Raw genomic sequence first — 113,087 nt, forward strand, 5'->3', positions numbered from 1 at the left:
TTTATTGTCATTGGACAGTCGTCGTGCGAGGCCTCCCCCTCGCAGCAACCTCGGCCGCTATCCGACGTGGGGACCGGGTCGCGCCCGAGCCCACGGCGGTATGGTTCAATGGCCTCCGGCAAAGGCCTCGGCCGGTGCCTGCCGGCGCGTGCGCACCAGCACGACAGCGACAGCCGCGAGGATCAGCGGCACGGCAAGACCGGCGAAGTAGCCGCTGGTTCCTCCGGCCTGCAGCAGCCAACCACCCGCCGCCGAGCCGACGATGGCGCCGGTGCGGCCGATGCCGATTGCCCAGCCGGTGCCGGTGGCGCGTAGCTCCGTCGGATAGGTGCTGGAGATGAGGTAGTTCAGCGCGATCTGCTGGCCGCCGATGCCGAATCCGGCTGCGGCGACGAGCGCAAAGACCAGGGTCCAGTTGGTGTTCACCAGGGCCAGCCCGGCACAGACCGCGATGCCGATCATGAACATCGCCGTCAGCGTGCGGCGGATGTCGATGCGCGGCAGGAAGATCGACAGCGGAATGGCGAAGACGATGAAGGCGGCGTTGACGATGACCGTTCCCAGCGCGGCGGTCGGCTGGTCGAGCCCCATGCCGGTCAGCACCGTCGGCAGCCACAGCAGGAACATGAACCAGGCGATCCAGTTGAACAGATAGATGGCCCAGATCGCTATGGTGCTGGTGCGGTACTCCGGCGTGAACAGCGCGCTGACCGAGCCCTTGCCAGCCGCTGGCGGCACGATGAACGTCGTGTCATCGGCAATCGGCTTGCCGGCGATGCGGGCGACGAGACTGCGAGCCCGGGAGATGTCTTCGGGCCGGCCGCGCGAGGCGAGGAACTGGGCCGATTCCGGCAGGAACGCCAGGCAGATCAGCAGCACGACGAGCGGTATCGCCCCGCCCACGATGTAGATGCCCTGCCAGCCGATGACCGGCATCCAGCCGGCGGCGAGCACGCCGCCGACCATGGCGCCGGCCGGCAGGCCCAGGAGCACGCCGGTGAGCACCGCACCGCGCAGGCGCGACGGGCTGTATTCCGCGGCCATCGCCAGCAGGACCGGTGTCGCACCGCCCATGCCGAGGCCGGTCAGGAAGCGCAGCGCCACGATCTGGGTCGGCGACTGGGCAAAGGCGATGGCCAGCGAAAAGACGCCGAACAACACGATCGAACCCAGAATGGCGACACGGCGGCCGATGCGGTCGCCGATCATGCCGAGGCCCATGGCGCCAAGCGCCATGCCCAGCGTGCCGGAAATGAAGATGTAGGTCATGTCGCCCGGCGACATGCCGAACGCCTTGGCGATGGCCGGACCGGTATAGGCGATGGCCTGGGTGTCGAAACCGTCAAGCAGCGCGACGAGAAAACACAGGAAGAAAACCCGCAATTGCAGGCCACTCACAGGCCGCTCGTCGAGCAGCTGTCGAATGTCCAGTCTAGAATTGAGCACGTGTATTTCTCCTGTAGGAAGTCGATCGGCCGGCAACGCCGGCCTCTGTCTGTGGGGTCGGCGGCGCGAGCTTGCTACCCGGCGTCGCCGTGTTTTCAGCCGCTGTCGCCACCACCGACCGGCAGGATGGTGCCGGTGAGGTAAGAGGCCTCGTCCGAGGCCATGAACAGGATGGCGTTGGTCTGCTCGGCGAGCGTGCCGTAGCGTTTCATGAAGCTGGTGGCCTTGGTCTGGTCGACCACCGCCTGCATCCAGGCCTTGTCGCGTTCGTCCTGGGCAGCGTCATTGCGCGGGATGCGGCGCACCGGTGCATCCGTGCCGCCGGGCGCGACCGCGTTGACGCGGATGCCGCGCTCGGCATTCTCCATGGCCAGCGATACGGTCAGCGCGTTGACCGCGCCCTTCGCCGCCGAATAGGGCACGCGGTTGATGCCGCGGGTGGCGATCGACGAGACGTTGACGATCGACCCACCGCCGGCCTCGATCATCAGCGGCAGCACGGCGCGGCAGCACCACATGGTCGGAAACAGCGAGCGGCGGATCTCCGCCTCGATCTGGGTCTCGTCGAAATGCTCGAACGGCCGCATCCAGATGGCGCCGCCGACATTGTTGACCAGCACATCGACGCGTCCGAGCGCAGCGCGCGCCTCCTCGATCGCGCCTGTCGCGCCCTGCCAGCTCTCGAGGTCGGCCAGGATCGCAACGGCCTTGCCGCCGCTGGCAACGATGTCGGCTGCGGCCTCATTGGCCAGTTCGGAGCGGTCGACCAGCGCCACATGCGCACCCTCGGCGGCCGCCTCGATCGCCACCTGACGGCCGATGCCTTGCGCGGCACCGGTGACGACCATCGCCTTGCCGGCGAAACGCTGCGCCCGGCCGCTCATATCGCTGCCTCCGCGGCCACGAACTTCTCATGGTAGAAGGCGGCCGGCTTGACCCCGATCTTGTCGAAATGCGCCTTGACCGCGTCGACCATCGGCGGCGGGCCGCAGAGATAGACGTCGGCCTCGCCGTCGTTCAGATCGGCGGCGCCGAAGTGGTCGGTGACGAAACCGATCAGGCCGTGCGTGCTCGCCGTGTCGGAAACGCAGACGTCGAAGGTGAAATCCTCCATCGTCTCGGCAAAACGCTCGAGCTTTTCGACCTCGACCATGTCGACGTCGCGGGTGACGCCGTAGACGAGCCTGACCGGGTGAGCGGGGCCGCCCTGCTCTTCCAGATATTCGAGCATGGCGAGGAAGGGGGCGAGACCGGTGCCGCCGGCTAGGAACAGCGTCGGCCGGCGGAGTTCGCGCAGGTAGAACGCACCCACGGGACCACGCAGCGTGAGCCGGTCGCCGGTCGCCGCCTGGCTGGACAGGTAGGTCGACATCAGTCCGCCAGGGATGTTGCGGACCAGGAAGTCGGCGCGGCCGCCCGAGACGCAGGACGAGAACGAATAGGCGCGGCTCTCGCTGGTGCCTGGAACCGAGACCTGCATGTATTGGCCGGGCAGGAAGCTCAGGGCCTCCGGCTGGTCGAGGGCGACGGTGAAGCCGATGGTGGTGTCGGAAAGCTTGCGCACGTCGGCGAGCTCAGCCTCGAATGCCGTCGGTCCGCTCTTGCACAGCGCGGAGGTCGCCGGAATGCTGATGACGCAGTCGCTCTCCGGCCGAAGCTGGCAGGTCAGCACGAAGCCTTCCGATGCCTCGTCCTCGCTGAGGGCATCCTCGATGTAGTCGCCCATCCTGAAGCGGCCCGACTCGCACTTGCTCTTGCAGGTGCCGCAGGCGCCGTCGCGGCAATCCATCGGAATGTTGAGCCGGGCCCGATAGGCCGCATCGGCCACGACCTCGTTGCCGTCGCATTCGATGAAGCGGGTGACGCCGTCTTCGAAGTTCAAAGCTATCCTGTGTGCCATGGCGCGATCCTCCCTGGCCTGTTCAGACGTGGTAGATGTCGATGACGTGGTGGATGTAGTCGTTGGTCAGCACGACCTTCTTGCGGGCGATCTTCAGCGCGCCGTCGCCGACCTCGAGCGTGTAGAACGACGCCCCGTAGTAGGAATCGGTGGTCTTGTAGCGGAAGTTGAAGGTCAGCCAGTTGAAGCGGACCTCAAGCTTCTCCGCATCCTGTTCCAGGATCTCGACATTGGAGATGTGGTGGATGGTCCGCGGCTCCGGCAGGCTGGTGGCGCTGGAGCGCTCGGTGCGGATGCGGAAGATGCGATCCTCCAGCCCCTGCTTGGTCGGGTAGTACATCAGCGAGATTTCGGTCTGCGGGTCCTCGACGAGCGTTTCATCGTCGTCCCAGGACGGCATCCAGAACTCGGCATGCGGGGCGTAGAGCGCGAGCCATTCGTCCCACTGCCTGTCGTCCAGGAATCGGGCCTCGCGATAGAGGAACTCTTCCACCTCTTGGCGTGAAATGGTCATGACGTCTCCTTCCGCGGACCGTTCTCGGACCGCGCCGTGCGGGCTTGATGCTTGAAAGGCGGCGAGCCGGGCTCGCCGATCAGTTGCCGTCAGTCAGTCGGGTTCTTGCCGACCGCCTTCTCCAGCGTTTCCTTCCAGTATTTGTGCTGGATGACGAACAGGCCTTCGTCCTCGGTCTTGGCGCCCGACAGCAGCGGCTTGAGGCCGATTGCCTTGGCGCCTTCGTCGGCGCCCTCGATCCAGTGCGTGGCGCCGCGGCTGAGGTCGTTCCACGCCGCCTGCCGCGCCTGGTAGCCGATCTGGCAGGAGCGGAACTCCTCGAGGTCGTCGGGCGTGGCCATACCGGAGGCGTTGAAGAAGTCCTCGTACTGGCGGATGCGGCGGGCACGTGCCTCGGCACCCTCGCCCTTGGGCGCGATGCAGTAGATGGTGACTTCCGTCTTGTCGACCGAGATGGGCCGGTACATGCGTATCTGCGAGGAGAACTGATCCATCAGGTAGACGTTGGGGTAGAGGCACAGGTTGCGCGAGCGGTCGATCATCCAGTCGGCCCAGGACTGGCCGAACTTCTCGGTCAGTTCGCCGCGCTTCTCGGCAAGCGGCCGGTCCTCCGGATTGCTCCAGCGGGTCCAGAGCAGGAGATGGCCGTGCTCGAAGGAGTAGAAGCCGCCACCCTGCTTGGCCCAGGACGAGGCGTCCATGGCACGGGTGACGTCGACGCCGGCAGCAGCGGCCAGCGCATCCTTGCGGTGATTGGTGGTCGCCGCATAGTTCCAGTGCACTGAGGAGACATGGTAGCCGTCGGCGCCGTTCTCGGTCTGCAGCTTCCAGTTGCCGTCATAGACATAGGTCGAGCCGCCGCGCAGCACTTCGAGCCCGTCGGGCGACTGATCGACGATCATGTCGATGATCCTTGCGGCTTCTCCAAGATGCTGTTCGAGCGGCAGCACATCGGCATTCAGGCTGCCGAACAGGAAGCCGCGATAGCTCTCGAAACGCGCCACCTTGGTCAGGTCGTGCGAACCGTTCTTGTTGAACTGTTCGGGGTAGCCGGCACCGTCGGGGTCCTTGGCCTTGAGCAGCTTGCCGCTGTTGGAGAAGGTCCAGCCGTGGAACGGGCAGGTGTAGGTGCTCTTGTTGCCGCGCTTGTGGCGGCACACCATCGCGCCGCGATGCGAGCAGGCATTGAGGAAGCAGTGCAGCTCGCCCTTCTTGTCGCGCGAGATGACGATCGGCTGGCGGCCGATATGGCCGGTCAGGAAGTCGTTGGCGTGCGGGATCTGGCTTTCATGGGCGAGATAGACCCAGTTGCCCTCCCAGATGTGGCGCATTTCCAGCTCGAACAGGTCGGGGTCGGTGAAGATGTCGCGACGGCAGCGATAGGCGCCGGTGGCGGGGTCGTCCACAACGGCCGCATCGAGCTTGTCTTCGATGTGCCGATCAAGGTTTGAGTCCAGCATGTTGCATTCCTCCACAAAGGTGGCGCGCCGCCTCCGCTTGGCGCACCCGATCCGACATCAGGCGCTGACGCGTTCGCGCTCGACCACGGTGTCCGTCACGCCTTCCACTTCAGGCATCAGCACGAAGTCGAAGTCGATCGAGGCGAAAGGCTCCTGCACCTGGCGTTCGGCCAGCACCTTCGGGTCACTGATGCGGGCGACCGGTGGGATGAGGTCGTTGCGGGTGCCGAAGGCGAAATCCTCGAACAGGTATTCGTCGCCTTCGATGTTGATCTGCGTCGTCAGGTGGCGGTAGCCGGGCGCCGAGACGAAGAAGTGGATGTGCGCCGGACGGTGGCCATGGCGGCCGAAGGCGAACATCAGCTGCTCGGTCGAGCCGCCCGGAGGCGTGGCATAGCCGCTCGGCATGATCGAGCGGAAGCTGTAGCGCCCCTCGGCGTCGGTCTGGATGCGGCGGCGCAGGTTGTAGGCCTGCTGCTGCGGGTCGAAATGCGAATAGTTGCCCAGCGTGTTGGCGTGCCAGACGTCGACGATGGCGTCGGCGACAGGCTTGCCATTCTGGTCGCGGACCTGGCCCTGCATGAACACGACCTCGCCCTTGTCGGAGCCGTCGTCGAGCCGCGCAGTGCCCTTGGAGAGCGGTGCGCCGGCAATGTAGAGCGGTCCTTCGATGGTGCGGGCGGTGCCGCCGGCGAGGCCTGCGCGGCGCTCGGCCTCGTCGAGGCGCAGGTCGAGGAAATGCTCGAGGCCGATGCCCGGGGCGATCAGGCCGAGTTCGTTGTTGCGCGCCGCCTGGCCGAGATAGGCGACGGCACTCCAGACCTCGTTCATGCTGATGTCGAGATCGTCGATGGCGGTGAACAGGTCGCCGAGCAGCCGGTTGGCGATGCTCTTCAGGCGCTGGTCGCCGCCCGCCTGGTCGAGGCCGCTGGCACGGCTGGCGAGATCGTCGATGACGGACTTTTCGATAAGCTTGCTGGACATGGGAACCTCCCTTTCTGGCTCGCATTGCTGCGCGTTAACTAAACTCGCTCCCTTGCTCCCGCTCTACCTGCGCGGAAGGGAGCCCCTGTCGGCGCCTATGCGCCGTCGTCGGCGATCGCCGACGGATGCCGGCAAAGCGCCTTCACTTCGATCTGCATGAACGGAAACAGCGGCAGCCCGGACAGGATTTCGTGCAGTTCGCCCGCCCCGCTGACGTCGAAGACGCTGACATTGGCGTACTGGCCGGCGACGCGCCAAAGATGGCGCCACTTGCCGCTGCGTTGCAGTTCCTGGGCCTGCGCCTTCTCCGTTGCCTTCAGTCGGTCGGCCTGGTCCTTGGGCAGATCGTGCGGCAGGTTGACGGTCATTTCGACATGAAACAGCATGATCTCACCTCACCACGCGCAAGGACGCGGGCGCACCGGCCCGGTCGCGACGGAAGCGGTTCACCGCCGCGTCATCCAATTCGATTCCCAAGCCAGGCCCTGTCGGAACCCTGAGCTCGAAGTCGGCGTAGCCGAGCGGCTCGGTCAGCAGTTCCTCGGTCAGGAGCAGCGGGCCGAACAATTCGGTGCCCCAGTCGAGACTGCGAACCCCGGCAAACAGGTGTGCTGCGGCGATCGTGCCGATCGGTCCTTCAAGCATCGTGCCGCCATAGACGGCGATACCTGCCGCTTCGGCCACCGCGATCACCTTCGATGCGGCGAACAGGCCGCCGGCTTGCTCGATCTTGACCGAGAACACGTCGCCGGCGTGCTTCGATGCCGCGGCCAGCGCGCTTTCGGGTCCGGTCAGTATCTCGTCGGCCATCAGCGCGATGCGGGACTTCGCCTGCAGCCGGGCGAGCGGCTCGACGCCGGCGACAGGCTGCTCGACCAGCACGCAGCCGGCGTCGGCCAATGCCGCAATGCCATGGGCCGCCTCGCGTTCACGCCAGGCCATGTTGACGTCGACGCGGACACTGGCGAAATCAGGCAGCGCCTTGCGGATCGCCGCCACATGCGCAACGTCCTGATCAACCGGTCGCTTGCCGATCTTCAGCTTGAAATCCCTGTGGCGGCGGGCCTCCAGCATGCGCTGGGCCTCTTCGATATCCTTGGCGGTATCGCCCGAAGCGAGCGTCCAGGCCACCGGAAGGCTGTCGCGACGACGCCCGCCGAGCAGTTCCGAGAGCGGCAGGCCAAGGCGGCGTGCCTGTGCGTCCAGAAGGGCGGTTTCGACCGCGCATTTGGCGAAGTGGTTGCCCTTCACCGCCGCATTGACCTTGTCCATGGCAAGCGCGACGCGCGTCGCGTCGGCGCCGATGAGCAGCGGCGCGATGTACTGGTCGATCGCAAGCTTCATGCTTTCGGGGCTTTCGGCGCCATAGGCGAGACCGCCGATCGTGGTGCCTTCGCCCAGTCCCGAGACCTCGTCGGAGCAGCGCAGCCTGACGACCATCATCGTCTGCCCGCTCATCGTCACCATCGACAGCGCGTGCGGCCGGATGGTTGGCACATCAAGCAGGATGGTATCGATTTCGATGATGCGGATGCCAGAATTCACGGAACTTTCCTCCGAACTTCCTATGGCAAACGCTAGCTTTGAGCCGACAAACAGTCCAAGACTATCTCGGTCGATATCGATACCTAGAAGGTATAGTGCCATGGACATGCGCCAGCTTCGCTACTTCGTCGCCGTCGCACGCGAGCGCAATTTCTCAAGGGCTGCGGAGGTGCTGCATATCGCTCAACCGCCGCTCAGCCGGCAGATCCAGCAACTCGAAGAGAGCCTGGGCGCCGTACTGATCGACCGGTCGAGCCGGCCGCTGGCGCTGACCGAGGCCGGCCGCTTCTTCTACGAGCAGGCGAGCCAGATGATCACGCGGATGGAGCACATTCGCGAGCAGACGCGCCGCATCGCGCTGTCGCGGCGCGAGATCTTCATCATCGGATGCGTCGGCTCGACGCTCTACAGCGGCATTCCCGACCTCGTCCGCCGCATGCGGGTCCGCTGGCCGGAGCTCGGCATCGAGTTCCGCGAGATGATGTCGGTCGAGCAGATCGCCGCCCTCAAGGACGGGCGCATCGATCTCGGCTTCGGCCGCGTGCGGCTCAGCGACCCGGATGTCGAACGGATCACGCTGCGCGAGGAGCGACTGGTCGTCGCCTTCCCGAAGAACCATCCCAAATCGCTCTCGACCTCGCCGATCGCCCTCAAGGACATAGAGGGCGAGACCTTGGTGATCTATCCCTCCAAGCCGCGACCAAGCTTCGCCGACGAGGTGCTCGGCCTGTTTGCCGAGCTCAATGTCGAACCCGGCATCGTCGAGGAGGTTCGCGAGATACAGACCGCGCTCGGCCTGGTGGCAGCGGCCGCGGGCTTGTGCATCGTTCCGGCGGCCTCGCAGCGCCAGCGCCCCGACGATGTCTGCTACCGCATCTTGTCCGATGAAAAGGCAACCTCGCCGGTGATCATGAGCTATCGGCGCAACGACAATTCCGGACGGATAGAGGCGATCAAGGAACTGATCCGGGAAATGTATGCCGACAACCCGCCCTGGCTGCAGCTGTCGAACATTACCTGGTAGCCTGGAAAACTCGCTGCCAGGCAGAAGGTCCGGCAGTTCGCAGGGCTTCAGTGACGAAATCGAACATTTCGCCTTGTCAGAAATATTCGGGTCGGCTACTCATCATTTCGATATTTCTAGGATTATTGAAATATGGAAGAGCACCGAGCCCTCGCCGCCTTCGGAGCCCTGTCGCAGGAGACCAGGCTGCGCATCTTGCGCATGCTGGTTGTCGCAGGTCCCGATGGCATGGCGGCCGGCACCATTGCCGACAAGGCCGACGTTTCGGCCTCCAACGTCAGCTTCCATCTCAAGGAACTGGAGCGGGCAGGCCTGGTCGCCGCACGCAGGGATTCCCGGTCGATGATCTACAGCGCCCAGTACGATGCGATCAGGGGCATCATCCGGTTCCTGATGGAGGACTGCTGCTCCGGCCGTCCGGAAATCTGCGCGCCCGTCATCACCGCCGCGGCCTGCGGCACTCCGTTGAAGGCCTGACCGATGTCCATATTCGAACGCTACCTGACCCTGTGGGTCGCACTTTGCATTGTCGTGGGCGTTGCCCTCGGCCATTTCCTGCCCGGCTTGTTCCAGGGGATCGGCGCCGCCGAGATCGCCAAGGTCAACATCCCGGTGGCCGTACTGATCTGGCTGATGATCATCCCGATGCTGCTCAAGATCGATTTCGCGGCATTGCATGAGGTCGGCCGGCACTGGCGCGGCATCGGCGTGACGCTGTTCATCAACTGGGCCGTGAAGCCGTTTTCCATGGCGCTCCTGGGGTGGTTGTTCATCGGCTGGCTGTTTAGGCCGCATCTGCCGGCAGATCAGATCGACTCGTACATTGCGGGCCTGATCATCCTGGCCGCAGCGCCTTGCACGGCCATGGTGTTCGTCTGGTCGAACCTGACGAAGGGCGAGCCGCACTTCACGCTCTCGCAGGTCGCATTGAATGATGCGATCATGGTCGTTGCCTTCGCGCCGATCGTCGGCCTGCTGCTCGGCCTGTCCGCCATCACTGTTCCATGGGACACGCTCGTCCTGTCGGTCGTCCTCTACATCGTCATTCCCGTGCTCATCGCCCAGGTCGTTCGGCGCGGCCTGCTGGCTCGTAGCGGACAGGCAGCGCTCGACGGCCTGCTCAAAGTGGTGCAGCCGATGTCGCTGGTCGCGCTTCTGGCCACGCTGGTGCTGCTGTTCGGCTTCCAGGGCGAGCAGATCATCGCGCAGCCGCTGGTCATTGCGATGCTCGCCGTGCCCATCCTGATCCAGGTCTATTTCAACTCCGGACTTGCCTACCTGCTGAACCGCATTTCCGGCGAACAGCACTGCGTTGCCGGACCGTCGGCACTGATCGGTGCTTCCAATTTCTTCGAACTGGCCGTGGCTGCCGCCATCAGCCTGTTCGGATTCAGCTCGGGCGCAGCGCTCGCAACCGTCGTCGGCGTGCTGGTCGAGGTTCCGGTGATGCTGTCCGTCGTCTGGATCGTGAACCGCTCGAAGGGCTGGTACGAGCGCGGCATCGAGACCAAGACATCAATCGAAACCGGGAGCGCCCGATGACCATCACGATCTATCACAACCCCGCCTGCGGCACGTCGCGCAATACGCTCGCATTGATCCGGGCCAGCGGCGAGGAGCCCGTCGTCATCGAATACCTCAAGGACCCGCCGTCGCGCGATCGGCTGGTCGAGCTTCTCGGCGCGATGAAGATGCCTCCCCGCGACCTGTTGCGGCAAAAGGGAACGCCCTACGGCGAACTCGGGCTGTCGGATCCCAAGTGGACCGATGACCAGATCCTCGACTTCATGCTCGCCCACCCGATTCTCATCAATCGGCCGATCGTTGAAACCCCTCGCGGCACTCGGCTCTGCCGTCCATCCGAAGCGGTGCTCGACCTGCTCGACAACCCGGTTGCGTCCTACACCAAGGAGGACGGCGAAGTGGTGAGCTACGATCGAAAGCTCCTGTGAACATGGACTTGCCCAATCTTCAGCCTGACGCATTCCGCATGCCCGACCCGGAAGCGCTGAACGCAGCCTTCCCGGCCCACAAGCCGCGTATCCTGTTGCTCTACGGCTCGCTTCGCGAGCGGTCCTATAGCCGCTTCCTGACGCTCGAGGCCCAGCGGCTGCTCGATGCGATGGGGGCTGAGACGCGCGTCTATCATCCAAACGGCCTGCCATTGCCGGAAGACGCCTCGGCCGAGCATCCCAAGGTGCAGGAACTGCGCGAAGCGATGCTCTGGTCGGAGGGCCAGGTATGGACCAGCCCCGAGCGGCATGGCGCCATGAGCGCGGTCATGAAGGCGCAGATCGACTGGATCCCGTTGCCGGGCGGGGCCATCCGTCCGACGCAGGGCCGGACCCTGGCTGTCATGCAGGTTTCTGGCGGTTCGCAGTCCTTCAACGCCGTGAACCAGATGCGAATCCTCGGACGCTGGATGCGGATGGTCACCATCCCCAACCAGTCATCGGTCGCCAAGGTGTGGCAGGAGTTCGATGAAAGCGGAAGAATGAAGCCTTCATCCTTCTACGACCGGGTCGTCGATGTCATGGAAGAACTGATGAAGTTCACCTTGCTTACGCGCGGCATCTCCGGACATCTGACCGATCGCTACAGCGAGCGCAAAGAGCATGCCGCCAAGCTTGAAAAGCGCGTGCGACTGAAATCGCTATGACAGCCGAGCGTGCGCCGATCGCAGCAATTGCCGCCCTCGGCATCACGCAAATCATCGGCTACGGAACGCTCTACTACGCCTTCAGTATCCTCGCCGGCGACATGGCGAAAGATCTGGACTGGTCCGCGGAATGGGTCTTCGGGGCGCTGTCGGCCGCCCTGCTGGCCGGCGGCCTCGTGGCTCCGTGGCTGGGGTCATGGATCGACCGCTACGGCGCCGGGCGGCTGATGACGCTCGGCTCCGGACTGGCTGCCGCCGGCCTCGTCGCATGCGCCATGGCACCGACCAAGGCCGCCTTCGTCCTTGCCCTGATCGCCGTCGAGATCGCTGCCAACTTGGTGCAGTACGGCGCGGCCTTCGCGCTGCTCGTCCAGATTTCGCCTCGCACTGCGCAGCGGAGCATCACCTACCTGACCTTGATCGGGGGATTCGCTTCGACGATCTTCTGGCCGCTCACCGACGCACTGCACGCCAGGATGCCATGGCAGCACGTTTACCTGATCTTCGCCGGCCTCAATCTTGTTGTCTGCCTGCCTCTGCATGCCTGGCTGTCGCATGGGCTGGCGCAAAGCCGGCGGAAGGCCTCACAGTTGCCTGCGCCCATCGTCGGCCAACTCGCAGCGTCGGCACGCCCATTGGGCTTCGCCCTGATGGTGACGGCCTTCGCCCTGCAGTCCCTGGTCGGCGCAGCCGTCCTGGTCCACATGGTCCCGCTGCTTTCAGGCTTGGGCGTTGGCGCTTCGGCCGCTGTCATTGGAACGCTGTTCGGCCCGTCCCAGGTGCTGAGCCGCCTGACCAACATGATGTACGGCCGCAACCTGTCGCCGGTGATGCTGGCGTTGATCGCAGCAGCGCTCATGCCATGCGCCGTCGCGGTGCTGGTACTGACCGCCCCGAGCGTCGTCGGAGCCATGGCATTTGCCGTCCTGTTCGGCCTGGGCAACGGGCTGTTCAGTATCGTCTCCGGCACCTTGCCGCTGATGCTGTTCGGAAGCGAAGGCTATGGCCGGCTCCAGGGACGCGTCACGTCAGCACGCCTGATCGTCTCGGCGCTGGCACCGTTTGCGCTCGCCTTCGGGATGGCCAACATCGGCATCACCTGGTCGCTGGCGCTCGTGGTCGGATTGGGCGGAAGTGCCGCCCTCACGCTTCTGGCGGTCAACCGCCTGGCTCGACACGGCACCTGAAGCCCGTGCGGACGCGCCAGGGTCGGCGAACTGAAGTTCGCCGATTCCGCTCAAGGCCCGGCCAAGCCAGGAGCCGATCTTTCAGAAATAGCAGATTTGACGAAGGTGATTTGGTGGAGCCAAGCGGGAACAAGCCGCAAGCTAAAATATGTAGCAAAAACAATAATATACGAGGGATTTCACGACACCGGCGTACCACCTTTGTGTACCAATCGCAGCGGCCTCGGAGCCGTTACAGCGCACTCTGGAACCTCTTAGTTCGCCGCTTCTGGCTAGCCGCCTCAGTTCGCCGCTCCACCTTCCCTTTTACATAGAAGATCGTCGACCTCGCCATTTTCAAATCGAGCCGGTGACGTTACCTCTGCGTGTGAGGCTGAGGGGATAACGATGGAGCGTATACCGCATTCGCTGACCGTTGAGGCACGGAGCGCACGACAAGACAGGGTGCTCGCCTCCTTTCGCAACTGGACCTTCACCGGCACCGTGGATGAGTTCAGCGCGTTTGGACATCACCTATCGCGAGCATACGAAGAGGCCGGGAGCAGTCGGTGCCTGTTCAACAAGCGCAGTGGCATGTTGCCGTATGCGCCAAGGTGGCGCGTATTGGGAGGCAAGCAGGAGCGGGATCGTATCCGGCCGGGAACGCCCCTCTTCAGCGGCTCCCTTCGAGGCTATCTCGTATCGCGCGATCCTTCAGGACACTGCCGCTGGAAACTTGAGGCCGACCTCGCATTGAACCCAACGCGGTGGGTGATGTTTGAACCGAACAGCCTTTCACGATTGCCGAAATCGGGATGGTTCAACGTTCCGATCAACATGTTTGCGGCGGCCTCAGCCGGTCCACACGAGCCTTCGCTGACAGGTGGCGGAAACGTGATTGCTGGTTCGCAGAGGCGGCAGGCTATGGCCCACCCTGCAAACTGGCGCATCCAATTGGAACGCTACGTCTATGGCACGCTCAACTATCTCAGTCACCGCTTACACGTGGCCGCAGAGCACGTCGGAGCAACCTTGCGACGTGAGCGCGATGATCTGACCATCAAGACCGTCGAGACATACTGGGAGATCGGTGCAACAGATGCACTGCAGTTTGTCCGGAGGCTCGAGCTGCCGCTTCGCGCGCAGGCTTCCAAGTCACATGTCCGGTGGTGGCCGACCGATCCTCGCAGCCCTACTGTAGATCGCACAACGGCGATTGGAACCGACGAAAACTCGCCTGTCGTGCGCATTCAGTTGGCGAAGGGGACATCGCTTCGAGTTTACGCGAAACTGGGCGACCGGGTGCGGCTAGAGGTCATTCACAATGCCCGTGATGCGGAATGCTTCGAACGAACCAAGGGCGATGACGTTGCCGCGCTTTTCGGCTGGTTCGATCTTGCCGCAATCGATGCAAGCGCACGCGTGAACCGTGTCTTTCGATCCCTTGAGGAATACCTGCGGCCATCCCGATACGACCACCCTCCCCATCAAGTGGCAATCGACATTCTACGGGCTCTTCGGAACACCACATCCGGGGAGGACGCACTGCATATTCTCGTTCGAGATGGCCGTCTCGTGAGATCACCGCAAAGCTCATTCGGAGCAGTCATTGATCGGCTAGTAAACCAAGGCATCCTTCAGCATGTCGAGCAGACCGGAAGCGATCACCTCTACATCCCCACCGCCCGCTACCGGTACGGGCTCGAACATCTTCGAAATGGCGCAGCGCTGAGTTCCACGAACGTAGAGGTGGGGTGAGGTCTTGCTTTCGGAGCCGCCGTCGCGCGGCAGGTTGAGCCGCTGTGACGAGCTTCTCACCGTCAGGCCGGAGCGGAGCGGAGGACGGCGTTAGCCGTTGAGAAGGGAGACAGAGCGGCTACACCGGACGAGTGACGGCGGCTCCGAAAGCAAGGGCTTGCTTTTGGTGAGCTAGAGGTCAAAGTCTGACGCTTGGTACCGGAGTTTCAGGGTAGGGAGCGACCGTCGCCGACAAGCAACGCGCTCGTCTGATTTTCATGTCCGCCGACTGGGGAAGCGCCTGCTGCATCCCGCTGCTGCTGAGCAGCTTTCGGCTTGTCCACGAGTTTCTCAATCAACTGCCTGAGCTCGGAAGGCGTTGTATGACCGGCGACAACCTCGTGATAGCTGATGCCTGCGCGCCGTAGCGCCTCCTTCTTAACCGCATCGCGCGCTGCAGCGGTGCCCTGATGATGCGCACCGCCCTGATATTCGACTGCATGCCGAGGCTGGCAGTTCTCGTCCACGAGCAGTAAATCGACGCGTTTCGAGTTGATGCAGCGGTAGGCGTCCACGTCCTTGCAACGTAGAATTTCACCCAACGACACCTGCGCCATCACCTGCCACCCCGGATTACAGCTGATCACGAAGCGGTCGAGTTCCTTAAAGACGCGCGCTTCGCTCTTGTTGAGGAGCGGTTGAACCGTGAAGTCAGCAGCCATAACAATCCGCAATTGATCAACAGCATCAGGTTGCTTAGGCGCGACCGGATCAGGCTTCGGTGCCCACGGTACAGTATCAATGTTGCCCCCGCTGCGCTTCTGCTCCCAGCGCCACCGGTTCTTTTCCCGCCAAGCTTGCCGTCGCATTCTTGACAGGAAACGCTCGACGGTCATGCCAGCAAAGCCGCCGACCAGAAGAACGGCGAGCAGCAGATAAGGTTTCTCGACTAGTGCGACAATCTCGGGCGGCATGCAGGCAATCTACCTTTGCCGTGTAGAGGAACCATTAACGGGAGGGTTCCACTTTGCAAATGACAAGTCAAAAAGGGAACGCGTCGGTCCGAAACGCAGACGATCCTTTGTTGAACGCCACGACTGGGCGAGGACTTCCAGTCCCCGACCAAAGCCATTTCAGGTCGATGAAACAGTGTCAGGAATTTCCGCTTTGGGTCGGAACAGGTATTTCGCACCGGTACCAAGCGTTAGATTTTCACCACTAGAGCGACGATCTGTCATTTTCTTCCCTATGAGGTCTCCTGCAACGTGTTGCAACTCATATGCGCTGCTTAATCACCTTGATTATGCTGCCTAATTGTGGCCGACGCACCTCCCTGAAGCCTTCTCCGGGCCCGAGAATAATTACGTTGGGCGCTTCGAAGCCTATACACGTGTCATAGGGCTTCACGTCGTTGTTTAGGGTCAGGAGCCCGCAGTATAATTTCCTGCCGTCCTTCGCATAGCGGTCGGCGATGAAGCGCCGCCCCGCAGCGAATGTGTAGACATTGAAGGCGTGATCCTGAATTTGGGTCACACGCGTGAACTCAATCGCGTCGTATCCTTCAGAAGTCTGGGGGATTGGCGACACTGTCGGCGCACAAGCTGTCAAAAACCCTGCGAGGACAGATACAAGTAATCCCACTCTCATCGCTTCCGCTCCGGTATCTCGATTTTCACGTGGCGCATGAAATCTGGGACAGGAACGCTTGCGACGTGTTGAACGGTTTCGGGCCGCTCGAACGCCGGGGGCTTGCGCGGCGGCCCGGACAGTTGCCGCGTCGGAGGAATGTCTTGTACCGGCTGCTCTGGTCGGCCCTTGAAACCGAGGCGTATGATTTCGGCGTAGCTCTTAGCATCGCACTGGATCAGCGCCCGCTTGCCGTTGACCAGTTCCAAAGCCACCACCTTCAGATGGCGGTTTCCGCCGCCAAGGACGCCCGCCAGAAGGCCAAGGGGACCAAGCGCGATCCCACCTAGCGCGCCCCAGCCAACTTTGCCCATGATCGAAGTCTGATTGTGTTCGGTGACTATCTCGATGCTGGTAATTTCCTTTGCCGTGTATTCCACGCCGAACGGCCATCCGATTGCGAGGCGATCAGGACGACCGAATATCGCTGGATTGAATGCGCACCGCGTTCCAGCGTCCCAGTCGCCGGCCAGTATTTTGATGCTCATGCGGGCTTTCCCCTTCGATGCGGTAAACCTGATGCAGCGGGACTTGGATGCCGGACGGCAATGGAACCCGATCAAAAATATCGGCAATCTGGTCGCCGTGCTGGGCGTGTAGCTGGCCGGCAAGGTCAACCGGCACCATAGACAGCCGCGCGAACCATTCCTCGCCTGTGACGGCGTATTGATCGACAATGCGCCTCCATCGGTCGGGGCTTTTGAAACGTTGGTGCAGCGTAAGGTGAATGGATTGGTTCAGTGCGTAGGGATGCCAGTCGTAGTAGTCCTCGCTGTGATACTGGACCCGGTCCGTGCGACCGGAGATGCAGCAGACTGCTGCTTTCGGCATCTGACCTATGTCAATCAGGAACGAAACCAGTTGCCAGCCTCGCACGCGCTCAACGTGCGCAAAGCCGTTGTAGACTGGCAGAACACCCCACGACCATTTCCGAAGACGTGTCATTCGGCTTCGGCTCCGACGACGATTGCGGGAGGCGGTGCAACGGTTGCAAGATCAGCAAGCACGCTTGCGACCTGATCGGCTGCTTCACGAACGATTTCCGGCCGCTCCAGACCCGGCGAGAGGAAGATCGGCAAGATGATACGCCGATCCTTCTCGATGATTGCCGGCGTGTGGCCGGAAAGCGCCACGCCGCGCCGAAGTGCGTCCAGCACGTGGGGAGGCGAAAAGTTGTCGAACCGCATCCAGAGTGGCGAGAGCTTATGCGTAGCCCATGCAACGCAATCGAATGTGAGGAAGAAGACGATGTCTCGGGAACGGAGATAGCGCCCATAGTAGCCGAGGCCCCCAGCGGCGGTCAGGCGCTTTGTATCGCAGAGACCGTCACCAATCAGGGCATCCCCCACATCATAGGCAATCTGACCTAGCTGCATGTAGCGCTGCGGAATATCAGCGGCTGTCAGTTCCTCGCTGCGGAAGGGGATGAACGCTTCCGTGTCCATGCGCTCGCACAGACCAACTAGCTGGCGAACATCATCAAGCCGCTCGGTCTCTCTCGCCGTCTCCATCTCGCGTAAGATGGCGGCAAGCACCGCTCGCCAACTCGTCAGAACAAACGAATGGCCGGGCCCAAAAGGCGCGTGCCAAAGCTCCGCCTGTGTCTCGCGACGCGGGCCGACATCATAGCCACCACCCCTTAGACGCTTGCTGAGTTCGGACCACAAAGCGGTCATGCGCGCGGACGGCACAACGAAGATCAGCGCGCCCGGCTCATCTCGCGACAGCCGCGCCGAATAAGTCAGCGGCTGATTGGATGTTAAGCCTGCCCAGAATTTACACTCGACAACGCAGTGCCGTTTGAGGTCAGGACCGTAGCCCTCAATATCCGGCCTTGCGAGGTCATCAGCGGCCGCCTGCGTGGCGAAGGCGAGTTCGGCGGGCATTGCCACCCCTCCGGTCCCGGCAAGCGCCCTGAAGGCAGCACGGGCGGCAGGCGAGCGCGCCAAAATGAAGCCCAACGCCTCAATGGCAATGTTTTCTGGCGACGGAGCAAAGCGGGTCGCAAGGTGAGCGAACAGAGTTTCCAAATCCCCCCCGATGGGCCGTAGCTCGCAGTGCGTCCCTACGATTGGCCCCTTGATCTTGGCGATCGGGGAGTTCGAAACCGTACGAGACGGCCCTATGGCCTTTAGTTCGGAGAACCTGTTGTATACGCCACAGGCTCCCCGACCATAAGGTCAAGGAGTTTGGTGTCGTATCGGCCGACACCAACCGCTCGTAGAGGTTTCGACGCCCCAGTGCTGCACGTACAACGCCAACGCGTTTCTTGCGCACGCTGCCCAGCCTGTCAAACCTGTAAATGCACACGAGCGTCGACTGCTGACAGCGTTTGTTCATCGTGCCGGACGAGGACGCTGCAACAGTTGCAATTTTTGCAAAGAAAGTGATTGTGATCGCAGGGCATACACAAATCCACGGGGGCGGGATGGGTCGGCCAAACTTTGGCTTTCTAATGATAAACGATACAAAGCCGGTGATGCTTGGCAACGGTATTTCGCAAGGCCCCATCAACCGCCATCGTCAATCTGCGCCAATTCGCTGAAATGATGGCCAAGCCGATCGCCGTGCCGCTTGCCACGACGAGCGCGAGGCCTTCGCAAAGCCGCTACGGCGGCTGGTCTACGAACGCATGATCCCGATGGAAAAAGAGGAACTGATCGAACGGAGGGCATCGCTGCCGCCACTATCGGCCACCTCAAGGCCGCGCCTAAGTACGATCAACGAGACCACATCCCTCCGAGAGGCCGCTGAATGAACATAGAGAACGGCACGTTTGGCCGCACGATCAAACTGTTCCTCGTGGACGGATCACCAAACGGATTAATGATTGCCACGCTTCACGGGTGGACGGGTTCGTTGGCTGTTTGCCGTCAGTCCACGTTCGACAAACTCCTGAAACGCCCCGAGTTGGACCGAACGGGTGTGTACATTCTTTATGGTCCAGACCCTGACAATCCGCTGAAGATGCGCGCGTACATTGGGGAAGCCGATAGGGTTAAAGACCGGATTGCGACCAGCGCCGGCAATCACGCCTTTTGGGAAAGCGCTGTTGCAATCACGACATCGGATGATGCGCTAACGAAGGGCGATATCCGATATCTGGAAGCACGCCTTATAGAGCTTACCTATGAAGCAGGCCGCGTGACACTGGCAAATAGCCAGCATCCAGACGCTGAGCGACGGCGTCTCCCGGAACCCGACAAGGCTAACATGGAGGCGTTTCTGGCGACCTTAAAGACGGTGTTGCCGGTTGTTGGGTTGGATTTGTTGAAACCGCAACCGAAATTGACCTTCGAGACAGGTCAAACCGTATCCCCTCCATCACCCACACAGTGGGGCTCTTCCACACCTGAACAGAAATTCGAAATCCGACACAAGTCCGGTGTCAAGGCTACGGCGATAGAGGTTGGGGGAGAGTTTGTGGTTCTCCAAGGCTCCGAGGCGCTAAAGGATACAGGGTTCGTTCAGCTAAGTTATGGGGAATTGAAAGCCGATTTGTTGGCGCAAGGCGTTCTCATCGTATCACCGTCGACTGACCGCTATGTTTTTGCATCCTCCTTTGCGTTCAAAAGTCCGTCGGCAGCAGCCGCCGTTGTTTTGGATCGTAATGCCAATGGACGTACCGAATGGAAAGTCGAAGGGCAGAAGCTAACCTACCACGAATGGCAAGCGATCAAGTCCGAGCTGCCTGAAGCGGCCGAATGACTGCGGTGCCACCTAGCACTGCGTGGCGTACGTTATTGGGCGCAAGAAGTCAGTAGCCGATAGACCGAGGCTCTACCTATCCCTAGCTGCCGAGCGATTTCGCTCGGCCCCACGCCAGCCGCCTTAAGGTCTAGCACAGATTGCTGTTTAGCACGGGCCGTGGCCTTCCGTCCCTTGTACTTGCCGGCCGCCTTTGCCAACGCAATCCCCTCGCGTTGACGCTGAAGCATCACTTCGCGTTCGAACTGCGCCATGGCGGCAAAGACGGTGAGAAGCATCCGGCCAGAAGGTGAGCGAGTATCAACCTCGCCGCCACCAAAATCCAGAATACGAAGCCCCACGCCCTTCCGATCCAGCTCTTCGACAATGGCAAGCAGATGCGAGGTGGAACGAGCAAGCCGGTCAAGCCGGGTGCAGACCAGAACATCGCCCTCGCGAACAAAATCAAGCGCGGCTTTCAACTGCTCACGTTCGCCGACCGAGGAGACCTGTTCGACAAAAAGCTTGGTGCAACCTGTTGCACCACCGAGATCGCGCTTTTGCGCCTCAAGGCCTGCGGCCTGTTCTGCTGTCGATGTTCTGGCGTATCCGACGAGCATTCCATCCCCCTGTCTCACAAACAACTCAGAGACCATGAGGCAGATGTATCAAAACGCAACCGATAACTCTATTGAGACACAACCTAAATGCATCGGCTCTGTCTCGCTGGGGCAAGGGTTATTGAGAACAATTTCGGCTCGACACAACCCTGACGCGTCGGCTACCACCACAGTATAGCATTCGTGTCCGAGCACGCGATTATGAGGGAGAGCGAGTGAACATTCGGCGAGTTGAAGTTGTCGGCCTCCTTGGGAGGGAAGGCCAAATCACGGCTAGTATGCAGAATGATTTGAATATTCTGACTGGACGCAATGGGGCAGGCAAGACAAGCCTATTGAAACTTGTCTGGTACATAATAAGCGGAAACATACTTCAGGCTTTGCGCGAGGTACCGTTCCAGAGGGTGACGGTCAATACCAGCAATTACGAATGCACTGTTCACAAATTAAGCGGATCAACATGCAAGATAGAGCTGATAATCGATGGAGAGAGACAAGTATTTGAAGACGCCTTTGATAGTGATGGAGACCCATTCATAAATGCAGAAGATCAAGCAAATCCTATTCTAATATCACAAGGCAGTTCTGTTTTTTTTCCGACGTTCCGGCGCCTAGAGGGAGGATTTACTCTAACCGGACCATCTAGACAGGGCGGCATGGAACGGCCACGCTTGCGGAATGACATCGAAGAAGCCCTAATTACACTCTCGCGCCGCATGTCAAACGAGCCGCATACGTTCGTCTCATCGATATCGACCGTTGATATTGTCGGCCTCCTATTGAGGCAATACGCTGACTTGTCCGAGGTCTATAATCGAATTCAGCAGGTGACTTCGCAAGAAATAATACAGCGAATCAAAGCCTATAAATCGGACACTCAGGAAGTCAGGGCGAAACCCGACGACGGAGAGGACATCGAAAGCGCGAACAGCGTTATCGACGATATCCGAAGCAAAGTTGAAGCAATGGAAACAAGGCGCGGAGAAATCATGACGCCCATTGAGGGCGTGCGCTCACTCGTGGAAAAATTGTTTCGTCATACAGGCATCAAAATCGGAACTCGCCTAAGCTTCGGAGATGCCGCCAAGGCAGTTTCGTCAGACGCGCTCTCCGCCGGCGAGAAGCAGATGCTGAGCTTTATATGCTATAATGCATTCTACAAAGACAGCGTAATATTTATAGATGAGCCGGAACTAAGCCTGCACGTCGATTGGCAAAGACACCTCTTTCCAATACTGCTGGCACAGCAATCTTCAAATCAATTTATTATCGCAACTCATTCCCCTTTTATTTATAGCAAATACCCCGATAAAGAAGTTTCCATTGATACAGACCGAGGTGACACACAGTCATGACGGCAGAATTGGGGCGGGGAAAGGTTGAAATTACTGTAGACGAGGCCATCGCGACTTTAAAGAGATCGTCATGGCCAACTACTATTATCGAAGGAAAGGATGACACCATAGTTTTTCGACGTCTCGAAGATATATTCGTCAACGAGATGATATCCATTTTACCTGTCGGCGGAAGAGATAAAGTATTAGCAATATTTGAGCGTCGTTCAGAGATAAATCGCCCTGAAGGAATTGCATTCGTTACCGACAAAGATAGCTGGTGCGTTTCGGGAGTGCCAACAGACTATCAAAGTGATTGCTTGTTGCTGACTAACGGATACTCCATTGAAAATGACGTCATTTGTGACGGTGATTTGTTGGGCCTGATGACTGCCGCTGAACGTAGCGAGTTTGAGCGCGAATTGCAGGAGTTCCTGCGGTGGTATGCACTCGCATTCAGCCGATTTTTGAAGGGTAACGGAGAGGTCATCAAAACCCACCCAAATGAGGTTCTAGATCCGGCAGGCGTGAAAGTCGACCTTTTGGCCGACGAGGTATATCCTGACGAGCTCTTACAGCTTCTTAGTGAACAACCGATCCAGTTAGTTCGCGGCAAATCAATGTTTGGACTACTTATGCGGCGCCTTTCATATGGAGGCAGAGTAGTTCGTCACAACCACAAGGCCTTGATGGAAACCGTCGCCGCCAAACCCGGACCAATACTCGCTGCGCTGTTCCATAGGGTCGGGCAGATTGTGATCAACTCATCGGCGAATGGGCCAGCTTGAACGCTATCGCGCCGTTTTGAGAAGCCTCGCCGGCCACATGTCGAGGTGAAACCACGTTCCGTTCTGCGTCCCGGCATAACGCCTGAGCGCAGAACGAGCTACGCAGTCAACAATTGATTGCGCAGCGAGTAACCGCACGCGCCAGAATAACGCTTTGATGGCCGCAACCGACTGTATTTGACCTCGGACAGCTCGCGATACTTACCAAAGGCAGGTCAGAACATTTCATTCTGTCGGGGAAATTACCAGCTGCCGATCAGTGGCGCCTTTCCTGCTATTTTCGAGCGCCACGAAAATTACAATTCTACTGCGCGGCTTCCTGATAGAGATGGCGCAGGTCCAGCTCAGAATACCGGATCGCTTCAATGTCTTTGGCCAACGTTCGAGGTCGCAGTCCGCTTCCATAGTCATCTTCGGTTCGTCCAGTTGTCCATCCGCCGAGCGCGCGAACCTTCTCGTCGGAAATGTCCGCCTCGCGTAGTGCGTCTCGATAGTTGTGGCGGTAACTGTGAAAGACCTTCTTTGGATGTATCACGCCTACCTTGTCTAGAAACTGGGCATAGAACTTCGAAAAGGGGTCCGAGCGATAGCCGGTACTACCGAGCGGCAATTCCGGAAACAGGAGCGCTGTCGGATCGCCTTTTGTCCGCCGCGCTCCAACATATGCCATCAAGCCAATGCGACGGAGTTCCGGGTGAACGGGAACGAAGCGGTGGCCGGCTTCCGTCTTAATCCGCTTGGTTTCGTCATCCTCCCCCCGGATCAGGATGATGTCGGCATCGTCCTCGCGCACAAAATCATCAAGCGTAAGTTGGCAAATCTCATTGAGCCGCATACCTGAGAAAAGCGCGATTAGAGGAACCCAGAAACGGCCTCTGCGGACAATGTTTGGTCCGGGCCTAGAGTAGCCCGCCGCATCGTCTATCGCGCCTGTGTATAGCGGTGCGGTGAAAATGGCTCGCAAGTCGTCAGTCGTGAACGGAAGCCGCTTGTCCTTGTTCCGCACACCATCTCTCGGGAGCAGTAGACCTGATGAGGGATCGGACTTCACCATTCCCTCGTCCACGGCATAGCGGAACAGTGCACCGATCTGGCGGAGGTAGCTATTGGCGGTGTCCGCCGACATCAGAGGAAGCTTGTTCTTTTCGGCCAGTTCCGCTGCCTCGAAAATGGTTGCAGCCGGAAAGTGTTTCGAGGCATTGCTAGGCAGTCGCTTGAGCAGGTCCATGAACTCTCGAATGCGACGCCGGTCAATGTTGGCCAAATCGGTGTCTGGGCCGAAAAACTCTCTTATGACGCGCCACTGCGCATTCCGCTTGAGAACGGATTTTCCCCGCAAGGCCTTGCGACTGGCGTCCTTGCCAAACTCGTCCATCACCTTGGAGAGTGTCCAAATTGAAACCGGTTGCAAAATAGTCTGCTCTGTTAACCGAGCAAAGGCAGGGTCGAGTGCCATACCCGCCAGCGGATATTGCCGCAGAATTACCCGACGCTCATGTTCAAGCCGTGCTCGATGCAACATCCGTTGGAGATTGAGAAACGCGGGTGAGGTTTCATCAAGTTGGATACCCTCCCCAGCCAGCATTCTTTTTGCTTCGGCGTGGAGGCTCGGTCCGAACGCATTCCAATCGGAAATCTGACCCAACTCACACAGTGCGTCATCCAGAGAAAAGGGGTCGGCACTGTCCCCTGCGCCACGGCGCTCGGCGGCTACGAACCACTGAGATCAGCCGCCAAATCTCAATGTCGGATAGTCCCGACGTGCTTGTCGGCTTTAGCTTTCGGCGTAGCGCCGCCCATTCGGCATCGACTTTGACCCGCTCAAGCCGAGCAGGCTGCTGCGCTTCCTTGCGATTGTTCGTGCCCAGCGATTTGACAATTTCCGTCTTCTTTATCTCGGCGCGAAGGTCTTCCGGCACGCGTATTCGGAAGCGGAAAGTGCTGCCTCGGAGTTGGAGGTTTGCAGATCGGCTCGACACGTTCTTCCCGGGCTTGTGTACCACGTTTGTGTACCACATTCCCAGAATATGCGATTGAAATCAAAGGGCTTATCGGAAAATCAACAACCTAGCAGGTTGTTGGTGGAGCCAAGCGGGATCGAACCGCTGACCTCCTGCATGCCATGCAGGCGCTCTCCCAGCTGAGCTATGGCCCCACACCCGGCATAAGCCGGCGCCGTTTCCGGCGAAAGTCGGCGCGAATTTTTCGTCCGCGCCGCATTTGTTGGCGGCTTCTAGCGCCGCATTCGACCATTGGCAAGCCTTGATCGAAACCTTTTTTCGGTTTCCCGAAAAGGCGTGTCAGATCTCGTCGTCGTCGTCGCCGACGCCGATCATGTCGGAGACGTCGTCGTCTTCCTCTTCCTCGTCGGCGAGGAAGGTATCGTCATCGTCGTCGCCCAGGTCGACATCGTCGTCGTCGTCGAGATCCGGCAGATCGTCGCCACCGCCCTTGGCCTCGTCGTCGGCGTCCTCTAGGGACACGACTTCCGCGCCTTCCTCTTCAGGGTCGAGCTCCTTGGCTTCGACTTCCTCTTCCTCTTCCAGGATGGCCGAAGCCTTGCCGTCGTCGAAGTAGGAGCGCGGATAGGCCCTGCCGGTGTACGGCGAAACGATCGGGTCCTTGTTCAGGTCATAGAATTTGCGACCCGTCTCCGGGTCGATACGCTTTGTGCCAAGCTCGGATTTTGCCACGTCAGGCCTCGTTTTCTAGATTTTCGTCCCCTTAGCCGCAGTTGGTGGCGCTGTCAAAGCCAAATCCCCGAGCGGGGGCGATGGGGGATGACCGTTACCGCAATCGATGCTACGACACCGCCGCAATCATTGGGATAAGCCCGTTTTCCTGGGTCATCCCGCACGAGGAACCACCATGTCGCATCAAGCTGTGCCACAGCCGGCCGTCGCCCGGAAGTCAAAATCGCTGTCTGGAACCGCCCGCATCCCGGGCGACAAGTCGATTTCGCACCGCTCCTTCATGTTCGGCGGCCTCGCATCGGGCGAAACCCGCATCACCGGCCTGCTCGAGGGCGAAGACGTGATGCGCACCGGCGACGCCATGAAGGCGATGGGTGCGCATATCGACAGGCGCGGCGCGGAATGGATCATCACCGGTACCGGCAACGGTGCCCTGCTGCAGGCCGAAGCGCCGCTCGACTTCGGCAATGCCGGCACCGGCTCGCGTCTGACCATGGGCCTGGTTGGAACCTATGACATGGAAACCACCTTCATCGGCGACGCCTCGCTGTCGGGCCGGCCGATGGGCCGCGTGCTCGATCCGCTGCGCCAGATGGGCGTGCAGGTCATCGACGCCGCGCCCGGCGACCGCATGCCGCTGACGCTGCGCGGCCCGCGCCAGGCCGCCCCCATCACCTACCGCGTGCCAATGGCCTCGGCGCAGGTGAAGTCGGCGGTGCTGCTCGCCGCCCTCAACACGCCGGGAATCACCACCGTCATCGAGCCGGTGATGACCCGCGACCACACCGAAAAGATGCTGAAGGGCTTCGGCGCCAACATCGAGGTCGAGACCGACGAGCAGGGCGTGCGCCACATCTTCATCGAAGGCCAGGGCAAGTTGACCGGCCAGGTCATCGCCGTGCCGGGCGATCCGTCCTCGGCCGGCTTCCCGCTGGTCGCAGCACTGATCGTGCCAGGCTCCGACATCACCATCGAAAACGTGCTGATGAACCCGACGCGTACCGGCCTGATCACCACGCTGATCGAAATGGGCGGCAAGATCGACATCCTCAACCCGCGCAATGCCGGCGGCGAGGATGTGGCCGACCTGCGCGTGCGCGGCTCCGAACTCAAGGGCGTCAAGGTTCCGGCCGAGCGCGCGCCGTCGATGATCGACGAGTATCCGGTGCTGGCGGTCGCGGCCTGCTTTGCCGAGGGCGAAACCCTGATGCAGGGCCTGGAAGAGCTCCGCGTCAAGGAATCCGACAGGCTGGCCGCCGTTGCCCGCGGCCTCGAAGCCAATGGCGCCGACTGCACCGAAGGCGAGACCACGCTTTCCGTCCGTGGCGTTCCCGGCGGCAAGGGCCTCGGCGGCGGCACAGTCAAGACCCATCTCGACCACCGCATCGCCATGAGCTTCCTGGTCATGGGCCTTGCTTCCGAAAAGCCCGTCACCGTCGACGACCAGGCGATGATCGCGACCAGCTTCCCGGAATTCATGGGACTGATGGCAGATCTGGGAGCCGAGATCGACCAGACCGCCGCTTGACGCCGGCAACGTAACCGAGGAGCGAGCTTATGACCAGCAAAGTAGCGATGATCGTCGGCGGCGGCAGCGGCATGGGTGCTGCGGCGGCGCGCAAAATGGCAGCCGACGGCTATGCCGTCGCCGTCCTGTCCTCGTCGGGCAAGGGCGAGGCACTGGCCAAGGAGCTCGGCGGGCTCGGCTTCACCGGGTCCAACCAGTCGAACGACGACCTCAAGCGCTTCGTCGACCTGACCATGGCCAAATGGGGCCGCATCGATGCGTTGGTCAACGGCGCGGGACATGGGCCACGCGCGCCGCTGATCGAGATCACCGACGAGCAGTGGCACACCGGCTTCGACGTCTATTTCATGAATGTCGTGCGCGCGGTGCGGTTTGTCGCGCCGATCATGGTTGAACAGAAGGGCGGCGCCATCGTCAACATCTCGACCGCCTGGGTGGGCGAACCGGCGGCGATGTTCCCGACTTCGGCGGTCGCGCGCGCGGGTCTTGCCGCCTACACCAAACTCTTCGCCGATCAGTACGCCCCGCACAATGTCCGCATGAACAACGTGCTGCCGGGCTGGATCGACAGCCTGCCGCAGACCGACGAGCGCCGCGACGGCGTGCCGATGCAGCGCTACGGCACGTCCGAAGAGATCGCCGCGACGATCGCCTTCCTGGCCTCGGAGGGTGCCGCCTACATCACGGGCCAGAACCTGCGGGTCGACGGCGGTTTGATGCGCAGCATCTGACGAGGGACCCGCGTGAACGATGCCTAACTCCATCACCATCGCCATCGACGGCCCCGCAGGCGCGGGCAAGGGCACGCTCGCGCGGCGCCTGGCAGATTACTACCACCTCGCCTTGCTCGACACCGGGCTGACCTACCGTGCCGTCGCGCACATGCTGATCGAGAAGGGCTGGCCGCTCGACGATGTCGCGCACGCCATCGAGGCGGCGAAGCTTGTCGATCTCGGCCATCTCGACCGCAAGGTGCTGTCGGCACATGCCGTCGGCGAAGCCGCGTCCAAGGTGGCGGTCATTCCCGAGGTGCGTAAGATCCTGGTCGAGAAGCAGCGCCAGTTCGCGCGCATACCGCAAGGGGCGGTGCTCGACGGCCGCGACATCGGCACCGTCGTCTGCCCCGACGCCGACGTGAAGCTCTACGTTACGGCCAGCGCGGAGGTGCGGGCCCAGCGGCGCCTGTCCGAGATCGAAGCCAATGGCGGCAGCGCCGATTTCGCCGGCATTTTGGCCGATATCGTGCGCCGCGACGAGCGCGACACCGGCCGGGCCGACTCCCCGCTCAGGCCCGCCGACGACGCGCACTTGCTCGATACGTCAGAAATGGATATAGAAGCCGCGTTTTCCGCAGCCAGGGATATCGTCGATCGAGTCCTCGGAAGTTGAAGGCACGGCTGAAGCCTCAGGGTTTCGCCACTTAACCGACCTGTCCGCATTCTTCTTGCGCCGATTTGCCGCTTTGGGCGGCCAAGGGCTTTTTGCCCGGGATGTTGGCAGGCCAACGCAACGCTAACCCACGGCGCCGCTCCCGCAAGCCGGGACGCACCAGGAGATCCAATGTCACAAGCTAATCCCTCCCGCGACGATTTCGCGAGCCTGCTCGAAGAGTCCTTCTCGGACGGTCATTCGGGCGAAGGCCAGGTCGTCAAGGGTATCGTCACGGCCATCGAAAAAGACATGGCCATCATCGACGTCGGCCTGAAGGTCGAGGGCCGCGTGCCGCTGAAGGAATTCGGCGCCAAGGCCAAGGACGGCCAGCTCAAGGTCGGCGACACCGTCGAGGTCTATGTCGAGCGCATCGAAAACGCGCTTGGCGAAGCCATGCTGTCGCGCGACAAGGCCCGCCGCGAAGAGAGCTGGGTCAAGCTCGAAGAGAAGTTCACCAAGGGTGAGCGCGTCGAAGGCGTCATCTTCAACCAGGTCAAGGGTGGCTTCACCGTCGATCTCGACGGCGCCGTTGCCTTCCTGCCGCGTTCGCAGGTCGACATCCGTCCGATCCGCGACGTCACCCCGCTCATGCACAACCCGCAGCCCTTCGAGATCCTCAAGATGGATCGCCGTCGCGGCAACATCGTCGTTTCGCGCCGCACCGTTCTCGAAGAGAGCCGCGCCGAGCAGCGTTCGGAAATCGTGCAGAACCTCGAAGAGGGCCAGGTTGTCGAAGGCGTGGTCAAGAACATCACCGACTACGGTGCGTTCGTCGACCTCGGCGGCATCGACGGCCTGCTGCATGTCACCGACATGGCCTGGCGCCGCGTCAACCACCCGACCGAAATCCTCAACATCGGTCAGTCGGTCAAGGTGCAGATCATCCGCATCAACCAGGAAACCCACCGCATCTCGCTCGGCATGAAGCAGCTCGAGAGCGATCCGTGGTCCGACATCGGCACCAAGTTCCCGATCGGCAAGAAGATCACCGGCACCGTCACGAACATCACCGACTACGGTGCGTTCGTCGAGCTCGAGCCGGGCATCGAAGGCCTCATCCACGTTTCGGAAATGTCGTGGACCAAGAAGAACGTGCACCCCGGCAAGATCCTGTCGACCACCCAGCAGGTCGACGTTGTCGTGCTCGAGGTCGATCCGGCCAAGCGCCGCATCTCGCTCGGCCTCAAGCAGACGCTCGAGAACCCGTGGGAAGCTTTCGCCCGTAACCACCCGGCCGGCAGCGAAGTCGAAGGCGAAGTCAAGAACAAGACCGAATTTGGCCTGTTCATCGGCCTCGACGGCGACGTCGACGGCATGGTGCACCTGTCCGACCTCGACTGGAACCGTCCGGGCGAGCAGGTCATCGAAGAGTACAACCGTGGCGACATGGTCAAGGCTCAGGTCCTCGACGTCGACATCGACAAGGAACGCATCTCGCTCGGCATCAAGCAGCTCGGCCGCGACACCGTCGTCGAAGCCGCGACCTCGGGCGAACTGCGCAAGAACGCCGTCGTCACCTGCGAAGTCACCGGCATCAAGGATGGTGGCCTCGAAGTCCGTCTCGTCGAGAGCGGCATCGAGACCTTCATCAAGCGTTCGGACCTGTCGCGCGACCGTGACGAACAGCGCCCCGAGCGCTTCGTCGTCGGCCAGAAGGTTGACGCCCGCATCATCGCCTTCGACAAGAAGACCCGCAAGCTGCAGGTCTCGATCAAGGCGCTGGAAATCGCCGAAGAGAAGGAAGCAGTCGCTCAGTACGGCTCGACCGACTCCGGCGCTTCGCTCGGCGACATCCTGGGCGCAGCCCTGAAGAACCGCGGCAACTGAGCCATTCGCTCATTGTCGTGAACTGAAAAAACCCCGCCGGAGCGATCCGGCGGGGTTTTTTCTTGGCCGTGGGCGCATGAAGATCACGTGCGACGGCGCGAACAGGCGCAAGTGATGCCGGAATGCTTCACGGCGCATCCGAATGCTTCCGGGCAGCCTGCGTTCGGTACCTCCGCGGTTGCCGCCGCCAGGATTTGCTGCTCTTAAGTCCGCCAAGCCCTGTCCCGCGTCCCGAGCCCGGCAATGATCAAGTTGCGTTTTCTGACCTTCTTTCTCGTGCTCGTAGTCCTGTCCGGTTGCGGCGGGCGCGCCGTGCTTGGTCTCGGCGACGGCAAGGAAGGCGAATCGGCAGCTGTCGTGCCGATCTATGTCTCGACCATGCGGGCACGCTCGGACAATCTTGCGCTGCCCTATTCGGCCGAACGCGCTAAGTCGCTCAATTTTGCAAAGTTCGAGATCGGCATTCCAGCAACCCATGTTGCCGGAGAGGTCGAAAGCGCCAGCCGCGCGCCCAGTCCGGTGCGCAACTTCGTCGCCCGCTCGTTCCAGCCCTTCGACGAGAAGGCGCAGTTCGTGGCTGCCCTCGACGCCGACCTGATGCGACGCCCGCCGGAAGAGCGCGAGGTCTTCATCTTCGTTCACGGCTACAACAACAACTTCGCCGACAGCATCTTCCGCAATGCCCAGATCGTCCACGACTATAAGATCAAGGCGGTGGCGCTGCACTATGCCTGGCCGTCGGGCGGGTCTTTGCCGCTCTACGTCTATGACCGCGACAGCGCCGCCTACAGCCGCGACGGCCTTGCCGACACCATCGAGATCGCCGCGCGCAGCCAGGCCAAGCGCGTTGTGCTCGTCGGCCACTCGATGGGCAGCTATGTGGTCATGGAGGCGCTGCGCAGCCTGTCGCTGAGCGGCCGCGACAAGTACATCAGCCGCATCAACGATCTCGTGCTTGCGGCACCGGACATCGACATCGACGTCTTCCAGAGCCAGTTGCGCGACATCGACAAGCTGCCGAACCCGTTCATGATCCTGGTGTCGACGCGCGACAAGGCGCTGAACCTGTCGGGCGGGTTGACCGGCGGCCACCCGCGCGTCGGTTCCGGCGCCGATGTCGCAGCCCTGCAGGCGGAAAACATCACAGTGCTCGACACATCCAACCTCGACGGCGGCAGCCATGGCGTCTTCGCCAGTTCGCCGACGCTGATGGCGTTGATGGCAAAAGGCGGACTGACCAACGACATCACCGACAGGGGCGAAGGCGCGCCGGCCGAAACCATCCTTGCCGACGGCACTTCGGTCATCCAGGGCGCCGCCTCGCTGGTCATCTACCTGCCGGCCAGACTGCTGGGCGTGCCGAATGGCGGCCTGACGCGCTAGCCCCCGCGACAGGTCGACAGCGATCTCGATCGGGCAGGGCCGCTAGCCCTATGCTCGGCCGTAGATCGCGGCCACCGTGCCGCTGGTGACCAGATTGGCCGGAGAAGCAAGCTGCGCAATCGCGGCCGCCGCTGCTTCGAGGCTGACCCATTTGCCGAAATCCGCCTTGGGCATGGCATCGCGGTTGGCCTGCGTGTCGAGGGTCGACGGCGCCACGGCATTGACCAGGATGTCCGCGCCCTTCAGTTCCTCCGCCAGCGCCATGGTCAGCGCCGCCACGGCCGCCTTGCTCGCCGCATAGGCTGCCATGCCACCGCCCTTGCGCGGCTCGATGCCGGCGCGTGCGGAAACGTTGACGATGCGGCCGCCGGCCTTGCCTGCAAGCATCGAGCGGGCCGCTGCCCGGCAGCAGAGAAATGCGGTCTTTGCGTTGAGGTCCATCATCCGGCCGAACTGGTCGGAATCGACGGCCTCGACCGCGCCCATGTCGAAGCCGCCAGCCGAATGAATCGAGGCCCAGAGACCGGGAATGGCGTCGTAGAAGGCATCGACGGCCTGTGCGTCCGTCAGGTCCACGCCGGTGGCGATGTGGACACGATCCTTGCCGGCGAATTCGAAACCGTCAGGCGCCTTCGGCCGGCTGATCGGCAAATGGCAGATGGCGCCTTCGCCAAGCAGGTGCCTGGCTACCGCCGCGCCCAGCGCACCGGTGGCGCCGGTAACAACGACATGCCTGCCTTCGAAACTCTTCGTCATGCTCAACTCCCGCGATGGACCGCCAAGCGCGGCCTATTCGACGGTGATTTCTATCAGACAGGGTTTTCCCGTCGAGCGCGCCTTTTTCAATGCGCTGCCGAGTGCGCCAACATCCCGCAGGCGCTCCGCCTGAAGACCATAGGCCTGGGCGATCAAAAGGAAGTCCGGCGGCACCGGCGACACACCGACTGGCTCGACGCCGGCATCGAGCATCGAGGTCTCGATCTCGCGATAGCCGCGATTGTTCCAGACGACGAAGATGACAGGGGCATTCGCATCCAGCGCCGCCCCCAGTTCCGGCAAGGTGAACTGAAAACCGCCGTCGCCACTGAGGCAGACCACCGGCGCATCCGGTACGGCCAGCGCCGCGCCGATCGCCGCCGGCGGGCCGAAGCCAAGCGCACCGTAGCCCGTCGCCGCATTGAACCAGCCGCCCGGCCGGTCGTGGTCATAGTAAAGATTGGCGGCATAGACCGGCTGGGTCGAATCGCCGACGATGATCGCGCCCGGCAGGGCGTCGCGTATCGCCTCCACCGCTCGAACCTGCGCCTGCATCGCCGGGCCGATTTCCGCCCAGGCGCTCTCCCGCGCCGCCTTGGCGCGCGCTGCGCCGCCGGCCTGGCGCGCTTCGCCAACATCGGCACCCAGCCTCGCAAGTGCCGCGCCCGCATCAGCCAGGATCGAAACCGCCGCCGGGCGCCGGCCAAGCTGCATCTCGTCGATGTCGATGCGGATCAAGCTCTTCGGCAGCATGAAGCCGCCGTCGCCATACATGTCGTAGTCGGTCGGCCCGAACTCGGTGCCGACGGCGATCACCAGATCGGCATCCGCCATCAGCGACCGTACCGCCTTGAGGCTGGGGCTCGCCGGCACGCCGAGTCCATGGCCGTGCATCAGGCCACGTCCGTTGGCTGTGGTGACGACTGGTGCGTCGAGTTTTTCCGCCAGGGCCCTGAGTTCAGCCTCGGCCCGTCGCGCCCCGCCGCCGGCGAGGATCAGCGGCCGTTTCGTCGCGCTGACCAAGGGCCTTGCTTCGGCAAGCGCGCGTTCGCCCGGAGCAGGCGCAGCCGCACGCTTCGGCAATGGCTTCAGCCCATCCGCCGGCTTGCCCATGACATCGAGCGGAACCTCGATATGCACCGGCCCCGGCCGCCGCGTTGCGAACATCTCGAAGGCCCTGGCAATCGCGCCGGGCAGTTCGGCTGCCTCGGTCACCCGCCGCGACGACAGCGCCACCTTTTCCATCATGCCGCGCTGGTCGGGCAGTTCGTGCAGGTAGCCCAGGCCCTTGCCCAGCGTGGGCTGTGCGTTGACGCCCGAGATCACCAGCATCGGCACTGAATCGGCGCGCGCCTGGGCCATGGCAGTGATGGTGTTGGTGAGCCCCGGCCCGGTGATGACGAAGGCCACGCCCGGCCGGCCAGAGGCGCGGGCATAGCCGTCGGCCATGAAGCCGGCACCCTGCTCGTGGCGCGGCGTGATGTGGCGGATCTTCGATCGCGCCAGCCCGCGATAGAGCTCGATCGTATGCACGCCGGGGATGCCGAACACGGTATCGACGCCATGCGCTTCGAGCAGATCGATAAGAGCTTCGCCGATCGTCGTCATGCCACCTCCCTTTCGCCGCGCAATCCCAGGCCGAGCATCGCTTCCACCGAGCCGATGCCGATCTCGGCCAGTTCGCCTGCCTCGAACATATCGCCGGCGAGGCAGCCCTCGACCCAAAGCCCGTCGATGATGGCGTTGATGGCGATGGCCAGGCGGCGCAATTCCGACGGGCTCGCCTGCCGGCCGGCGTCGGAAAAAACCTCGGCGACAAGCGTCTCCACCTCGTCGCGAAAGCCGAGATAGCCGGCCCTGTGGGCCGCCCCCAGCGCCGGATCGGAACCCGCCCGACCGATGAAACTCGCCCAGATGGAGAATGTCCTGGTATCGACCACCGGCGGCGCGAGGTTCGCCGCGACAAAGGCCGCAAGCCGCCGCCCGGGCTCCTGCTCGACGGTCGCCAGCGCTGTCTTGGCGAGGTCCGTCATGCGTCCCATGACGGCGGCATAAGCCGCCTGCAAAAGCTCTTCCTTGCCAGGGAAATAGTGGCGGATCAGCCCAGCGGTGACGCCGGCGCGCAGCGCGATGGCCCTGACCGTCGCGCCCTGCAGCCCGTGCTCGGCGACGCAGTCGAGGGTGGCCTCGATCAGGTCCTGCCGACGGCGCTCCTCGCCTTCTCGGCGGAATTTTCTCCGCGCGGCGACTGCCATGTCCACCTTCGCTTCGTCTGGAAAAATTGGCCGAAACCGGCCTCGCGAATATTTATACACTTGCATAACAACGTCGCAAGTGCCGTAATGGAAGCATAAAAGAAGCGGGAACTGGTGCCGTTGACGCCGCAAGGCCGAAAGGTCCATCCTCACCGCCCAGGGGAACATCGCGACGCGACCATGAGCAGCCTGATGCAAGCTGACGGGAAGACGTTCACGCGCCGGAGCCATCGCTGATGGCTGCGGGTCATGCAGCCCAGCACCCTGCACGATCAGACGGCCAAGCCGCCGAAGCCATCCATGTCGAGAACCTGCACAAGAAGTTCGGCCAGTTGCATGTGCTGAAGGGCGTGTCGCTGTCGGCCCGCGACGGCGAGGTGGTGGCGATCATCGGCGGCTCTGGATCGGGCAAGTCGACGCTGCTGCGCTGCATCAACTGTCTGGAGAACCCGACCAGCGGCATCATCCGCGTCAATGGCGAGGAGATCCGCCTCAAGCCGAACAGCCTTGGCGACAGCGTGCCGGCTGACCGGCGCCAGATCGAGCGCATCCGCTCGCGCCTCGGCATGGTGTTCCAGAGCTTCAACCTGTGGAGCCACATGACGCTGCTGGAAAACGTCATCGAGGTGCCGGTGCATGTGCTTGGCGTCAAGCGCGCGGACGCCATCGCCGAGGCGGAGCGGCTGCTGGCGCGCGTCGGCCTTGCCGAAAAGCGCGACGTCTACCCGGCCTATCTCTCGGGCGGCCAGCAGCAGCGCGCGGCAATCGCCCGTGCGCTCGCGGTCCAGCCGCGCGTCATGCTGTTCGACGAACCGACCTCGGCGCTCGATCCCGAGTTGGTCGGCGAGGTGCTGAAGGTGATCGGCGATCTCGCCCGCGAAGGTCGCACCATGGTCCTGGTCACCCACGAGATGAAGTTCGCCCGCGAGGTGGCAACGCATGTGATTTATCTTTGGAACGGCGTGGTCGAGGAGGAAGGCCCGCCGGAACAGCTTTTCGGGGCGCCGAGATCGGAGCGGCTCAAGCAGTTCATCCGCAATATCGGCTAGCCTGGACGAAATACGGGAACATCAAGAACAACGACAAACGGGAGAGACAGCATGAAAGCACTGCTTGCAACTGCGGCCTTGGCACTGGTCCTTGGCTTGAGCGCGGGAAGCGCCGGCGCCCAGGCGATCAAGGTCGGCATGGCACCCGAACCCTACCCGCCCTTCGCCTCACCCGACGCTTCGGGCAAATGGGGCGGCTGGGAAATGGAGATGATCGACGCTCTTTGCGCCGAGGCGAAGCTGCAATGCGAGGTGACGATGACCGCCTGGGACGGCCTGATCCCGGCGCTCAACTCCAAGAAGATCGACGCCATCATCAACTCGATGTCGATCACCGACGAGCGCAAGAAGTCGATCGATTTCTCGGACAAGTATTACAACACCCCGGCCGGCATCATCGGCTCCAAGGACGTCAAGTTCGATGCCACGACCGAGGGCCTCAAGGGCAAGATCATCGGCGTGCAGGTGTCGACGGTGCACGAGGCCTACGCCAAGAAGCACTTCGCCGACAGCGCCTCGGAGATCAAGATCTACCAGACCCAGGACGAGGCCCAGGCCGACCTTGCAGCCGGCCGTGTCGACGCGGTGCAGGCGGATTCTCTTTCGCTCGCCACATTCCTCGCCACCGATGCGGGCAAGGCCTGCTGCGACATGAAGGGCGATGTCGCCGAAGACGTCGAAATCCTCGGGCCGGGCGTCGGCGTCGGCCTGCGCCAGGGCGACACGGAGCTCAAGGACAAATTCAATGCCGCCATCAAGTCGCTGCGTGACAGCGGCAAATACGCCGAGATCGCCAAGAAATATTTCGACTTCGACATCTACGGCAAGTGAGGGGGGCGTGCAGATCCGGCCTTGCGCCAGCACCGGATCAGGCGCGACGCCGACGCCCACCCTCCCCCTTGTGGGGAGGGATAAAGGGTGGGGGTCCGTTTCCTCGGCAATCCGGCGGACAACCGGGTGGAGCGCTGCACCCCCACCCTAACCCCTCCCCACAAGGGGGAGGGGAACGACGTCGTCCCATCCCGCACCAAGGACCACTGATATCGAGCACCTGCTGAACCCGCTGCTGCAGACAAGCGCTGTCGAGCTGCTCGCCATCTCGCCGCCCGGCTGGGGCGCCAATCTTTTGCGCGGGCTCGCAAACTCCGTCCAGATCGCCCTGGGCGCCTTCGGGCTCGGCCTCGCCATCGGCATCGCCGGCGCCTGGGGCAAGCTCTATGGCAGCCCTGTGGTGCGCGACCTGATGGAGATCTACACCACCGTCGTGCGTGCCGTGCCCGAGCTGGTGCTGATCCTGCTGCTCTATTACGCCGGCACCGACCTCATCAACCGTGCGCTCGACAGCTTCGGCTACGCTCCCGTCGACATTTCAGGGCTTGCCGCCGGCATCGGCGTGCTCGGCATCGTCCAGGGCGCCTATGCCACCGAAGTCATCCGCGGCGCCATCCTCGCGATACCGCAGGGTCAGATCGAGGCGGCCCGCGCCTACGGCATGCCGCCGGGCAAGATGCTGCGCCGGATCACGCTGCCGGCGATGCTGCCCTTCGCCATTCCCGGCCTCGCCAATCTCTGGCTCATCGCCACCAAGGACACCGCCCTGCTCGCCGTCGTCGGCTTCAACGAGCTGACCCAGGAAACCCGCCAGGCCGGCGCCACGACAAAGGCCTATTTCACCTTCTTCGTCGCCGCCGGCGTGCTCTATCTGCTGCTGACGCTGTTCTCCAACGTCATTATCGGCCGCATCGAGCGCTGGGCGCGGCGCGGCATGCCGCCGGTCGCGGAGTCCGGCCGATGAGTGCTGCCGCTCCAGCCACTACAACGCCCGCCACCCGCTCGGAATGGCTGCAGCCGCACCGCATCGTGCTGATCGCGATTGCCGCGGCACTGGTGCTATCGGCGATCTTGTTCATGCGCTGGGACTGGCTGCCTAATTATTACGACCTGGCGCTGCTCGGCATCTGGCGCACCATCTGGATTCTCGTCGTCACCGTGGTGCTCGGCTTCATGCTCGCCGTTCCGCTCGGCCTCGCCCAGGCTGCCGGGCCGTTCTGGCTGGCCTGGCCAGCCAAGGCCTTCTGCACGGTCATCCGCGGCACGCCGCTGCTGCTGCAGCTCTGGCTGCTTTATTACGGTCTCGGCTCGCTGTTCCCGCATTTTCCCTGGATCAGGCAGTCGGAGCTATGGCCGATCCTCAGGCAGGCCTGGCCTTATGCCGTCGTGGCGCTGACCTTGTCCTACGCCGCCTATGAGGGTGAGGTGATGCGCGGTGCCTTCGCCGGCGTGCCGAGGGGGCAACTGGAGGCCGCCCGCGCCTTCGGCATGAGCCCATGGAAACGCTTCCGCCGCATCTGGCTGCCCCAGGCCATCCACCGCGCCCTGCCGACGCTTGCCGGCGAAACTGTGCTCCAGCTCAAGGCCACGCCGCTGGTCGCCACCATCACCGTCATCGACATCTATGCGGTCGCTTCGCGCGTCCGCCAGGACACGTTCATCGTCTACGAGCCGCTGTTGCTGCTCGCCCTGATTTATCTGATCATCACGGGCATTCTCGTCTTCGCCTTCCGCAAGCTGGAGGCGAGGATACCGGCCAGACTGGGATAAGCCTATGCCGCAGACAAAGACAGAAACGGTCACGCTCAGCCTCGACGAAGCCCGTGCGCTCTGCATATCAGCTGCCATCGGGGCCGGCGCCAGCGAAGAGACGGCGCAGTCGATCGCACTTGCCGCGGTTGCCGCCGAAGCCGACGGCCAGGCGAGCGTCGGGCTGTCGCACTATGTCGACTATCTCGAATCGCTGGAGGCCGGGCGCATCGACGGTAAGGCCGAACCAGTCGTCACCCGGCCGGCGCTGGCGATTTATCTCTCGGACGCCCGGGGCGGTGCGGGCCATACCGGCTTCGACCGCAACTTCGACGACATCGCCAAGGCCGCCAGGCTGTTCGGCGTCACCATCTTCTCGCAAAGGAATGCCTATACCTGCGGTTCGCTCGGTTATTTCACCGGCCGGCTCGCCGAAGCGGGCCTTGTTGCGCTCGCTGCCACCAACGGCCCGGCGCTGGTCGCCGGCTCCGGCTCGACCAAGCCGGTGTTTTGCACCAACCCGATCTCGCTCGCAGCCCCTGCCGCCGACGGCCCGCCGCTGATCATCGACCAGTCGTCGAGCGCGACCGCCTTCGTCAATGTGCGCAAGGCGGCCGAAGCCGGCGAGGAGATCCCCGAGGGCTGGGCGCTCGACGCCAGGGGCAAACCCACGACCGACGCCAGGAAGGCGATGAAGGGCGTTCTGCTCGCCTTCGGCGGGGCGCGGGGCGCCAACATCGCGCTGATGGTCGAGGTGCTTGCTGCCGGCATCTCGGGCGCCAACTGGTCGGTCGACGCCCCGTCGATCACATCGGGCCACGAGTCGCCCGGCACCGGCCTGTTCATCGTCGCACTCGATCCGAAACTGTTCGATTCCGGCTTCGAGGCGCGCATGCGGACGCAGCTCGACCGGTTGTCCGGCCAGTATCACGTCCACATCCCCGGTCCTGCAAAGGCCGCAGCCCGCGCCCGCTCCGAAGTCGAGGGGATCACGATCCCCGTGGCCCTGCACGTCCGTATCGGCGAATATTCCGCGCGGCAGGCTGACTGAACCAGGAGCGTTTTCGACTCCGCTTTGGGACGTCGCCACCGGGACAGCAAACCTGGACCGCAGCGGTGGTTTCACCGTCACGGATGGATACCCGGGTCTCCGCTATTCCGGTGGCCCAGAACCACAACCCACAGCGCCCCAGAAACCACCCCGCGAAACCCCTGCGAAAATAATTCGAACCCTCTTTGAACCTTTCTCCTGATCGCTGCGACCCAGTCATGTCCAGGGCGAGTTGAGCTCGCCCGATCAACCGGGGGGAACCCAAACCGAAAGATCGTTCCGACGTGGAAACCAGAGCGTTTCCGCGGCCCCGAAACGCAACCTCGAAAAGGGAAAATGACCATGAAAACCAAGATCACCATCCTGACCGCCGTTCTGCTGCTTGCCGGCGCCATCGGCAGCGCCAACGCCGCCGGCGGTTTCTCGGCCGGCTCGGGCGGCGGCGACCGTCCGTCGGGCCCGAGCGATATCTCCGACGCACCGGGCGGCAATGGCCCTTCGGGTCCCGGCGACATCTCGGATGCCCCTGACAACGACAAGCCGTCTGGTCCGAGCGGCAAGGCCTCGTCGGGCAATGACGGCGTGACCGAAGACAAGTACTGCAAGAACGGCTCGAGCAAGTTCCCGGATTGCAACACCAAGTTCATCCAGGACTGCAAGGCCGCAGGTGGCAACATGTCGGGCCAGCAGGGTTGGGGTGGCAAGACTTGCCGGGAACCCTCCTGATGTCGTGAGGCGTCGGCCTCGCTCGAGCGTCGGTCGCCCGCATTCTGCCATCCGGAAAACCCCGCATATCGCGGGGTTTTCTGCGTTGGCGCCTAGGCAACGAAAAAGCCCCGCTCGCGGCGGGGCTTCGTCTGCCGCTCAAGGCGACCGTGCTGCTCAGAGACGGTTCAGTGGCGCGAAAGCCAGGTGTCGATGTCCTTTTCGGCCTCTTCCTGCGCCTGGCCGTAGCGGGCTTGCAGCCTGCCGGCGAGTTCGGTCCGCTTGCCCTTGATGACGTCGAGATCATCGTCGGTCAGCTTGCCCCACTGGGCCTGAACCTTACCCTTGAACTGCTCCCAATTGCCTTCGATCTGGTTCCAATTCATCGCGTTCTCCTTTTGGGATTTGGCACGACAGGTCCGCCGCACTGGTGTTTCAACGCCCTGCCGCCGGTCGGGTTCCCAAATTTTGCAAAACATGAATGTGTCAATCATCTTTTCATCAAACCTTGTTGACTTGACTGTGACGGCAGCCTTGCGGCGTTGGTGCATTGCAACATTTTTCGAACATAGCCCCGCAATCGGAGACATGTCCTTGACCCTGACGACCGAAAATTCCGGCCGCCGACTTTTCATCACCGCGCTCCGCGGCCTTTATTCGAACCTGCACGATTCTGCCGAAACGATCCTGCGTGTCGTTGCCGGCGTTGCCCTGGTCACGCACGGCCTCGGCAAGATTTCCGACCCGTTCGGCGCAGCCGGCATGGTCGAGGGCCTCGGCTTCTACCCCGGCGCCTTCTGGTCGCTGCTGTTGTCATGCACCGAGTTCTTCGGCGGCATCCTGATCGCCATCGGCCTGTTCACCCGCCCGGCATCCTTTGCGGCCATGTTCGTGCTGCTGGTGACCGTCTGGTTCCACTGGATCACCATGGGCCAGGGCTACCAGGGCGCCGAAAAGTCGATCATCTGGGCGGCGATCTTCCTGTTCTTCGCAATCCGTGGCGGTAATCGCCACTCGGTCGACGCCCGCCTCGGCCGCGAATTCTAGACCCTGCCTCCCAAGGCAAACCACAAGCCCGCGCCAGATCGGCGCGGGCCGCTCCGCATGGAGCCTCGATGATTGCCTTTTCCGCGAAACGGGCTAAGAACGCTGACATCCCTGCCCCTTTTGGCGACCGGAGCCAGCGATGACTGAAATTCTGCAGACCCCGCAACTCGTGACCGTATTCGGCGGCTCAGGCTTCCTCGGCCGGCATGTCGTGCGGGCGCTGGCCAAGCGCGGGTATCTGGTGCGTGTCGCCTGCCGCCGCCCCGACCTCGCCTTCCATCTGCAGCCGCTCGGCAATGTCGGCCAGATCCAGCCGGTCCAGGCCAACCTGCGCGTGCGCTGGTCGGTCGACCGCGCCGTCCAGGGCGCATCGCATGTCGTCAATCTCGTCGGCATCCTGCATGAAGGCGGCCGCCAGCGTTTCTCCACGGTCCAGGAGTTCGGCGCCCGTGCCGTGGCCGAGGCCGCACGCGCCGTCGGCGCTTCGCTGACACATGTCTCGGCGCTCGGCGCCAACGAAAACTCGCACTCGATCTACGCCCAGACCAAGGCGCGCGGCGAAAAGGCGGTCCTGGCGACCCTGCCCGAGGCAGTGATCTACCGGCCGTCGATCGTCTTCGGTCCCGAGGACGGCTTCTTCAACCGCTTTGCCAACATGGCGCGTTTCTCACCGGTGCTGCCGCTGATCGGCGGCGGTGAAACCCGCTTCCAGCCGATCTATGTCGGCGACGTTGCCGAGGCCATCGCGCGCGCCGTCGACGGCAAGGTCAAGGGCGGCACCATCTATGAGCTCGGTGGCCCGCAGGTGCTGAGCTTCAAGCAGTGCATGGAACAGATTCTCGAGGTCATCGACCGCAAGCGCAACCTGGTCCCGGTACCGTGGTGGGCTGCCAATCTGCAGGCATCGATCCTCGGCCTTCTGCCCAACCCGCTGCTGACCAAGGACCAGGTCACGCTGCTGCGCTCCGACAACGTCGTGTCCAAGGCAGCGCAGGACGAAGGCCGCACCATCGCCGCCGTCGGCATCGCACCCAAGACCACGGCCTCGATCCTGCCGAGCTACCTCTGGCGCTACCGCGCTGCTGGCCAGTTTACCCGCAGGACGGAAGCCTGACCGGCTGAGGGCGCGTCAGCGCCTTCTCCAGGAAAATTTGCGCAAGCGGCACCACGAGCGCCATCACGGTCGTGGTGCTTGAGCTATTGCGCCGCGGGCTGAGGGGGCGGGTTCTCAGCCCCAGACTATCAGCGCGATCAACCCGACGCTGCCGACCAGCAGCCGCCACCAGCCGAACAGCGCGTAGCCGTTGCGCGAGACGTAATCGAGCAAATGGCGCACCACGAACAGCGCAGTCAGGAAGGCAGCAAGGAAGCCGACGCCGATGATCGGCAGGTCGGCTGCCGAAAGGATGTCGCGGTTCTTGTAGAGATCGAAGGCAAAGGCGCCCGCCATGGTCGGCATGGCCAGGAAGAACGAGAATTCGGCGGCGGCGCGCTTCTCCACCCCCATCAGCAGCGAACCGACGATGGTGGCACCCGAGCGCGAGGTGCCGGGGATCATCGCCAGGCACTGGAACAGGCCGATCTTGAGATAGACAGAGAGCGGAAAATTGGTGACGTCGCCATAGCGCGGCTTGAGGTCGAGCTTGTCGAGAAACAGCAGCACGATACCGCCGAGGATCAGCATGATGCAGATCAGCCGCGGCGATTCGAACAGCACCGTCTTGATGAAGTCGTGCGCCAACGCGCCGATCAGTGCCGCCGGCAGGAAGGCGATCAGGATGCCTGCGACGAAACGCTGCGTCTGCGGGTCGCGCGGCAGGTCGACCAGCATCCGCCACAACCGCGCCCAGTAGACCGACAGGATCGCCAGGATAGCGCCGAGCTGGATCAGAATCTCGAAGGTCTTGCCGGTCGAGTTGAAGCCGAGGAAATGCCCGGCCAGCAGGATGTGGCCGGTCGAGGAGACCGGGATGAATTCGGTGAGCCCCTCGAGCAGTCCGAGCAGCAGCGCGTCGATGATAGTCTGGCTTTCCATTCCGGTCCCCGCGGGATCGTTCATTCGCGATTGCTTGTCATGGGGCGGAACTCACCCTATAGGTCGGGTCGCCCGAGAGCCCGGTGCGCCGGGCCCAGAAGCTCTAGCGGCGCGGCAAGCGATTCGCCAGAGCGCCACCGATCACGAAATTTCGCAGGACCATGCTGACGCTTTTCCACCACCCGATGTTCGCCACATGCCGCTTCGTCCGCCTGGCGTTCGGCGAATATGGCGAAGAATTGGCCCTGATCGAAGAGAAGCCGTGGGCGCGGCGCAAGGAATTCCTGTCGCTCAATCCGGCGGGAACACTGCCGGTGCTGCTGGCCGAAGGCGACGTTCCGATCGTCGGCGCGATGATCATCTCCGAATATATCGACGAGACCCGCGGCGTGCTGAAGCGCGAGCGCCGGCTGTTCGCCGAAGACCCGATGGAGCGCGCCGAGATCCGCCGCCTCACCGACTGGTACCTGACCAAGACCGATAGCGAAGTGACCCGTCACCTGGTGCGCGAGCGCGTGCTGAAGCCGCATATGCCCGAATCGGCCGGCGGCGGTTCGCCCGATTCGGCGGCGATCCGCGCGGCGCGCGCCAATATCCGCCAGCACATGAAATACACCAACTGGCTGGCCGGCACGCGCCACTGGCTCGCCGGTACGCGCATCACCTATGCCGACCTTGCCGCGGCGGCCTCGCTGTCGGTGCTCGACTATCTCGGCGAAATCGACTGGCGCGAACATTCATCGGCGCGCGAATGGTACACCAGGGTCAAGTCGCGGCCATCCTTCCGGCCGCTGCTCGCCGACCGGGTACGCGGCCTGACCCCGGCATCGCATTATGCGGACCTCGATTTCTGATACGGCGCTGCGCCAGCTGATCGAGCGCGAGGCCCAACGCGCCGGCTTCGCCGCCGTCGCCGTCACGCGGCCCGACGCCATCCCGCTCGCCCCTGCCCGCCTCGCCCAGTTCGTCGAGGAAGGCCTGCACGGCTCGATGGGCTGGATGGCCGAGACGCTGGAGCGCCGCGCCGAACCTTCCGTGCTGTGGCCCGAGGTGCGCTCGATCATCGTCCTGGCCATGAACTACGGCCCCGACACGGACCCTCGAACTCTTCAGGAAATGCCCGACCGTGCCGCGATCTCGGTCTATGCCCGCAACCGCGACTATCACGACGTCATGAAGGGCCGGCTGAAGGAGATCGCCGGCAAAATCGTCGCCCGCGCAGGCTGCGACGTGAAGGTGTTCGTCGACACCGCTCCGGTCATGGAAAAACCGCTGGCCGAGGCGGCCGGGCTCGGCTGGCAGGGCAAGCACACCAATCTGGTCAGCCGCGAATTCGGCTCCTGGCTGTTCCTCGGCACGATCTTCACCACCGCCGAACTTGCACCCGACGAGGCCGAGATCGACCATTGCGGCTCCTGCCGCGCCTGCCTCGACGCCTGCCCGACCGATGCCTTCCCGGCGCCCTACAGGCTCGATGCCCGGCGCTGCATCTCCTACCTGACCATCGAGAACAAGGGTCCGATCCCGCTCGAATTCCGCAAAAAGATCGGCAACCGCATCTATGGCTGCGACGACTGCCTCGCCGCCTGCCCGTGGAACAAGTTCGCCCAGGCGGCCTCGGAGCAGAAGCTCGCCGCCCGCGACGACCTGCGCCAGCCGCGCCTTGCCGAACTGCTGTCGCTGGACGACGCGGCGTTCCGAATCTTCTTCTCCGGATCGCCGGTCAAGCGCATCGGCCGCGACCGCTTCGTCCGCAACGTGCTGGTCGCCGCGGGCAATTCGGGCGACAGGTCGCTGATCGCGCCTTGCCAGGCTCTGCTCGGCGACGCTGCGCCGCTGGTCAGGGGCGCCGCCGTCTGGGCGCTGTCGCGTCTTGCCGGGCCGGAAGCCGTTTCGGCTCTTGCGCATCAGGCGCTGAAGGTCGAAACCGAACAAGACGTGATAGCCGAATGGCAGGCGGCCCTCACGCAGTCTGAACCCGCATGGACGCAGGCATGACCCAGCAGAACATCTTCATCTTCGGTGCCGGTTATTCCGGCAAGGCCTTCGCCCGGGACCGGCCACAGGGCGTCCGCGTCTCCGGCACGACCCGCACGGTCGAGAAATTTGCCGGCCTCGAGGCCGCAGCCATCGAGCCGCTGTTGTTCGACGGGCATCTGACGTCCGAAATTCGCGCCAGGCTCGCCGAGACCACGCAGTTGGTGGTATCGGCAGCACCCGGCGCCGACGGCGACCCCGTGCTCGACGTCGCCCGCGACGCCATCCTCCACCACATGCCGGCGCTGCGCTGGATCGGCTATCTCTCGACCGTCGGCGTCTATGGCGACCATGGCGGCAAATGGATCGACGAGACCGCCGAATGCCGGCCCAAGCCGGGCCGCTCGCAGGCCCGGCTCGACACCGAGCAGGCTTGGCACGAACTCGGCGAGGAGGTTGGCCGGCCGGTCGCGATCCTGCGCCTGTCGGGCATCTACGGCCCGGGACGCAACGCCTTCGTCAATCTCGAGAATGGCACCGCAAAGCGCCTGATCAAGAAGGACCAGGTGTTCAACCGCATCCATGTCGACGACATCTCGGGTGCGCTCTGGCACCTGCTCGACGCCGACCGTGGCGGCATCTACAACGTCACCGATGACGAGCCGGCGCCGCCGCAGGATGTGGTGAGCTATGCCGCCGCGCTGATGGGCGTCGATGCGCCACCGGAAATTCCCTTCGAGACTGCCCAACTTTCGCCCATGGCACGGTCCTTCTATGGCGAGAACAAGCGTGTCGCCAACACCGAGATTCGGGCCACGGGATATGAGTTCCGCTTCCCGGACTACCGGGCCGCATTCGACCGGATGTGGGCCGACGGCAGCTGGCGCGGCGAAGGGAAAAGCGACAGGCGCAGTCCGATAAGGCAAGGCTGAGCGGGGTCGGTCGCACAGCGAAATGACTGGGGTGCGGGCGCCGGAATTTACCATTCGGTAACCGTGGCAGCCCAAGCTGGCGGAGAGGACAAAACTCCATGACGGCATTTTTCAGTAGAATTCTGGGCAAGGCGGCGCGGCTCGCCATGGCGTTCGCCGCCCTTGGCCTTGTCGGTCTCGACATGCAGGCCGCAAGTGCTGCGGAACTCGCCAAGGACCTGTTCGGCAACAAGAGGCTGCCGGCGGCGGTTGCCGCGCGCTCCTACGGCTTCTACTCCAAGGGCTGCTTCTCCGGCGGACTGGCAATCGCCACCGACGGACCGACCTGGCAGGCCATGCGCCTGTCGCGCAACCGGCGCTGGGGCCATCCCAAGATGATCGCGCTGATCGAAAAGCTGTCGCGCGAGGCCACCGCCGACGGTTGGCCCGGCCTCCTGATCGGCGATATCTCGCAGCCGCGCGGCGGCCCGATGCTGACCGGTCACGCCTCGCACCAGATCGGCCTCGACGCCGACATCTGGCTCACGCCGATGCCGGACCGCAGGCTGTCGCCGACCGAGCGCGAGAACATGAGTGCGGTCTCGATGGTCAACGAAAAGACCCACCGCGTCATCGAAAAGCGCTGGACGCCGGCACATACGCGCCTGCTCGAACGCGCCGCCAGCTATCCGGAAGTCGAGCGCATCCTGGTCAATCCGGGCATCAAGCAAAAGCTCTGCGAAACAGTCACCGGCGATCGTTCGTGGTTGCGCAAGGTCCGGCCGTTCTGGGGCCACGACTACCATTTCCACGTCCGCATCGGCTGCCAGCCCGGCTCGAAAGGCTGCAAGGAGCAGGATCCGACGCCACGCGGCGACGGCTGCGACAAGTCGCTGGCCTGGTGGTTCACTGAGGAACCATGGCGCCCGGCCACCGGTCCTGCGAAGCCCAAGGCGCGCGACATCATGACGATGGCGAGCCTGCCCAAGGAATGCCGCGCCGTACTCGACGCCCCCTCGCCCGCCAATGAGGCCGCCGTGACCTTCCACGGCAAGGGTGGCGCACCGACCGCGGTCGTGGCCGCTCCGGCACCTGAACAACCGGAAGTCGCGGACACGCCCGTCATCACCGATGACGGCACGCCGGCTGCGGCAAACGCCTTCGCACCCCGGCCTTCGGTCGACATTCCGCTGCCGCGTCCGCGCCCGAAGACGCAGTAGGGACGGACTGCAACCTGCCGATCGGGCCGATGCCATGTCGCTTCCAAAAGCATGGAAATCGGTCTATGGATTTCAACCGATTTAATTCTTCCGGATGAACTCGTGTGACCCCTGCATCGCGTCTCGCCCTGATCGCCCATGACGAGAAGAAGGACGACCTGGTCGCTTTCGCAGCCGACCATGTCGAGTTCCTGAAGACCTGCCATATCGTCGCCACCGGCACCACCGGGCAGCGCATCCTCGCCGCCTGCCCGGGCCTCAACCTGACGCCACTGAAGAGCGGGCCGCTTGGCGGCGACCAGCAGATTGGCGCCCTGATCAGCGAGGGCAAGATCGACCAGTTGATTTTCTTCGTTGATCCGCTGACGCCGATGCCGCATGACGTCGACGTGAAGGCATTGATGCGGCTTGCCATCGTCTACGACATTCCCATGGCGTTGAACCGGGCGACGGCCGAGATCATGCTCGAGAATCAAGAGAACGGCTGAACGCCGACGCAGGGACGGAACCGGGAATGTCACATCAGAGCGACCAGGCGCAGGCTCTCCCGTTCCCGATCCTGATCGGCGACATCGGCGGCACGAATGCGCGCTTCGCCATCGTCGAGAGCGCCGACAAGGATGCCGGCGAGCCGCGCATCGTCCAGACTGCCAGCTATGCCAACATCGACGACGCCATCCTCGCCGTGCTCGACGGCGCGCCGGTCAAGCCGCGCTCGGCGGTGCTTGCCGTCGCCGGCCCGGTCGAGGGCGACGAGATCGCGCTCACCAATTGCCCCTGGGTGGTGCGTCCCAAGCAGATGTTTGCGACCATCGGGCTGACCGACATCCTGGTGCTCAACGACTTCGAGGCCCAGGCGCTCGCGGTCGTGGCGCTGGGTGACGACCACATGGAAAAGATCGGCTCCGGCGAGCCGGAAGAGGGCGCCGGGCGCGTCGTGCTCGGGCCGGGCACAGGCCTTGGCGTCGCCGGCCTGATCCATGCCCTGGGACGCTGGATTCCGGTGCCCGGCGAAGGCGGTCACATGGATATCGGCCCGCGTTCCCAGCGCGACTTCGAGGTCTTCCCGCATCTCGAAAAGCTCGAAGGCCGCATTTCGGGTGAGCAGATCCTGTGCGGCCGCGGGCTGGTCAACACCTACCGCGCCGTCGCCCTCGCCGACGGCAAGACGCCCACGCTCACCCAGCCGGCACAGGTCACGGCGGCGGCTCTCGCCGGCAGCGATCCCATCGCCGAGGAAGCGCTGTCGCTGTTCGTGACCTGCCTCGGCCGCACCGCCGGCGACCTGGCGCTGGTGTTCAAGAGCAAGGGCGGCGTCTTCCTGACAGGCGGCATCGCCCAGAAGATCGTGCCGGCGCTGAAGCAGGGCAACTTCCGCAAGGCCTTCGAGGACAAGGCGCCGCATCGCGAACTGATGGCCTCGATGCCTGTCTATGTCATCACCCACCCTCTCGCGGCGCTTGCCGGGCTTGCGGCCTACGCCCGCACCCCCTCCTTGTTCGGCATCGAAACCGGAGACCGGCGCTGGCGCGCCTAGCCGCGGCCAAAAGGCGGTTTCCCCCGCCGGCGTCATGCTCTATGAGGGGCGCAGTTTTCGCGTAGCGACAGGACTACCTGTTTGACCACAGCCCAGATGGAAAAGGCCAAGGCCTCGCGCGGCGAGATCGTCGGCGTGATCCGGCGTGTCGCCGCCGAGAATGGCCGCGCCTACGCCTGGCAATACGGGCTCGCCGCGCTGTTCCTGCTCGTCATCGCCGGCACCACGGCCTTTACCGCCTGGATCATGCGCGACGTCATCGACGAGATCTTCTACCGCCAGCGCGCCGACCTCATCGCCTTGATCTCGCTGGCGATCCTCGCATCCTTCGCGCTGCGCGGCATCGCCACCTATGGCCAGGCGGTCATACTCGCCAAGATCGGCAACAATCTCGTCGCCCGCTACCAGCGCCGCATCTTCGACCACCTGATGAAGCTCGGCATGGACTTCTTCTCGGCCCAGCGGTCGTCCCAGCTCGTCGCGCAGATCAACCAGAATGTCGGCGGCGTGCGCGACCTGCTCAACATCACCGTCACCTCGATCGCCCGCGACGCGGTTTCGCTGGTCGCCCTCGTCGGCGTCATGGTCTACCAAGACCCGGTGCTGTCGATGATCGCCTTCCTGATCGGCCCGCCGCTGGTGCTCCTCGTCGGCCATCTGATGCGGCGGCTGCGCAGGCTCAACCGCGAGGCCATCCTGGTCAATTCGAGGCTGTTCGGCGCGGTGCAGGAAGCTGTTCAGGGCGTTGCCATCGTCAAGGCCTTCACCATGGAAGACCAGCTGTCAAAGCGGATGGACGCTCTGGTCAGCGACGTCGAAGCGCGCTCCAACAAGATCGCCCGGGTTTCGGAACGGCTGTCGCCGATCTCCGAAACGCTGGCCGGCGTCGTCGTTGCCACAGTCATCGCCTATGCCGGCTACCGCTCGACCATGGGCGCACAGCCGCCCGGCGCGGTCTTTTCCTTCATCACCGCGTTGTTGCTCGCCTACGACCCCGCCCGCCGCCTTGCCCGCACCCAGGTCGGGCTCGAGCGCGCGCTGGTCAATGCCCGCATGATCTACGAGATCCTCGACACTGAGCCGCGCCAGGAAGACACTCCCGATGCAGGCGCTCTCAAGGTCGGCAAGGGCGATATCCGCTTCGAAGCCGTCTCCTTCTCCTATGGGCCGGACATGCCGGTCCTGCATGAGGTGAGCTTCACCGCAGCCGGCGGCAAGACGACCGCAATCGTCGGCGCCTCGGGTGCCGGCAAGTCGACGCTGATCGCACTGCTGCAGCGCTTCTACGACGTCGACGGCGGCCGCATCGAGATCGACGGCCAGGACATCGCCCACGTCACCAAGCGTTCGCTGCGCCAGTCGATCGCCTATGTCTCGCAGCACCCCTATTTGTTCGAAGGCACAATCGCCGACAATATCCGCTACGGCCGCGCCGGCGCCACGGACGACGAGATCCGTCTGGCGGCCGAGCAGGCCTTCGCCGACGAGTTCATCCGCCAGCAGCCCGATGGCTACGACACGCCGGTCGGCGAAAGCGGCGCCTCGCTTTCGGGCGGCCAGCGCCAGCGCATCTCCATCGCCCGGGCGCTCGTCCGCAAGGCGCCGATCTTGCTGCTCGACGAGGCGACCTCCGCGCTCGACAATGAATCCGAAGCGCGGGTACAGGCGGCACTTTCGACCGTCATGCAGGGGCGCACCACCATCGTCATCGCCCATCGGCTCTCGACCGTGGTCAGCGCCGACCATATCGTCGTGCTCGATCAGGGCCGGCTGGTCGAGCAAGGCACGCATGCGGACTTGATGGCCGATCCCAACAGCGTCTATGCCCGGTTTCACAATCTGCACGACGAAGCCGGGCTCGGTCTGGTGGACGATACAGGCGAGACGAAAAAAGAGGAGCCGCAGCGCGCCAGCGCTGCCGCAGGGAGCTTGCGATGAGCGACATGGGTCTGGTTGTGGTCGGCGCCGCCGGCCGGATGGGTCAGGTGCTGCTGCGCACCGTACACACGATGGAGGGCGTCCGCGTCGTCGGCGCCATCGAGCGCAGCGGCTCGCCCTATCTCGGCAAGGATGCCGGCGAGCTCGCGGGCATCGGCACCATCAATGTCGCGATATCAGACGACCCGCTGGCGGCCTTCGCCAAGGCTGACGGCGTGCTCGACTTCACCGCACCGGCGGCGACCGTCGAATTCGCCGGCTATGCCGCCCAGGCGCGCATCGCCCACATCATCGGCACCACCGGCTGCGCGGCCGAAGACGATGCCAGGATCGCCGCTGCCGCGCGCCATGCCACCATCGTCAAGTCGGGCAACATGAGCCTCGGCGTCAACCTGCTCGCCGTCCTGGTCGAGAAGGCGGCGCAGGCGCTCGGGCCCGGCGACTTCGACATCGAGGTGCTGGAAATGCATCACCGCCACAAGGTCGACGCGCCTTCGGGCACGGCCCTGCTTCTCGGCGAGGCCGCAGCCGAAGGCCGCAAGATCGCGCTGGCCGAGAAGAGCGTGCGCGTGCGTGACGGCCATACCGGCGTGCGCGAGGCGGGCACCATCGGCTTTGCCACGCTGCGCGGCGGCTCGGTTGTCGGCGACCATTCCGTCATCCTCGCCGGCACCGGCGAACGCATCACCATGTCGCATCAGGCCGAGGATCGCACGATCTTCGCCCGCGGTGCGGTCAAGGCAGCGCTGTGGGCGCATGGCCGCAAGCCCGGCCTGTATTCGATGCGCGACGTGCTTGGCTTGTAGATCAATCCATCGTCCTCACCCACCTCAAGGGAGCTAAAATGTCCGGTACTCTCGTGCTCGTCCGTCACGGCCAGAGCGAATGGAACCTGAAGAACCTGTTCACCGGCTGGCGCGACGTCGACCTGACCGAGCAGGGCACCGCCGAAGCCAAGGCCGCCGGACAGAAGCTCAGGGCGCGCGGCCTGAAGTTCGACATCGCCTTCACCTCGGCGCTGATGCGCGCGCAGAAGACCTGCCAGCACATCCTCGACGCCACCGGCCAGAGCGACCTCAAGACGATCCGCAACCAGGCACTCAACGAACGCGACTACGGCGACCTCAACGGCCTCAACAAGGACGATGCCCGCGCCAAGTGGGGCGAGGAGCAGGTCCACGTCTGGCGCCGCTCCTACGACACCCCGCCGCCCGGCGGTGAGAGCCTGAAGGACACCGGCGCGCGCGTCTGGCCCTATTACATGCACGACATGCAGCCGCATGTGCTCTCCGGCGGCACGGTGCTGGTCGCTGCGCACGGCAATTCGCTGCGCGCGCTGATCATGGCGCTTGAAGGCATTTCGGGCCCGGACATCGTCAAGCTCGAACTCGGAACCGGCGTGCCGATCGTCTACAAGCTCAACGCCGATTCGACCGTCGCTTCCAAGGAAGTGCTGGCCTGAGCCGACACGGGAGCCGCCGATTCGCGGCTCCCGCCCCTTTGCCGGCTGCACCGCGCCGCCTGCCGCAACGTCATGCGGCACGCCAAACGCGACAATTCCGGCCTGTCGCAGCATTCGTCGGCAAAAGCTGAAAAAGCGCGTTGACACAGTCGCTTCGCCCGCTTACATCAGCGCCCACCAGCCCAGATGGCGGAATTGGTAGACGCGCACGGTTCAGGTCCGTGTGCCGCGAGGCGTGGAGGTTCGAGTCCTCTTCTGGGCACCATCATCCGGACTACCAACCGGATGAACCAGTCGGTCGATGCGTCGACCGACAATGATCTTTCCTTCACAATCGCTCTGCCGCGCCGGACCGCTCGGCTAGTCGACACACCCTCTGGGGTGTCTAGAACCTGGAGCCGTGCCGCAGATGAGCGGCCCCCATGGGCAGGTATAGGCCAGTTGCAGGCCGGCATCATCTCAATACGCCTAGTACTACATACCGCGTGCCAAGTTGGCATCCGGCCATTATTTGTTTTGTTACCAATTCAACTTACCGTTGCTACCGAATAGTTGGGGGGAGTAGCGCGGTGGCCGATCCAAAATACCTGTCCGGGCAGCGCCAGGTCGCGCTTTCGGTGGTTGTGCCCTGTTACAATGAAATCGACGGCATTGGAGAGCTCTACAGGCGCGTTTCCGCATCCTGCCAGGCACAGGCAGGCCAGTCCTATGAGATCGTACTCGTCAACGACGGGTCGACCGACGGCACCCGTGACGCGATCTTCAACTTGGCAGCACGTGACAGTCACATCGTCGGGATAGACCTTGCCCGCAACTATGGCCACCAGATCGCGCTCAGCGCCGGCCTGGAATTCTGCTGCGGCAGGCGCATCCTCATCCTCGACGCCGATCTCCAGGATCCGCCGGAACTGCTCGGCGGGTTGATGGCTAAGATGGACGAGGGCTTCGACGTCGTCTACGGCCAGCGCCAGATGCGCGAGGGCGAGGGCTGGTTCAAGCTCGCCACTGCCTCGATCTTCTATCGTTTGCTGCGCCGGATGGTCGATGTCGACATCGCCGCCGATACTGGCGATTTCCGGCTGATGAGCCGCCGCGCGCTCGATCACCTCAATGCGATGCCCGAGCGCTACCGCTTCATCCGCGGCATGGTGAGCTGGATCGGGCTGAAACAGGTCGCCTTCCCCTACCAGCGCCAACGCCGCTTTGCCGGCACCACCCATTACCCGCTGCGCAAGATGATCCTGCTAGCAGTCGACGCCATGACGAGCTTTTCCGTCGCACCCCTGCGCTTTGCGTCGCATCTGGGCATGGCCTTCGGCGTGCTCGGCCTGCTCACGCTCGGCCACACCCTCTATTCGTGGTTGATGGGCAGCGTCCTGCCCGGCTGGACCAGCCTTGCTGCCATCGTGCTCATCCTCGGCAGCGTGCAACTGCTGGTGCTCGGCATCTTCGGCGAGTATCTCGGCCGGATGTACATGGAGACGAAGCGGCGGCCGCTCTACATCGTCAACGAGGTCATCTCGGGCGAAGTCGCCGATGAACAGGACGTGGGCGCTCGCAATCTTCAACAACTGGTCAAGGAAGCGCTCCGTGCCTGAGACCGGCCGGCACGCCGCCACAGATATTCTTTTCGGAGCGCAGCATAGTGTCCACCCGATCGAAACCGCTGTTTGAACTGCAGCGTGTCCTCAGATACGGGGCCGTTGGTCTGCTGAACACGGCACTCGGATTCGGCATCATATTGGCATTGCTGAAGCTTGGCTTCGGCGATTTCATGGCGAATGTCACTGGCTTCGCAGCAGGCCTGCTTCTGAGCTTCGTCCTCAACAGCCTTTGGACATTCGATCGGACGGCCGGATATCAGCCGGGTGTGGTGTGGAGATATGCGATCAGCTTTGCCATCGCCTATGCGGCGAACCTTGCCGTCGTGATGGCGGCACGGGCTGGTGGCATTGTCGACAACCCATTGACCCACCTCGCCGGCATCGGCGTCTATTCGATCACCTTCTACCTCGGATCCGCACATTTCGTGTTCGTTCCACGCTCGGGATTACAGAGCAAGGAACGCAGAGACTACACGCTCTCGACAGAGCGTTGGCCGGAAGCAGCCATCTTCCTGGGCTTGTTGGCTGCTTATCTTATGCTCCGGAACATCGCAGTTTCCCTCGACGTGGTATGGCAGATGTGGATCGCCCGCCAAATGCTTGGCGGCGCCGTGCTGTACAGGGATATTCTGGAACTGAACCCACCTCTGTGGTTCTGGATGGCCACTCCAGTGGAATGGACCGCGCAGGCACTCGACATCCCGTCGGTGCAGGCCATTGTCGCGGCGGTGTTTCTCCTCATTGCGGCTGCACTTGCGTTGTTGTCCATCCTCCTGACGGACACTTCCCCCGCGACGCGCGCAACTCTGCTTGTCACCGCATTTCTTGCACTGGTCATAATTCCCATTCAGGAATTTGCACAACGCGAGCACTTGGCAGCTATCGGCGCCATCCCCTACCTGGCTTTGATTGCGAGGCGCGCCGACAACCTCCCCACGGACTGGAAGGTTGCTGCCGCTACCGGACTGTTGGCGGCATCTGGCTTTGCCTTGAAACACTATTTCGTGCTGGTGCCGCTGCTGCTCGAGCTCTGGCTCATCTACAGGCTGCGGCGAAACTGGACGCCCGTTCGTGCCGAAACCGCGATTCTGTCGGCCGGCGCCGCCAGCTATGGTGTCGCCGTCGTCCTGCTTGCGCCGGATTTCCTGACGACCATGGTGCCGATGGTGAGCATCGCCTATGACGGCTATGAGGTATCTTTTCTCAAGCAGTTCCTGCGGCCGTTCATAGCCGTCTGGGCGCTGTCGGGCATTGTGTTGTGGCAGCAAAGGAGCACGCTGCCTTCGCTGACATTCGCTTCCGCGCTGGCTGCGCTGGCCTTCAGCTTCGCCTATTTCGCGCAGCAGAAAGGCTGGCGGTACCATTCGGTTCCGACGACTGCGCTGTTGTTCTTCGCCGTCGCCCCTCTCTGGCAGAGGCACCGCTGGAGGAGTGTTACGCTTCCTGCAAACGCCGCTCTCGTCGTCTGCACCCTCCTCCCCTTGATCGTCAGCCTCGCCGCCGGTCCCTACAAGAATGTCACCGAGGCCACCGTTCGTGACCTGCTGCGCGACAGCAGGCCCGGAACGGCAACAATGATGCTGACGGCACATCCGACCAACTTCTGGCCCACGGTGGAGAAGGCCGGACTCAAATGGCCATCGCGCTATTTCGCCTTCTGGATGGTGCTTGCCATGTCCGAACACGAAAAAAAATACGGCAGCCTGACGCCGGAACTCGCCGCCCTGGCAAACGACATTCGGCGCCAGACCGTCGAGGACCTTCGGTGCAATGTGCCTGATATCATCTTGGTGGACGACTTCCGCCTGTCGAAATCTCCCGGCTTCGACATCCTGGAATTCTTCAGGGAGGACAAGGACTTCGAGCGCCTTTTCGCCAACTACTCCCTGGACAGGAAAAGCGTCATCTACACGTCTTACAAGAAGGCTGCTGATTGGCAGCCGGAGCGTCCGGTGGGCTGCCGAACCATCTATTAGCCATGCAATCGGCTTTTTCGCCCCGGCCTAAATACAGGCCTTGAGCCATCCCGATCGAGCGCCACGCGCATTTGGCACTGGCCTGCTACCCGCAGTCTCTCCCTCGATCATCGTCCGAATGGTCGGCTTCCAGCCGGCCCATGGTCGGTGATAATATCAGGTTGCGCTAATACGTTCGCACAACCTGTTGAGGAGCACGCCGATGCTGCGCTTTGCCCTTTTCGCCGGTGCCCTGGCCCTTGCTGCCGGTACTGCAGCCAGGGCTGAAGACAAACCCCAAGCCGCGCCGAGCGTGCTCGAAGGCGTCACCGTCGCGGAACTCCAGGAGATCATGACCAAGGCCGGATATCAGGCCAAGGTCGGCACCGACAGCGACAACCTGCCGGTCATCGATTCCAAGGCCTCAGGCATGAATTTCTGGGTCTATTTCTACAATTGCGAGGGCGAACCGCAGAAATGTCGGCGGGTGCAGTTCCAGAGCAGCTTCAAGACCGACAAGGCGATGCAGGACAAAGCGCTCGAATGGAACAACAAGAAGGTCGCCGGCCGCGCCTCCAACGAAAAGGACAATACCTATTTCGACTATCTGATCGATTGCGGCGGCGGCGTCTCGTCCGGCAACCTGTCGCAAAACCTCGAGCGTTTCGACACGCTGATGGCAGAGTTCACCGCCTATATCGGCTGGCGCTGAACAGCGCGGCCTCCAGTCTCGCGAACTCATGCAAAGGGCACCCATCGGCCCCCTTTGCATGAGTAAGCTTCGGCCCCTTGTCAGTTACGGGGCCTTCGCGCGTCGAGCTGCCTTGCTCAAGCCTCGAGGTTGCGGTTGCGGTCCTGCCAGAGTTCCAGAACTGCCAGCACCGCCACTGCGATGCCGAGGCCGACATGCCAGTTGCGCAGCACGCCGCCATATCCGAAGACGAAGGGCTGCACCACCATCCAGACGCCGCAGAACAGCGACAGGATTTCCTCCCAGCGCCGCAGGAAGATTTGCTCCAGTCCGGAAAGCACGACGATCGCGGCGCCGACGAGTGCGGTCACCGCCATCATGGTCGGCATGCCGGTTTCGCCGAACCACATCGGCGACACGATGATCGCGGCGCCGAGGATCATCGAAGCGATGTCCTCCCAGCGCCGATGTTGCGACAGTCCCAGGGGACCCATTACATTGAGCGTTGCCATGATCAAAATCCTCTCAGGCTACATTTGAGTTCTGCTCAAACGCCCGTGAGGACCAAGTGCGTGGTTGTCGAACTCCTCAGTCGGGCGTTCTTCGCACTGGCGCCATTATCTCAAAAAAGTGCAACAAGTTCAATGGATCCGGTTCCGGCGGACGATCACACTGGCGACATCGAAGCTACTCGCCGGTCACCTTCGCATAGAGCCGCGACCGCGACCCGAGCAAGCCGAGTATCCGGCCGGCCGACCAACCGGACGCACGCGCCAGGGCAAGCACCCCAGGGCCACCGCGGACCGGCACCGCAAGTGCGGTGGCGGCAGTGGCAAGCAGCCTGTAGGCGAGCAGCGGCACGAGCGATGCTGCCCTCCTGTCGCCGCCCCTTCGCTTGCGGGTGAACGACGCCAGCGATTGATCGCGGGCGCGCCTGAACTGATAGGAAAAGGTCAGGCGTGAAGGCGGCATCGTTTCGTAGACCATGGCCCGGTCAGCCCAGGATTTCGTCAGTCCAAGGCGCGTGACCTCGTGGTCGAATGCCGCGTCGCTGCCACCCGACATCGGATCGCGCTCGTCGAACCGCAGCCTGTGGACCACGAACAGATCGCGGTGGGCGAGCCAGTTGTTGGTGACGACGGTGATCCGATCTGCCCTGCCCGCCGCGTTCTGGCGCCGGGCAACGAACGCCTTGTGGCGGAACCGCTGCTGGACCCCGCGCATGATCGCCTTGCGCCACCGCGACAGCGGAACCGCGGGCGGCTGCGCCTCCACCGGGCCGCCGATGAGCAGCGCCCGGCTGCGGCGATGTTCGGCGACAAGTTCGACAAGCCAATCCTTGGCAACGCGCTCGTCGTCGTCGACGAAGGCGACAAGATCGGCCCCGGTTTCGAGCGCATGCGCGACCGCACGATTGCGCGCGAAAGGAATGCCGATGGACGGCTCGAGCCGATAGTCGAGGTTCAGGCCCCCGGCAGCGCCAAGCACGATATCGCGACAATCGGGCTGAGCCGCATTCTCGACCACGACGAAGCTGACGTCGGTGAGGGGAGGCATCTCACAAGCAGACCATGAGGCGAGAAGCTGCTTGAGCATGACTGGTCGTTGCCGGGTGATGGCAGCAACACAGAGCCGCAGACGCGGCATCGAATTCGAGGACATGGCCCTTGCTCCGCATTCGGATTTGCGTCGCCAGGGCAGCGGCAACAGGTCTCAAGTGCGGGGGCGGCTCCCGTTTCCCACAATCATACATCTATTGCAAGTAGAAATTTTTATGCGATACAACCCGATTTAATCAGGCAGGCTTGAGTGGCCGAAGCAAACCGCGCGAGTGTTCCATGAGACCGATCCTGTCCTATTGCATCCCCGTCCAGGACCGGGCGGCCGACCTCAGGCTGACGCTGCGGCAAAATCTCGACCAGAACCGCCAGTTCGAAACGCTGGTGGAATTCGTCGTCGCCAATTTCGACACGGACGACGAACTGGATTGCTGGCTGCGCGAGACCTTTGTCGCGGAAATCGCGTCCGGGTACCTGAAGCCAAGGCGGGTCGGGCACCTGGATCCATGGCATTTCGGCCGGGCCAAAAACGTGTTCCGCGACCATATCGAGGGCGCGATCTATTCCAGCCTTGACGCCGACAACTTCGTCTCGCCGGCAGAGACGCAGCAAATCCTGGACCTGCATGCCGAGCATGGCCGCAAGATGCTGATCCATCATTTCAGCGGCAACTGGGGCGACGGCACCTGCGGCAGGGTCACGCTGCCGGCCGATCTTTATCGTTCCGTTGGATATGACGAAAGGGCGTTGCCGCGCCAGTTCGACGAGATGGACCTCATCCTCTCCGCGCTGCGGGCCGACCGCGACCTCACCTACATCTCGCATTTCCCCGGCGGCGCGCTGCAGAAGTCGAAGGCCACTGCCAACTTCATGCTCGGCGAAGGTATCACAGTGAAAAACCTTGTGGTCGACGACTTGCGCACCACCAAGCCGCTCAACCCAAGGAACAAGGGCTATGCCGACGACTGCGGGCTTCTCGGCGCCATGCAACACTTCAACCGCGCATCAAGTTTTGCCAGGAATGCCAGCAAGGCCGACAACAAGGAGCGCTATTTTGCCGAAGCGATGCAGGCGGTGCACGTAGCCATCGCCGCACAAGGTCCGGCAGAGGCCTTGCGGTGCTTTTTCGAGGAGCCGAGCCGGCCCCTTCCCCAACTCGACGACGGCAAGGTGCCGGTCTTTGCCTGCGTGAAGGACGACACGTTCGTGCTCGAGGAGTGGTACAGGCATTACAGCCGCATCGGCTGCGGACCGTTCTTCATCATCGACGACCGCTCGGCGGTGCCGGTGGCCGAAACCCTGCCCTATCGCGACGTCCTTACCCTGGCGCCGAGGGTGGGCCACTATCGAACCTGCAAGAACGCGTGGCTGATGGCCGCCATGAAGGCCGTGCTGCCGCAAGGTCGATGGGCACTCACCATCGACGCCGACGAATTCGTCGATGTCCCGTCTGCGCTCGGCGGCACCATGGGCGACGTGGTCTTGGCCGCATCGGCCGCCGGCCGGTCCTGGGTGCCGGGTGTGCTCGTCGACATGCTGCCGGCAGCTTCGAGCCTGGCCAACGGCCCGGCACATGCCTCATTCCTGCATGAGTTCGATCGCCATCTGCTCGATGGAAGGGGCGACAGCACCGCCTACCGCGCCAACAAGTCGGTGCGCTGGGCCTTCGGCAAACGATGGCGCGCGAGCTATTGCATCGATGCGCGCTATCGCATCGCCGGCACGGTGGACGTGCTGCGCAAGGTTCCGCTGGTGAGGTACCGCCAGGACATCAAGGTCCATCACGGCTTCCACGATCTCGGCTACTCCGACCAGCCGAGGGTTCGCTCCGACGCCTGGCGCAGCCCGCTGCTGCTGCCGATGCGCCACTACAAGCTGGTGAAGCTTTTCGATGCGGCAGAGCGCCGGCGCATGGCCGAGCACGTGCAATTGTCCTTCGTCCACGACCGCAAGACGACCGCCAACCTGCGCACGCTCGTCGCCGGAGACCGGTCGACGGCCTGGGAGAAGCTCCAGGCGCTCGATACCGTCGAATACGACCCAAACCTGTTCTCCGACCCGGAATTCTTCCGTGCGGTGCCGGGCATGACAAGCGCAATGGGCTGTTTCCTGCGGCGGGGTATCAGGGCGATGCGCGGCACAGGCGAGGCACGACGCACAAAATAGATCACGGCGGCCACCCGCCGGAACCGGTTCCAGGGCACGGGGCAATCCGCCCGTTTTATCGCGCTACGGGCCCGCACAATCCTACTTGAATCATCCGAACCAGTTTCTGGTCGTTATCGATCTTTCCTTTGGCCGGCATCTATCTGCCAAGTATACCCAAGCAATAATCGCCACGCTCTACATGAGCGGGGACTCAGGCACATCTGAAGCTCACCTCTGCGCGGCATCGGCTTTTGTGAATAAATTCCTTACAGATTCAAAGAATCCGCCTGACAAACTGTTACCTTGAGACTCCAAACGTGTGCGGCCGCCACGGAACCGCCCGAAGCTTGCCCCATTCGCTGCCACATTTGGGTTGAAACCGCTCCGTGTGTGCATCAACGGAGCATTAACCAGAAGATGAAGAAGAGCGCCAAGCCCGCGATCGCGGCGGCCACCCTCGCCGCCGGCATGATGATTGCCTTCACCGGTACCGCCTCGGCCCAATGCGGCAAGGCTTCCTGGTACGCGCTGACCTCGAAGACCGCTTCGGGCGAACGCATGAATCCATCGGCCATGACCGCAGCGCACCGTTCGCTTCCCTTCGGCACCAAGATCCGGGTGACCAACCAGAAGAACGGCAAGAGCGTGGTCGTGCGCATCAACGATCGCGGCCCGTTTGCCAAGGGACGCGTGCTCGACCTTTCCAAGGGCGCGGCCCAGCAGATCGGCTTCATCCGCTCGGGCCACACATCTGTCTGCATGCAGCGCACCTGACATTTGCGCGCCGAAGGCGCGGCACTTCGCGAACTAGCCGATGCGCCGCGCGGCTGTCTCGGCCATCGCCTCGACGAGGCTGAGGTGCCATTCGGCCCGGCAATAGGCTCGGAAATCGAAGCAGGGCAGTCCGGGACAGACCTCGAACTCGATCAGGTGCACCGTGTCGTCGGCCTCGACGCGGAAATCGAGCGAAAAGAGATCGCGCAGGCCGAGCCCCGCCATCAGCCGGGCCGCAATCCGACGGATCGTCGCCGCAGCAACCGGCTGAACCGATCCCACATGAACCAGCTCCGGCTCGCTGTAGCTTCCGTCGGCCTTGGCGGCGGTGCCGGTATCGCCATACAGCGCCATGCTGTCGGCCATGGTCTGGAAATCGCCGCCTGAATCAACAAAGACGATGCCCAGCACCTCGGGCCCGGCATCGGGGTCGACGGCCAGAAAGCTCGCACGCACATTGCGACCCGCGACATAGGGCTGGACGATGACGTCATCGCGATAGGCGTCGAACACCCGGCGCCCGAGCGCCAGCGCATCCCCGGCCTTGCCAATGCGCGAATCCTCCCAGATACCTATCTTGGCGCCGAGCCGGTTCGGCTTGACGAAATAGCCCGACGATGACGCCGGCGGCTCGACCAGCCACTTGTCGCCACGCGCCAGGCCCGCAGCTGGCACCGGCAAGCCGAGCGCGGCGAGAACCGCACCCGCGCGGAACTTGTCCTGACACAGCGCAAACAGGCTGTCGTCTGCGCCGATGGTGCGCAGGCCATTCAGCCTTGCCAGCGCCGGCGCCGCGCCGCCACGGAAATAAGCTATGCCGTCGGTCAGCGTCCACACCAGGCTGTCGCGGCGGTCGCATGCCTCCAGCACCTCGGCCGCATCGTCAAGCTCGACGGCGCGGAAATCGAGGCCGCGCGCCGCGCAGGCGGCGGCAAGTGCTTCGAACTCGGGCGCCAGGTCGGTCGACTGCGCCAGATAGGAGGAAATCTCCGTTGCCGCCTGGGCCGGAAATCCATCGGCCAGCAGCCGGTCGAAGCAGGCGCGCTCCGGCTCATGGACGAGAATGAGCGTCGGTCTTGTTCCGGTCATCGGGCACGCTTCCTGCTGTCATGCGGCGAAGCAATGATGCCGCGCCGGCTGCCGACAATGGCATCCTCGACCCACATGACATGCCGGAAAACCGACCTGTTGCCGCCGTCCGGGCGACAGCCCTGATGTCTGAAACTCAGATCAGGACGTTCGGCTCGTGGCGGCCATTGACGGCAACGTCGAGCAGGAAGGTCTTGCCGGCATGCGGGTCGGCCCGCAGCGCCTTGGCGCTCAGTCCTACTGCAGCGCTGGTCACCGCCAGCCGGTCAGCCGCGGGCCCGACAAAGGCCGGACAGGAGGCCTGGACCGCCGGCACTGGCACGCTGCGCAGCAGGTTGCCATCGGGCGCATAGGCGTCGATGCGGCCTCCGCCCCAGCACGCATTCCACAGGACGCCATCGCGGTCGACCACCGAGCCGTCGATGCCGCCCTTGTCGCCGCGGCGGTCGACGAACAGCTTCGGCTCGCCCAGCGGCAGGCCGGTGTCGGCATCGCAGTCGAGGCGATAGAGCAGGTTGACGGCCGTATCGACGTAATAGGCGGTCTTGCCGTCGGCGCTGAAGCAGATCGAGTTGGGGATGCTGATCGCCGGCAACAGCAGCCGCAGCTCGCCGCGGAAATACCAGTAGATGGCGCCAGCCCCTGCCTCGGCATTCTTGCCCATGGTGCCGAACCACAGCGCACCGCAAGGATGCACGCGGGCGTCGTTCGAACGCGTGCCGGTGTTGGCGGCTTCCACCGACATGTGAAGCGTCAGCTTGCCGGTCGCGGCATCGCGGACATGCAGCCCGGTCTCGGTCAGCAGCAGCTGGCGTTCGCCGTCGATCGTGGCAATGGCGCTTGCCATCTCGCCGAGCTGGTGGATGCGCGTTTGCCCGCCCGACAGTTTCCTTTCCAGCATGCGGCTGGCCAGGATGTCGAACCAGTAGAGCGTATCGCTGGCCGGATCGTAGGTCGGCCCCTCGCCCAGGCTGCAGGCTTCGTCGGACAGGATCACGGCTGCCATCTCAGGCTCCCTTGCCGATGGCGTCCCAGCCGGCGACGGCGGCACGGGCGCGCTGGCCGACTTCGGCTGGCGTCATGCCAGGCTTGTAGAGGCTCGAACCAAGCCCGAACAGCTGGACGCCGACCTTGGCATAGGCGTCGAAATCGACTTCCGACACGCCGCCGACGACGCCCACCTGCGTTTCCTTGGGCAGCACGGCGCGAATGGCCGAAATGCCGCCGGTGCCGAGCACGCTGGCCGGGAAGAACTTCAGCGCCGAAGCGCCGAGGCGCAGCGCCAGGAACGCGTCTGTCGGCGTGAAGACGCCCGGCATCGTCACCATCTTGTGCACGCCGGCGCGGCCCATCACCTCGGCGTCGATGTTCGGGCTGACCAGCAGGCGCCCGCCGGCGTCGTTGAGCCGGTCGACATCCTTGGCCCATACCACGGTGCCGCCGCCGACAAGCGCCGTCGGCAGCGCCTTGGCCAAGATCTCGATCGAACGGAACGGGTCGGGCGAATTGAGCGGCACCTCGATCGCCTCGATGCCGGCGTCGAAAACGGCGCGGCCGACATCGAGCGCTTCCTCGGGCTTCAGCCCGCGCAGGATGGCGACGAGGCCGCGGCCAAGTGCCGGAAATGGAGCGGTTACAGTCATGTCGTCATCCCTCAACAAGCATTCCATTGCGCCGGGCTGCGGCCACCAGGCCTGAAAGCACTGCCTTGTCGGCATCGGCGAGGCGCACCGCCAGACCGCCAAGCTTCAGCGCCTCGGCATAAAGCGCGCCCAGCGGTCCCGAACCGACCAACACGACAGGCGTGTCGCGCTTGCCGAAGCGACGCGTCGCCGAGGCGATCTCGGCGCCGATCAGCAGGCCCGACAGGGCCGCCGCCGCATCGGCCTGTCCAAGCCCGTTCAACAGGCCGGCGGCGCGGATGCCAAACAGGCGGGCACCGATGTCGCCGTCCGCCAGTGCCTCGCGGCACCACTCCTGGAACACGGCGTTGTCGGGAGCCACCGGCGCCGGCTTCTCGCCAAGCGAATGGCGCAGGATCGAATGCTGGGCAAATACCGAAAACATCTCGCCCGTCGGCCAGGTGCCGAAGCCGCTGACCGTACCGTCATCGACGCCGACCCATTTGCAGTGGGTGCCAGGCATGCAGACGAGATGGCTGCCGGAGCCGACCTCGGCGGCGACGCCGGCCAGCTGGGTTTCCTCGCCACGCATCACATCGGGCGTGCGCGGATTGCGCTGGGCGAGCCCCGGCACGATGCGGACGTCGCGGCCGGCACCGGGGACCGGCACTGCGGCACCCAGGATGTCGCTAAGCGAGGACGGCACCTCGACATAGGGCGCCTCGATCCAGCCCTGGCGAGCGCCGGCCATGCCGCAGACGATGGCCGGCAGGTCGCCGGGCGCGCCCATGTCCTTGAGATGGCGGTCGAGGATCGGCGCAAAACCCTTGTGCTGGGCGGTGAGCAAGCCTTCGTCGCTGCGGCGCTCGTCGACGACAGCGCCCGCCTCGTCGAGCAGCCAGACGCGCAGCCGCGTGGTGCCCCAGTCGACGGCGGCGATTGTTGGCTTGGAACTCACAGGATACCTCCATCGACGATCAAAGTTTGCGCCGTCAGCATTCTCGATGCGTCCGACGCCAGGAATAGCACCGTGCCGACCATGTCTTCCGGCAGCATCATGCGCTTGATGCACTGCCGCGATATGTGCGACTTGAGCGCCTTCTCGCTGACCCACAATTCGCGCTGTCGCTCGGTGATGACCCAGCCCGGCGCCACCGCATTGACCCTGATGTTGTCAGGGCCGTAGCGGCCGGCGAGCCCCTTGGTCAGCCCGACGATCGCAGCCTTTGCCGCCGTGTAGGCAGGCATGGCCCCGATATTGAGCATGTAGGAGGTCGAGCTGAAATTGACGATCGAGCCGCCGCCGGCCTTGACCATGCCCGGCGCCACCGCCTGGATGGTGAAGAAGTGCGGCCTGATGTTGACCGCCTGGTTGTCGTCCCAGCTTTCGGGGGTGACGTCGGCCACCTCGTGGCGCACATCGTTGGCAGCGTTGTTGACCAGCACCGTTACCGGCCCATGCTCCTCCTCCGCGCGGGCCACCGCACGGCGCAGCTCGGCGATATCGCGCAGGTCGGCGCGCAGGTAGAGCGGCCGGTTGCCCGTCGCCTGCTCGATCTCGGCGCACAGTTCCTGGCTCGGCTTCAGGGCGATGTCGATGAAGGCGACCTTTGCGCCCTGGCGGACAAAGGCTTCGGTCAGCACGGCACCGATGCCGGTGCCGCCGCCGGTGATGAGCACCGACTGCCCCTCGAGATCAGGAAATCGTGCCGATGGCATCATGATTTTTCCCCCGCATCGTGCGGGCCGGGCAAGGCTGGCCGCGCAGCGCGCCTGTATTAGCCCATCGACCGGTAAAGTTGAAACGCTTTTCGGCCGCCGAAAGCGTCTTTTTCAAACGATTGAAGGGGTAATGAAACGTCGAGGTTACAGGGGGCAAACTGGGCACTGCCCTGCCCGGTGCGCAGGTGACCGGACGCGGCTATCGAAGGGGAAGCAACTGCGTCCTGGCGCTTTGCTCAGATCGCCCGCGCGTAGGCCGCGCCGCGATGGGCTTCGCGGAGGTAGCCGAGCGTCGCGTCGGCATCTGCCGGGCGGCCGAACAGATAGCCCTGCCCGCCGGCACAGCCGAACTGCACCAGCCGCTCGGCTTGCGCTTCCATCTCGATGCCTTCGGCAACGACATCCATGCCGAGGCCCTCGCACATCGCCAGGATGGCGCGGATGATGTGTTCGGACGGCCGGTCCTCGAGGATCGAGGCGACGAAGGCGCGGTCGATCTTGAGCTTGTCGAAGCGGAATTCGCGCAGGCGGCCGAGCGACGACTGGCCGGTGCCGAAATCGTCGAGCGAGACGCGGATGCCGACGCGCCGGAGATCCTCGACGATCTTTTCGGCCGAGGCCGGATCGGTCATCAGGCCGGTTTCGGTAATCTCGATCTCAAGCCGGCGCGGGTCGAAGCCGGTGCGTTCGAGGATCGACAAGATGTGCAGGCCGGTGTTCTGGTCGACGAGCTGCGACGGCGACAGGTTGAACGACAGGAACATGTCCTTCGGCCAGCTGCGCGCAGCTTCCGCCGCCTTGCGCAGCACCAGTTGCGACAGCGGGCCGATGATGCCGCGTTCTTCGGCGATGGGAATGAACACGGCTGGCGACACCGGGCCGAGATCGCGGTCGGTCCAGCGGGCCAGCGCCTCGAAACCGATGGTGCGGCGGCTGTTGAGATCGACGATCGGCTGGAAATGCGGCGCGACCTCACCGGCGGCGACGGCGCGGCGCAGCGCCTGCTCGATGCGGGTGACGCGCTTGGCCGCCTCTTCCATTTCGCGGGTGTAGACGACGACGCGGCCGCGGCCCGAGCGCTTGGCGTGGTAGAGCGCGGTCTCGGCCTTGCGCACCAGTGTTTCGGTGGTGTCGTCGCTGGAATGGAACAGCGAGCAGCCGACCGAGGCCGACAGGCGCGCAGTGCGCTCGCCGACATCGTAGGGCGCCGACAGAATCTCGATCAGCATGCGGGCCTTTTCGGCAGCCGCATCCTCGGAGAACACTAGCGGATAGAGGAAGGCGAATTCGTCGGCGCCGATGCGTGCGACCGCTGAATAGCCGTCGCAAGCAGCGCGCAGTCGCATCGCCACCTGGACCAGGATCTCGTCGCCGGCGCGATGGCCGAACAGGTCGTTGATCGGCTTGAATCCGTCGAGATCGAGGATGCCGACGGTGAACGGTGCCGGGTCCTCGGCGCGGTCGCCGATCAGGCGCTCGACCTTGTCGAAGAAACGGCGCTGGTTGCCGAGGCCGGTCAAGGCGTCGGTGAAGGCCAGATCCGCCGTATCCCTGTCCGAATAGCTCGCGCCGAGTGACATACCTAGTCTCTGTTCTTCCATTGATTGCAATCGTTGCAGGACACTGGCAGCAAAGCGTTTAGGAATTGTATTCAATCCGTCATTTGCGAAACCGGTTTCAATCCCTGCCGGTTGCCCCCGATCCGCCGACGTTGCGCGGTGCGCTTCCGCGTCGGCGTCAGGCCATCGCGCAACGCCAAGAGGCCGCCCTGCCATTGCATAAGGCGGCCAAATTGCTACATCCTCGTCACCCAGGCGTGCGGCCGGTTCTGCTTGTCCGCGCCATCACCATCGACCAGTTGCGCCGGAGACCTCCATGCCGCTCAAGATCGCCGTCCAGATGGACCATATCTCCACCGTCAACATCGCCGGCGACACGTCGTTCGCGCTGTCGCTGGAGGCGCAGCGGCGCGGCCACGAGCTCTTCCACTACACGCCCGACCGGCTGTCGATGCGCGACGGCAAGGTCTTCGCGCGCATCGAGAAGCTCGAAGTGCGCGACGTCAAGGGCGACCATTTCACCCTCGGCGAGCCCATCCGCACCGACCTGTCGGAGATGGACGTGATCCTGCTGCGCCAGGATCCGCCCTTCGATATGAACTACATCACCACCACCCACATCCTCGAGCGCATCCACCCGAAGACGCTGGTCGTCAACGACCCGGCCTGGGTGCGCAACAGCCCCGAAAAGATCTTCGTCACCGAATTTGCCGACCTGATGCCGGAGACGCTGATCACCAAGGACCCGGCAGAAGTCACCGCCTTCCGCAAGGAGTTCGGCGACATCATCGTCAAGCCGCTCTACGGCAATGGCGGCGCTGGCATCTTCCATCTGCACGAGGCCGACCGCAACCTGTCGTCGCTACTCGAAATGTTCGGCCAGATGTTCCGCGAGCCCTACATCGTCCAGCGCTACCTCAAGGACGTGCGCAAGGGCGACAAGCGCATCATCCTGATCGACGGCGAGCCCGTCGGCGCCATCAACCGCGTGCCTGCCGAGCACGACGCGCGCTCCAACATGCATGCCGGCGGCCGTGCCGAGAAGACCGAGCTGACCGAGCGCGAACGTGAGATCTGCGCCCGCATCGGCCCGTCGCTGCGCGAACGCGGCTTCATCCTCGTCGGCATCGACGTCATCGGCGACTACATGACCGAGATCAACGTGACCTCGCCGACCGGCATCCGCGAGGTCAAGAAATTCGGCGGCGCCGACATCGCGGCATTGTTCTGGGACGCGGTGGAGAAGAAGCGGGCCTGAGAGGCCCGCCTCCACTTTTCGCTAACGTCGTCCGAGCAGCCAGAGGCCGCCAAGGGTGACTACCGGCATGATCGTGCAGTAGGCGACGAGCGGCCAGGCCGTATCGCCGCCGAGCACGATCACCGCCACCGTGCCGATCAGGCCGACGATCAGGCTCTGGACGCAGAAATAGAGCGCCACGGCGGTGCCCGCGGCATCGCCGAATGCCTCGAGCGCGCCATTTGCCGTCACCGAACCGGCGAAGACGATGCCGACCGAGATCACCCACATCGGGACGACGAAGGTCAGCAACGACGGTTCGGCGAACAGCTGCCCGACCGTGAGCAGCACTGCCCCAAGCAGAAGCAGGACCATGCCGCGAGCGAGGCTGCCGGCAATGCCCCAGTGCGCCACGAACAGTCTGGCGAAACGTGTGGTGACGATCATCGCCACCGCCGCCGTGGCGAAGGCCATGCTGAAGCCGATCTGGGAATAGCCGGCCCCCTCGATGAGCACGCGCGGCGCCGTCGAGAAGAAGACGAAGAACGCGCCCATCGCCGCGCTGAAGCCAAGCGTGTAGACCCAGAAGGCCGGACTTTTCAGGATTTTTCGGAACACCGGCCGCGACCGCACGGTATCGGGCCGTGTCTCGTGCCAGCGCGGCAGCGCATTCAGCACGGCACCGACGGCAAGAATGCCGAGGCTCAAGAAGATCGCGCGCCAGCCCAGACCATGGGCGATCAGCGCCCCGGCGATCGGGCCGAGTGCCGGCACGCAGGCCAGCATGGCACTGAACAGGCCATAGGTGACGGTGCCTTCCGGCCGCTCGGCATAGACGTCGCGCACCGTGGCGAAGGTGGCGACAAGGGCGGCCGACGCACCCAGCGCCTGGATCACGCGCAAGCCGACAAAGAGCGCCGCGGACGATGTGCCGGCGAGCAGGAACGAGGCTGCCGCAAACAGGACCGCGCCACCGATCAGCACCGGCCGGCGGCCGATCCGGTCGGAGATCGGGCCGAAGACGACCTGGCCGAGGCCGAGCACGATCATGTAGAGGCTCAGCGTCAGCTGGACGATGTCCGGCGTCGTGCCGAGGATGGCCGGCATCTCCGGCACGACCGGCAGGTAGATGTCCATGGCCAGCGAGGCCAGGATGTCGAAGGGCGCCATCAGCAGCAGCGCCGCAGGCAGTGAGTAGCTCCACGCGGGAGAGTTTCGATTGGGCATGGCAATGCATCCGCTCAAATGAATTTCATCTGGCGGCGATCTGCCACTTCGCTTGTCTAGGGAAATGAGAGGGCAGGGCGCCGCAACAACGTCTCGGTGTTGTTGCGGCCTATCTGTCTGCGGACTCGACTGTGCCCATGTTCATTTCGCGAATGCTCGTGCTCGCTTTGATCTTTTGGTTGCAATACCAGCATGGCTTGCCCGGAACAAGCCTGGTCGGTGGCCTGTGATGCCGGTCAACGCCTACGCGGCGCGATGGCCGCGCAGGCCGGCGGTATCGCCCGGCCTGAAGATGCGGAACGTGTTGCGCCCGGCCGCCTTGGCCCGATAGAGCGCGGTGTCCGCCCTGACCAGCAGTTCCGACGGCGTGCAGGCCTCGAACAGCGCGATACCGACGGACCCGCCGAGCCTGAGCGGCGTGCCGCAGTGATCTATCGGTTCGCCGAGCCTTTCAATGATTGCAAGCGCAAGCGCCGAAATCGCCTGCAGGTCGAGGTTCGGCCCCGACAGCACGGCAAATTCGTCGCCGCCGATGCGCGAAACGAGTTGCGCGCCGCTACAGGCGCTCTCGAGCCGCCGGCCCACCTCTCTGAGGCACTCGTCGCCGACGACATGGCCGAAGGTATCGTTGATCTGCTTGAAGCCGTCGAGGTCGAGCAGAAGCAGCGCGCCGGGGGCGGGGTGCTCGGCACACAGCTCGGTCCATGCCGCCAGCTTCGACTGGAACTGGCTGCGATTGGCAAGCCCGGTCATGACGTCGATCTCGGCGAGATAGCGCGTCTGGTCGGCGAGTATCTTCTCTTCGGTGATGTCCTGCTTCAGGCCGAAGATACGCACGGCAACGCCGTCCTCGCACTCGACGCATGCGGTGATGCGGATCCAGCGGCGATTGCCCTTGGCCGTGACGATCTCGGCGTCCAGGCAAAAGCCGGTGCGCTCCGCGATCGCCTGGCTGCGTCTGACATGGAGCTCCGCCGCCGACTCCGGCGTATAGCACGTGACGATTTCCTGGCGTTCGAGCGCCGACCCGCGCGGAAGATCGAAGATGTCGTAGACGACGTCGGTCCATACCAGCGCCTGGTCGGCGAGGTTGCATTGCCAGACGCCGATGCGGGCGGCTGCCGAGGACCTGTCGAAGATCTTCTGGCTGTGTGCAAGCGAGGCGGCCTGCTCGCGGATCAGCGTCGCCTGCACCGCCAGACGCGCCTCGAGTTCCGCGATCCTGGCCGCGCCGCGGCGCGAAAGGGCGCCCGGCCGTCCGACTTTTCGCATAGGCAGCCTGTGGCGCATGGCGAGGTCGATCACCTTCTCTTTGATGCGCCTTATATTCGCACACAAGCATTTAAGATTCTCTATCCGGCGCCCGGCACCACGCGCCATGCCCGGCAGTATCAGCTAGCGTAAACAACGGCTGCCTATGTTCTTTAAATGTTCTTGCATCAATTTACAATCTATGCTTGTCTTTCAAGAAATCGTCCGCGACCTGATCGTGCATCTGGGGAGGCCGGGCGGAGGGGGCAGCATGGTTTCGCGCGTGCGCACTGTTGCATTCCAGGGCATCGAGGCGGTTCCCGTCGACGTGCAGGTGATGGTCGCACCGGGGAAGGTCGGCATGCAGATCGTCGGCCTGCCCGACAAGGCGGTGGCCGAAAGCCGCGAACGGGTGCAGGCGGCGCTGCATGCCTCGGGCCTGTCGATGCCGGCCAAGAAGGTCACCGTCAATCTCGCACCCGCCGACCTGCCCAAGGAGGGCAGCCATTACGACCTGCCCATCGCGCTCGGCCTGATGGCAGCACTTGGTGCGTTGCCGGGCGACGCGCTCTCCGCCTATGTCGTGCTCGGCGAACTGTCGCTCGACGGCACGATCGCGGCGGTTGCGGGTGCGCTGCCGGCGGCCATCGGCGCCAATGCCGAGGGCAAGGGGCTGATCTGCCCGGCGGCCAGCGGGCCGGAAGCCGCCTGGGCCGGCGCCAGCATCGACATCCTGGCGCCGCGCAGCCTGATTGCGATTGCCAACCATTTTCGCGGCACGCAGGTGCTTTCGCGGCCCGAAGCCGGCATCCGCGCGCCGGCCACCGGCATCGCCGATCTTGCCGACGTCAAGGGCCAGGAAAGCGCCAGGCGCGCGCTCGAGGTGGCAGCGGCCGGCGGCCACAACCTGCTGTTCGTCGGTCCTCCCGGTGCCGGCAAGTCGATGCTGGCGGCGCGCCTGCCCTCCATCCTGCCGCCGCTTTCGCCCAAGGAACTGCTCGAAGTCTCGATGATCGCCTCGGTCGCCGGCGAACTGGCCGAGGGCAAGCTCACGGACCGGCGGCCATTCCGTGCGCCGCACCATTCCGCCTCGATGGCGGCGATGGTCGGCGGCGGCTTGCGGGCGCGGCCCGGCGAGGTGTCGCTCGCCCATCACGGCGTGCTGTTTCTCGACGAATTCCCCGAGTTTTCGCCGCAGGTGCTCGATTCGCTGCGCCAGCCGCTCGAAACCGGCGAATGCATGATCGCCCGGGTCAACCACCGCATCACCTATCCGGCACGGATCCAGTTGGTCGCGGCGATGAACCCGTGCCGCTGCGGCATGGCCGGGGAGCCCGGCTACCGCTGCCTGCGCGGCACGCGCTGCCAGTCCGACTATCAGGCGCGTATCTCCGGCCCGCTGCTCGATCGCATCGACCTGCGCATCGAGGTGCCTTCGGTCTCCGCCACCGACCTGATCCGTGCCGGCAAGTCGGAGGCGAGCGCCGATGTCGCCGCCCGCGTCGCCCGGGCCCGCACGATCCAGCGCGAACGGCTGGAACGCCACGGCGTCACCGGCGCCACCACCAATGCGCAATGTTCCGCCGGCCTGATCGAGGATATCGCCATACCAGATGCCGCCGGGCTCGCGCTGCTGCGCGACGCCAGCGAAAAGCTCGGCTTTTCCGCCCGTGCCTATCACCGGGTGCTCAAGGTGGCGCGGACGCTGGCCGATCTCGACGCCAGCGAGACGGTCGGCCGCATCCATCTCGCCGAGGCGATTTCCTACCGCATCAGCTCAGAACGCATGGCGCAAGCGGCTTAGACGGAGTTGAGCCGTCGCCCGAAGTGACTTGCTTGGTGCGCGGGAGCAGGTGGGCGCCGGCCTGCACCGATCGCCGCCGGCTGGCGCATGGCGCAAGGGCCGTCGCCGGATAGGACAGGCTCGATTGCTGAGAGCACGCTGGGCTGCGTCGGGTTCGGTGACGCTGCGGCTAAGGGGGTATTTGACCGGTTACTTGACCGAGCCGACCATCGTCGCCTGGCCTTCGCGGATCGAAACCCAGCGGCCGGTGTTCTCGCTCGACTGGCGCTTGAGATAACGATAGCCGGTCTCGTCCCACTGACGCACGGTGTCCGTCAGGTTGTCGAGCACGAAGTCGCCCTTGGAGGTGCGCACGGTCAGCACCGCATGGCCCTCGCCGTCAGGCTTGCGCACGACGGTTATCAGCAGGTTCGCCAGCGAGACGCCTTCCTGGCTCAGCATGCGGCGCTTCTCCAGCACATAGTCCTCGCAGTCGCCCTCACCATTGGCCGGATAGATCCAGACCTCGTCGCGGCCGTAGATGTCGATATCGTTCATCGGCTTGATCGCCGCGTTGGTGGCGACGTTGACTGCCACCATCTTGCGCCACAGGGCGCCGGTCATCCGCTCGGGACCGGTGTCGCGCTGCTTGATCGAGCATTCCCTGGGGTTGAGGCGGCAGAAATCGTAGTGACCGATCGGCTGCGAGGTCAGCCCGCCGGTGACCATCGGCTGCGACGCCGCCAAGGCCGCGCCGGCAGACAGGACAACGCCCGCCACCAGCCCCAAAAACACACCGGCACGCCCCGCCGCGCACCGCACGCCTGCTGCGGAAATCATCTGCCCCGCTCGCCCCTTTACATCGTTAATAAAACGTTAAGGTCGAGGGCGGCCTGGAGTCAATCAAAGCTCGCGGCAGATTGCAGACATGGTTACCGCGGGTGCTGCGCCGCGACTATTGTGCAACAGGACGCGCCGCGCCGGCGCACACGCCGGCAAACGGCTTTCGGCATGCGCGCTGTGCGGATTCAAAGGGTTAGGGCGTCCCTTGCCTATCCAGGCGGCGCCACAATGCAGCAAGGCCCGGCGGTTGGCGCCGGGCCTTGCTGTGGATAAGACGGGTTGGCGGCTGGCGGCCTGAAATCAGGCCTTGCGGACTAGCTGCGGCTTGGCCGGCTTGCGCGCGGAGGCGCCGTAGCTGGTCATGAAGTCGACGATGCGCGGCACGATCTCGGCGCGGAAGCGCGAGCCGTTGAAGACACCATAGTGGCCGACAGCCGGCTGCATGTAGTGCGCCTTCATGTCCGCGGGGATGTTGCTGCACAGGTCGTGCGCGGCCTGGGTCTGGCCGAGGCCGGAAATGTCGTCATTCTCGCCTTCGACGGTGAACAGCGCGACATTGCGGATCGCCGAGGTGTCGACCGGCTGGCCGCGGTGGGTCATCTCGCCCTTGGGCAAGGCGTGGCGCACGAACACGGTGTCGACCGTCTGGAGATAGAACTCGGCGGTCAGGTCCATCACCGCGAGATATTCGTCGTAGAAGTCGCGGTGCTTCTCCGCGCTGTCGCCGTCGTTCTTCACCAGGTGCATGAAGAAGTCCTTGTGGGCGATGATGTGGCGGTCGAGGTTCATGGTCATGAAGCCCGACAGCTGCAGGAAGCCCGGATAGACGTCGCGGGCAAAGCCGGGCGCAGGCCATGGCACCTGCATGATGACGTTGTCGCGGAACCACTCGATGCTCTTCTTCTCGGCGAGTTCGTTGACTGCGGTCGGGTTGCGCCGGGTGTCGATCGGTCCGCCCATCAGCGTCATGCTCGAAGGCACGAAGCGATCGCCGCGCGCTTCCATCACCGCCACCGCCGCCAGCACCGGAACCGAAGGCTGGCATACCGCCATCACGTGGGTGTCCGGCCCGAGCGCATGGAACATGTCGATGACGTAATCGATGTAGTCGTCGAGGTCGAACTTGCCCTCGATCACCGGCACCATGCGGGCGTCAGTCCAGTCGGTGATGTAGACGTCGGCATGCGGCAGCATCGCCTCGACCGTGCCGCGCAGCAGCGTGGCGTAGTGGCCCGACATCGGCGCGACGATCAGCAGCTTGGGGTCGGGACGGCGGCCCGCCGGCAGGTCGCGTTCGAAACGGATCAGGTTGCAGAACGGCCGCGACCAGGCGACCTTCTCGGTCACCGCCACCGGCTGCCAGTCGACCACCGTCTTGTCGAGGCCGAACTGCGGCTTGCCATAGCGGCGCGTGGTGCGTTCGAACAGTTCCGCCATCGCCGCCACCGAGCGGCCCAGCGGCATGTGCGAAAACGGATTGAGCGGGTTGGAATAGAACAGTTTGACCGCATCCGCATAGGCGCGCGCCGGCTGCAGCGCGGCGTGGGTCGATTCATAGAGCTGGTAAAACATGATGTCCTCATACGGCCATTCGGGGAGGCGAGCCGGCCGGAGGCCCGTCATGCAATGCAGCGAAAGGTAGCAAACATCTGCTGCGATGCAATATGCGACTTGGTGCGAAACAGGGTCATCCTTTAGTCCAAGCTGTTGAAAAAGCGTTTCCATCGCGGCCGCCGGCTTACAAATGCCATGCCTTGACATTGTGCACCGCCGAAAGATGGCGTGGGAACGGGCAGTTGGGGTACCACGCAGTCAACCGAGCGTTTGTCGATCCGCCGCAGAAGCCGCAGTTTGTCGGCGACGCCGGCTTGCACTAGCGTCGGTGTCGGCACGAAAATCGGGGGTTCAATGCGAATTGCTGCCATTGCTGATGTTCACGGAAACGCGCTGGCGCTCGAGGCGGTCCTGGCCCACATACGGGCCTCCGCACCCGACCTCATCGTCAATCTCGGCGATCTTGTCTCAGGGCCTTTCGATCCGGCCCGCAGTACCGACATGCAGATTGACCTCGAATGCCCCACGATTGCCGGGAACCACGAGCGCCAATTGCTCCAAGGCGGCACGGGCCTGTCGGATGCCTTTGCGAGCCCCCGCCTGACCGGCGCGCATTTCGAATGGATGGCAAGCCTGCCAGGGACACTCGAACTCGCGGATGGACAGGTCTTTGCCTGCCATGGAAGCCCAGCGGGCGGCGATCTGGAATATCTTCTCGAGGACGTCAGTTCCGGCCGCCCGATGCTGGATGCGGAGGAAGCCATCCTTCCCAGGCTTGCAGGGATCGGCAAGGCGCGCCTGGTCCTGTGCGCCCACACCCATATTCCACGCATCGCTTCCGCCGGTAGCATCCTAATCGTCAACCCTGGCAGTGTCGGCATGCCTGGATATCGCGACACGACGCCCGTCCCGCATGTGATGGAGGCCGGGGCTCCCCATGCGCGATATGCAATCGTCGAAAGCCTTGCCGACGGGTGGGCGGCAGAACTGCGAGCCGTACCCTATGATTTCGAGGCCGCCGCGCGCCAGGCCGAGCAGGCCGGCCGGCATGACGTCGCCTATTCCGTCCGCACCGGCCGCATGCCTCCAGCATAGCGGCAGGCGTAGTGGTCAGACACCCTCGACCAGCATGATCTCGCCATCGGCGAATTGCTGACGGATCGATTTCGCGTGCTGGTACTCGGGCGAGAAGTAACAGTTGCGCGCGTCTTCCATCGAGGCGAATTCGATGATGACGTTGCGGGCGCGGCCGGGGCCTTCCACGGCTTCATGAGCGCCGCCGCGGGCGATGAACTTGGCGCCGAAGCGTTCGAAGGCCGGTTTCGCGGCAGCGACATAGCCCTTGTAGCCCTCGGGGTCGCGCACGTCGACGCGTGCGATCCAGTAAGCCTTGGTCATCAATTTCCTCCCCGAAAAATGCTCAGGCCTGCGCCATTTCTTCGAGGATAGCCTGCGCCGCAGCCCGCCTGTCAACTGCGCCGACGATCGGCCGGGCGACGACGAGGTGGCTCGAGCCGTTGCGGATGGCGTCGGCAGGGGTAACGACGCGCTTCTGGTCGCCATGGTCGCTGCCCGCCGGGCGGATGCCGGGGGTGACGACCGCCATGTTTGGGCCGACGATGCGACGCACCGCGGACGCCTCGCTGGCCGAGCAGACGATGCCGCCCATGCCCGCCTTGAGTGCCTGCTCGGCACGGCGCAGCACCAGCGTGTGCGGGTCGTACTCGTAGCCAGCGTCGATCATGTCCTTTTCGTCCATCGAGGTCAGCACGGTGACCGCCAGCAGGCGCAGGTCGCTGCCCCTGGCCGCTTCCACCGCTGCCTTCATCGCCTTGGGGTAAGCATGCAGCGTCAGCATCGCCATGCCCATCTTGACGATGTTCTCGACGCCCTTGGCCACCGTGTTGTCGATGTCGAGCAGCTTCATGTCGAGGAACACCTTCTTGCCGTCGCTGGCAAGCTCTCGGGCGAAGTCGAGACCGCCGGCAAAGGCCAACTGGTAGCCTATCTTGAAGAAGGTGGCGGTGCCGTCGAGGTCGCGGACCACCTGTTCGGCGTCCTTCACACTGGGCACGTCGAGCCCGACGATCAGCCGGTCACGCATTGCTTCGATCTTCATGGCTCGGTCCTCGTTGACAGCAGTATCGCCCGCTGGATCAGTTCGCGGCACAGCCGCTCCATGCCCTTGCGCAGGCGTTCTTCGCGGAAATCGCCGTTCTCGTCGAAGGCCTGGCCGCCATGCGGCACCGAAACCTGCGGCGAGATCACGTCCATCTGGATGTGCGACAGCACGGCACGCAGATGGGTGGCGCTGCGGATGCCGGCGAAATGGCCGTCGGACGAAGAGCAGATGGCCACCAACTTGTCGGGGTAGGGCCGAAGCCGCGTGGTGCCGTCGCGGCTGACACGGCTGACCCAGTCGATGGCGTTCTTGAGCAGCGGCGGCATCGAGCCGTTATATTCAGGCGTGGCGATCAGCACGGCGTCATGCATGTCGATCAGGCGGGCGAGCTTCAAGGCGTTTTCGGGTACGCCTTCCTGCTCCTCGAGATCCTCGTTCATCAGTGGCAGCTCATAGTCGGCCAGCGAGATGCGGGTCACGTCGGCGCCCTGCAGCGCCAGTTCCTTCTGGGCGCAGTCGGCGGTCCGGCCGCTATAGGCGCCTGTCCTGGTCGAACCGGCGAAGACGAGGATCCTGGGGATTATCGGCATCAACCATCCTGTTGCGCGCGTTTCCACGCGCGCTCAGTCTCATGGCTGCGGGTATAGAGCAAATCGGGCAAACGTGAAGCGGTTTTCGACCCGGATTTGCGCCGGAAAGGCAAGGTCAGTGCTTGCCGCGGCGATAGACCCAAAGCTGCGTCGGCGGGATGTTGCGGATGACGAAGTCGAAATGCTCGACCGTGTAGTTGCCCAGCCCCGGCGGGATCGGCGACTTCGGCCCGTAGGTGAGCTGGATCACCGGACGGCCGGCGGGAATGCGCTTGAGCAGGCCTTCGAGATAGGCGACGCGGCTGGCAACGGGAAAGTTGAGCAGCGGCACGCCCGAGATGACCGAATCGAAGACCAGCCCGCTCTTGTCGCCGAGCGTGGCATCGAGCGCGAAGGCGTCGCCCTCGATGACGTTGACGCCGGGAAAGTTGCGGCGCAGGTGCTGGACGAAATCGGCGGAGTATTCGACCGTGTAGAGGTCTTCCGGCTTCACGCCGTGGGCCAGGATCGCCTTGGTGATGACGCCGGTGCCGGGACCGACTTCGAGGACCGGCAGGCCCGATTTGGTGTCGATGACCGAGGCCATGCGCTTTGCGGTGAACGAGCTCGTCGGCACGATCGAGCCGACGGCTTTCGGCTTGTCGATCCAGCCCTTGAAGAACTTCAACTCGTCGTCGAACTTGGCCGCAAGGGTTTTGCGCAATCCGGAACCGCGTGGCATCACTTTGATCTCCTCACCCCTGCTGCCGGAGAAATAACAGCAAAGTGGCTCAAGGCAAGCGGAAAGCTGGCTCAATTTACGTTACGGCAGAAACAATTCTCACTTGTCCCCGAAGGACTCGAAAAAGTCCTTCATGCGCGAGAAGAAGCCGCTCGATTGCGGCGAATTCTCGGTCGAGGACAGCTTTTCGAATTCTTCGAGCAGTTCGCGCTGGCGCCGCGTCAGGCTCTGCGGCGTCTCGACCGCTGTCTGGATGTAGAGATCGCCGATCTGCGGCTGGCGCAAAATCGGCATGCCCTTGCCCTTGAGCCGGAACTGGCGGCCGTTCTGGGTGCCTTCAGGCACCTTCACCCGCGTCTGGGTGCCGTCGAGCGTCGCCACCTCGAACGAGCCGCCCAGGGCGGCCGTGGTCATCGAGATCGGCACCTTGCAATAGAGGTCGGCGCCGTCGCGCTGGAAGAACTCATGCGGCTTGACCGACAGGAAGATGTAGAGGTCGCCCGACGGGCCGCCGCGCAGGCCGGCTTCGCCCTCATTGGCAAGACGGATGCGGGTGCCGTCCTCGATGCCCGAGGGAATGTTGACCGACAGCGAACGCTCTTCGGTGACGCGGCCCTGGCCGGCGCACTTGCCGCACGGGTCCTTGATGGTCTGGCCGCGGCCCTGACACTGCGGGCAGGTGCGTTCGATCGAGAAGAAGCCCTGGCTGGCGCGCACCTTGCCGTGGCCGGCGCACATCGAGCAGGTTACCGGCTGGGTGCCCGGCTTGGCGCCGGAGCCGGCGCATTCGGTGCACAGGATCGACGTCGGCACGCGGATTTGCGCGGTCTTGCCGGCAAAGGCCTCCTCGAGCGTGATCTCCATGTTGTAGCGCAGGTCGGCGCCGCGCTCGCGACCGTTTGAGGAGCGACGCCGGCCGCCGCCCATCATGTCGCCGAAGATGTCCTCGAAGATGTCGGCAAAGCCGCCCGAACCGAAACCGCCGCCGCCGCCATTGCCCATGCCGCCATTCTCGAAGGCGGCGTGGCCGAAGCGGTCATAGGCGGCGCGCTTCTGCGGGTCCTTCAGCGTCTCGTAGGCTTCGTTGATTTCCTTGAACTTGTGCTCGCAGGCATCGTCGCCAGGATTGCGGTCGGGATGGAACTGCATGGCGAGCTTGCGGAAGGCCGACTTCAGCTCCTTCTCGTCAGCGCCCTTCTGGACGCCCAGCGTTTCGTAGAAATCAGCTTTCATATCTTCCCGCTGCCGGTTGCCCAATGTCTTGTGGCATTGTTTGCCGGTGTTCTGGCGACAGGCTTCGATTTAGTGAGCCTGAGGCCGCGATGCCAGAGTTTGCGCGGCTTTCGCCGCACTTTTTCGCTTCAGGTTGCAAAAAAGCCCGGCCAAACCGCCGGGCTTTCTTGTCAGAGCCTCGAAATGGGCACTTAAGCCGACTTCTTCTTATCGTCGTTGTCGTCGATTTCCTCGAAATCGGCGTCGACGACGTCGCTGTCCTTGGCCGCGTCAGCCGCGGCATCGGATTCAGCCGCTTCCTTCTGCGACGCCTCGTACATCGCCTGGCCGAGCTTCATCGAAGCTTCGGCAAGCGTCTGCGACTTGGCATTGATCGCCTCGACGTCGTCGCTTTCGGTGGCGGTCCTGAGGGCCGTGATCGCATCGGAAATCGCGGTGCGGTCGGCCTCGGTGACCTTGTCGCCATAGTCCTTGAGCGACTTTTCGCTGCTGTTCAGCAGGCTTTCGGCCTGGTTGCGTGCCTCGACCAGCGCACGGCGCTTCTTGTCGGCGTCGGCATTCACCTCGGCGTCCTTGACCATCTTGTCGATGTCGGCGTCCGACAGGCCGCCAGATGCCTGGATGCGGATCTGGTGTTCCTTGCCGGTGCCCTTGTCCTTGGCCGAGACGTTGACGATGCCGTTGGCGTCGATGTCGAAGGTCACTTCGATCTGCGGCACGCCGCGCGGTGCGGGCGGAATGCCAACGAGGTCGAACTGGCCGAGCATCTTGTTGTCCTGCGCCATTTCACGCTCGCCCTGGAAGACGCGGATGGTCACCGCCGACTGAGAATCCTCAGCCGTCGAGAAGACCTGGCTCTTCTTGGTCGGGATCGTGGTGTTGCGCTCGATCAGGCGGGTGAACACGCCACCCAGCGTCTCGATGCCGAGCGACAGCGGGGTCACGTCGAGCAGCAGCACGTCCTTGACGTCGCCCTGCAGCACGCCGGCCTGGATGGCGGCACCAAGAGCAACCACCTCATCGGGGTTGACGCCCTTGTGCGGCTCCTTGCCGAAGAACTGCTTCACGATCTCCTGGATCTTGGGCATGCGGGTCATGCCGCCGACCAGGACCACTTCGTCGATCTCGCCAGCCTTGAGGCCGGCATCCTTGAGCGCAGCCTTGCACGGCTCGATCGTGCGCTGGACGAGGTCGTCGACCAGCTGCTCGAACTTGGCGCGCGACAGCTTCAGCGTCAGATGCTTGGGACCGGTCGCGTCAGCGGTGATGAAGGGCAGGTTGATTTCGGTCTGGGTCGTCGACGAAAGCTCGATCTTGGCCTTTTCGGCAGCTTCCTTGAGGCGCTGCAGGGCCAGCTTGTCGTTCTTCAGGTCGATGCCCTGTTCCTTCTTGAACTCGGCCGCCAGGTACTCGACCAGGCGCATGTCGAAGTCTTCGCCGCCGAGGAAGGTGTCGCCGTTGGTCGACTTGACCTCGAACACGCCGTCGCCGATTTCGAGAACCGAGATATCGAAGGTGCCGCCGCCAAGGTCATAGACCGCAATGGTCTTGCCTTCGGTCTTGTCGAGGCCATAGGCCAGTGCGGCCGCGGTCGGCTCGTTGATGATGCGTAGCACTTCGAGGCCGGCGATCTTGCCGGCGTCTTTGGTGGCCTGGCGCTGGGCGTCGTTGAAATAGGCCGGAACGGTGATGACGGCCTTTTCGACCTTCTCGCCGAGATAGGCTTCCGCCGTTTCCTTCATCTTCTGCAGGATCATTGCCGAGATCTGGCTGGGCGACTGCTTCTTGCCGCCGGCCTCGACCCAGGCGTCGCCATTGTCGCCATTGACGATCTCGTAGGGGACAAGCTTCTTGTCCTTCGCAGTGACCGGATCGTCATAGCGGCGGCCGATCAGGCGCTTGACCGCAAAGACGGTGTTTTCAGGATTGGTGACCGCCTGGCGCTTCGCCGGCTGGCCGACGAGACGCTCGCCGTCACCGCTGAAGGCGACGATGGAAGGGGTCGTGCGCGCGCCTTCCGCGTTCTCGATGACTTTCGCGTCCTTGCCGTCCATGACGGCGACGCAGGAATTGGTCGTTCCCAGGTCGATGCCGATAACTTTTGCCATTTTAAAGTCTTCTCTCCGCTAAGCAGGCTCTCTGGACCCATAAAGGCGTTCCGACGAAAGCCCCTGTTCACTCAGAATGCCGCTCCGGATACCGGTTTTCCGGGCCGAAGCGGTGTTGCGGCGTATATAAGAACAGGCTTCTGGCAGCGCAAGCGTTCTGCAAATTTCATGCGCCGGGACTCGGCAAAAGCCTGTGGCAAGCTCATATTTGGGGCATGAGCGAACCGCATTCCATCAACCTATTCGAGCATCGGCGCAACCGCACGCTGAATATGCTGCAAACCTGGCTGCTCGGGGCCGGCAGCCTGCTGCTGCTCGGCATCACGGCATGGGCCTTCGCCGGCAGCACCGGCCTGCTTTATGCGCTGATCTTCGGTGCCGTCTCGATGTGGGCGGTGCGGCGCATCAGCCCGCAAATGGTGCTGTCGATGTACAAGGCGCGTCAGGTCGGCGCCGCCGACTTTCCCGCCGGCTTCCGCATCGTCGAGGAGCTCGCCCGACGGGCCGAGCTACCGGCAGTCCCCAAGCTCTACGTCATCCCGTCCAAGATGATGAACGCGTTTGCCGTCGGCCGCCGCGACGATGCGGCCATCGCCGTCACCGACGCGCTCGCCCGCAACCTCACCCCGCGCGAGCTGGCCGGCGTCCTGGCCCACGAAATCAGCCACATCGCCCATGAAGACGTGAAGGTCATGGCCTTCGCCGACATGGTGTCGCGCTTCACCTCGTTCATGTCGACGGTCGGCCTGTTTTCGCTGTTCTTCAACCTGTTCGGCTTTGCCGGCGGATTCCGCGCCCAGGTGCCGTGGCTGGCGGTGCTGGTGCTGCTGGCAGCCCCCACCGTCGGCGGCCTGCTGCAGATGGCGCTGTCGCGCACCCGCGAATTCGATGCCGACCTTGGCGCCGCGGTTTTGACCGGCGATCCCGATGGGCTGGCCTCGGCGCTGACCAAGCTCGAACGCGCGCAAGGCAAGCTGTGGGAAAACATCATCCTGCCCAGCGGCCGCATTCCCGACCCTTCGGTTCTGCGCAGCCACCCACTGACCGCCGACCGCGTCGCCCGGCTGCGGGCGCTGAAGGGAGCGGAGGTCGCCGATGAACTTGCCGTCGCCGGCGCACCGGACCTGCCGCGCGCGCCACGGCCCTCGATGATCCCGAAGATCCGTGCGCATCCCGGCACTTACCTGCCGGGCGGCGCCCGCGGCTTCATCAACGCGGCCAACAGCGACTTCGCCGACGACACCCGGCCGGCCAGCGACATATCGATCAACCCGCCCGATGGCGGGCGCCCGCGCATCCGGGTGACGCGAGGCGGGGTGTGGTGGTGATTTTGGTGCCGGGGGCGGGGAGAGAGTTCCACCGTTTTTGCGTTTTTTGAACATTAATCGCCACGCGGGAAGTCTTGCAACATCTCCTCAGTCGCGATTGGCTGTCACCATCTGTCAGCAGCCCGCGTGGATAGACCGTCCCCGTTTTTCCACCCCCTCTCCACCTCCCGTATCATTCACCTTGCGATCTTCCACGGGACCCCGGTGCGCACCGGGCAGCGGGAGGAAGCGCCGGTGCCGGGCTGGCAGGAGGTCGGTTCTCCTGCTGGGTGATGAGCCCCCAAGCCCGGGCCTTGCGGCGGCTGGCGGTGAAAGCCGAGGCGACTGAGCGGGGCAAGCAACCGGGCGGGGCGCGAACGTCGCGCCACATACTAATTATCGGAAGGCACGGCCTCGCGCCCCGCTTCCCGAACTACCTCCCGGCAAGGGAGCGCTCTTTGACAATGGTCAGGCGCGAAAGCGAGCGTGGCAAGGCGAGCACTTGCCTTCTCCCCTTGTGGGGTGAGGAGTGGTGGCCGAAGGCCAGGAAAAGCCAACGATTTGGCTTTTCCAACGACGAACGCCCGGAGCCATAGCGGAGGGCCGGGTGGCAGCCGAGCGAAGCGAGGTCGGATGAGGGGTGTTGGAAGGAGTGAGAGGGTGGAGAAATGGATGTCGTCGGGAGGTTCGGAAGTGTGGCACTCCGTCCAGCACCCCTCATCCGCCCCTTCGGGCACCTTCTCCCACAAGGGAGAAGGGAAGAGCGCCCTACCTCCGGCCCTTCGCCTTGGGCACTCCGCCACTGGCGGCGACCCAGACGACATGGCGGGCCCCGCCGCCCCTGGTGCTGGCCCGGACCTTGACCTCGTCGACGACGAAACCGCTCTCGTGCAAGCGCCGCGAAAACGACTTGTCCGGCCCTTGCGACCAGACCGTCAGCACGCCGCCCGGCTTCAGCGCGGTCTTCGCCGCATGCAGGCCGGCATAGTTGTAGAGGCTGTCATTGGCGTCGCGCGACAGGCCTTCGGGGCCGTTGTCGACATCGAGCAGGATGGCATCATACGCACCGGCGCCATCGCGGATCAGGCGACCGACATCGCCCTCCAGGATCTCGACGCGCGGGTCGTCGAGGCAGCCGCCGAATACCTCGGCCATCGGCCCGCGCGCCCAGGCGATCACCTCGGGCACCAGTTCGGCGACGACGATGCGGGCGTCCCTGCCGAGCAAGGCGAGCGCGGCGCGCAGGGTGAAGCCCATGCCGAGCCCGCCGATCAGGATCGTCGGCTTCGAACGGCCGCCGATGCGGTCGCAGGCCAGTTTCGCCAGCGCTTCCTCGGAGCCGCTCAGGCGGCTGTTCATCAGCTCGTTGGTACCGAGCATGATCGAGAACTCGGTGCCGCGCTGCTTGAGGCGCAGTTCGCCACCACCGGGAATCTTCGCGGTATCGAGTACGGTCCAGGGAATCATCGCACCAAGCTCGTCGAACAGGTCATGCCGTGCTCCCTAGCACACGGCCCGCCCTTGGTCACATCTCGACAAGCATACCGGATCCGGTGACTACACAGCCTCCCAGCCGTCATGCTCGCCGGCGCGGAAGATGGCGTCGATGACCTTCTGGTTGAGCACCGACTCCTCCAGCGAAAAGACATGGTCGGAACCGCCTTGTGCTGCGCGCACGAAGGCCTCGACCTCGAGCCGGTACTGCTTGGCGCCGGAGAAATGGAACACCGTCGTTTCATTGTGGCCGGCATTGTGCAGCTCGACGCGCTCCTGCTCGTAAAGCCCGGCATTGAAGGGGGAGCGCACCTCGATGAAGCCCTTGTCGCCGTGGAAGACCATCAGCTGGCGGTTGGCAAGCTGGGTCGAGAGGTAGAAGGACAGCTCGAACCCGCCGAAGTCGGCGCGTACGCTGGAATAGATGTCGGTGCCGAATTTCGGGTCGCGCTCGATGCTGGCCTGGACGCGCAGCGGCTCCTTGCCGGTCGAAAACCGCGTCGACACGGTCGGATAGACCCCGATGTCGGGCAAGGCGCCGCCGCCAAGGTCGAGCTGGTTGCGCATGTTGTTGGGGTCGACGTTGAAATAGGAAAACGCGCCCTGGACATGCCTGAGCTTGCCGATGGCGCCCGACGCGATCAGGTCGCGCACCTTGAGCCATTGCGGATGGTAGGTGACCATGAAGGCTTCGGAGACGATGACCTTGTTGCGCTTGCGGATCTCGATCAGCGGCGCGATGTCGGCCGCGTTCAGCGCCAGCGGCTTTTCGACCAGCACATGCTTGCCGGCCTCGGCGGCCTTCGCCGCCCATTCGAGATGCTGAGAGGTCGGCAGCGGAATGTAGACGCCGTCGACTGCGTCCGAAGCGAGCAGCTCGTCATAGGAGCCGAAGGCATAGGGTGCGCCGAAACGGTCGGCCAGCGCGCGGGCCTTGGCGACATCACGGCTGGCGATCGCAGCGACCACGCCGTTGGTGGAATCGGCGATCGCCGGCAGCAGCTGCTCGCGGCCGATCTTGGCTGTCGAAAGTACGCCCCAGCGAAACATCTGACCTCTCCCGAAATGGACTGCGCGCCAGCCCGGCCGCGTGGCCGAGCTTGGCGGAAGCAGCAGCGAAATGCCAGAGGTTTCAGGCGACGGCGCTCAGCCGCGGCGGCCGCTGAACTCCATGTCGAAGGCGACGATGTTGGAATAGATCGGCGTGCCGACATCCATCTGGTAGCGCGACCGGAACACCTTGCCGCTGACATGGAAGCGGATCTGCCCACCCTTCATGCCCTGCAGCTCGACGGCGAACTTTTCGGAGAAGGTGTGGCCGCGCGCCGTCAGTTGTCCGGTGATGACGGCCGAATTGTCGCCGGTGCGCTGCACCGACGTCGAGCGGAAGATGATCTGGCGCGAATTGGCGACGTCGAAGACAGCGTCCGACTTCAGGAAGGCATCGATGCGGCCCTGGCCGGTGCCGACGCTGTCGGGGAAGATGGTCAGGTCGACGCGTGAACGGCCGATATCGCCGCCATCGATGCGGATCGTGCCCTTGAACTGGCCAAAGGCGCCGTTCAGCCCGCCACCGCCGATCTTGCCGATGGCAAAGCGGATGCTCGAACCGTTGTTGGAAATGGCATACCGGCCGGCGGCATCCGACAGCGCCACCGCCGAGGCGGTGCTGTCGACCAGGCCGAAGGCAACGAGGGCTGCTACGCCAAGAACACGCAAAGACATGTCACCATACTCCCTGAGGGCACGGCCCATATGAGCCGCGCACCGAGACCAACGAATCGGCCTCGGCTGCTATTCCGGCTTTCGCGCCCGTCTTGCGATAAGGGGCGAAATCATCCTGACCAACACGACATCGCGCAGCCAGAAATGGTGTCTCAGCGCCGCGAGAATGTGCAACACGACCAAAGCGATACCGGCATAGGCGAGCCATTTGTGGCCGAAGATCCAGAAGTCCTCAGCCTGCTCGGAGACGCCGAGCGGCAGATGCGGCATGACGAAGAGATTGAACGGAACGGATGGGATTTCGAGCACCGAGACGGAAACCAGCACCCAACCCGACAACGGCACCACAAGCTGCGCCGCATAGAGCAGGAAGTGCACCGAGGGAGCCGCCAGCCGCTCCATCGGCCCGACCTCTTCGGGCAGTTCCGGACTCAGATTGGCGAACCGCCAGCCGATGCGGATGAGCACCAGCCCGAGCAGCAGGAAGCCAAAGGATTTGTGCAGCTGGATCAGCTCAAAGGCGGTGCGCTGGCTGGCAATGCGGACCATCGTCCAGCCCAGCGCGAACTGGCCGATGAAGATCAGCCCGATCAGCCAATGAAGGATGATGGCGGCCCAGCCGTAGCGGGTTGTCGTGTTGCGCAGCATCGCTGGCTTCAACGTGCGGGAAGGGCGAATGTTTCCCGGCAACGAGCAAGGCCGGGCGCCAGGCCCGGCCTTTTGTTCGTATTTGGCTACCCGGAGGTCAGCTGCGCAGCGCGCCGCCGGTCTGCTTCTTGACGTTCTCGACGATACGGGCCGCGAGCGCCTCGAAATCCTGGTCGGTCAGCGTCTTTTCGACCGGCTGGATCGACACCTCGATGGCGACCGACTTCTTGCCTTCGCCGAGCGACGCGCCTTCGAAGATGTCGAACACCGACACAGCAGTGATCAGCTTCTTGTCGGCAGCGAGTGCCGCGCGGGTCAGGGTGCCGGCCTCGACGGCCTTGTCGACGACAAAGGCGAAGTCGCGCTTGACCGCCTGGAAGGCCGACAGATCGAGCCTCGGCTTGGTCTTGGTCGGCTTGGCCTTGGGCTCGGGCACGGCGTCGACGTAGACCTCGAAGCCGCAGAGCGGGCCCGACACGTCGAGGCCTTCGAGCGTCCTCGGATGGAACTCGCCGAAGGTGCCGAGCACGACCTTGGGGCCGAGCTTGATGACGCCGGAACGGCCAGGATGGTACCACTCAGGCGAGCCGGTTTCGATCTGCAGCCGGTCGACGGGCGCGCCGCAGGCTTCGAGTGCGGCGATGGCATCGGCCTTGGCGTCGAAGACGCCGACATTGCCCGCATTGCCCGACCAGCTACGGCCCGAACCCTCGAGCTTGGCGGTGCCGCGGCGGACGCCGGCGGCGACGCGACGCTGGCCCTCGGCCGTGTCGCTCTCATAGGTGCCCGAGACTTCGAACAGCGCGACGTCGCCGACGCCGCGGTCGGCATTACGCTGGGCGGCAGCGATCAGGCCCGGCAGCAGCGAAGGCCGCATGTCGGACATGTCCGCTGCAATCGGGTTCGACAGCTTGAGGCTGGGCTGGCCGCCGCCGAACAGCTCGGCGTGCTTCGCCGGGATGAACGACCAGGTGACGGCCTCCATCATGCCACGCACGGCAAGCGCGCGCCGCGCCGAGCGGGTGCGTATCTGCAGCGTGGTCAGGATCTTGCCGTTGACGGCGTCATGGGCGCCCAGCGGCTGCGGCGCGATGTTGTCGACGCCGTGGATGCGCATGACCTCTTCGACGAGGTCGGCCTTGCCGTCGACATCGGGGCGCCAGGACGGCACGGTGACATCGACGACGTCGCTGCTGCCGTTCACGCCGAAGCCGAGGCGGGTGAGGATGTCGAGGCTTTCGGCCTTCGCCACCTCGATGCCGGTCAGGCGCTTGATCTCCGAAAGCGGCAAGGAAACGACCTTGGCCTTGTGGCCGGCATAGCCGACAACATCGGTCTTCGTCGGCTGGCCGCCGCAGAGCTCCAGCACCAGCTTCGTCGCCAGCTCGACGCCGGGAACCATGAATTCAGGGTCGACGCCACGCTCGAAGCGGTAGCGCGCATCGGTGATGATGCCGAGCGTGCGGCCGGTGCGGGCCGTGGTGATCGGGTCCCAAAGCGCCGATTCGATCAGCACGTCGGTGGTGTTCTCATCGCAGCCGGAATGCTCGCCGCCCATGATACCGGCAATCGACTCGACGCCGTTGTCGTCAGCGATGACACACATCTCGGTGGTCGGGGCATATTCGCGGCCGTCGAGCGCCATGACCTTGTCGCCCTCGCGGCCACGGCGGACAACCAGATTGCCGGCGACCTTCCTGGCGTCGAAGACGTGCAGCGGCCGGCCGCGGTCGAAGGTGACGTAGTTGGTGATGTCGACCAGCGCGTTGATGGGGCGCAGGCCGATGGCGAGCAGGCGCTGCTGCATCCACTTTGGCGAGGGGCCGTTCTTGACGCCGCGCACAAGGCGCAGCGCGAAGCCCGGGCAGAGCTCCGGCGCCTCGATCGAGACCTTGACCGGGCAATCGCCTTCGCCGGCGACCGGCGTGACAGCGTCGCCCTTGAGCGTGCCGAGGCCGGACGCCGCGAGGTCGCGCGCGATGCCGTGGACGCTGGTGGCGTCGGGGCGGTTGGGCGTCAGGTTGATCTCGATCATCGGGTCGTCGAGATGAGCATAGGCGGCGAAGGACGTGCCGACAGGCGCATCGGCCGGCAGGTCGATGATGCCGTTGTGCTCGTCCGACAGCTGCAGCTCGCGCTCGGAGCACATCATGCCGTGGCTTTCGACACCGCGGATCTTGCCGACCGACAGCGTGACGTCGATGCCGGGAACGTATGCACCCGGAGCGGCGAAGGCACCGACCAGGCCGGCGCGCGCATTGGGCGCGCCGCAGACGACCTGGACCGGCTTGCCGTCGCCGGTGTCGACGGTCAGCACTTGCAGCTTGTCGGCGTCAGGATGACGCTCGGCCGTCAGCACCTTGGCGATGACGAAGGGCTTGAGGGCCGCCTTGTCGTCGACGGATTCGACTTCGAGGCCGATCGAGGTCAGCCGCTCGACGATCTGGTCAAGCGTGGCGTCGGTGTCGAGATGATCCTTGAGCCAGGAGAGGGTGAATTTCATGGGTTCACTCGTTTCGTGTCGTTGCGGTCGAGCACTTCCACCACGCGGAACCGCTCACAAACCAAAATCATGTCAGGCGCATAACCGCCGTTGCGGGCGAAATAGGCCTCGTGGGCCTCTCGCCAATAGTCGTAGGACAGGTCGCCCTCGCCTTCCGCGGCGGCAAAGGCGGCATCGACCTCGTCGAAGCGCTTGTGCTCGACCGATACCGTCTCGATGACCGCAGCGCGCCGGCCCTGGCTATCGAGCACGACATCCCTGCGGCCAACCTCGGGCACCGGCTCGGCGCCGCCAAAATCGCGCAAGGCACCGCAGGTCGCGGTCTTGCGGCCCGACAGCACCAGCGCCAGCAACTCGTCAGCCAGTTCGGGACTGTCGCCGAAAGCGAAGGTCACCGCACCGGCATATCGGTCGGCGGCGTCGATCATGCGCTCAGGCCACCGAACAAGGTCGGCATGTCGAGCGGGCGGAAGCCGTAATGCTGGAGCCAGCGGACATCGGCGTCGAAGAAGGCGCGCAGGTCGGGCATGCCGTATTTCAGCATGGCGATGCGATCGATGCCCATGCCCCAGGCGAAGCCCTGGTATTCGTCGGGATCGAGGCCGCCATGGCGCAGCACGTTCGGATGGACCATGCCGCAGCCGAGGATCTCCATCCAGTCGTTGCCCTCGCCGAAGCGCACTTCGCCGGGACGCGAGCGGTCGCACTGGATGTCGACCTCGAGGCTCGGCTCGGTGAACGGGAAGAAGGACGGGCGGAAGCGCATCTTGACGCTAGGCACCTCGAAGAACGCCTTGCAGAACTCCTCCAGCACCCACTTCATGTTGGCGATGTTGGCGGTCTTGTCGATCACCAGGCCCTCGACCTGATGGAACATCGGCGAGTGGGTGGCGTCGGAATCCTGGCGATAGGTCTTGCCCGGAATGACGATGCGGATCGGCGGCTTCTGCGTCTCCATGGTGCGGATCTGCACCGGCGACGTGTGGGTGCGCAGAAGCTTGCGCTCGCCATTCTGGTCGGGCGGGAAGAAGAAGGTGTCGTGCATCTCGCGCGCCGGATGCCCCTCGGGGAAGTTCAGCGCGGTGAAATTGTAGTGGTCGGTCTCGACATCGGGACCTTCGGCGATGGCGAAGCCGAGATCGCCGAAGATCGCCGCGATCTCGTCAATGACCTGGCTGATCGGGTGGATACGGCCGCGCTCGGCTGGCGACTGGCGCACCGGCAAGGTGACGTCGACCTTTTCGGCGATCAGGCGTGCATTGATGGCAACGTCGCGCAGCTCGCTCTTGCGGGCGGACAGCGCATCGGTGACGCGGTTCTTGAGGCCGTTGATCGCCGGGCCCTTGGTCTGGCGCTCTTCGGGGCTCATCGCGCCGAGGGTCTTCAGCATCTCCGAGACCGAGCCCTTCTTGCCGAGGGCTGCGACGCGCACCGCCTCGATCGCCTGCTCGTCGACGGCGGAAGCGATGTCGCTCAGCAGCGACTGTTCGAGAGTTTCAAGATCGCTCATGGTCCAGTTCCGTTGCGGCCCTAGCGGCCCTTCGTTGCTGCAAAGAAAAACCCGCGCCAGCCGTGCCAGCGCGGGTTTCCCAAATCAAGTCTGTGATGCTTGGGAAGGCGCTGGTTAAGCAACAGCGCTTTCAAAAGCATTCGGGGTGGTGTTCTTGAGGTACTCAAGAGCAACCTTGGCCTTGGCCACGAGCGCGGCGAATGCCTGCGGCTCATGGATGGCCATGTCGGAGAGGATCTTACGATCGATCTCGATGTTGGCCTTGTTCAGGCCGTCAATGAAGCGGCCGTAAGTCAGGCCGTGCTCGCGAACCGCGGCGTTGATGCGCTGGACCCACAGGGCGCGGAAGTTGCGCTTGCGGTTCTTACGGTCGCGGTAAGCGTACTGCTTCGACTTTTCCACTGCCTGCTTGGCAATGCGGATGGTGTTCTTGCGGCGGCCGTAGAAGCCCTTGGCAGCCTGCAGAACCTTCTTGTGCTTGGCGTGGGCGGTTACGCCCCTTTTTACACGTGCCATGTCATGATCTCCTTAAAACGCTATCCAGGCCGAGTGCTCAGAGGCCGTTCGGCAGAAAATTCTTGATGACCTTCTTGCCGTCCGGTTCAGCCAGAACCATCGTGCCACGGGCATCGCGAATGAACTTGTTGGAACGCTTGATCATGCCATGGCGCTTGCCGGCGGCAGCCGCCAGGACCTTGCCGGTCGCGGTGATCTTGAACCGCTTCTTGGCAGCGGATTTGGTCTTCATCTTGGGCATTTTGCTACTCCGTTCTTCAGGATCCCGTTGCACCCGAAAGCGCTGTCGAAATCCCTTCATGTTGTTGTTTTCAGGCCGACCAAAGCCCGAAAAGCAAATGAAACCGCCACGGCATGCCCTGCCGGGCGGTTCTGGGACGCGGCTATATACGCGGAAGTTTGGCGCAGTGCAACACCCTGAAAGGGGCGCAAGAGCAATGAACCCGCGGCCTCAGGGGAGGCGGAACAGCACCGGCAGAGCGCCGGTGACCTGGGCGTGGTCGATCAGCTCGAACACAGGAAGGGCCACCAGAAAGACGAGACCGTCAAGCAACGTGTTCAGCAACAGCTTCGGCTTGAAGCGGCCGGTGTCGCCCTCCTTGTAAAGGGAGATGTCGGGAACGAAACGCGGAACCCGGGCGACATAGGCAGCGTATTCGGGGCCGAAGAGGTGTCCGAGGTGCTTTTCCTCGCGCAGGATGACGACGTGGAAGGCAAGGGCACACATGAGCGCAAAGCCGATGCTGACGACGATCGAGCCCATCTGCGCGCCGACGCCGGCGGCAGCCAGCGTCGAGAAGACATAGAGCGGATTGCGGGTCATCGAATAAGGTCCGCCGGTAACGATCTCGCCCGACTTGCGCCCCCCGATGTAGAGCGTGCACCAGAGCCTGCCGACGATGCCGAGGAAGATCATCAGGATGCCGGCCATTTCGACGACTTCATGGATCGTCGTGTCGGGCGGGAAGGAGGACTGGCCGAACAGCAACGCTGCGAACAGCGCCACGATCAACGCGGCAAGCACGATGCGGCGCCTGTGCTGGTAGCTGCCCAGGCCCTTGTATTCCGGCTCGCTCATTGCTTTCCACTCGCCAGCCGCTCGCTTGTGGCGAGTTTGTCGCTCGGCGCCTTGCAGGAGAAATGGCCTCGTTCCGGCAGGGCTGCCGGAAGCCGCGGAGCGCTGCGCGTCCTTTCGGACGCGCAAAAACGCTCCGGCAGTGTCAGTCGCGCCGAGAACCCCGAAAATCTATGTCGATTTTCGGGCGGCTCTCGCACCAGGCGTCAGCGCGGCGCGAGCACCATCATCATCTGGCGGCCTTCGAGCTTGGGCTCGGCCTCAACCTTGGCGATGGCGGCAGTTTCCTCACGGACCTTGTTGAGGAGCTGCATGCCGAGTTCCATATGCGCCATCTCGCGGCCACGGAACCTGAGCGTCAGCTTGACCTTGTCGCCTTCCTCGAAGAAGCGGCGAACCGCCTTCATCTTGGTCTCGTAGTCGTGGTCGTCGATGTTCGGGCGCATCTTGATCTCTTTGATCTCGATGACCTTCTGGTTCTTGCGCGCCTCGGCCGCCTTCTTCTGGTTGGCGTATTTCAGCTTGCCGAGGTCAAGAATCTTGACGACGGGCGGCTGGGCGTTGGGGGAAATTTCTACGAGATCGAGGCCTGCCTCTTCGGCGGCCAGGAGTGCGTCGTTGATGGAAACATCGCCACGGTTGGAACCGTCGACGTCGATCAACTGGACCCGGGGAACCCGGATGTCACGGTTAGCGCGCGGGCCGTCCTTGGTGGGTGCGGCTGCTTTAAAAGGTCTGCGAATGGTCGTTGTCTCCTCGAGCCATTGACGTTGTCATGTTTGCGGACGCGCCAATGTGGGGAGCGCGCGGGCGAAGTCAATAACACAGCACTCGCAACAAATCACCTGCTTCCGCACATGCGAACTGCCCCAAAAGAACGATTCTTGCGGCACTTTCCGCATCGGGCCGGCTGTGCCACAAGTCCGTGCCGAGGGGATTTGACATGACTGCCAGCACACCGGACTTCATCGAGGTCGACAACACCCGCATCGCCGTAAGGTATCAGGACGGCGCAGCACCCGGCGTTGTCTGGCTCGGCGGCTACAAATCGGACATGCTGGGAACCAAGGCGGAGACGCTGGCCACCTGGGCCGCAGGCGAGGGGCGCTCCTTCCTGCGCCACGACTATTCCGGCCACGGCGAAAGCGGCGGCGCCTTTGCCGACGGCACGATCTCGAAATGGCTGGCCGAGAGCCTGGCGGTATTCCGCCAATTCACGAAGGGGCCGCAGGTGCTGGTCGGCTCGTCGATGGGCGCCTGGATTGCGCTCAGGATGAACGACGAACTCAACAAGGCAGGCGAGGGCGACCGCGTCGCCGGCCTCGTGCTTCTGGCACCGGCGCCCGACTTCACCGCAGAGCTGGTCGAACCGGCGCTGACCGAGGCGCAGCGGAAAGACCTCGCCGAGAAGGGCTATTTCGAGGAGCCGTCGGAGTATTCGCCGGAGCCCTACATCTATACCCGCGCCCTGATCGAGGACGGCCGCCAAAACCTGGTCATGACCGGACCGATCCACACCCATTGCCCCGTCCACATCATTCAGGGCCTTGCCGATCCCGACGTGCCACACAGCCACGCGCTGAAGCTGATGAGTCTTCTGCCCGCCGACGATGCGACGCTGTCGCTGGTGCCCAACGGCGACCACCGGCTGTCACGGCCCGAAGACCTCGATCTGTTGACCCGCGCGGTCAGCGAAATGAATAGCCGGGTGGGCTGAGCGCATGCGCATCTCGATCCCGATCTCGGCCTTCGTTGCGGCAATCGTCGGCTTCGGCGGCACGCTGGCGATCATCATCGCCGCCGCCGACGCCGTCGGCGCGACGCAGGTGCAGACGGCGAGTTGGGTGACCGCCATCTGCCTTGCCATGGCGCTGGAGACCGCATGGCTGTCGTGGCGGACGAAGATGCCTGTCATCACCGCCTGGTCGACGCCGGGCGCGGCACTGATCGCGGCGAGCAGCGGCTTCACCATCGGCGAGGCGGTCGGTGCCTTTCTCGTCACCGGCGTGCTTCTGGTGCTGACCGGACTGATCAAGCCGCTGACGCAGTTGATCTCGCGCATCCCGGCCTCAGTTGCTTCTGCCATGCTGGCCGGCATCGTCGTGACCTTCGCCATCAATGCGGCAAAGACCGTGCCGTCCGACCCATGGCTGATCCTGCCGCTGATTGCCGCGTTTTTCCTGATCCGGCTCTACAATCCGGCGCTGTCGGTTCTGGTCGTGCTGGTCGGCGGCGGGTTGGCGGCGTTCCTCACCGGCCGCGTCGGCGGCCTGCCGGCACCGGAACTGTCGACACTGACGCTGATCGCGCCCGAGTTCACCGCCACCGCCATCATCGGCCTGGCCGTGCCGCTCTACCTCGTCACCATGGCTTCGCAGAACCTTTCCGGCCTCGCCGTGCTGCGCGCCGCCGGCTACCACCCCGAGCCCGGCCCGCTGATCGGGGTAACCGGGCTGTTCTCGGTGCTGTCTGCGCCGTTCGGCGCCTCGACCACCAATCTCGCGGCAATCTCGGCGGCGATATGCACCGGCCCGGACGTGCATCCCGACATGAAGGAGCGCTGGAAGACGGGACCGTACTATGCGCTGGCCTATGTCGTCTTCGCCGCCTTCGGCGCCTCGCTGGTGGCGATCTTCGCGGTGCTGCCGCCGAGCCTGATCGTGCTGGTGGCGGGGCTGGCGCTGATGGCCTCGCTGGCCAATGCGCTGGCGATCGCGCTCAAGGACGAGCACCATCGCATGGCCGCGACGACGGCTTTCGTCGTCACAGCCTCGGGGCTGACGCTGCTCGGTGTCGGCTCGGCTTTCTGGGGACTGGTTGCCGGATTGGTCGTTCTGGTGCTGGAAAACTTGAAAAAGGGCTAGGATTCGCAAGGCCTTGTCCGGTTTTGCCCGGCACCGTCTTGAATCGCCATTTTTGTCTTCCCATCTCGATTCCAAGCAGCCGACCTGGCTGCCACCGATAGAAGGAACGGGAGACAGATGAACACGACTGCACTGATCCGTCCGGCCTGGACGCCGGCGACCATCGCATTGATGGTGATCGGCTTCATGGTGTTCTGGCCGCTCGGCCTCGCCATGCTTGCCTACATCATCTGGGGCGACCGGCTTGACGGTTTCAAGCGCGACGTAAACCGTGCGACCGACGGCGTCTTCGCCGGCTGCCGCCGGGCTTCCTACCGGGCCAGCGCCCAGACCGGCAACGTCGCCTTCGACGACTGGCGCGAGAAGGAACTCGAGCGCCTCAACGAAGAGCGCCGCAAGCTGGACGAGATGCGCGACGAGTTCGACACCTATGCCCGCGAACTGCGCCGGGCCAAGGACCAGGACGACTTCGACCGCTTCATGGCCAAGCGCAACAAGCCGACGGCACCCACGGTCACGCCCAAGAAGGGCGGCAAGTCAGGCCTGCTTGACGACTGAGGCCGCACCCACGCGATGAACGCCAACGGCGCCGTGCATGCGGCGCCGTTTTCTTTTGCTCCGATTTCCCTCGAATCATCTAGTCTCGCCCCATGTCCTTTGGCTTCTTCCGCAAGCTGACAAAGCCAGCGCCTGCTCCCGTCCAGGAGCGGGATCACGTCGTCGCGGGCCGCACGCTGCCGCTCAGGATCGTCGAGAACGACCGGGCGCGGCGGCTGACGCTGCGCATCGACGCCGGCGGCCGCGGCCTGCGCATCACCGTGCCGCCCGGCCTGCGCCAGGGCGAGGTCGACCGGTTTCTCGACCGCCACCAGGGCTGGTTGGAACAGCGCCTCGCCAAGGTGCCTGACAGGCCGCAGGTGCGCCCGGGCATCAAGATCCCGATCCGCGGCACCCCGCATCTGATCGTCCATGAAGGCGGAACGCGCGGAACGGTGCGCCAGTCGCAGGACGAAAGCGGACCGACGCTTGTCGTTCATGGCGACCGCACGCATCTGGCGCGACGCGTCGCAGACTTCCTCAAGCGCGAAGCCAAGCGCGACATCGAGGCGATGGTGGCAAAGCACTGCGAGGCCGCCGGCCGCCGCGCCAAGGCGATCCGCTTCCGCGACACGTCGAGCCGCTGGGGCTCGTGCACCTCGGACGGAACCCTGTCGTTCTCATGGCGGATCATGATGGCGCCGGCGCCGGTGATCAACTACCTCGTCGCCCACGAAGTGGCGCATCTCAGGGAAATGAACCACGGCCCGAAATTCTGGAAGCTGTGCGAGGAGCTTTGCCCCGACACCGAGCGCTGCAAAGCCTGGCTCAAGCGCAATGGCGGAGCGCTGCAGGCGATACAGTTCGAATGAGCGGCTTACCCTCCCCCTTGTGGGGAGGGTCGACGCGAAGCGGCGGGGTGGGGGTCAAAGGACGACTTGCTTATAACCGGCCGTACGCCTCACTACCCCCACCCCGGACCTGCGGTCCGACCCTCCCCACAAGGGGGAGGGTAAGGCATTCGCTCTTTTCCTCGACTTCGCCGCCTTTTCGTGCCACTCCCCAGCCATGGCTTTCGACATCAAAATCTGCGGCCTCAAGACCGATGAGGCGCTGGCAACTGCGCTCGACAATGGCGCGAGCCATGTCGGCTTCATCTTCTTCGCCAAGAGCCCGCGCAACGTGTCGCCCGAAGACGCCGGACGGCTGCGCGAGGCAGCGCGCGGCAGGGCCAAGGCGGTCGCCGTGACCGTCGATGCCGACGATGCCTTCCTCGACGAGATCGTCGCCGCCATGGCGCCCGACATGATCCAGCTGCACGGCAAGGAAAGCCCGGCGCGGGTGGCCGAGGTCAAGGCGCGCTACGGCCTGCCCGTGATGAAGGCTTTCTCCATTCGCGAGGCAGCCGATTTCGAGGCGATCGCACCTTATGCCGGTGTCGCCGACCGCCTGCTTTTCGACGCCAAGCCGCCCGCCGGCTCCGAATTGCCCGGCGGCAACGGCGTCTCGTTCGACTGGCGGCTGCTCGCGGGCCTTGACGCCTCCGTCGATTACATGCTTTCGGGTGGGCTGAACGCCGTCAACATCGGCGACGCCATCAAGCTCGCAAACCCGCCCGGCATCGACATTTCCTCGGGCGTGGAAAGCGCACCGGGCGTCAAGGATGCGGCGCTTATCGAGAATTTCTTCAGGGCCGTCAGGGCAGCTAGCGACCGCAGCGCCGCCTGATCGAGCCTCCAGCCGCAAGGAGATCGGCCGTGAACAAGCCGACTGAGCCCAATTCTTTCCGTACCGGACCCGACGAGCAGGGCATGTTCGGCATTTTCGGCGGACGGTTCGTTGCCGAAACGCTGATGCCGCTGATCCTCGAACTGCAGCGTCACTGGGACGAGGCCAAGAACGATCCGGCCTTCAAGGCGGAGCTGAACGACCTGTCGACCCATTATGCCGGGCGGCCCTCCAAGCTCTATTATGCAGAAGGCCTGACCCGGCATTTGGGCGGCGCGAAAATCTACTTCAAGCGCGAAGACCTCAACCACACCGGCTCGCACAAGATCAACAATTGCCTCGGCCAGATCCTGCTTGCCAAGCGCATGGGCAAGACCCGCATCATCGCCGAAACCGGCGCCGGCCAGCATGGCGTCGCATCGGCGACGGTCGCTGCACGCTTCGGCTTCCCGTGCTTCGTCTACATGGGCGCCACCGACGTCGAGCGGCAGAAGCCCAACGTCTTCCGGATGAAGCTGCTCGGCGCCGAGGTTCGACCCGTCAACGCCGGGCACGGCACGCTCAAGGACGCCATGAACGAGGCGCTGCGCGACTGGGTCACCAACGTGCACGACACCTATTACCTGATCGGCACGGCCGCCGGCCCGCACCCCTATCCCGAACTGGTCCGCGACTTCCAGTCGGTGATCGGCACCGAGGCGCGCGCCCAGATACTCGAGCAGGAGGGACGCCTGCCCGACGTGATCGTGGCCGCCGTCGGCGGCGGCTCGAATGCGATTGGCCTGTTCCACCCCTTCCTTGACGACCGCAGCGTCAAGATCGTCGGCATCGAAGCCGGCGGCCGCGGGCTCGACGGCATCGAGCACTGTGCCTCGATGAATGCCGGCAGCCCCGGCGTGCTGCACGGCAACCGCACCTATCTGTTGCAGAACGCCGACGGCCAGATCCTCGACGGTCATTCGATCTCGGCAGGCCTCGACTACCCCGGCGTCGGCCCCGAACATAGCTGGCTACGCGACACCGGCCGCGTCGAATACGTGCCGATCCTCGACGACGAGGCGCTGGACGCGTTCCAGCTCACCACCAAGGTGGAAGGCATCATCCCGGCGCTGGAATCGGCCCATGCCATCGCGCATGCCGTCAAGGTCGCGCCGACCATGGGCAAGGACAAGGTGATGATCGTCAACCTGTCAGGCCGCGGCGACAAGGACGTGCATACGGTCGCACAAATGCTGGGCATGGAGATCTGATCATGACGACCCGCATCGACCGCCGCATGGCGAAGCTCAAGGCCGAAGGCTGTCCCGCACTCGTCACCTATTTCATGGGCGGCGACCCGGACTACGAGACGTCGCTGTCGATCATGAGGGCGCTGCCCAAGGCCGGCAGCGACATCATCGAGCTTGGCATGCCGTTTTCCGACCCGATGGCCGACGGCCCGGCGATCCAGGCCGCCGGCCTGCGCGCGCTGAAGGCCGGCCAGACGCTGGGCAAGACGCTTCAGATGGCGCGCGAGTTCCGCAAGGACGACAACGAAACGCCGATCGTCATGATGGGCTACTACAACCCGATCTACATCTACGGTGTCGACCGCTTTCTCGAGGATGCAATCGCCTCCGGCATCGACGGGCTGATCGTCGTCGACCTGCCGCCGGAGATGGATGCCGAACTGTGCATCCCCGCACTCAAGGCCGGCATCAACTTCATCCGCCTGGCGACCCCGACGACCGACGACAAGCGCCTGCCCAAGGTGCTCGAGAACACGTCCGGCTTCGTCTACTACGTGTCGATGACCGGCATCACCGGTTCGGCGCTGGCCGACACGAGCAAGGTGGCCGAAGCGGTGCAGCGCATCAAGGCCCATACCGACCTGCCGGTCTGCGTCGGCTTCGGCGTCAAGACCGCCGAGCAGGCGAAGACCATCGGCGCATCGGCCGACGGCGTGGTCGTCGGTACCGCGATCGTCAATGCGGTTGCCAATGTCATCGGGCCGAAGGGCGAGAAAACCGCCGATCCGGCCGAGGCTGTCGCGACGCTGGTCAACGGCTTGTCCCAGGGCATTCGTGCTGCACGCCTTGCTACCGCCCAATAAATACCCCATGTCCCCGGGACGAAGAGGACCGCTGTCATGAACTGGATTACCAACTACGTCCGCCCCAAGATCAACTCGATGCTGGGCCGCCGGGAAATACCCGACAATCTCTGGATCAAGGATCCCGAGAGCGGCGAGATGGTGTTCCACAAGGACCTTGAAGAGAACCAGTATGTGATCCCGTCGTCGGGCCATCACATGAAGATCTCGGCCAAGGAACGGCTGCGCTTCTTCTTCGACGACGGCCGATACGACCCGATCGACAATCCGAAAGTCGTCACCGACCCGCTGAAGTTCCGCGACGAGAAACGCTATGTCGACCGCCTGAAGGATGCCAAGGCCAAGACCGGCATGGAAGACGCGATCCTGTCGGGATCCGGCAAGATCGAGGGCCTTCCCGTCGTCGTCACCGTGCAGGACTTCGCCTTCATGGGCGGTTCGCTCGGCATGGCGGCGGGCGACGCGATCATCCGCGCCTTCGAGGTCGCACTGGAGAAGAAGCGCCCGCTGATCCTGTTTGCCGCCTCGGGCGGCGCGCGCATGCAGGAAGGCATTTTGTCCTTGATGCAGCTCCCCAGGACGACGGTGGCGGTCGACCGGCTCAAGGAAGCTGGCCTGCCCTATATCGTGGTGCTGACCAACCCGACGACCGGCGGCGTGACCGCGTCCTATGCGATGCTGGGCGACGTTCACATTGCAGAACCCGGTGCGCTGATCGGCTTCGCCGGCCCGCGCGTCATCGAGCAGACGATCCGCGAGAAGCTGCCCGAAGGCTTCCAGCGCTCGGAATACCTGATGGACCACGGCATGGTCGACATGGTGGTGTCGCGGCTTGAGCTCAAGTCGACGATCGCCAGCCTGCTCAAGATCCTGACCAAGGCGCCGGTCGCGGCCAAGGCCACCGAGGCCGAGATCCTGCCGCCTGTCGTGCCGGTTCCGGAACGACGCCCGCAGGCCTGACCACACAGACACGGCCCTTGGCCCCGGGGGATTTGCCATGACCACGCTCGAAGCCGATCTCGAAATCGAGCGCCTTTTGGCGCTGCATCCGAAGGGTTTCGACCTTTCGCTCGACCGTATCACGCGGCTGCTCGAACGCCTCGGCAATCCGCAGGACCACATGCCGCCGGTGATCCATATCGCCGGCACCAACGGCAAGGGCTCGACCGCCGCGTTTTCACGCGCGCTGCTCGAGGCCTCCGGCCGGCTGGTCCATGTCCACACCTCGCCGCATCTGGTGAACTGGCACGAGCGCTATCGCCTCGCCGCACCCGGCGGCGGCAAGCTTGTCGCCGACGACGTGCTGGCCGATGCGGTCCGGCGCGTCGGCGAAGCCAATCGCGGCGAGAAGATCACCGTCTTCGAGATCCTCACCGCCGTCACCTTCGTCCTGTTTTCCGAACATCCGGCCGACGTCTGCATCATTGAGGTAGGGCTCGGCGGGCGCTTCGACGCGACCAACGTCATCAAGCGGCCGGCGTGCTCGGTCATCATGCCGGTGTCTATGGATCACGAGGCCTATCTCGGCGACAAGGTCGAGCTGATCGCCGCCGAAAAGGCCGGCATCATCAAGCGCGGCTGCCCGGTCGTCATCGGCGCCCAGGAAACCGAAGCGGCACAGCAGGTGCTGATCGACACCGCCGAGCGGCTGAACTGCCCGCTCGAGGTCTACGGCCAGGACTTCGTCGCCTTCGAGGAAAACGGCCGCATGGTCTACCAGGACGAGAGCGGGCTGATGGACCTTTCGCCGCCACGGCTGCCGGGGCGCCACCAGTTTGCCAACGCCGCTGCGGCCATTGCCGCGGTCAAGGCAGCAGGCTTCCCCCTCACCGAACGTGCCATCGACAAGGCGATGACGTCGGTGGCGTGGCCGGGGCGGATGCAACGCATGCCACAGGGCGCGCTGACCGAGCTGGCTCCGAAAGGAGCTGAAGTCTGGATCGACGGCGGCCACAATCCCGGCGCCGGCACCGTGATCGCCGAAGCGCTTGCCGAGCAGGAAGAGAAGTCCCCGCGGCCGCTTTTCCTGATCTCCGGCATGATCAACACCAAGGACCAGGCCGGCTATTTCCGTCCGTTCCACGGCATGGCGCGCCATGTCTACACCGTGCCGGTGACGATGAGCGAAAGCGGCGTGCCCAATGAGGAACTGGCGGTGCGTGCTACCGAAGCCGGGCTTTCGGCCGAACCGGTGAGCTCGGTCGCCAACGCGCTGATGCTGTTGCGCGATACCTGGAACGAGAACGAGCCGGCGCCACGCATCCTGATCGGCGGCTCGCTCTATCTCGTCGGCGAGGTGTTGGCCGCGAACGGCACGCCGCCGACCTGAGCCATCGACTGACCAACAAAAAAAGCCCGGCAGTGCCGGGCTTTTTTGTATCCAGACTGGCTCGGCTCAGACGTTGCCGGCGATCCAGTGCGAAAGGGCGGTCTTGGGGGCGGCGCCAACCTTGATGTCGGCCACTTCGCCATCCTTGAAGATCATCAGCGTCGGGATCGAGCGCACGCCGAACTGGGCGGCGATCTCGGGATTCTCGTCGATGTTGACCTTGGTGATCTTCACCTTGCCGGCGAGCTCGTTGGAAATCTCTTCCAGCGACGGACCGATCATCTTGCAGGGACCGCACCATTCGGCCCAGAAATCGACCACGACGGGCTCCTTGGCCTCGAGCACGCCGGTCTTGAAATTGCTGTTGTCGATCTTGACGGTGGCCATGATGCCGATCCTCTTGCGGTTAGCTGTCGCGCCATATGTGGTAGTGCGCGGACCCTTGGTCAAGCACCCGTTGTGTCACGCTTGGGTGAGTCGAACAAGGGCGGCGTCCATGGCAGCAGGGGGCAACGGGATCAGCCGCGGCGCCTCGGTGAACAGCAAGGCGGCCGAAACGGCCTTGCCGGGATAGAGCGGCTGGAGCAGCGCCCGGTAGAGCGCAAGCTGCACGACATAGGCATGGGGTACTTCGTCGAGCGAGGCCGGCGGCGAGGCGTTGGTCTTGTAGTCGACGATCAAGACCTCGTCATCGGTGACCGCCAGCCGGTCGATCTTGCCTGACACCGAGCGTGGCTTTCCACGCACATCGAGACTGCCCATGACCGCCACTTCGGCACGCGAGGCGGGTGCAAACAGCAGTTCGAAATCATGGTCCTCGAGAACGGAGAACACCGAGGCGAGAGCGGAGCTTCGCTGCACTTCGTCCCAGTCCCTGCCGGCACGGGCGAGATAGCGTTCGGCGGCCTGGCGCCGCTCCGAAGGATCGAGACGCGGCAGCATCTGCAGCAGCCGGTGCAGCGCCGAGCCGCGGGCAATGGCAAAGGCAGGCTCGCTATCGGCATCCAGCACCGGCGAGCGGCCCGAGATGACAGGCTCCTCGATTTCCTCGATCAGCGCGGAAGCACCCGACGGCGACAGCGGCCGCGGCAGGTCCTCCAGGGGTGGCGGCCGGTCGAACAGGCTGCCCGGCAGCGGCGCCGGGGCGGCCAACCCGGCTGCCTCGCGCTCAGGCGCTATTTCTGGCGCACCCGACAAGGGCGTTACGCGGAAACGATGGACCTTGAGATCGGCGACGACGGGATGGTCGCGCAGTTCGCTCTCGGGTGCGGCCGAAAGTGCCCGCGAGACGATCGAATGCCAGGTGTTGCCGCCCGGCGCGCGCTTGCCATGATAGCCGCAGACGATGAGGCGATCCTCGGCGCGGGTCATGCCGACATAGAGCAGGCGGCGATACTCGTCGTCGGCCAGTTCGCGGGCGGTCAAGGCAGCACCCTTGGAGAAGGCGTTGGCGACATCGGCGCCGGCGCGCCAGAGGTAACCCTTGCCGTGCCAGTGCCTGGCCTTCGGCAGGAACGGCATGAGCCGTGGCAGGTGCTGGTCACTGAACGGCGCCGAGCCGCTGTCGACGAGGAACACCACAGTCGCCTCCAGCCCCTTGGCGGCGTGCGCCGTCATGATGCGGACCTCGTCGCGGGTCTGGTCCATCTCGCGCTTGATCTCGGGGCCGGCGTTTTCCAGCGTCGACAGGAAGGCTTCGAGCCCGGGCAGGCCGGTGCGCTCTTCCGCCAGGCAGAAGTTGAGGAACTCGTCGAGAATGTCGCCGGCTTCCTGGCCGAGGCGCGAGATCATCTTCTTGCGCACGCCGTCGCGATCGCGGCCGCCCGAGAGAACGCCTGAATAGAACTCGAAGACCGGCCGGAACGCGGCTTCGTTGGCCCAGACATCGAGCTGTTCGGCGACCGATTTCAGCACCGCATCCGTTTCGGCCGCAGTGCGCAGCGAGGCAACCAGCGAACGGCTGCCGGGGCGGCCCGAAGCGAGCGCAAACAGCGCCTCCTCGGAGAAGCCAAAGATGGGGCTGCGCAGCACGGCGGCGAGGGACAGATCGTCCTCGGGCTGGATGAGGAAACGGCCGAGCGCAATCAGATCCTTGACCGCGATGTGGCCGGGCAGGCTGAGCCGGTCGGCACCGGCGACGGGGATGTCGCGGCGCTTGAGGGCGCGGGAGAGCGCATGGACGAAGCGGTCGCGCTTGCGCACCAGCACCATGACGTCGCCGGCGCGCAGCCGCTTGCCGGTGCCTTCGACGATCTCGCCGTCGTCGAGCCATTTGCGGATCGTCGCCGCCACCTGCTCGGCCACCACCACGGCGGGCGCGTGGGCATGGTCGATGGGCTTGCGCCAGTCGTCAGGCTCGTCGACCACATCGGTGCCGACAGAAGGCCAGACCTCGACATAGCCGGGGGCGCCGGCGCGGATGGCCTTGTGGCTCGGCGGCGCCGGCGCGCGGGTGACGCCGCGACGCACAGTCGGATCCTCGAACACGCGGTCGACGGCTGACAGCACGTCGTCGGTGGAACGGAACGACCAGGTCAGCGTGACATCCTCGAAGCGTGCCTCGGCGGCCCGGATACGGGTGGCGAATTCGTGCTTCGAATCGTCGAAGGATTCGGGTGCCGCGCCCTGGAACGAGTAGATCGACTGCTTCTCGTCGCCGACGGCGAAAACAGTGCGGTGGACATGGTCGCGCGCGCCGGAGCCGGCGAAGAATTCCTCGGCCAGGCGCTTCACCACCTCCCACTGGTCGGGGCTGGTGTCCTGGGCCTCGTCAAGCAGGATATGGTCGATGCCCTTGTCGAGCTTGTACTGGACCCAGGGTCCGGCATCGGGGCGGGCGAGCAGGTTGACCGTGCGGGTGATGAGGTCGTTGAAGTCGAGGAAGCCACGGCCCGTCTTCAGCCGCTCGTAGCGGGCGATCAGCCAGTCGGCGATGGTGAGTGCGGCGCGCGTCGCCTCCAGCATGCGGAAATGGGCGAGTCGGTCGGAGGCGTGCATGATCGCATCCGAAGTCGCCTGGTAACGCTCGGGCAGGTCGGGCAGACGGTCGAGCAGCGCCTTCTTGAAGGCGCTCTGCGTGTAGGGATCGCCATCGGCCTTGAGAAAGCCATCGGCCAGAAGAGCGAGACGCCGGATCGGGTCGGGCTCGGCATAGGCCAGCCTGGCATGGGGCAGGATGTTGTTGAGCACGCTGCGCGCGTCGGTGGCGTCGGCCGCCGCGGCAAAGGCGTTGAAGAAGGCGGGCTCGAAGCCGGGCAGCGGCCAGATCGAGCTGGCTATGGCTTCGGCGCTGTCGCCCTGTGCAAAGCCGAACTCTTCGTAGAGCGCTCCGAACGGCCTGGCAAAATCCATGATCTGGCCGATGAAGGCGCGCAGGCCGTCGCGCTTGGCGACGATCTCGGAAAGCAGCGCATCGAGGCCGGCCTCGCCGCCGCGTTCCAGCACCATGGCGAAGGCTTCGGCGAGTTCGGGATTGGCCGCGCCGCCCGTCACCATCTCGCGCCGCGCGGTGGCGAACAGCGTCGCCTCCATCTGCGGATCGAGCATCTCGAAATGGGCGGCGATGTTGGCCTCGAGCGGGAACTGGTGCAGCACCGACTCGCAGAAGGCGTGGATGGTCTGGATCTTGAGGCCGCCCGGCGTTTCCAGCGCCTCGGCGAAGAGGCGGCGCGCCCGGCGCAGCATGGCCCGGTCAGGCCGCGCGCCGTCGAGGGCGGTGATGCGCTCGGCCAGCTCTACGTCGGGCAGCATGGTCCACTCGGACAGATTGGCGAAGACGCGGTTCGACATGTTGGCGGCGGCGGCGCGCGTATAGGTCAAACACAGGATCTTCGACGGGTCTGTGCCGCGCAGCAGCAGCCGCATGACGCGCTGCGACAGCACGTGGGTCTTGCCCGAGCCGGCATTGGCCGACACCCAGACGGAGTTGCCGGGATCGGAGGCGCGCGCCTGGCGATCTGCCGTTTCCTGGGGAACGAAGAACTTCTTCTTCATTCTTCGCCCTCCGAGCCGCCGTCGCCGCCAGCCGACCATTCGAGGACACGGGCGAGATGGTCGTAGTCGCCGTCGGTTTCGCCCTCGCGGAAGGGCAGTGCGCGCGAGAGATAGCCGGTGGCGGGATCGTCGTAATGCTGGAGCAGCTGCTCCAGCCGCGTCCAGGCCTCTTCCGAAAGCTCCGCCGCCGACTTGGGCTTGCGGTTGTGTTCGAGGATCGATTCCTCGAACACCTCGCCATTGGGCTTCAGACGGACGAAGGCGAGCTGCGACGGTTCGCGCTTGCCGAGTTCGCGGAAGGCGCCACGCCGAAGCAGGGCGCCTTCGAGCGCCAGCTGCGGCGCGATCAGTGTGTGGGCCTGCGCCTTGGACGGCGACGAGCCGGTCTTGTAGTCGATGATGTCGGCCATGCCGCCGGCGAGCAGGTCGATGCGGTCGGCGCGGCCGGACAGCGTGACGCCGGTCCGGCCGACCTCGGTGGCGGAAGCACTTTCTTCAGCATGGCGGCTGGCGACGGCGGCCGCGCGGCTGCGCTCCCATTCGAGGATGCCTTCGGCCATGCGCTCGAAGCGCGGCCACCAGACCGCCTCGACATCGGCGGGCAAGGCAGCCTCGGCAAAGCAGTGGCGACCGGCGGCGATGAGCACGTCGAGCGCCTGCGGTGCGCGCGGATCGCCCACCGTTGCCGAAAACAGGTGCAAGATGTCATGGAACAGCGTGCCGCGCTCGGCGGCACCGGGATCGCGAACCAGCGGGTCGACCGGCATCAGCCTCAGGATGCGGCGCGCATAGACCGCATAGGGATCACGGCGCAGCGTCTCGATCTCGGTGACCGAGAAGCGGCGCGGCCGCACCGCGACGGGCGGCTTGGGGTCCGGGCGGGCGGCGAAGTCGGTCTTCTCGCCGGCGTCGAGCTGGCGCGCCCAGCCGAGCAGCGTAGCACCACGCTTGCGCAGCACGGCGGCGTGGTCGGGGCCGACATAGGTCAGCAGGCGCTGCAGCCAGCGCGACGGCACTGCAGGTGCATCGCCCGAGCGGGCCGAGCGCGACAGCACCACGTTCCTGGCGCCCATCGCCATCTGGAAATCGTGGGCGGCGAGGCCGATGCGGCGCTCCGGCGGTTCGAGATCGATGCCCGTCTTCATGACGCGTGACATGAAGCGGTCGGCCTCGGCCTTGCGCGGCCAGCTGCCCTCGTTGAGCGCGCCGATGACCAGCGTGTCGACCGTCTGCAGGCGCGCCTCGAGCGCACCCCAGATCGAGATGGCCCGGTCGGCACCTTGCGACGGCTTGACCGCGTCGGGGGCGACGAGCGCGTCGAGCACGTCTGGCCATTCGGCTACGGCGAAGCTGAAGCTCGCCTGGGCCGAGACCAGCCCGCGCAGCGATTCCGCCAGCTTGGCGCCGGCATCGCCGTCATAGAGGGTTGCCAGTCCGCCAAGCTCGTCTCGGCCGAGATTTTCGAACGCCTCGACGGTGGCGCGCACGACCATGCCGAGCTCGATGGCCTCGTCGCCACGAAGGGCGGCGAGCGGCGCAACTGCGGCGACCAGCCTGACCGCAACGTCGCGCGCCTCCTCGATGCGCCGGGCGTTGATGCGGTCGAACCAGAAAGGCTTGCGCGACGCATCGCCGATGCCGGTGAGGCGCGCGTCGAAATCTTCGGCGAGCCGGGCGACATCGGGTCGGCCGACGCCGCCACGCAGCACCACCAGCTCGATGGTCTCGGCGGCCCGCCTGACGACGTGGCGCTCTAGCCCGAGCCGCAGCAGCGGGTGCTTGAGCAGCGACAGCACGGCGACGGGATCGCCGGGGCGGATGGCCGCCTCGACCATGGTACGCAACAGGGCGGCCGGCGGGGTGTTGGCCAGCGGCACGCCGCCGGAATCGTCGGCTTGGATGCCGAAGCGACGCAGTTCGGCGGCAACGCGGCGAGCGAGGTTGCGGTCGGAAGTGACGAGGGCGGCGCGATGGCCTTCCTGTGCGACCGCCTCGCGCAACGCGATGGCAATCGCCGCAGCCTCGTCGCGCTCGTGGGCTGCTTCGAGCAGAGTGACCCCGGCGAGTGCGTCGGCGATTTCGGCATCGCTGACGCTGCCGCGCTTTTCGGCCCAGGCGTCGGTGGTTTCGGCCGGGCGCAGCGCTTCGCCGACGATTGCAGCGCGGCGCACCAGCGCCGGCGACGGGACACCCAGTTCTTCGACGTCGCGGCGCAGGATGCCGATCTTACCGATCAGCTTGGCCAGGCCGTATTGCGGGTGGCCGAGCACCGAAGCGCGGAGGTCGGGCGCGGTGATCGCATCGTAGGCGACCTCGTCGAGCGCGGCATCGAGCCCCGGAAGCACGACGGCACCGCGCGGCAGGCGCGCAATCGCCGCCAAAAGCTCGGCGGTGGCCGGAATCGAGCCTGTGGAACCGGCGGCGATGACCGGACCTGCCGGCGGGTTGCGCCTGAGGCGCTCGGCCTCGAGCCGGATCAGGGCGCTGCGGTGGGCGGCGGGGTTGGACTGGTCGCGCTCGGCGAGCAGGTCGGGCCAGACCGAAGTGACGATGGACAGGAAATCGAGCGTGACCTGCCACCAGCCGGAGAGTTCGCCCGAGACAAGGCCGGCGAGCTTGGCCCAGTCGGAACCTTCGGTCTCGATCTCGTCCATCAGGCCAGAGAGATCGCGCGCCAGCCAGATAGCGTCGGCGGCGGAAGCCGGCACCACAACCTCCTCCTCGAACAGGGCGGCGACATGGGCGGGCAGGCGGCGCTTCCAGGCGCGCACCAGCGGCGCGAGCGTCAGCAGGCGGTCAATGGACGAAATCGGCGGTGCCAGGTCGAGCGCGGCTCCGCCCTCGGCCTCGAAGGCAGCCTCGTCCTCGTCGAACTCGCCAAGCGGCTTGATGACAGGCAGGATGGCCGAGCGGCCGCCGGCGGCGTCGACGAAGACCCCACGCAACGCCCGCGCGGCACGGCGCGTCGGCACGTAGATGGTGACGTCGGCCAGTGCCAGCGGGTCGCCGTCGAAGCGGAAGTCGGGGATCAGGGTGCCGTCGAGCAGGGATGCCGCCAGCGTCGGCAGGAAGGGAGCGCCGGGCGGGATGGAAAGGACGCGTGGCGACGCGCGGCCGCTCATTGCGCTCCCGCCAATGCCCTTTTCACCACGGCTTCGGCGGGCGCGATGGCATCGGGGGTGCCGACCGTGATCCAGCTGCCCTGCATCTGCATGCCGAACAGGCGCCCGGCCGATATCGCCTGGTCGAAATAGCGGTTGAGCGAGGCTGGGGTGGCGGTCGCGCCTTCAAAGATGCGGGGATGGATGATGGCAGCACCGGCATAGATCAGCCCCTCGGGCGCACCCTTGGCACGGCTCAGCCGGCCGTCGGACGCGACGAGGAAATCGGTGCCGCCGGAATGGCCGGTCGCCTGAGGGAGAGCCGCGAGCATGATCAGAATATCCATGCGCGCATCGTCCCAGGCAAGGGCGAGGCGGGCAAGGTTAGGCGCGCCCTCATCAATCCAGAAGGTGTCGGCATTGACGATGTAGAACGGAGCTGTGCCCAGCTCGGGCAGCGCCTTGACGATTCCGCCGGCGGAATCCAGCAGGCCGTCGTGTTCGTCGGAGATGAGCACATGCGGCTGCTTGCGGTTCGCGACATGCGCGACGATTTGGTCGGGCAGATAGTGGACGTTGACCACGGCCCGTTCGACGCCTGCTACAGCCAGGCTGTCGAGGCCCCAGTCGAGCAGGGTCTTGCCAGATATCTCCACCAGCGGTTTCGGCATCGTCTCGGTGATCGGCCGCATGCGCTTGCCGAGACCGGCTGCGAGAACCATGGCGACTGACGGGATCTTCGCTCCACTCACGTGTCAAATTCCTCGAGCAGGCGGTTGTCGCGGTAGAAGTCGCGCAGTTCGGCCAATGCCGGATGCGCCAGCGCCCGGTGAAGATAGTCGCGGATGCGCGGCAGGTGCCTGAGATATTGCGGCTTGCCGTCGCGGCGGTCGAGGCGGACAAAGATGCCGAGGATCTTCGAATTCCGCTGCGCCGCCATGATGGCATAGGACTCGCGGAAGGCGGCCTCATCGAAGCTGCCGGCGGCGTGGCGGGCGGCGACATAGGCGTTGACCGTGTCGTGCTCGATCCCGGGTGACACGGTGACGCGCGCGTCCATGGCGAGCGAGGCGACGTCATAGGCGACCGGGCCGATCAGCGCGTCCTGGAAGTCGACGATGCCGAGCCTGTCGAAACCCTTCTTGTCTGCGCGCCAGATGATGTTGGGCGAGTGGTAGTCGCGCAGCACCAGCCCGTACTGCTTGTCGGCGAGGCGGTCGAAGACGGCGTTCCAGGCGGCATGATAGCCGTCGCGCAGCGTGTCGGATGCGGGCGCTCCGGTGACGGCCGGCACATACCAGTCGACCAGCAGGTCGACCTCGATCATCATCGCATCGCGGTCAAAGGGAGGAACCTGGTGAACGACGCCGGGCGCAGCTTCGAGCCGGGCGTCCCAGTGTTTCCCGTGAATCATCGCCAGCAGTTCAGCCGCCGCGGCATAGCGCTCGGCGATGGGCTTGCCCTCGGGGTCGAGGAAAGCACCGGTGCCGAGATGTTCGAGCAGCAGAAAGCCCTGGTCGAGATCCTGTGCGACGATGCCGGGCACGGTGACGCCGCCCGCTGCAAGCGCCCGGTCGATGGCGACGAAGGCAGCAACCGTCTGCGCGGTGTGCGCGATCTCGGCATAGGGCTTGCCGTCGCGGACGGGTGGACCGAGTACCAGCCTTGGCGAGTTCATCAGCACCAGTGATGCCCGGCCTTCCGGGCTGACGGTTTCGTAGCCCCGCGCCGAGGCGTCGCCGGTGAAGCGGGCGCGGCGCGCCTCGCCAAAATCGGCTGAGATGAGGAAATCTCGCATGGCGAGCGATCGGGCGACGCGGTCGAAGGCCGGGCCATCGCCCGAGATGATGATGCGGCGGCCATCGCCCTCGTGCTCGATAGCGAGCCGCAGGCTGGCAGCGGTCATCGCGTCGGCGGCGCGCTCCGGCCACTCCACCAGAGCCACACCCGAGGCGACGGCTTCATCGAAGCCGAGTTCCTGGAGCTCCTCGGAAGAAGACAGACGGTAGAGGTCGAAATGATGGACGGGGACAGGCGTGTCGTAGCTCTGGACCAGGGTGAAGGTCGGGCTCGGCACTTCATGCCAGGGATCACCCGCCAGCGCCCGGATCAGGCCACGCGCCAGCGTCGACTTGCCAGCGCCGAGGTCGCCGTCGAGCAGCAACACGTCGCCCGGCTTGACCGCCATGGCAAGATCTTCGCCCAGCCGCGTGGTTGCGGCCTCGTCGGGCAAGAATCGCTCCAGCGATCTGGCCGCCATGAAGCCTACTCCGCCGCCACCCGCACGCCGGCTGGCGCATCGGGGAACAGGCAGACGACCGTGGTGCCACGGTCCTTGCCGCTGTCGATGCGGACGGTGCCGCCATGCAGCTCGACGAAGCTTTTGACGATGGACAGGCCAAGGCCGGCACCACGCTTGCGGCCGCCGTTGACGCGGGATTCGAAGCGCTGGAACATCGTGTCGAGAACCTCCGACGGCATGCCCGGTCCGTCGTCATGGACGGAGAATTCCACGCCCTCGGCGCGCTGGCGGCAGGCCAGCGTGATGGTGCTCGCGGACGGCGCGTAGTTCACCGCATTGCTGAGCAGGTTGTAGAGGATCTGGCGCACGCGCGTCTCGTCGCCATTGAAGCTCTTCGGCGCGCTGGCGGTATCTATGGCGAGGCTGATCGAGTGCTCTTCCAGGCGGTCGGCGATAAGTTCGGCGGCAGCCTCGATGGCGCGGTCGATACGCACCTCGGCGATTTCGAGCTGCATGATGCCGGCATCGACGGTTGCGAGATCGAGGATGTCATTGACGATGGTCAAAAGCACGCCCGAGGACGAACCGATGTGCTCGACATATTCGCGCTGGCGCTGTGACAGCGGGCCGGTACCGGGCAGCGACAAAAGCTCGGTGAAGCCGATGATGTTGGTCAGCGGCGAGCGCAGCTCATACGAAACGTGCTGGACGAACTCGTTCTTGATCTGGTCGGCACGCTGAAGCGCCTCGTTCTTGTCCTTGAGCGCGCGCTCCATGTTGACGCCGTCGGTGACGTCGACAAAGGTCAGCATCACCTGGCCGTTGGGCAGGTGGATTACGGCGTGCTGGAGCACCGAACCGTTCTTGAGTTCGGTCTGGCCATGGCGGTCGCTACGCTCGTCGAAGCCGGTGACGGCGGCGACGAAATCGGCCCATGGGCTCTCTTCGGCACGCATGTCGCATTCAGCGCGGATCGCCGAAATATGCGTGCTCTGCCGGAGGGCCTCGGGCGACACACCCCAGAGCTGGCCGAAGGCCGGATTGAACAGGCGGATGCGGCCGTCGGGGCCGAAAACGACGACGCCTTCGGCGAGATTGTCGAGGGTTTCACCCTGGACACGCACCGCCGTGGTGTAGCGGCTTTCGAGGTCGATCTTCTCGGTCAGGTTTTCGAACACCCAGGTGACGCCGCCCTTGGGCTGGGGATTGGCGACGACGCGGATGGTGCGGCCGTCGGGCAGATGCCAAAGATGCTCCTGCGGCTCGACGGCGCGATATGCGCCGAGCAGGCTCTCCTTCCAGCGCCGCCATTCCGGCTGCTCCGGCAGCTTGCGTTCGCTGCGCAGGCGGTCGAGCAAAAGCGCATTGTCGGGTGCGCTGGAGAGATAGCCGGCGTCGAGTTCCCAGAGCTTCTGGAAAGCATTGTTGTGGAAACGCAGCTTCTGGCTGGCGTCGAAAGTGGCAACGGCGGTCGCCACCTGGTCGAGCGTGTCGGCGTGGCTGCGCACGACCCGGCTGTACTCTTCGCGGATGGCATCGGCCGCGCTCATGTCGGTGGCGATGCCGGCCGAACCTTCCCTGCCGACAACGTCGGTCACGGCGAACATGCGACGGTCGCCGTCGATGACGGTCGACAGTGTCTGCTGGAATACGGGACGCGACAGGTGCTGCTGGACGATCGCTTCGCGCGATTGCGTGCCCAGGAACTCCTTGCCGTCGCGGATGGCTGCGGCGGAATCGGCTGCTTCGACGGCCCTGGCGAAGGCCTTGTTGACCCATTTCAGCCGGCCATCGGAATCGCGCATCCAGAACGGCATGTCGACGGCGTCCATCAGGCCGACAAGCGTTTCGTATTCGGCGCTGAGGCGCTGGTTGTCGAGCGTCAGCCGCGCCTGGCCGCGCTGGGCCTCGGAGATCGAGACAAAGCGGACGATGACGTGGGCGCCGCTCTTGCGGCCGTGGACTTCGAGGACCGCACCGGCATGGGTCTCCGCCACCAGTTCGAAGGCAGTGCCTTTGTCACGCAACGCGGCAATGGCATTTTCGAGCGCTGCGGCCGAACGCGGCATCAGCCAGCGACCGAAACCGAGGAAGGC

General features: G+C 64.2%; 106 protein-coding genes and 2 tRNA genes (1 of these 108 only partly in view). 51 read left to right on the plus strand and 57 right to left on the minus strand.

The features are described from left to right. Positions 1-105: 105 nt before the first annotated feature. From GGQ99_RS15455 to GGQ99_RS15490, 8 genes are all read right to left on the minus strand, one after another. On the minus strand, positions 106-1,446 hold the full coding sequence (locus GGQ99_RS15455) for an MFS transporter (RefSeq protein ID WP_183263231.1): 1,341 nt from the start codon (positions 1,444-1,446) through the stop codon (positions 106-108). Positions 1,447-1,541: 95 nt separating this feature from the next. Continuing rightward, positions 1,542-2,330 carry a benzoate diol dehydrogenase BenD gene (gene benD, locus GGQ99_RS15460; RefSeq protein ID WP_183263232.1) on the minus strand — a complete coding sequence of 263 codons (789 nt, stop codon included), beginning with the start codon at positions 2,328-2,330 and terminating at the stop codon, positions 1,542-1,544. After that, positions 2,327-3,346 carry a benzoate 1,2-dioxygenase electron transfer component BenC gene (gene benC / locus GGQ99_RS15465; protein WP_183263233.1) on the minus strand — a complete coding sequence of 340 codons (1,020 nt, stop codon included), beginning with the start codon at positions 3,344-3,346 and terminating at the stop codon, positions 2,327-2,329. Before benC ends, benD begins: the two co-directional genes overlap by 4 nt. Positions 3,347-3,368: 22 nt before the next feature. Then, the gene (benB, locus tag GGQ99_RS15470; RefSeq protein ID WP_183263234.1) at positions 3,369-3,860 is read right to left on the minus strand and encodes a benzoate 1,2-dioxygenase small subunit; all 492 of its coding nucleotides are present in this window, start codon (positions 3,858-3,860) and stop codon (positions 3,369-3,371) included. A gap of 89 nt (positions 3,861-3,949) precedes the next feature. Next, the gene (gene benA / locus GGQ99_RS15475) at positions 3,950-5,320 is read right to left on the minus strand and encodes a benzoate 1,2-dioxygenase large subunit (protein WP_183263235.1); all 1,371 of its coding nucleotides are present in this window, start codon (positions 5,318-5,320) and stop codon (positions 3,950-3,952) included. Positions 5,321-5,377: 57 nt separating this feature from the next. After that, positions 5,378-6,304: a catechol 1,2-dioxygenase gene (gene catA, locus GGQ99_RS15480; protein ID WP_183263236.1), complete on the minus strand. Its 927-nt coding sequence runs from the start codon at positions 6,302-6,304 to the stop codon at positions 5,378-5,380. A gap of 95 nt (positions 6,305-6,399) precedes the next feature. Beyond that, positions 6,400-6,690, minus strand: a complete 291-nt coding sequence (gene catC, locus GGQ99_RS15485; protein WP_183263237.1) for a muconolactone Delta-isomerase — start codon at positions 6,688-6,690, stop codon at positions 6,400-6,402. 4 nt (positions 6,691-6,694) lie between these two features. After that, entirely contained in the window at positions 6,695-7,849 is a 1,155-nt protein-coding gene (locus GGQ99_RS15490; RefSeq protein ID WP_343061740.1) for a muconate/chloromuconate family cycloisomerase, read from the minus strand. 100 nt (positions 7,850-7,949) lie between these two features. Here GGQ99_RS15490 and GGQ99_RS15495 point away from each other — a divergent pair, with 100 nt between their 5' ends. The 7 genes from GGQ99_RS15495 (at position 7,950) to GGQ99_RS15525 (ending at position 14,456) form a co-directional block, all read left to right on the plus strand. Then, positions 7,950-8,873: a LysR family transcriptional regulator gene (locus GGQ99_RS15495; RefSeq protein ID WP_183263238.1), complete on the plus strand. Its 924-nt coding sequence runs from the start codon at positions 7,950-7,952 to the stop codon at positions 8,871-8,873. A 132-nt stretch (positions 8,874-9,005) separates the two neighbouring features. Then, positions 9,006-9,350 (plus strand): ArsR/SmtB family transcription factor, encoded by a 345-nt coding sequence (locus GGQ99_RS15500; RefSeq protein WP_183263239.1) that lies wholly within the window; start codon positions 9,006-9,008, stop codon positions 9,348-9,350. Positions 9,351-9,353: 3 nt separating this feature from the next. Further along, positions 9,354-10,415 (plus strand): ACR3 family arsenite efflux transporter, encoded by a 1,062-nt coding sequence (gene arsB, locus GGQ99_RS15505; RefSeq protein ID WP_183263240.1) that lies wholly within the window; start codon positions 9,354-9,356, stop codon positions 10,413-10,415. Next, positions 10,412-10,825: an arsenate reductase (glutaredoxin) gene (arsC, locus tag GGQ99_RS15510; RefSeq protein WP_183263241.1), complete on the plus strand. Its 414-nt coding sequence runs from the start codon at positions 10,412-10,414 to the stop codon at positions 10,823-10,825. The genes arsB and arsC overlap by 4 nt, the downstream gene beginning before the upstream one ends. Before the next feature lie 2 nt (positions 10,826-10,827). Continuing rightward, the gene (arsH, locus tag GGQ99_RS15515; protein ID WP_183263478.1) at positions 10,828-11,532 is read left to right on the plus strand and encodes an arsenical resistance protein ArsH; all 705 of its coding nucleotides are present in this window, start codon (positions 10,828-10,830) and stop codon (positions 11,530-11,532) included. Continuing rightward, on the plus strand, positions 11,529-12,719 hold the full coding sequence (gene arsK, locus GGQ99_RS15520) for an arsenite efflux MFS transporter ArsK (protein WP_183263242.1): 1,191 nt from the start codon (positions 11,529-11,531) through the stop codon (positions 12,717-12,719). The genes arsH and arsK overlap by 4 nt, the downstream gene beginning before the upstream one ends. A gap of 387 nt (positions 12,720-13,106) precedes the next feature. Further along, on the plus strand, positions 13,107-14,456 hold the full coding sequence (locus tag GGQ99_RS15525) for a hypothetical protein (RefSeq protein ID WP_183263243.1): 1,350 nt from the start codon (positions 13,107-13,109) through the stop codon (positions 14,454-14,456). Between the two features lie 206 nt (positions 14,457-14,662). Here the strand turns inward: GGQ99_RS15525 and GGQ99_RS15530 are convergent, their stop codons facing one another. The 4 genes from GGQ99_RS15530 to GGQ99_RS15545 form a co-directional block, all read right to left on the minus strand. Next, on the minus strand, positions 14,663-15,409 hold the full coding sequence (locus GGQ99_RS15530) for a DUF2726 domain-containing protein (protein ID WP_183263244.1): 747 nt from the start codon (positions 15,407-15,409) through the stop codon (positions 14,663-14,665). Between the two features lie 669 nt (positions 15,410-16,078). Beyond that, the gene (locus GGQ99_RS15535; protein WP_183263245.1) at positions 16,079-16,609 is read right to left on the minus strand and encodes a hypothetical protein; all 531 of its coding nucleotides are present in this window, start codon (positions 16,607-16,609) and stop codon (positions 16,079-16,081) included. Beyond that, positions 16,530-16,952 (minus strand): hypothetical protein, encoded by a 423-nt coding sequence (locus tag GGQ99_RS15540; RefSeq protein WP_183263246.1) that lies wholly within the window; start codon positions 16,950-16,952, stop codon positions 16,530-16,532. The genes GGQ99_RS15535 and GGQ99_RS15540 overlap by 80 nt, the downstream gene beginning before the upstream one ends. Before the next feature lie 110 nt (positions 16,953-17,062). Next, positions 17,063-18,151: a hypothetical protein gene (locus GGQ99_RS15545; RefSeq protein WP_183263247.1), complete on the minus strand. Its 1,089-nt coding sequence runs from the start codon at positions 18,149-18,151 to the stop codon at positions 17,063-17,065. A 724-nt stretch (positions 18,152-18,875) separates the two neighbouring features. Between GGQ99_RS15545 and GGQ99_RS15555 the strand changes: the two genes are divergently transcribed. After that, complete coding sequence (locus GGQ99_RS15555) at positions 18,876-19,829, plus strand: GIY-YIG nuclease family protein (RefSeq protein WP_183263248.1); 954 nt, start codon at positions 18,876-18,878, stop codon at positions 19,827-19,829. A 32-nt stretch (positions 19,830-19,861) separates the two neighbouring features. On the opposite strand, the gene GGQ99_RS15560 is transcribed toward GGQ99_RS15555, so the two are convergent. After that, the gene (locus tag GGQ99_RS15560; protein ID WP_183263249.1) at positions 19,862-20,428 is read right to left on the minus strand and encodes a recombinase family protein; all 567 of its coding nucleotides are present in this window, start codon (positions 20,426-20,428) and stop codon (positions 19,862-19,864) included. 215 nt (positions 20,429-20,643) lie between these two features. Here GGQ99_RS15560 and GGQ99_RS26390 point away from each other — a divergent pair, with 215 nt between their 5' ends. Further along, positions 20,644-21,783, plus strand: coding sequence for an AAA family ATPase (locus GGQ99_RS26390; protein WP_210307910.1), 1,140 nt, complete (start codon positions 20,644-20,646; stop codon positions 21,781-21,783). Further along, a complete protein-coding gene (locus tag GGQ99_RS15570; protein WP_183263250.1) occupies positions 21,780-22,550 on the plus strand; it encodes a DUF4435 domain-containing protein in 771 nt (256 codons plus the stop codon). Before GGQ99_RS26390 ends, GGQ99_RS15570 begins: the two co-directional genes overlap by 4 nt. A 304-nt stretch (positions 22,551-22,854) precedes the next feature. On the opposite strand, the gene GGQ99_RS15575 is transcribed toward GGQ99_RS15570, so the two are convergent. The 4 genes from GGQ99_RS15575 to GGQ99_RS15585 all read right to left on the minus strand — a co-directional run bounded on the left by GGQ99_RS15575 (position 22,855) and on the right by GGQ99_RS15585 (position 25,243). Then, positions 22,855-24,135 carry a site-specific integrase gene (locus GGQ99_RS15575; RefSeq protein ID WP_183263251.1) on the minus strand — a complete coding sequence of 427 codons (1,281 nt, stop codon included), beginning with the start codon at positions 24,133-24,135 and terminating at the stop codon, positions 22,855-22,857. A 73-nt stretch (positions 24,136-24,208) separates the two neighbouring features. After that, entirely contained in the window at positions 24,209-24,568 is a 360-nt protein-coding gene (locus GGQ99_RS26435; RefSeq protein ID WP_425486827.1) for a DUF6538 domain-containing protein, read from the minus strand. 61 nt (positions 24,569-24,629) lie between these two features. Continuing rightward, a tRNA-Ala gene (locus GGQ99_RS15580) sits at positions 24,630-24,705 on the minus strand. Between the two features lie 145 nt (positions 24,706-24,850). Beyond that, positions 24,851-25,243: a TIGR02300 family protein gene (locus GGQ99_RS15585; RefSeq protein WP_108606018.1), complete on the minus strand. Its 393-nt coding sequence runs from the start codon at positions 25,241-25,243 to the stop codon at positions 24,851-24,853. Positions 25,244-25,418: 175 nt separating this feature from the next. Here GGQ99_RS15585 and aroA point away from each other — a divergent pair, with 175 nt between their 5' ends. The 5 genes from aroA (at position 25,419) to GGQ99_RS15610 (ending at position 31,412) form a co-directional block, all read left to right on the plus strand. Beyond that, complete coding sequence (gene aroA, locus GGQ99_RS15590) at positions 25,419-26,771, plus strand: 3-phosphoshikimate 1-carboxyvinyltransferase (RefSeq protein WP_183263252.1); 1,353 nt, start codon at positions 25,419-25,421, stop codon at positions 26,769-26,771. A gap of 29 nt (positions 26,772-26,800) precedes the next feature. Next, on the plus strand, positions 26,801-27,502 hold the full coding sequence (locus tag GGQ99_RS15595; RefSeq protein WP_183263253.1) for an SDR family oxidoreductase: 702 nt from the start codon (positions 26,801-26,803) through the stop codon (positions 27,500-27,502). Positions 27,503-27,521: 19 nt separating this feature from the next. Further along, entirely contained in the window at positions 27,522-28,160 is a 639-nt protein-coding gene (gene cmk, locus GGQ99_RS15600) for a (d)CMP kinase (protein ID WP_183263254.1), read from the plus strand. Positions 28,161-28,331: 171 nt separating this feature from the next. After that, entirely contained in the window at positions 28,332-30,029 is a 1,698-nt protein-coding gene (gene rpsA, locus GGQ99_RS15605; RefSeq protein ID WP_108606022.1) for a 30S ribosomal protein S1, read from the plus strand. 243 nt (positions 30,030-30,272) lie between these two features. Further along, positions 30,273-31,412 (plus strand): alpha/beta hydrolase, encoded by a 1,140-nt coding sequence (locus GGQ99_RS15610; RefSeq protein ID WP_183263255.1) that lies wholly within the window; start codon positions 30,273-30,275, stop codon positions 31,410-31,412. Between the two features lie 48 nt (positions 31,413-31,460). Here the strand turns inward: GGQ99_RS15610 and GGQ99_RS15615 are convergent, their stop codons facing one another. Genes GGQ99_RS15615 through GGQ99_RS15625 form a run of 3 tightly spaced genes read right to left on the minus strand, consistent with a single transcriptional unit; the run spans position 31,461 to position 34,423 of the window. Then, positions 31,461-32,168, minus strand: coding sequence for an SDR family NAD(P)-dependent oxidoreductase (locus GGQ99_RS15615; RefSeq protein WP_183263256.1), 708 nt, complete (start codon positions 32,166-32,168; stop codon positions 31,461-31,463). A 33-nt stretch (positions 32,169-32,201) separates the two neighbouring features. Beyond that, positions 32,202-33,776, minus strand: a complete 1,575-nt coding sequence (locus GGQ99_RS15620) for a 5-guanidino-2-oxopentanoate decarboxylase (protein ID WP_183263257.1) — start codon at positions 33,774-33,776, stop codon at positions 32,202-32,204. After that, a complete protein-coding gene (locus GGQ99_RS15625) occupies positions 33,773-34,423 on the minus strand; it encodes a TetR family transcriptional regulator C-terminal domain-containing protein (protein WP_183263258.1) in 651 nt (216 codons plus the stop codon). The genes GGQ99_RS15620 and GGQ99_RS15625 overlap by 4 nt, the downstream gene beginning before the upstream one ends. Positions 34,424-34,659: 236 nt before the next feature. On the opposite strand from GGQ99_RS15625, the gene GGQ99_RS15630 reads away from it, so the two are divergent. The 6 genes from GGQ99_RS15630 to GGQ99_RS15655 all read left to right on the plus strand — a co-directional run bounded on the left by GGQ99_RS15630 (position 34,660) and on the right by GGQ99_RS15655 (position 39,829). Further along, on the plus strand, positions 34,660-35,472 hold the full coding sequence (locus tag GGQ99_RS15630) for an ABC transporter ATP-binding protein (protein ID WP_183263259.1): 813 nt from the start codon (positions 34,660-34,662) through the stop codon (positions 35,470-35,472). Between the two features lie 51 nt (positions 35,473-35,523). Next, entirely contained in the window at positions 35,524-36,303 is a 780-nt protein-coding gene (locus GGQ99_RS15635; RefSeq protein ID WP_183263260.1) for a transporter substrate-binding domain-containing protein, read from the plus strand. A gap of 295 nt (positions 36,304-36,598) precedes the next feature. After that, entirely contained in the window at positions 36,599-37,267 is a 669-nt protein-coding gene (locus tag GGQ99_RS15640) for an ABC transporter permease (RefSeq protein ID WP_343061742.1), read from the plus strand. After that, on the plus strand, positions 37,264-38,073 hold the full coding sequence (locus tag GGQ99_RS15645; RefSeq protein WP_183263261.1) for an ABC transporter permease: 810 nt from the start codon (positions 37,264-37,266) through the stop codon (positions 38,071-38,073). The genes GGQ99_RS15640 and GGQ99_RS15645 overlap by 4 nt, the downstream gene beginning before the upstream one ends. A gap of 4 nt (positions 38,074-38,077) precedes the next feature. After that, positions 38,078-39,103: an Ldh family oxidoreductase gene (locus GGQ99_RS15650; RefSeq protein ID WP_183263262.1), complete on the plus strand. Its 1,026-nt coding sequence runs from the start codon at positions 38,078-38,080 to the stop codon at positions 39,101-39,103. Positions 39,104-39,445: 342 nt separating this feature from the next. Beyond that, positions 39,446-39,829 (plus strand): hypothetical protein, encoded by a 384-nt coding sequence (locus tag GGQ99_RS15655; RefSeq protein WP_183263263.1) that lies wholly within the window; start codon positions 39,446-39,448, stop codon positions 39,827-39,829. A 167-nt stretch (positions 39,830-39,996) separates the two neighbouring features. Here GGQ99_RS15655 and GGQ99_RS15660 read toward each other — a convergent pair whose 3' ends face one another. Next, the gene (locus GGQ99_RS15660) at positions 39,997-40,194 is read right to left on the minus strand and encodes a CsbD family protein (protein WP_108606033.1); all 198 of its coding nucleotides are present in this window, start codon (positions 40,192-40,194) and stop codon (positions 39,997-39,999) included. A gap of 202 nt (positions 40,195-40,396) precedes the next feature. Between GGQ99_RS15660 and GGQ99_RS15665 the strand changes: the two genes are divergently transcribed. Both GGQ99_RS15665 and GGQ99_RS15670 read left to right on the plus strand, forming a co-directional pair. Beyond that, complete coding sequence (locus GGQ99_RS15665) at positions 40,397-40,855, plus strand: DoxX family protein (RefSeq protein WP_183263264.1); 459 nt, start codon at positions 40,397-40,399, stop codon at positions 40,853-40,855. 139 nt (positions 40,856-40,994) lie between these two features. Further along, positions 40,995-41,969, plus strand: a complete 975-nt coding sequence (locus GGQ99_RS15670) for a complex I NDUFA9 subunit family protein (RefSeq protein ID WP_108606034.1) — start codon at positions 40,995-40,997, stop codon at positions 41,967-41,969. 114 nt (positions 41,970-42,083) lie between these two features. Here GGQ99_RS15670 and GGQ99_RS15675 read toward each other — a convergent pair whose 3' ends face one another. Further along, positions 42,084-42,890, minus strand: coding sequence for an undecaprenyl-diphosphate phosphatase (locus GGQ99_RS15675; protein WP_183263265.1), 807 nt, complete (start codon positions 42,888-42,890; stop codon positions 42,084-42,086). Between the two features lie 161 nt (positions 42,891-43,051). Here GGQ99_RS15675 and GGQ99_RS15680 point away from each other — a divergent pair, with 161 nt between their 5' ends. From GGQ99_RS15680 to GGQ99_RS15740, 13 genes are all read left to right on the plus strand, one after another. Then, a complete protein-coding gene (locus tag GGQ99_RS15680; protein ID WP_108606036.1) occupies positions 43,052-43,744 on the plus strand; it encodes a glutathione S-transferase family protein in 693 nt (230 codons plus the stop codon). Further along, complete coding sequence (gene queG, locus GGQ99_RS15685) at positions 43,725-44,888, plus strand: tRNA epoxyqueuosine(34) reductase QueG (protein WP_183263266.1); 1,164 nt, start codon at positions 43,725-43,727, stop codon at positions 44,886-44,888. Before GGQ99_RS15680 ends, queG begins: the two co-directional genes overlap by 20 nt. Further along, positions 44,885-45,799: an SDR family oxidoreductase gene (locus GGQ99_RS15690; RefSeq protein WP_183263267.1), complete on the plus strand. Its 915-nt coding sequence runs from the start codon at positions 44,885-44,887 to the stop codon at positions 45,797-45,799. Before queG ends, GGQ99_RS15690 begins: the two co-directional genes overlap by 4 nt. Before the next feature lie 98 nt (positions 45,800-45,897). After that, positions 45,898-46,998, plus strand: coding sequence for a penicillin-insensitive murein endopeptidase (gene mepA, locus GGQ99_RS15695; protein ID WP_183263268.1), 1,101 nt, complete (start codon positions 45,898-45,900; stop codon positions 46,996-46,998). 104 nt (positions 46,999-47,102) lie between these two features. Further along, positions 47,103-47,486 (plus strand): methylglyoxal synthase, encoded by a 384-nt coding sequence (locus GGQ99_RS15700; protein ID WP_108606039.1) that lies wholly within the window; start codon positions 47,103-47,105, stop codon positions 47,484-47,486. 26 nt (positions 47,487-47,512) lie between these two features. Continuing rightward, positions 47,513-48,535 carry a glucokinase gene (locus GGQ99_RS15705; RefSeq protein ID WP_183263269.1) on the plus strand — a complete coding sequence of 341 codons (1,023 nt, stop codon included), beginning with the start codon at positions 47,513-47,515 and terminating at the stop codon, positions 48,533-48,535. Positions 48,536-48,631: 96 nt separating this feature from the next. Continuing rightward, positions 48,632-50,473, plus strand: coding sequence for an ABC transporter ATP-binding protein (locus GGQ99_RS15710; protein ID WP_183263481.1), 1,842 nt, complete (start codon positions 48,632-48,634; stop codon positions 50,471-50,473). Further along, positions 50,470-51,279, plus strand: a complete 810-nt coding sequence (gene dapB / locus GGQ99_RS15715; protein ID WP_183263270.1) for a 4-hydroxy-tetrahydrodipicolinate reductase — start codon at positions 50,470-50,472, stop codon at positions 51,277-51,279. Before GGQ99_RS15710 ends, dapB begins: the two co-directional genes overlap by 4 nt. A gap of 38 nt (positions 51,280-51,317) precedes the next feature. After that, a complete protein-coding gene (locus GGQ99_RS15720; RefSeq protein WP_108606043.1) occupies positions 51,318-51,935 on the plus strand; it encodes a 2,3-bisphosphoglycerate-dependent phosphoglycerate mutase in 618 nt (205 codons plus the stop codon). Between the two features lie 180 nt (positions 51,936-52,115). Then, positions 52,116-52,200 (plus strand) — tRNA-Leu (locus tag GGQ99_RS15725). A gap of 304 nt (positions 52,201-52,504) precedes the next feature. After that, positions 52,505-53,533 (plus strand): glycosyltransferase family 2 protein, encoded by a 1,029-nt coding sequence (locus tag GGQ99_RS15730; protein WP_343061743.1) that lies wholly within the window; start codon positions 52,505-52,507, stop codon positions 53,531-53,533. A gap of 47 nt (positions 53,534-53,580) precedes the next feature. Beyond that, positions 53,581-55,515 (plus strand): GtrA family protein, encoded by a 1,935-nt coding sequence (locus tag GGQ99_RS15735; RefSeq protein WP_183263271.1) that lies wholly within the window; start codon positions 53,581-53,583, stop codon positions 55,513-55,515. 202 nt (positions 55,516-55,717) lie between these two features. Further along, entirely contained in the window at positions 55,718-56,206 is a 489-nt protein-coding gene (locus tag GGQ99_RS15740) for a YbjN domain-containing protein (protein ID WP_108606046.1), read from the plus strand. A 116-nt stretch (positions 56,207-56,322) separates the two neighbouring features. Here the strand turns inward: GGQ99_RS15740 and GGQ99_RS15745 are convergent, their stop codons facing one another. Together GGQ99_RS15745 and GGQ99_RS15750 are read right to left on the minus strand one after the other, a co-directional pair. Next, complete coding sequence (locus GGQ99_RS15745; protein ID WP_183263272.1) at positions 56,323-56,697, minus strand: SPW repeat domain-containing protein; 375 nt, start codon at positions 56,695-56,697, stop codon at positions 56,323-56,325. Between the two features lie 175 nt (positions 56,698-56,872). Continuing rightward, positions 56,873-57,847, minus strand: a complete 975-nt coding sequence (locus GGQ99_RS15750; RefSeq protein WP_183263273.1) for a glycosyltransferase family 2 protein — start codon at positions 57,845-57,847, stop codon at positions 56,873-56,875. Positions 57,848-58,023: 176 nt separating this feature from the next. Here GGQ99_RS15750 and GGQ99_RS15755 point away from each other — a divergent pair, with 176 nt between their 5' ends. Next, on the plus strand, positions 58,024-59,910 hold the full coding sequence (locus GGQ99_RS15755) for a glycosyltransferase family 2 protein (RefSeq protein ID WP_183263274.1): 1,887 nt from the start codon (positions 58,024-58,026) through the stop codon (positions 59,908-59,910). 399 nt (positions 59,911-60,309) lie between these two features. Next, positions 60,310-60,666 (plus strand): septal ring lytic transglycosylase RlpA family protein, encoded by a 357-nt coding sequence (locus tag GGQ99_RS15760; RefSeq protein ID WP_108606050.1) that lies wholly within the window; start codon positions 60,310-60,312, stop codon positions 60,664-60,666. A gap of 33 nt (positions 60,667-60,699) precedes the next feature. Here the strand turns inward: GGQ99_RS15760 and GGQ99_RS15765 are convergent, their stop codons facing one another. From GGQ99_RS15765 to GGQ99_RS15790, 6 genes are all read right to left on the minus strand, one after another. After that, positions 60,700-61,755, minus strand: coding sequence for a D-alanine--D-alanine ligase family protein (locus GGQ99_RS15765; RefSeq protein WP_183263275.1), 1,056 nt, complete (start codon positions 61,753-61,755; stop codon positions 60,700-60,702). Between the two features lie 136 nt (positions 61,756-61,891). Further along, the gene (locus GGQ99_RS15770) at positions 61,892-62,761 is read right to left on the minus strand and encodes an SMP-30/gluconolactonase/LRE family protein (RefSeq protein ID WP_183263276.1); all 870 of its coding nucleotides are present in this window, start codon (positions 62,759-62,761) and stop codon (positions 61,892-61,894) included. 1 nt (position 62,762) lies between these two features. Beyond that, on the minus strand, positions 62,763-63,398 hold the full coding sequence (locus tag GGQ99_RS15775) for a 2-dehydro-3-deoxy-6-phosphogalactonate aldolase (RefSeq protein ID WP_183263277.1): 636 nt from the start codon (positions 63,396-63,398) through the stop codon (positions 62,763-62,765). A gap of 4 nt (positions 63,399-63,402) precedes the next feature. Next, a complete protein-coding gene (locus GGQ99_RS15780; protein ID WP_183263278.1) occupies positions 63,403-64,335 on the minus strand; it encodes a 2-dehydro-3-deoxygalactonokinase in 933 nt (310 codons plus the stop codon). Then, on the minus strand, positions 64,332-65,099 hold the full coding sequence (locus tag GGQ99_RS15785) for an SDR family NAD(P)-dependent oxidoreductase (RefSeq protein WP_183263279.1): 768 nt from the start codon (positions 65,097-65,099) through the stop codon (positions 64,332-64,334). Before GGQ99_RS15785 ends, GGQ99_RS15780 begins: the two co-directional genes overlap by 4 nt. A 236-nt stretch (positions 65,100-65,335) precedes the next feature. Next, positions 65,336-66,679 (minus strand): putative bifunctional diguanylate cyclase/phosphodiesterase, encoded by a 1,344-nt coding sequence (locus tag GGQ99_RS15790; RefSeq protein ID WP_108606056.1) that lies wholly within the window; start codon positions 66,677-66,679, stop codon positions 65,336-65,338. Between the two features lie 295 nt (positions 66,680-66,974). Between GGQ99_RS15790 and gshB the strand changes: the two genes are divergently transcribed. Then, complete coding sequence (gene gshB / locus GGQ99_RS15795) at positions 66,975-67,916, plus strand: glutathione synthase (RefSeq protein ID WP_183263280.1); 942 nt, start codon at positions 66,975-66,977, stop codon at positions 67,914-67,916. 21 nt (positions 67,917-67,937) lie between these two features. On the opposite strand, the gene cml is transcribed toward gshB, so the two are convergent. Beyond that, a complete protein-coding gene (gene cml, locus GGQ99_RS15800; RefSeq protein WP_183263281.1) occupies positions 67,938-69,122 on the minus strand; it encodes a CmlA/FloR family chloramphenicol efflux MFS transporter in 1,185 nt (394 codons plus the stop codon). Between the two features lie 243 nt (positions 69,123-69,365). Beyond that, complete coding sequence (locus tag GGQ99_RS15805; protein WP_343061744.1) at positions 69,366-70,427, minus strand: diguanylate cyclase domain-containing protein; 1,062 nt, start codon at positions 70,425-70,427, stop codon at positions 69,366-69,368. 217 nt (positions 70,428-70,644) lie between these two features. Between GGQ99_RS15805 and GGQ99_RS15810 the strand changes: the two genes are divergently transcribed. Then, complete coding sequence (locus tag GGQ99_RS15810) at positions 70,645-72,177, plus strand: YifB family Mg chelatase-like AAA ATPase (protein ID WP_183263282.1); 1,533 nt, start codon at positions 70,645-70,647, stop codon at positions 72,175-72,177. 189 nt (positions 72,178-72,366) lie between these two features. Here GGQ99_RS15810 and GGQ99_RS15815 read toward each other — a convergent pair whose 3' ends face one another. Together GGQ99_RS15815 and GGQ99_RS15820 are read right to left on the minus strand one after the other, a co-directional pair. Continuing rightward, positions 72,367-72,996: a transglutaminase-like cysteine peptidase gene (locus GGQ99_RS15815; RefSeq protein WP_183263283.1), complete on the minus strand. Its 630-nt coding sequence runs from the start codon at positions 72,994-72,996 to the stop codon at positions 72,367-72,369. 303 nt (positions 72,997-73,299) lie between these two features. Beyond that, positions 73,300-74,571, minus strand: a complete 1,272-nt coding sequence (locus GGQ99_RS15820) for a polyhydroxyalkanoate depolymerase (RefSeq protein WP_183263284.1) — start codon at positions 74,569-74,571, stop codon at positions 73,300-73,302. 252 nt (positions 74,572-74,823) lie between these two features. Between GGQ99_RS15820 and GGQ99_RS15825 the strand changes: the two genes are divergently transcribed. After that, entirely contained in the window at positions 74,824-75,648 is an 825-nt protein-coding gene (locus GGQ99_RS15825; protein ID WP_246389609.1) for a metallophosphoesterase family protein, read from the plus strand. Between the two features lie 15 nt (positions 75,649-75,663). Here the strand turns inward: GGQ99_RS15825 and GGQ99_RS15830 are convergent, their stop codons facing one another. The 6 genes from GGQ99_RS15830 to dnaK form a co-directional block, all read right to left on the minus strand. Continuing rightward, positions 75,664-75,951, minus strand: a complete 288-nt coding sequence (locus GGQ99_RS15830; protein WP_183263285.1) for a DUF1330 domain-containing protein — start codon at positions 75,949-75,951, stop codon at positions 75,664-75,666. Between the two features lie 22 nt (positions 75,952-75,973). Then, positions 75,974-76,672 carry an orotidine-5'-phosphate decarboxylase gene (gene pyrF / locus GGQ99_RS15835; RefSeq protein WP_108606102.1) on the minus strand — a complete coding sequence of 233 codons (699 nt, stop codon included), beginning with the start codon at positions 76,670-76,672 and terminating at the stop codon, positions 75,974-75,976. Beyond that, positions 76,669-77,265 carry an NADPH-dependent FMN reductase gene (locus GGQ99_RS15840; RefSeq protein ID WP_183263286.1) on the minus strand — a complete coding sequence of 199 codons (597 nt, stop codon included), beginning with the start codon at positions 77,263-77,265 and terminating at the stop codon, positions 76,669-76,671. Before GGQ99_RS15840 ends, pyrF begins: the two co-directional genes overlap by 4 nt. 115 nt (positions 77,266-77,380) lie before the next feature. Continuing rightward, positions 77,381-77,986, minus strand: a complete 606-nt coding sequence (pmtA, locus tag GGQ99_RS15845; protein WP_108606104.1) for a phospholipid N-methyltransferase PmtA — start codon at positions 77,984-77,986, stop codon at positions 77,381-77,383. Between the two features lie 99 nt (positions 77,987-78,085). Further along, complete coding sequence (gene dnaJ, locus GGQ99_RS15850; RefSeq protein ID WP_108606105.1) at positions 78,086-79,219, minus strand: molecular chaperone DnaJ; 1,134 nt, start codon at positions 79,217-79,219, stop codon at positions 78,086-78,088. A gap of 191 nt (positions 79,220-79,410) precedes the next feature. After that, positions 79,411-81,327: a molecular chaperone DnaK gene (gene dnaK, locus GGQ99_RS15855; RefSeq protein WP_108606106.1), complete on the minus strand. Its 1,917-nt coding sequence runs from the start codon at positions 81,325-81,327 to the stop codon at positions 79,411-79,413. A gap of 215 nt (positions 81,328-81,542) precedes the next feature. Here dnaK and GGQ99_RS15860 point away from each other — a divergent pair, with 215 nt between their 5' ends. After that, the gene (locus tag GGQ99_RS15860) at positions 81,543-82,655 is read left to right on the plus strand and encodes a zinc metalloprotease HtpX (protein ID WP_183263287.1); all 1,113 of its coding nucleotides are present in this window, start codon (positions 81,543-81,545) and stop codon (positions 82,653-82,655) included. A gap of 747 nt (positions 82,656-83,402) precedes the next feature. Here the strand turns inward: GGQ99_RS15860 and GGQ99_RS15865 are convergent. From GGQ99_RS15865 to infC, 11 genes are all read right to left on the minus strand, one after another. Then, positions 83,403-84,101, minus strand: coding sequence for a spermidine synthase (locus tag GGQ99_RS15865; RefSeq protein WP_108606108.1), 699 nt, complete (start codon positions 84,099-84,101; stop codon positions 83,403-83,405). Between the two features lie 90 nt (positions 84,102-84,191). Beyond that, the gene (locus GGQ99_RS15870; RefSeq protein WP_183263288.1) at positions 84,192-85,178 is read right to left on the minus strand and encodes a Gfo/Idh/MocA family protein; all 987 of its coding nucleotides are present in this window, start codon (positions 85,176-85,178) and stop codon (positions 84,192-84,194) included. 96 nt (positions 85,179-85,274) lie between these two features. Continuing rightward, on the minus strand, positions 85,275-85,853 hold the full coding sequence (locus tag GGQ99_RS15875) for a YceI family protein (RefSeq protein WP_183263289.1): 579 nt from the start codon (positions 85,851-85,853) through the stop codon (positions 85,275-85,277). Between the two features lie 69 nt (positions 85,854-85,922). Continuing rightward, complete coding sequence (locus GGQ99_RS15880) at positions 85,923-86,501, minus strand: cytochrome b (protein ID WP_183263290.1); 579 nt, start codon at positions 86,499-86,501, stop codon at positions 85,923-85,925. Positions 86,502-86,598: 97 nt separating this feature from the next. Continuing rightward, complete coding sequence (gene pheT, locus GGQ99_RS15885) at positions 86,599-89,004, minus strand: phenylalanine--tRNA ligase subunit beta (protein ID WP_183263291.1); 2,406 nt, start codon at positions 89,002-89,004, stop codon at positions 86,599-86,601. Beyond that, a complete protein-coding gene (locus GGQ99_RS15890; protein ID WP_183263292.1) occupies positions 89,001-89,432 on the minus strand; it encodes an ASCH domain-containing protein in 432 nt (143 codons plus the stop codon). The genes pheT and GGQ99_RS15890 overlap by 4 nt, the downstream gene beginning before the upstream one ends. Beyond that, complete coding sequence (gene pheS / locus GGQ99_RS15895; protein WP_183263293.1) at positions 89,429-90,514, minus strand: phenylalanine--tRNA ligase subunit alpha; 1,086 nt, start codon at positions 90,512-90,514, stop codon at positions 89,429-89,431. The genes GGQ99_RS15890 and pheS overlap by 4 nt, the downstream gene beginning before the upstream one ends. 114 nt (positions 90,515-90,628) lie before the next feature. Continuing rightward, complete coding sequence (gene rplT / locus GGQ99_RS15900; RefSeq protein ID WP_055981977.1) at positions 90,629-91,030, minus strand: 50S ribosomal protein L20; 402 nt, start codon at positions 91,028-91,030, stop codon at positions 90,629-90,631. Positions 91,031-91,067: 37 nt separating this feature from the next. Beyond that, entirely contained in the window at positions 91,068-91,271 is a 204-nt protein-coding gene (rpmI, locus tag GGQ99_RS15905) for a 50S ribosomal protein L35 (protein ID WP_055981974.1), read from the minus strand. Positions 91,272-91,481: 210 nt separating this feature from the next. After that, positions 91,482-92,108 carry a methyltransferase family protein gene (locus GGQ99_RS15910; protein ID WP_108606115.1) on the minus strand — a complete coding sequence of 209 codons (627 nt, stop codon included), beginning with the start codon at positions 92,106-92,108 and terminating at the stop codon, positions 91,482-91,484. A gap of 203 nt (positions 92,109-92,311) precedes the next feature. Next, entirely contained in the window at positions 92,312-92,848 is a 537-nt protein-coding gene (gene infC, locus GGQ99_RS15915; RefSeq protein WP_082496743.1) for a translation initiation factor IF-3, read from the minus strand. A gap of 200 nt (positions 92,849-93,048) precedes the next feature. On the opposite strand from infC, the gene GGQ99_RS15920 reads away from it, so the two are divergent. The 9 genes from GGQ99_RS15920 (at position 93,049) to GGQ99_RS15960 (ending at position 101,655) form a co-directional block, all read left to right on the plus strand. Beyond that, positions 93,049-93,822 carry an alpha/beta hydrolase gene (locus tag GGQ99_RS15920; protein WP_183263294.1) on the plus strand — a complete coding sequence of 258 codons (774 nt, stop codon included), beginning with the start codon at positions 93,049-93,051 and terminating at the stop codon, positions 93,820-93,822. Positions 93,823-93,826: 4 nt separating this feature from the next. Continuing rightward, entirely contained in the window at positions 93,827-94,969 is a 1,143-nt protein-coding gene (locus GGQ99_RS15925) for a benzoate/H(+) symporter BenE family transporter (RefSeq protein WP_108606117.1), read from the plus strand. Positions 94,970-95,086: 117 nt separating this feature from the next. Beyond that, complete coding sequence (locus GGQ99_RS15930; RefSeq protein ID WP_183263295.1) at positions 95,087-95,527, plus strand: DUF2852 domain-containing protein; 441 nt, start codon at positions 95,087-95,089, stop codon at positions 95,525-95,527. A 92-nt stretch (positions 95,528-95,619) separates the two neighbouring features. Continuing rightward, positions 95,620-96,378, plus strand: a complete 759-nt coding sequence (locus tag GGQ99_RS15935) for a M48 family metallopeptidase (RefSeq protein ID WP_108606119.1) — start codon at positions 95,620-95,622, stop codon at positions 96,376-96,378. Positions 96,379-96,574: 196 nt separating this feature from the next. Next, positions 96,575-97,234 (plus strand): phosphoribosylanthranilate isomerase, encoded by a 660-nt coding sequence (locus tag GGQ99_RS15940; protein ID WP_183263296.1) that lies wholly within the window; start codon positions 96,575-96,577, stop codon positions 97,232-97,234. A gap of 29 nt (positions 97,235-97,263) precedes the next feature. After that, positions 97,264-98,484, plus strand: a complete 1,221-nt coding sequence (gene trpB / locus GGQ99_RS15945) for a tryptophan synthase subunit beta (RefSeq protein ID WP_183263297.1) — start codon at positions 97,264-97,266, stop codon at positions 98,482-98,484. Positions 98,485-98,486: 2 nt separating this feature from the next. After that, positions 98,487-99,326, plus strand: coding sequence for a tryptophan synthase subunit alpha (gene trpA, locus GGQ99_RS15950; protein WP_183263298.1), 840 nt, complete (start codon positions 98,487-98,489; stop codon positions 99,324-99,326). Between the two features lie 36 nt (positions 99,327-99,362). After that, a complete protein-coding gene (gene accD / locus GGQ99_RS15955) occupies positions 99,363-100,286 on the plus strand; it encodes an acetyl-CoA carboxylase, carboxyltransferase subunit beta (RefSeq protein ID WP_183263299.1) in 924 nt (307 codons plus the stop codon). A 37-nt stretch (positions 100,287-100,323) separates the two neighbouring features. Then, positions 100,324-101,655: a bifunctional folylpolyglutamate synthase/dihydrofolate synthase gene (locus GGQ99_RS15960; RefSeq protein ID WP_108606124.1), complete on the plus strand. Its 1,332-nt coding sequence runs from the start codon at positions 100,324-100,326 to the stop codon at positions 101,653-101,655. 66 nt (positions 101,656-101,721) lie between these two features. Here the strand turns inward: GGQ99_RS15960 and trxA are convergent, their stop codons facing one another. The 6 genes from trxA to GGQ99_RS15990 all read right to left on the minus strand — a co-directional run. Further along, positions 101,722-102,042 (minus strand): thioredoxin, encoded by a 321-nt coding sequence (gene trxA, locus GGQ99_RS15965; RefSeq protein ID WP_108606125.1) that lies wholly within the window; start codon positions 102,040-102,042, stop codon positions 101,722-101,724. 75 nt (positions 102,043-102,117) lie between these two features. Next, a complete protein-coding gene (gene addA / locus GGQ99_RS15970; protein ID WP_183263300.1) occupies positions 102,118-105,648 on the minus strand; it encodes a double-strand break repair helicase AddA in 3,531 nt (1,176 codons plus the stop codon). Further along, a complete protein-coding gene (gene addB, locus GGQ99_RS15975; protein WP_183263301.1) occupies positions 105,645-108,770 on the minus strand; it encodes a double-strand break repair protein AddB in 3,126 nt (1,041 codons plus the stop codon). Before addB ends, addA begins: the two co-directional genes overlap by 4 nt. Further along, entirely contained in the window at positions 108,767-109,471 is a 705-nt protein-coding gene (locus GGQ99_RS15980) for a nucleotidyltransferase family protein (RefSeq protein ID WP_183263485.1), read from the minus strand. The genes addB and GGQ99_RS15980 overlap by 4 nt, the downstream gene beginning before the upstream one ends. A 26-nt stretch (positions 109,472-109,497) precedes the next feature. Further along, positions 109,498-111,009, minus strand: coding sequence for a tRNA (adenosine(37)-N6)-threonylcarbamoyltransferase complex ATPase subunit type 1 TsaE (tsaE, locus tag GGQ99_RS15985; protein WP_183263302.1), 1,512 nt, complete (start codon positions 111,007-111,009; stop codon positions 109,498-109,500). A 5-nt stretch (positions 111,010-111,014) separates the two neighbouring features. Next, a protein-coding gene (locus tag GGQ99_RS15990) for a sensor histidine kinase (protein ID WP_183263303.1) crosses the window boundary here: on the minus strand, positions 111,015-113,087 show its 3' portion. The gene runs 477 nt beyond the window's last position; the window shows 2,073 of its 2,550 coding nt (coding positions 478-2,550); its start codon lies beyond the right edge, outside the window — the gene reads right to left on this strand; its stop codon occupies positions 111,015-111,017.

Origin of the sequence: Aminobacter niigataensis (assembly GCF_014200015.1) — a bacterium.
Lineage (GTDB): Bacteria > Pseudomonadota > Alphaproteobacteria > Rhizobiales > Rhizobiaceae > Aminobacter > Aminobacter niigataensis.

What these genes read in the sequence shown, in the direction of transcription:
- GGQ99_RS15940 (WP_183263296.1), top strand. Translation starts at nt 96,575, where the DNA reads ATGGCTTTCGACATCAAAATCTGCGGCCTCAAGACCGATGAGGCGCTG.
- GGQ99_RS15615 (WP_183263256.1), bottom strand. Translation starts at nt 32,168, where the DNA reads ATGACGAAGAGTTTCGAAGGCAGGCATGTCGTTGTTACCGGCGCCACC.
- GGQ99_RS15920 (WP_183263294.1), top strand. Translation starts at nt 93,049, where the DNA reads ATGACTGCCAGCACACCGGACTTCATCGAGGTCGACAACACCCGCATC.
- benB (WP_183263234.1), bottom strand. Translation starts at nt 3,860, where the DNA reads ATGACCATTTCACGCCAAGAGGTGGAAGAGTTCCTCTATCGCGAGGCC.
- gshB (WP_183263280.1), top strand. Translation starts at nt 66,975, where the DNA reads ATGCCGCTCAAGATCGCCGTCCAGATGGACCATATCTCCACCGTCAAC.
- GGQ99_RS15765 (WP_183263275.1), bottom strand. Translation starts at nt 61,755, where the DNA reads ATGACCGGAACAAGACCGACGCTCATTCTCGTCCATGAGCCGGAGCGC.
- GGQ99_RS15980 (WP_183263485.1), bottom strand. Translation starts at nt 109,471, where the DNA reads ATGGTTCTCGCAGCCGGTCTCGGCAAGCGCATGCGGCCGATCACCGAG.
- dnaJ (WP_108606105.1), bottom strand. Translation starts at nt 79,219, where the DNA reads ATGAAAGCTGATTTCTACGAAACGCTGGGCGTCCAGAAGGGCGCTGAC.
- pmtA (WP_108606104.1), bottom strand. Translation starts at nt 77,986, where the DNA reads ATGCCACGCGGTTCCGGATTGCGCAAAACCCTTGCGGCCAAGTTCGAC.
- GGQ99_RS15820 (WP_183263284.1), bottom strand. Translation starts at nt 74,571, where the DNA reads ATGTTTTACCAGCTCTATGAATCGACCCACGCCGCGCTGCAGCCGGCG.
- GGQ99_RS15960 (WP_108606124.1), top strand. Translation starts at nt 100,324, where the DNA reads ATGACCACGCTCGAAGCCGATCTCGAAATCGAGCGCCTTTTGGCGCTG.
- GGQ99_RS15830 (WP_183263285.1), bottom strand. Translation starts at nt 75,951, where the DNA reads ATGACCAAGGCTTACTGGATCGCACGCGTCGACGTGCGCGACCCCGAG.
- GGQ99_RS15770 (WP_183263276.1), bottom strand. Translation starts at nt 62,761, where the DNA reads ATGGCAGCCGTGATCCTGTCCGACGAAGCCTGCAGCCTGGGCGAGGGG.
- GGQ99_RS15620 (WP_183263257.1), bottom strand. Translation starts at nt 33,776, where the DNA reads ATGACGACGATCGGCGAAGCTCTTATCGATCTGCTCGAAGCGCATGGC.
- GGQ99_RS15705 (WP_183263269.1), top strand. Translation starts at nt 47,513, where the DNA reads ATGTCACATCAGAGCGACCAGGCGCAGGCTCTCCCGTTCCCGATCCTG.
- rpsA (WP_108606022.1), top strand. Translation starts at nt 28,332, where the DNA reads ATGTCACAAGCTAATCCCTCCCGCGACGATTTCGCGAGCCTGCTCGAA.
- GGQ99_RS26435 (WP_425486827.1), bottom strand. Translation starts at nt 24,568, where the DNA reads ATGTGGTACACAAACGTGGTACACAAGCCCGGGAAGAACGTGTCGAGC.
- GGQ99_RS15720 (WP_108606043.1), top strand. Translation starts at nt 51,318, where the DNA reads ATGTCCGGTACTCTCGTGCTCGTCCGTCACGGCCAGAGCGAATGGAAC.
- arsB (WP_183263240.1), top strand. Translation starts at nt 9,354, where the DNA reads ATGTCCATATTCGAACGCTACCTGACCCTGTGGGTCGCACTTTGCATT.
- GGQ99_RS15610 (WP_183263255.1), top strand. Translation starts at nt 30,273, where the DNA reads ATGATCAAGTTGCGTTTTCTGACCTTCTTTCTCGTGCTCGTAGTCCTG.
- GGQ99_RS15740 (WP_108606046.1), top strand. Translation starts at nt 55,718, where the DNA reads ATGCTGCGCTTTGCCCTTTTCGCCGGTGCCCTGGCCCTTGCTGCCGGT.
- GGQ99_RS15815 (WP_183263283.1), bottom strand. Translation starts at nt 72,996, where the DNA reads ATGATTTCCGCAGCAGGCGTGCGGTGCGCGGCGGGGCGTGCCGGTGTG.
- GGQ99_RS15865 (WP_108606108.1), bottom strand. Translation starts at nt 84,101, where the DNA reads ATGATTCCCTGGACCGTACTCGATACCGCGAAGATTCCCGGTGGTGGC.
- GGQ99_RS15660 (WP_108606033.1), bottom strand. Translation starts at nt 40,194, where the DNA reads ATGAATTGGAACCAGATCGAAGGCAATTGGGAGCAGTTCAAGGGTAAG.
- GGQ99_RS15790 (WP_108606056.1), bottom strand. Translation starts at nt 66,679, where the DNA reads ATGTCACTCGGCGCGAGCTATTCGGACAGGGATACGGCGGATCTGGCC.
- GGQ99_RS15555 (WP_183263248.1), top strand. Translation starts at nt 18,876, where the DNA reads ATGAACATAGAGAACGGCACGTTTGGCCGCACGATCAAACTGTTCCTC.
- rplT (WP_055981977.1), bottom strand. Translation starts at nt 91,030, where the DNA reads ATGGCACGTGTAAAAAGGGGCGTAACCGCCCACGCCAAGCACAAGAAG.
- pheS (WP_183263293.1), bottom strand. Translation starts at nt 90,514, where the DNA reads ATGAGCGATCTTGAAACTCTCGAACAGTCGCTGCTGAGCGACATCGCT.
- GGQ99_RS15495 (WP_183263238.1), top strand. Translation starts at nt 7,950, where the DNA reads ATGGACATGCGCCAGCTTCGCTACTTCGTCGCCGTCGCACGCGAGCGC.
- dapB (WP_183263270.1), top strand. Translation starts at nt 50,470, where the DNA reads ATGAGCGACATGGGTCTGGTTGTGGTCGGCGCCGCCGGCCGGATGGGT.
- GGQ99_RS15535 (WP_183263245.1), bottom strand. Translation starts at nt 16,609, where the DNA reads ATGAGCATCAAAATACTGGCCGGCGACTGGGACGCTGGAACGCGGTGC.
- GGQ99_RS15935 (WP_108606119.1), top strand. Translation starts at nt 95,620, where the DNA reads ATGTCCTTTGGCTTCTTCCGCAAGCTGACAAAGCCAGCGCCTGCTCCC.
- trxA (WP_108606125.1), bottom strand. Translation starts at nt 102,042, where the DNA reads ATGGCCACCGTCAAGATCGACAACAGCAATTTCAAGACCGGCGTGCTC.
- pyrF (WP_108606102.1), bottom strand. Translation starts at nt 76,672, where the DNA reads ATGAAGATCGAAGCAATGCGTGACCGGCTGATCGTCGGGCTCGACGTG.
- GGQ99_RS15875 (WP_183263289.1), bottom strand. Translation starts at nt 85,853, where the DNA reads ATGTCTTTGCGTGTTCTTGGCGTAGCAGCCCTCGTTGCCTTCGGCCTG.
- rpmI (WP_055981974.1), bottom strand. Translation starts at nt 91,271, where the DNA reads ATGCCCAAGATGAAGACCAAATCCGCTGCCAAGAAGCGGTTCAAGATC.
- catA (WP_183263236.1), bottom strand. Translation starts at nt 6,304, where the DNA reads ATGTCCAGCAAGCTTATCGAAAAGTCCGTCATCGACGATCTCGCCAGC.
- GGQ99_RS15500 (WP_183263239.1), top strand. Translation starts at nt 9,006, where the DNA reads ATGGAAGAGCACCGAGCCCTCGCCGCCTTCGGAGCCCTGTCGCAGGAG.
- GGQ99_RS15925 (WP_108606117.1), top strand. Translation starts at nt 93,827, where the DNA reads ATGCGCATCTCGATCCCGATCTCGGCCTTCGTTGCGGCAATCGTCGGC.
- arsC (WP_183263241.1), top strand. Translation starts at nt 10,412, where the DNA reads ATGACCATCACGATCTATCACAACCCCGCCTGCGGCACGTCGCGCAAT.
- queG (WP_183263266.1), top strand. Translation starts at nt 43,725, where the DNA reads ATGCGGACCTCGATTTCTGATACGGCGCTGCGCCAGCTGATCGAGCGC.
- GGQ99_RS15910 (WP_108606115.1), bottom strand. Translation starts at nt 92,108, where the DNA reads ATGAGCGAGCCGGAATACAAGGGCCTGGGCAGCTACCAGCACAGGCGC.
- benD (WP_183263232.1), bottom strand. Translation starts at nt 2,330, where the DNA reads ATGAGCGGCCGGGCGCAGCGTTTCGCCGGCAAGGCGATGGTCGTCACC.
- GGQ99_RS15745 (WP_183263272.1), bottom strand. Translation starts at nt 56,697, where the DNA reads ATGGCAACGCTCAATGTAATGGGTCCCCTGGGACTGTCGCAACATCGG.
- GGQ99_RS15540 (WP_183263246.1), bottom strand. Translation starts at nt 16,952, where the DNA reads ATGCCGAAAGCAGCAGTCTGCTGCATCTCCGGTCGCACGGACCGGGTC.
- accD (WP_183263299.1), top strand. Translation starts at nt 99,363, where the DNA reads ATGAACTGGATTACCAACTACGTCCGCCCCAAGATCAACTCGATGCTG.
- GGQ99_RS15650 (WP_183263262.1), top strand. Translation starts at nt 38,078, where the DNA reads ATGCCGCAGACAAAGACAGAAACGGTCACGCTCAGCCTCGACGAAGCC.
- GGQ99_RS15870 (WP_183263288.1), bottom strand. Translation starts at nt 85,178, where the DNA reads ATGTTTCGCTGGGGCGTACTTTCGACAGCCAAGATCGGCCGCGAGCAG.
- GGQ99_RS15570 (WP_183263250.1), top strand. Translation starts at nt 21,780, where the DNA reads ATGACGGCAGAATTGGGGCGGGGAAAGGTTGAAATTACTGTAGACGAG.
- trpA (WP_183263298.1), top strand. Translation starts at nt 98,487, where the DNA reads ATGACGACCCGCATCGACCGCCGCATGGCGAAGCTCAAGGCCGAAGGC.
- GGQ99_RS15890 (WP_183263292.1), bottom strand. Translation starts at nt 89,432, where the DNA reads ATGATCGACGCCGCCGACCGATATGCCGGTGCGGTGACCTTCGCTTTC.
- GGQ99_RS15750 (WP_183263273.1), bottom strand. Translation starts at nt 57,847, where the DNA reads ATGTCCTCGAATTCGATGCCGCGTCTGCGGCTCTGTGTTGCTGCCATC.
- GGQ99_RS15595 (WP_183263253.1), top strand. Translation starts at nt 26,801, where the DNA reads ATGACCAGCAAAGTAGCGATGATCGTCGGCGGCGGCAGCGGCATGGGT.
- GGQ99_RS15860 (WP_183263287.1), top strand. Translation starts at nt 81,543, where the DNA reads ATGAGCGAACCGCATTCCATCAACCTATTCGAGCATCGGCGCAACCGC.
- GGQ99_RS15840 (WP_183263286.1), bottom strand. Translation starts at nt 77,265, where the DNA reads ATGCCGATAATCCCCAGGATCCTCGTCTTCGCCGGTTCGACCAGGACA.
- GGQ99_RS15530 (WP_183263244.1), bottom strand. Translation starts at nt 15,409, where the DNA reads ATGCCGCCCGAGATTGTCGCACTAGTCGAGAAACCTTATCTGCTGCTC.
- GGQ99_RS15785 (WP_183263279.1), bottom strand. Translation starts at nt 65,099, where the DNA reads ATGATGCCATCGGCACGATTTCCTGATCTCGAGGGGCAGTCGGTGCTC.
- GGQ99_RS15670 (WP_108606034.1), top strand. Translation starts at nt 40,995, where the DNA reads ATGACTGAAATTCTGCAGACCCCGCAACTCGTGACCGTATTCGGCGGC.
- addB (WP_183263301.1), bottom strand. Translation starts at nt 108,770, where the DNA reads ATGAGCGGCCGCGCGTCGCCACGCGTCCTTTCCATCCCGCCCGGCGCT.
- arsH (WP_183263478.1), top strand. Translation starts at nt 10,828, where the DNA reads ATGGACTTGCCCAATCTTCAGCCTGACGCATTCCGCATGCCCGACCCG.
- GGQ99_RS15645 (WP_183263261.1), top strand. Translation starts at nt 37,264, where the DNA reads ATGAGTGCTGCCGCTCCAGCCACTACAACGCCCGCCACCCGCTCGGAA.
- GGQ99_RS15665 (WP_183263264.1), top strand. Translation starts at nt 40,397, where the DNA reads ATGTCCTTGACCCTGACGACCGAAAATTCCGGCCGCCGACTTTTCATC.
- GGQ99_RS15755 (WP_183263274.1), top strand. Translation starts at nt 58,024, where the DNA reads ATGAGACCGATCCTGTCCTATTGCATCCCCGTCCAGGACCGGGCGGCC.
- mepA (WP_183263268.1), top strand. Translation starts at nt 45,898, where the DNA reads ATGACGGCATTTTTCAGTAGAATTCTGGGCAAGGCGGCGCGGCTCGCC.
- GGQ99_RS15625 (WP_183263258.1), bottom strand. Translation starts at nt 34,423, where the DNA reads ATGGCAGTCGCCGCGCGGAGAAAATTCCGCCGAGAAGGCGAGGAGCGC.
- cml (WP_183263281.1), bottom strand. Translation starts at nt 69,122, where the DNA reads ATGCCCAATCGAAACTCTCCCGCGTGGAGCTACTCACTGCCTGCGGCG.
- GGQ99_RS15525 (WP_183263243.1), top strand. Translation starts at nt 13,107, where the DNA reads ATGGAGCGTATACCGCATTCGCTGACCGTTGAGGCACGGAGCGCACGA.
- GGQ99_RS15675 (WP_183263265.1), bottom strand. Translation starts at nt 42,890, where the DNA reads ATGGAAAGCCAGACTATCATCGACGCGCTGCTGCTCGGACTGCTCGAG.
- pheT (WP_183263291.1), bottom strand. Translation starts at nt 89,004, where the DNA reads ATGAAATTCACCCTCTCCTGGCTCAAGGATCATCTCGACACCGACGCC.
- addA (WP_183263300.1), bottom strand. Translation starts at nt 105,648, where the DNA reads ATGAAGAAGAAGTTCTTCGTTCCCCAGGAAACGGCAGATCGCCAGGCG.
- GGQ99_RS15760 (WP_108606050.1), top strand. Translation starts at nt 60,310, where the DNA reads ATGAAGAAGAGCGCCAAGCCCGCGATCGCGGCGGCCACCCTCGCCGCC.
- cmk (WP_183263254.1), top strand. Translation starts at nt 27,522, where the DNA reads ATGCCTAACTCCATCACCATCGCCATCGACGGCCCCGCAGGCGCGGGC.
- GGQ99_RS15575 (WP_183263251.1), bottom strand. Translation starts at nt 24,135, where the DNA reads ATGCTGGCTGGGGAGGGTATCCAACTTGATGAAACCTCACCCGCGTTT.
- benA (WP_183263235.1), bottom strand. Translation starts at nt 5,320, where the DNA reads ATGCTGGACTCAAACCTTGATCGGCACATCGAAGACAAGCTCGATGCG.
- arsK (WP_183263242.1), top strand. Translation starts at nt 11,529, where the DNA reads ATGACAGCCGAGCGTGCGCCGATCGCAGCAATTGCCGCCCTCGGCATC.
- benC (WP_183263233.1), bottom strand. Translation starts at nt 3,346, where the DNA reads ATGGCACACAGGATAGCTTTGAACTTCGAAGACGGCGTCACCCGCTTC.
- GGQ99_RS15775 (WP_183263277.1), bottom strand. Translation starts at nt 63,398, where the DNA reads ATGACTGTAACCGCTCCATTTCCGGCACTTGGCCGCGGCCTCGTCGCC.
- GGQ99_RS15880 (WP_183263290.1), bottom strand. Translation starts at nt 86,501, where the DNA reads ATGCTGCGCAACACGACAACCCGCTACGGCTGGGCCGCCATCATCCTT.
- GGQ99_RS15635 (WP_183263260.1), top strand. Translation starts at nt 35,524, where the DNA reads ATGAAAGCACTGCTTGCAACTGCGGCCTTGGCACTGGTCCTTGGCTTG.
- GGQ99_RS15710 (WP_183263481.1), top strand. Translation starts at nt 48,632, where the DNA reads ATGGAAAAGGCCAAGGCCTCGCGCGGCGAGATCGTCGGCGTGATCCGG.
- GGQ99_RS15810 (WP_183263282.1), top strand. Translation starts at nt 70,645, where the DNA reads ATGGTTTCGCGCGTGCGCACTGTTGCATTCCAGGGCATCGAGGCGGTT.
- GGQ99_RS15560 (WP_183263249.1), bottom strand. Translation starts at nt 20,428, where the DNA reads ATGCTCGTCGGATACGCCAGAACATCGACAGCAGAACAGGCCGCAGGC.
- GGQ99_RS15930 (WP_183263295.1), top strand. Translation starts at nt 95,087, where the DNA reads ATGAACACGACTGCACTGATCCGTCCGGCCTGGACGCCGGCGACCATC.
- tsaE (WP_183263302.1), bottom strand. Translation starts at nt 111,009, where the DNA reads ATGGCGGCCAGATCGCTGGAGCGATTCTTGCCCGACGAGGCCGCAACC.
- GGQ99_RS15655 (WP_183263263.1), top strand. Translation starts at nt 39,446, where the DNA reads ATGAAAACCAAGATCACCATCCTGACCGCCGTTCTGCTGCTTGCCGGC.
- aroA (WP_183263252.1), top strand. Translation starts at nt 25,419, where the DNA reads ATGTCGCATCAAGCTGTGCCACAGCCGGCCGTCGCCCGGAAGTCAAAA.
- catC (WP_183263237.1), bottom strand. Translation starts at nt 6,690, where the DNA reads ATGCTGTTTCATGTCGAAATGACCGTCAACCTGCCGCACGATCTGCCC.
- GGQ99_RS15690 (WP_183263267.1), top strand. Translation starts at nt 44,885, where the DNA reads ATGACCCAGCAGAACATCTTCATCTTCGGTGCCGGTTATTCCGGCAAG.
- GGQ99_RS15630 (WP_183263259.1), top strand. Translation starts at nt 34,660, where the DNA reads ATGGCTGCGGGTCATGCAGCCCAGCACCCTGCACGATCAGACGGCCAA.
- dnaK (WP_108606106.1), bottom strand. Translation starts at nt 81,327, where the DNA reads ATGGCAAAAGTTATCGGCATCGACCTGGGAACGACCAATTCCTGCGTC.
- GGQ99_RS15680 (WP_108606036.1), top strand. Translation starts at nt 43,052, where the DNA reads ATGCTGACGCTTTTCCACCACCCGATGTTCGCCACATGCCGCTTCGTC.